This window comes from Devosia alba (genome assembly GCF_039938915.1).
Lineage (GTDB): Bacteria > Pseudomonadota > Alphaproteobacteria > Rhizobiales > Devosiaceae > Devosia > Devosia alba.
In genome coordinates this window covers 114,532-229,874 of sequence record NZ_JBDUUI010000001.1, presented here as the reverse complement: position 1 = coordinate 229,874, position 115,343 = coordinate 114,532, and the positions used below count along the sequence as shown (strand labels likewise).

Here is a 115,343-nt window from a genome sequence, read left to right as displayed (position 1 = left end):
CGACGGCCAGCAGGCTTGGCTTGCGGGTCGGTGTGGCGGGAAGCGAGAGATCTGCCATGGTGGATGTCCTTGCCTAAAACTGCACGCGAGGATCGAGCGTCTTGTAGATGAGGTCAGTCGTGAAATTGATGACCACGAACAGCAGCGCGTAGAGCACGATCAGGGTCTGAACGAGCTGGTAGTCGCGGCTGTTGATGCCGGCGATGAGCAGGTTGCCCACCCCTGGAATGGTGAAGATGAACTCGACGATCACCGTGCCGCCGAGCAGGTTGCCGAAGCTGAGGCCAACCACGGTGGCGATGGGCAGGGCAGCATTCATGAGGGCGTGGCGGAAGAGCACACGCATCTCGGACCAGCCCATGGAGCGGGCGGTGCGGACATAGTCCTCGTTGAGCACTTCGAGCACCGCGGTGCGGGTAATGCGGGCCAGCGTGGCGACCTGCGAGAGCGAGAGGACGATAACCGGCAAAGCCAGCCGCAGCGCGACGCTGCCGGGGTTGTTCCAATTGAGCTGGCCGGAGGCGGGAAACCAGCCAAGGCCGAGCGAAAAGATCAGGAGCAGGACCAGCGCCGTCCAGAAAGACGGCATCAAGTCGATGATCATGGCGGCGCCGGTCAGGCCGTTGTCGAGCCAGTTGCGGCCCTTGTGCGCCATGAAGGCGGCGAGCGTGCCCAGGGGAATGGAGATGACGATCGAGAGCACAATGGTCGCCATGGCGATGCTGAGGGTGATCGGCAAGGCGCGCAACAGAAGGTCGGCGATAGGGATGCGCGTGGTGATGGTTTCACCGAGGTCGATCATCGCCAGATCGCGCAGGAAGCCCAGATACTGGCTGATCAGGGGCTCATCGAGGCCCATCTGGTCGCGCAGGACCTGCAGTGCCTCGCCGGACAGGGTATCCCCTGCCATGGCCGAAGCCGCATCGCCCGGAATAAGGCGCAGGGTGAAGAACACCAGCGTAATGACACCCAGGACGGTGATGAGCATCTGAGCCAGTTTCTTTGCGGTATATTCGGCCATGGCAGGCGCTCCTATTGGGCGATATCGACGTCGTAGAAATTGACCTGGGCGAGGTAGTTGATGTGCACCCCGGTCACTTCCGGCTTGCCGGGCCAGAAGACGTTGTTGGAGTAAAGCGGGAGATAGGCGGCCTCCTCGGCCACGATCTGCTGGACCTGCTTGTACATCTCGAAGGCCGCGTCCTTGTCGGGTTCGGCCCGGGCGGCTTCAAGCAGCGCCGTAACTTCAGGATTGTCGTAGCGGCCACCGTTGAGGCCATTGGGCACCATGTTGTCGGGGTGCAGAAAACTGAACAGGATCATGTCGGGATTGACAGCCGGCAGCAGGCGCGAAGCCATGTCGAACTCGCCGGCATTGCGACGCTGGTTAAAGGTGGGTGTGTCCACCAGTTCCATTTCCATGTTGATGCTGACCTGGCTGAGGAAATCGATCTGGAACTGCTGGATTTAGGTGACGCCCTGTGCGGAAGTGCCCAGGTTCTTGAACGTAAAGCCATCGGCATAGCCCGCTTCGGTCAGCAGGGCCTTGGCCTTATCGGGGTCGTATTCGTAGACGGGGATTTCGTCGGTGTAGACGTCCATCCAGGGAAGCAGCATGGAGTGGTGCGGCTGGGTCAGGCTGGGGGATATTGCCTGGGTAATGGAGGCATAATCCACCGCATGGGCCATGGCCTTGCGCACCGATGGGTTGGCGAAGGGCTCGAATTCAGGGTTGAGAACGCCGATGACGACGGCATAGTTCATCACCGAGTTCATGGTGAAGCCTTCAGCCTCCAGCGTCGCCAGGTTTCCTCTTGGCTCGACCGCATCACCAGGTCGACCTCGCCATTGCGCAGGGCGATGGTGGCGGTGGCCTCATCCTTGATGATGTTGAAGACCAGAGTCTCGATGGGCGCCGGGCCCTTGTATTAGCCTTCGTGTCGCTTGAGCACGATTTGCGAACTCACGTCGATGGTGTCGAGGTAGTAGGGGCCCGTACCGATGGGCTGCCAGCGCACCTGGTCACCGGCTTCCTCGATCGCCTTTTGGCTGACGATCTGTCCCTGGTGGTAATTGGCCACGGTGTGCAGGAAATTGCCGTTGGGCGCGTCGAGCTCGATGATCAAGGTATAGGGGTCGGGCGCTTCCATGCTGACGATGCCGGCCAGTTCGGCGGCATAGGGCGAAGCGGTTGCCGGGTCCTTGATGCGGTTGAAGCTGTAGATAACGTCGGCGGCAGTGACCTCGCCATAGTCCTTGTGGAAGGTGACATCCTCGCGCAGCTTGAAGGTCCAGGTCTTGTTGTCTGACGTTTCCCACGACAGGGCGATGTCCGGGACGATCTCGCCCGACTCACCATCGTAAGTAGTCAGCCCGCTGAAGATGTTGAACGCGATGTTCTCGTTCTCGATCCGGAAGATGTTGGCGGGGTCGAAGCCCGCCGGGTCGTCATAGAAGCGCACGGTCAGGGTCTTGCCCTGCGCCAGGGCAGCCGTCGTTAGGCTCAGAACCAGCGTGAGGGAGGCAAGCAGGGTCAGGCTCGCGGCAAGCAGTTTGCGGATGTTGCCAATCATGGTCGTTCCTCGAGGAGGGGGGTGGGGCAGCAGGGCCGCCCCCGTCGAGGGAGCGGCGGGAACACGGGTCGGTCAGCTTGCCATGCGGGCGAGAGCGGGTTCTGCGGCTCCTGAGAGCTTGCGGAAGTAGGACTTGGCCATCTCGGCATCCACGACATCGGAATACTTCTGGTGCATGTCGTAGAGGTTCATGAAGTGGGAGGCCTCGGTGCGGTCGTAGACGCAGTCGGACACCACGCCGACCTTGTAGCGATGGGTGGCCGCATCCACGACGCTGGCCCGTACGCAGCCGCTGGTGGACTCGCCACACATGATAACGGTGTCGATGCCCATCGAGATCAGGTGAAAGGCCAGCGGCGTGCCCTGGAAAGCGCTCGGCGCGGTCTTTTCGATCACCACTTCACCGGCGATCGGGGCGACTTCGTCGCAGATCTGCTCGCCTTTGAGCTTCATTTCGGCGCTCATGGTGGAAGGACCGCGCTTGCGATGAACCCACGGCTTCATGCCGTTGTTCAGGCCCTTGATGTGCACGACCGGCACGCCCGTCTCGCGCGCGACGGCCAGCAGTTCCGCGGTTTTGTCGACGGCCGCCCAACCCTCGAGGCCGGTGCTGCCCGGCCAGGTCTTCATCGATTCAAAGATTGGTTCGCGGGTGAGTCCGACAACGCTGTAGTACATGTCGATCAGCACCAGAGCCGGCTTGCTGCCGAAACCCGACAGCTCCTTCTTGCCCCACTGCAGATCGTGCTGCTTGTCGCGTTCGCTCAGGAATTTTTCCCAGCCATACATCGCTATTCTCCTTGTTCAACGCCAATATGCCTAATTGGTAGGCAAATTGTAATAATGATTAGAGTATTGGCATTCAGGGCGAATTCAAGCAAAACTAACTACGCTCATCCATAAGTCGGACTAATAGATGCCCCAGCCCCTGCCGTCGCTCGCCAGCCTCCGTTCCTTCGAAGCCAGCGCTCGGCTTGAGAGTTTTTCCAAAGCCGCGCAGGAACTTAACCTGACGCAGGCGGCGATCAGCCAGCAGATCCGGCTGCTTGAGGACCGGTTGGGCGGCGCGCTGTTCCGGCGGGAGGCGCGCCGGGTGAAGCTGACCGAGCTAGGCCGGCTCTATCTGGGACTCACTGCAAGCGCGCTGCACGACATGGAAAGTGCCTTCGAGACTGTGCGGGCACTGGCCAGGCCCCACGCCCTGGTGATCAAGACGACGCCGACCTTTGCGTCTTACTGGCTGCTGCCACGCCTTAATGCCTTCCAGCGTGCCTGGCCTGCGGCCAGTCTGACAGTTACGGCGGTAGAAGCCTCGAGTGGACAGTTCGACGGGGTGGGCGACGTAGCAATTACCACCGGTCAAGACCAGTGGCATGGATTCATCACGACGAAGCTGTTCGATATAGACCTCGTGGCGGTGGCGTCACCGGCCGTGGCGCGGCGCACCGACCTCGGCCCGTTCCTGGCCGGCAATACTGATGCCATCATCCATACGATGAAGCGCCTCGACGACTGGGCCTTGTGGTGCATGGGCGCGGGCGTGCCCAATTTCCACCTCGAGCGGGGCACGATCCTCTTCAACTCGGCCCTGTCCTACGCCGCAGCAGAGCAGGACATGGGAATCGTCATCGCCGAGGAGGCGATGATCGCGGACCAATTGGCGGCGGGGTCGCTGGTCGAAGTCCACTCCGCCCACGTTCCATCTGGACGCGGTTACTATCTGTTGGAGCGGGACCATCGGACGAGAAAGCCGATCGTGGATGCCTTCATCCATTGGCTGCAGCAGGAGATGAGGGCAACAACCTTGCTCCTTTCGGAAAGGCGTGGGCTCGGTTTATCAAGCAGCCAAGGCTGAAGCCCTGAGAATGAAGGCAGCCGACCGGTCAAGCGGTCTCGACCACTCTGACGACGGATCGCCTAGGGTGCATGGCCTGCACCCTAGCGTGGTCGGCGCGCCCGCGAAGGGCAGGGGCGCCTGTATCAGTTCGACAGCCCGCCCAGGCAGGCGTATTTGAGTTCGGTGAACTCCAGAATGCCATGCTGAGAGCCTTCGCGCGAGTTGCCGCTTTCCTTGACCCCGCCAAACGGCGCCAGTTCGGTGGAAATCAGCCCGGTATTGATCCCGACCATGCCGTATTCCAGCCCCTCCATCACGCGGAAGATGCGGCCAACATCACGGGCATAAAAATAGGCGGCCAGCCCGGTTTCGGTGTCGTTGGCGGCCTCGATCGCCTCGCGCTCGGTTTCGAAGCGAAACACCGCCGCCAGGGGGCCAAAGGTCTCCTCACCGGCCAGCGTCATGTCGGCGCGCGCGCCGGTCAGCACTGTCGGCTCAAAAAAGGTGCGTCCAAGGGCATGGCGCTGCCCGCCCAGGCGGATGGTGGCGCCCTTGGCGGTGGCGTCGACGATATGCGCCTCTACCTTGCGCACGGCGTCCTCGGTGATCAGCGGCCCTTGGGCGACGCCCTCGGCAAATCCGTCGCCGACCTTGAGTTCGGCAACCCGCGCCAATAGCTTTTCGACAAAGGCATCATGGACGCTGGCCTGCACATAGAAGCGATTGGTGCAGACGCAGGTCTGTCCCATATTGCGGTATTTCGAGACAATGGCGCCTTCCACTGCTGCGTCGAGATCGGCGTCATCAAATACGATGAATGGCGCGTTGCCGCCCAGTTCCAGCGCCACTTTCTTGACCGTAGTGGCAGCCTGCGCCATCAGAATCTTGCCCACTGCCGTCGAGCCCGTGAAGCCGACCAGCCGGACCTTGGGATGGCTGGTGAATACCCCGCCAATGGCCTGGGCATCGCCGGTCAGCACGTTGATAGTGCCCGCGGGAAGACCGGCGCGATGGGCGAGCTCCGCAAGCGCCAGCGCCGTCAGTGGCGTTTCAAGGGCTGGCTTGACCACTACCGTGCAGCCAGCAGCGAGGGCCGGGGCGATCTTGCGCGTGATCATTGCTGCCGGGAAATTCCATGGCGTGATCGCCGCCACCACGCCAATTGGCTGGCGCAGCACCAGCAGCCGCGCATCGGTGCGATGGCTCGGCAGCATTTCGCCAGCGATCCGCTTGGCCTCTTCGGCGTAAAACTCGATGTAGGCCGCGGCATAGTCGATTTCGCCCAGCGCCTCGGCAAGGGGCTTGCCTTGCTCGCTGGTGAGGATCGTCGCCAGATCCTGACGATTGGCCATAACCAGATTGAACCAGTTGCGCAGAATGGTGCTGCGCTCCTTGGCAGTGCGGGCGCTCCAGCCGGGCAGGGCGGCAGCGGCGGCTTCCACCGCCTGCGTCGCCTCGTCGGCGCCGAACGCCGGGACCTGTCCGATTACCGCGCCGCTGGCCGGGTTGGTTACATCGATGCTGGCCGTGCCGACAAAACGTCCATCAAGGAATGACTGGTTCTTGAGCAGGGTACTATCGGTGAGTGTATGCATGACCATATCCCCTAGTTCCAGGCCGCAATGAGCGCTTTTTCGAGCTTCTTCAGCCCTTCATTCAGTAGCGCGTCCGAGATGGTGAGCGGGTTGAGCAGGCGAATGGTATTGCCGTGGATGCCGCAGGACAGCAGGATTAGGCCCTCGACCAGCGCCGCCTGAATTACCTTTCGGGCAGCTGCTGCGTCGGGACCGCCATCGGTGCGTGAAACGATGTCAAAGGCCACCATCGATCCCGGGCCGCGAATAAAGGCAATCGGGGTGATATCGTTGCGACGCGAGGCTGTCTCGAGTGCCCCCTTGATCCGTTCGCCAAGGCGGTTGGCGCGCGCGACAAGTCCTTCTTCGATGATCACGTCCAGCACGGCGAGCGCTGCGGCGCAGGCTATCGGGCTGCCGGCATAGGTGCCCCCCAGCCCGCCGGCCTCGGGCGCGTCCATGATGGTGGCGCGGCCGATCACTCCCGATAGGGGGAAGCCGCCAGCCAGTGCCTTGGCCACCGTCACCAGATCGGGCTCGACGCCGGAATGCTCAATGCCGAACATCTTGCCGGTGCGGGCAAAGCCAGTCTGGATTTCGTCGGCAATCAGCACCATGCCGTGCTGGTCGGCGATCTGGCGCAGCGCCACCAGCAATTCGGTCGGCGCCGGCAGAAAGCCGCCTTCGCCCTGCACCGGCTCGATGATGATGGCAGCGACCTCGCTCGGATCGATATCGGCGCGGAACAGCGTTTCCAGCGCCCGCAGGCTCTCGGCGACACTAACGCCATGGGATTCGGCGGGGAACGGCACATGGAAAATTCCCGGCGGGGAAATGCCGAACTTCTTCTTATAGGGCGCGACCTTACCGGTCAGCGCCATGGTGAAAGTCGTGCGGCCATGAAAGGCACCGCTGAATGCGATGATGCCCGGCCGGCCGGTATGGGCGCGGGCGATCTTGATGGCGTTTTCCACGGCCTCGGCGCCGGTCGAGAACAGCACCGACTTGGCCGGTCCGGAGAACGGTGCCAGGGCATTGAGCCGTTCGCACACCGCCACGTAGGGCTCGTAGGGCACGATCTGGAAGGCGGTATGGGTGAAGCTGTCGAGTTGGGCCTGTACGGCGGCCATCACCTTGGGATGGCGGTGGCCGGTATTGAGTACCGCGATGCCGGCGGCAAAATCGATATAGCGATTGCCCTCGACATCCCACAGTTCGCTGCCTTCAGCGCGCTGAGCGAATACCGGAAAGGCGGTGCCGATGCCGCGCGGCAGGGCGGTCTGGCGGCGGTGCTGCAAGCTGTCGTTATCGGTCATGGCTAGGCTCCTTGATTGGGTCCAGACTAGGCCGTTGCCGGGCCATGACGGTATGTGTTTATGTAGGCCAGTGTGGTGCATCAGCGTTGCCACCGGAGTGCCAGGCCATGCCCACCAGAGATGATGCCGCCCAGCGCCTGCCGCCGCTACTCATGCTGCGGGCTTTCGAGGCGACCGGGCGCACCGGTTCGATGCGCAAGGCGGCCGATGACCTTGGCGTCAGCCACACCGTGGTGAGCCGGCATGTACGCAATCTTGAGGGCTGGATGGGCCGCAAGCTGGTAACGGCCGGGCCGCGGGGTGTGGTGCTGACGGCTGAAGGACAAATTCTGCTAGCCTCGGTGAGCAAGGCTTTTGGTCTGATCACCAATACCGCCAGCGAGCTGCGTTCGCCCCGGGCTGACGTCAATCTGCGCATCTGGTGCATCCCCGGGCTGGCGACGCGCTGGCTGACCTCGCGACTCGCCATTATCGAGGAGATACTGCGCGGCACTGATGTGGTGCTGCGCGCCACCCATGTCTTGCCCGATTTTTCCATTGGTGAGGCAGATCTGGCCATCGGTTTTGGCGATTTCGAGACCCTCGCCGCTGGCGGAATCCGGCTGCTGCGTCCGCGCATGTTTCCCGTGGCCAGCCCGCAATGGCTGGCCACCCACGGCATGCCAGCCTCGCTGGCCGACCTGCCCAAATGGCCATTGATCCATGAGGAAAGCCACCGTCAGTGGACCGACTGGTTTGAGGCGACCGGGGTGGCGGCGGGGCACCGCCTGCACGGCCCGCGCCTGTGGGATGCCAGCATGGGGCTAGACGCAGCACGGGCTGGCCAGGGCATCGCCCTGGGCAGCCGAGTTCTGGCGGCGGACGACCTGGCGAGTGGTCGGCTGGTGGAACTGTTCGACACCAGTATACGCCTGGGTGGGTACTACATCGTCAGTTCACCTCAGCGCCGCGGCAATCAGGCCATCGACCGGCTGATCGCCTGGTTCGGCAGTGAACTGGAATTGACGGAACAGGATGGACAGCCCCCGGTGGACCAGTAGTGCCTCGGGGCCCGCATTTGTATGGATGCAATCGCCTTTTGTTCCTTTTCGTAGAAAATCGGGCTTGCCTCAAAACCCCAGCTTCTCTATGTCTCCGCGCAGTCGGGGCGTAGCGCAGCCTGGTAGCGCATTTGTCTGGGGGACAAAGGGTCGTGGGTTCGAATCCCGCCGCTCCGACCATCACACTCTTTAATTGCTTGCTGCTGGCCCTGCGCGGCATCCTCGCGAGCGCCAGTCCGTCGGAGCTTGCCCATGCCGATGACATCGATGGATGTTGGCCCAGCGCTGCAACGGTGGCCAGGGTTGAATGGGGCCCGCACCAATCTGGTCAATCATTCCGAAAACCAGACTTTCCGCGTTGATACTGCTGACGGGCAGTGCTTCATGCTCCGGGTCCACCGCGCTGGGTACCAGTCGACCTTGTCGATCCAGAGTGAGTTGGCGTGGCTGCAGGCGCTGCAACGAGATACCTCCTTGCCTATCCCCCAGCCAATTGCCGGCTGCGACGGCGAACTGCTGCAACACTTCATTGCTCCTGACGGATCAGTGCGCATGGCGGTGCTGTTTGACTATATTCCAGGCCACGAACCGGTGCTTCCAGATAATCTGGATGGCCTGTTCGGCACATTGGGCAGCTACGCAGCTACGCTACACCAGCACGTCACCACCTGGCAGCGTCCCGCTGACTTTGAACGTCCCAGTTGGCAGGCCGCGACCATCCTCGACATTGACGGGCCGTGGGGTGACTGGCGCGTCGCACCGGGGGTCGCTGCCCACAACCGCCCGATTCTGGATCGTCTCGATGCCATGCTTTGGCAACGTCTGGCTGACTATGGAATGGATGCAGATCGTTATGGGCTGATCCATGCCGATATGCGGCTGGGCAATGTGCTGGTCGATGGGGAGAACGTTTCGCTGATCGACTTTGACGACTGCGGTTTCTGCTGGTTCACCTATGATTTTGCCGCGGCCATCTCCTTTCATGAGACCAGTCCCGCCATACCAGCGCTCCGCTCGGCCTGGATCGAGCACTATCAGACAGTTCGCCCGCTCAATGAGCGGGACCTCAAATCCATCGATAGCATGGTGATGTTGCGCCGTATGGCGCTGTTGGCATGGATCGGGTCGCACGCGGAAACCCAGCTGGCGCAGCAGCATATGCCCGGATTTGCCGATGGGACTGCGGCACTGGCCGAGTGTTATTTGCGCGGCGCCATCTGGCCCGAATAGCGTAGCCTGAATTGGAGGAAGCAGAGTCCCAGACTTCGCGCCCAGATGATGCACAGGTCGCCGCCGATGACCGTTGCTGCCCCTAATGACCCCTCAGCGCCGCTTTGCCCTCCGCCTGGGCCTATCTTCCGGCATCGGCCGGCGCGCCGACACGCGACCGCACAGCGGTTCGCACGAACCTCTGCGGAGAAGACCTGGCTGCCCGATTCCGATCAGCTCGATCTGGCCTGGTGCCTAAGCCGAAATTTGAGGTGTTAAAGCCCCACACGAGGCCAAAGAACAACCACATATGGCGCCAATGTTCGCCCTCATGCAGCGTTGAGCACATGACGATGCCAATCAACGAGATCATTAGCGCGATTGAGATTTCGTCTTTTGTTCGCCGATAGTTCCGGATGGATGCCACCACGCTCCCCACGGCGAGAATGACCCAGCTGACCCCACCGCCCCAGCCGTAATTGACGAAGGAGCTCAGCCAGATGTTGTGGATAGGCTCGGGGAAAATCTTCTCGAGCTGGAGCACCCCGAGGCCAATAGGGTTCTGCAGGATCATCGGCAACACCAGCAGATAGCGGTGGTACCGACCTTCCTCCCCGAGGTCGTAGGACTTGGCAAAGGTGAGGCGATCAAGAAGCTTGGTGGTGAATTCAGCCGAAGTGAGGCTGGCGAAGATGAAAAGGACGACGCTGGTCAGGAAGAGGCCGCCGACAATCAGCAGCAGCCGACGCGGGCGTCCTCGATTGTGGAAGAAAATGTAGGCCAGAAAGCAAGTTAACGTCGCGACAACGCCGATGCGCGAGAACGAGAGCAGGATGCCGAGCAGGACAATTGCCAGCGCCCCACTCAGCAGCACCTTGCTGCCTTGGCCACGAGAGAGGAAGTAGGCGCAGAAAATCACGGCCGGAATCAGGAATGAACCGTACATGTTGGGATCGTCAAGGAGCCCCCTGGCGCGCCCGTCCCAGGTGAGCAGATCCGACTGGAGCAGGAAGCCGATGGTGCCCAGGATTGAGGCAATCACACACGAGGCGATGTAGACCATAAAGAAGGTCTCGAAGTGCCGGCGGTTCCAGCTCATCGAAGCAAAGGCGCCGAACAATCCAATGGAAATAGCGAAGGTCTTGGCCAGCAACTCGAAACTGACAAACTCCTCATCCAGATGCGGGAGCGACGCCAGGAAGTAGGAAACGGCCCACGCCAGAAGCAGAAGCGAGAGCGCTACGGCGCGGCGCGTGGCCTCCAGTTTCTTGAAGAGTCGCATATGGATCAGGGTGATCACAAACGATGCGATGAACAACATATCGACGGGCGAGGGCCGAAACAGTGTGAAATTCATCGCCAGTACGGCGACCCAGAAGACCATGTTTCGCATCGAGAAGACCGCGAAGCGCAGGCCGGCAACGCTCACCCCGATGTCGCGCGTCCCACTGCGGCTATCCGCGTCCGTACTCATGGGACGAGGCCGTAGCCGAGCAGAAACTCCACCGAGCCCAGCCCCTCACAATCAGGTGCGTTCGACGCAAAATGCGTGCGCGCCCCTGCATTGACGCAGCGGTAGACTGGCACGGACCCTGTCTGCTCGGCAGCAAATAGCCAGCCTGCGGTTCGCTCACGCACATAGCCGTTCGCTTTGCAGCTGCCATCCTCGGCGATCGTGTGATCCAGATGACCGGGCCAGTCACTGGAACACTCGGCCACCTTGATACTCGCAACACCCTCAGGCGCACTTGTCAGCATGTATGCGACCGTCTTGTCGCGGCGGAAGGCGAGCCTGTCGCCGGTCAACGGCCCGGTGGATGTGACGTAGATTTCGTGCTTCGGGTCCGACCAGCGTGTCAGCGCCGTTCCAACCTGAACTGGGGTTGGCCTGTCACCAAAGGCCAGCGACACCTCGTGATGGACTAGGTAGCGGCTTTCGAACCCCTCGCCGGGCGGCACATAGAGGTAGCTCAGCAGGAAGTGGCGATTGATGGCGTTGCTGCCATTGTCCGGATTCAACATGGTCCCGTAGGCAACCAGAGCGGTGGCGGCTGGACGGTCCCAATCCGATCCCTCGATCACAACCAGGGGTTCCTTGAGGTCAACAAAGGACACCTTGTCCTTTGACAGTGAGAGCCGCAGTCCGCCGAACCATGGATCGGTGGCGACGACAGCAACCCAGCCCGGCTCCAGCAGGTAGGCGGCGCCTTGGCCAACGAAACCGATCGCCGTTGCCTTGCCTTCAAGACCCGGCTCGCTCCAGGCGCCCTCATAGTATTTGTGCCAATTTGTCGGGTCGCTTACCGGCGCCCGGGCCGCGATCGTCTGCCAGTCGGAATTGCGCAGACAATATGCGTAGAGATAGCTGTCGAGACCATCAATCATCGTGCAGTCGCCCTCGCCGGTGATCCTGTCCGGCAGCGGCGAATCGGGGCCGGTGATGACGGTGCCCAGATCGGTCCAGGTCAGGCCTTCGTCGGCGGAAGTGGCAATCGCCATCGACTTGTCGGTACGCCCCTGACTGTAATTGCAGGCACCTTCCTGGTGCACCAGCCCAAGGGCTTCGTCACCGGATCGCATGATCGAGGTCAACCAGCGTCCGCAGTCGTTGATGCTGCCCGGTTCGCCCGGCTGCAACACGGCCTGGCGCGCGCCAGCCATATCCCATAGCGAGGCGCCTTCAATGGCATAGGTCGCGCCGTTGGCGCTGAAGCCTCGAAATGATCCGTTGGCTAATTTCAGGGCAGTGAAGGTCGCATCGAGCTCGTCCGGGAACGGCCCGCGCACGACGACCGGCGGCCCCAGGCGAATCTGGAGGCATTCGACGCAAATCTCACTATTGGCAAGTTCTGGCTCGGCTGCATCGACCGCTCCGAAGAACGCCATGACAGCAAAACTTGCAGCGTGGAGCGGGGCGTACCTCATCATGTGCTCAATACGCATTTTCAAAATTCAGTAGCCGGACCGGGGTCATCATCACAATGTAGAGGTCAAACAGAATAGACCAATGCTCGATATAGTAGAGGTCGTGGTTTACCCGCTGCATGATCTTGTCGATGGTGTCCGTTTCTCCGCGCCAGCCATTGATCTGGGCCCAGCCGGTCATGCCGGGTTTGACGCGGTGGCGCGCGAAATACCCTTCCACAGCGTCGTAATATAGTTTGTTGTCCGCCTTGGCCTGCAACGCATGGGGGCGTGGCCCCACGATGGACAGTTCACCCTTGAGCACGTTGAACAGCTGCGGCAATTCGTCGATCGAGGTCTTGCGGATGAATTTGCCGACACGGGTGACCCGCTGGTCGCCTCTGGTCACCAGCTTGGCCGCACCAGAATCCAGCATATCGCTGCGCATGGAGCGGAATTTGTAGATATTGATCAGTTCGTTGTTGAAGCCATGCCGCTGCTGCATGAAGAACACCGGCCCCTTGCTTTCCAGCTTGATCGCGATGGCTGCAGCAATCATCACCGGTGACAGCAGCACCAGTGCGGTCAGCGCCACGACTTTGTCGAATACCCATTTGAAAACGAGGTTCCAGTCCGAGATTGGCCGGTCGGCCATGTCGAACACGGCAATGTCGCCGACATAGGAATAGGCCTTGTTGGTAAACTTGAGCTTGCTCATATGGGCAGACAGCCGGATATCGACCGGTAGCACCCAAAGCTGGGTCAGCATGTCGAGCACACGCTTCTCTGCCGATAGGGGCATCGACACGATCACCAGATCCACCGTGGTGCGCCGGGCAAACTCGATCAGGTCAGCAACCTTGCCCAATTTAGGCACGCCGGCCACACTGTCGGGTGAGCGATCATCGATGCGGTCATCGAACAGGCCGAGCATGGCAATGTCATTGCTGGCACTGGCGCGAATCTGCTCGATCAGAATCTCGGCGTCGCTACCACCGCCCACGATTGCCGTGCGGCGGCGCAACCGTCCCTGCCGGGTCCAGACCATCACCAGCGCGCGCAATGCCATCCGGTAGACTACCAGCAATACGGCACCACCGAAGAACCAACTGGCCAGCCAGACACGCGAGAAAAGATCGCTGGCCTTGAGGAAGAAAATTCCAACCGCCAGCACCACCATGACCAGCGTCCATGCGGCGAGCACGCGGCCGATCTGGGTTAGGACCGTCCGATAGGCGCCAATGCGGTGTGTGCGCGCGGCATTGAACAGCACATTGGCCAACAGACATGACGCCAGGATAACCGGAATGTAGAAGGCCGGCTGTCCCAGTTCGACATAAAATTCGTAGATGCCATAGCCCAATATCGCCAGGAGCAGGGCTTCAACGACCTGGGCGATGCCCACGACAACAGCCCCAGAGATCGTCGGCTCGACCGGCGCGGCGATGATTGCCTCGGCCTGGGGGGAGAGTTCGGTGGCCTCCCGGTGAGAGGCGGCATGGTCAAGCAGGGCCTGCTTGGGGTCAACACGATACATTAGGCGCTACCAGTCTGGGATACTGCGCGCCATTGTTCCTAAAATGGGTTTAGGTTCGGTGAAGTTGAGCGCCTAACGCTGCACGGCCAAACGACGGTAGAGTGCTTCGATCTCGCCTGCCATGCCCGCCAGGGCAAAGCGTTCGACCATGTACTCGAGCCGGGCCCGCATCTCCGCCTGGGCCGTGTCGGGCCTGTCCAGCGCCATTTGCATCGCCTCGTGCAGAGCCTGCACATCATTGGCCGGCACGAGGCTGGCTGCCGTCGGCCCAAAAATCTCCGGAATGCCGCCCACCCGGGTGGCGATCACCGGTAGCTGTGCCGCTGCCGCCTCAAGCACAATATAAGGCAGCGATTCGGCGAGGGAGGGCACGACGGCAATTCGTCCGCGAGCCAAGCTGGGCCGAGCCGGCTGGGCGCCGATCAGGCTGACGCGATCAGTCAGTCCCAGACGGGCGATCTGGGCCAGTAGGGCATCTCGGCTGCCGCCGGCCCCGGCCATCACCAGCGTCGCCGGATGACCATCGGCTCGTCTCAGGGCCGGCAGCGCCTCGATCAGCACATGTACGCCCTTGAGCTTGCGCAGTTCGCCAATGAACACAAAATCGGCCGCATCAGCATCGGGGTGCACCGGCACGAATTCGTCGAGCGACAAACCGTTGTAGATCACCATTGTAGGGCAGGTGGGGGGGGCGATCAGCGCAGCATAGGTCGCCTGCGCATATTGGCTTTCGAATATGATCGCGCCCGTTTGCCCCATCAGCCAGCGCTCCAACCCGTGGAATATCCGGCCCGAGAGCGACGCCTTGTCGAAGTGCAGCACCCCGCCATGCGGGGTATAAATTGCGACGGCCTTGCTGTTGCCCAATCGGGCCAGTCGGGCATAAAACCCGCCCTTGGCGCCGTGACCGTGCAGTATGTCAATCCCCAGCTTGAGCGCCAGCCGGCGGATCGCCAACGGGGTAACCAGATCACCGCTACCGAGCAAACGGGGCATGGCAAAGCGGTGAATGCCCAGGCTTGCATGGGGCGCCAATTCGGTCAGTCGAGATTCGGTCTGAGCGTCGCTGGCCAGGCTGTCGACTACCAGGCCCACTGCATGCCCATGTGCTGACAGCGCGCGAGTGAGGTCCGCGACATGGCGGAACAAGCCCCCCACCGGCGCCCGCATGACCTGCAGGATGCGCAGCTTGCGTGCCGTCATGCCGGCCTCCGTCAGAACCAGCGTTCAGGCACCACGACGGTGTCGCCCGGGAAGATCGGGAAATCCAGATTGACGCTACCCTTGACCATCTGACCGCCCTGGCGGCGATAGACTACGGCAGTCTGCCGGTCGGCCGTATCGGTGAATCCACCGGCTGTGCTGATCGCCGCGCGTACGGTCATGCCGAAGACATAGGGGAACTGGCCGGATTTGCTGATCGCACCCTGGATGAAGAAGGGGCGATATTCAGCCACCTCAACCGCAACATCGGGGTCGCGCATATAGCCATTGGCCAGTGCTGCCGCGATATTGCCGGCGGCCATTTTGGTGGTATTGCCCCGCACCTGCACGGGGCCGACCAAGGGGAATGCCACCGCGCCGCTATCATCGACGCGATAGGTGGCGCTCAGGTCAGCATCTCCATAGACAGTGACACGCACTGCGTCTCCGGTATCGAGCTGATAAGGACCCTTGGTTTCCACCAAATAGGTCGCTGGGCGCGTGGTGGCGCATGCTGCGAGCGGCAGCATTAAGGCAAGGGTAAGCAAGGGTAGCCAGCGCATCCAAAATCCCGCGCGTTTGAGGTGGCGCCACTGTTGCCGTCGCGTGGTTAATAAACCCCTTCGACCTGCAATGAATTCGCGCAACGTGCGAGCTACTTAACCAAATACTTACCACGCGAGCGCCATAAATCGCTGTATCTGAAGAGGAATAGCAATGACCTATGAGTCAACAGCCGCGCTCGATACGCGGATCGATATTGGTGCGGTGCTCAGCGCGATCGTCAGCCGCCTGCCGCGCATCATCGTGCTGACGCTGGTTTTGCTGGCTGCGACCTTTGTCCTGCTCATGTTCGTGCCTCGACAGTACGAATCCTCGGCGTCCATTCTCGTGGAGTCGCGCAGCAATGTGTATACGCGCGCTCCAAATGAGCAGGCGCCGTCGCTGACGGGAGGAGAGCCGGGTGTTGTCTCCAGTCAAATCGCGTTGATCAAGTCGCGTGACACGTTGATGCGCGTCATTGATGAACAAGGCTTGCGTTCCGTGCCGGAGTTCAACGGCGGCGATGGGAGCGGCTATTCGCCGATGGCGCTCATCAGTCAGTTGCTGGGTCGCAAGACGACGCCAACCAGTATCGACGAGACCGTACTCAAAAATCTCTACGACAAGCTCACGGTCAGTCAGGAGCGCGATTCCCGGCTGTTCTCGGTACAGGTCCTCTCCACAGACCCGCAGCGCGCCGCCGACATTGCCAATGCTATTGCCAGTGCCCATGTGGCGCGCCGAGCTCAGCTTTCGCTGTCCGATACTGCCGACGCGTCCGGATGGCTGCGTGACGAAATTGCCCGGCTGGAAGTCGTGGTCAAGGATGCCGAAACCGCCGTAGCCAATTACAAGGTCAGCAATGATTTGTTCACCGGTGCCAACAATGGCAGCCTGCTCGATCAGCAACTCTCTACCATTGCCGGGCAGATCAGTGCGGCACAGGAACGCAAGAATACCGCAGCTTCACGGGCGCAGCTTATCCGGGGCATGCTTGAACGGGGTCAGTCCATCGCTGGTGTTGCCGATGTGCGTGACTCGGTGGTTATTCAGCGATTGAGCGAGGAAAAGGCACGACTGCAAGGGGAGAAGGCCCAGCGCTCCGCAACGCTACTGGCCAGCCATCCCACCATCCGGGCGCTGACCGCCCAGATCGACGAACTGGATAGTCAGATTGCCCTTGAGGGGCGTCGTGTGGCCAATGCCCTTGATGCTGAAGCCCAGATCGAGTCTGATTTGGAAGCGTCGCTGAAAGCCAATCTGTCCAGCGCCAAAGTCTCTGCATCGACGGCGACCCAGGACACGGTGACCCTTGATGCTCTGCAGCGCGATGCCAAGGCCCAGCGCGACCTGCTGGAAAGCTACCTGCAGCGCTACAACGAAGCCTCATCACGCACGGAAACCAACTCGGCTCTGCCCGATGTTCGTGTCGTCAGCGTTGCTGCACCATCAGTATCGCCGGCCTCACCGAAGACCTCGATGATTCTGGTTGCCGTTGGCGTGGTGGCGCTGTTCGCTCAAATTGGCTTGGTCGTCTTTCTCGAAATGGTGTCCGGTCGCGCCATTATTGCCATTCAACCGCACCAAGGGTCGCAGGACGAACTTGAGGAAGTGCCGTTCAATGAAGCCGAACTGGAGCCCGACCAGCGATACGAGGTCGCATCCGACACCGGTAACACCAATTTCGACACCGAGATCGGCGACGACAACGAATTTACCCTGGCCGAGACCAGACACGATAGCGACGTACTCGAGCCTATCGTTGATGAACCGTTGGTCGGACGCCCTGCGCTTGAGTTTGAACCCGATGTTGCATCGGAATCGACACGCGCGACGCGCTCCGTGGCGGCCGACTTCATCTCTGCACTAGTCGCCGAGTCGGCGCTTGAGCGGACCCAACCTGCTGTGGCCCCGGCACCAGCGGAGGCCATTCCCGATCTCCTCAGTATGTCCACCTTGGCCGCCGATGTTGGGCTGGGTCGGACCCATCTGGTGCTGCTGGCGGCACATCGTCGCCATGCCGAATGCGAGGCGGTAGCCGAAGAACTCGTCGCTGAAGCGCTTGGACGCGGGCTTAGTGTCGCCCTGGTCGATGCGGGTAGCGCTCGTATCAGCGAGGAGCTCGGGCTGTCAGATTTGAGTGGCGACGTAGCCAGCTTTGGTGACGTGGTCCATAAATCTGCGGATAACAGCTTTGCCGAAATCCCCTGGGGACGGACCCAATCACTGCAACGTCAGTCCAAAAAGCCGGTGACGCTGGTCGAGGCTTTGGGTGACATCTACGAAGTTGTGGTGCTGCTAACGGGACGAGTAGGCATGAATTCCACTTTGCCCATGTTCGCCGGGATGAATGGCCGGGTGGTTCTGGTTGCCGATGTCGAGGACGACAGCGATGCGGTGGCTGACAGCCGGGCGCAATTGCTCGAAGCCGGCTTCAAGACCGTCGAGGTGGCTCGGGGACCGGCGCGCGTCGCCGCCTGATCGGAGCCCGCAATGTCTGCCAAATATGCGGCCATTCGTACCATGTTCGAGCTCATCTGGCTGGCGCGCCTGCCAGGCCTGGTGCGGCTCCTGTCGCGATCGCGCGGCGTGATTTTCACGCTACACCGGGTACTTCCCGATACACCCGCCGACTTCTCGCCGAATGCTATTCTGCAGGTCGAGCCGAGCTTTCTTGAATATGTCATCGAGCGCGTGCGTGACCTGGGCATCGACATTGTCAGCCTTGACGAAGCGCTTGTGCGCCTGGCTGCACCCCCCAAACCCCGCCCCTTCGTGGTTCTGACCTTTGATGATGCCTATAAGGACAATCTCAAATACGCATTGCCCATTCTGCAACGGCAGGAGGCGCCGTTTACCCTCTACGTCCCCACCGCGCTGGTGGATGGGGTGGGGGAGTTATGGTGGCAGGCCATTGAGGACATCATCACCCGCCAGGAGGCGATCGCCCTGACTTCGGGGGAAGAGACTGACTACGTCGACACGAGAACCACGCGGCAGAAGCAGTCAGCCTTCGACGCCCTCTACTGGCAGATGCGCCAGATGCCGGAAGATCAGCGCATCGTTCTGCTGCGCAAGTTTGCCGCCGATTATGGCTACGATCTGGATCAGCAATGTCGGGATCTGATCATGGACTGGCCCGAACTGCGCCATTTTGCCGGGGAGCCGCTCTGCACCATAGGTGCCCACACTGTCCATCACTACGAACTGGCCAAATTGCCACTGGACCAGGCTCGCAACGAAATGGCCAAGTCGGCCGACATTATTCAGTCCCAGTTCGGGCAGCGGCCAGCCCATATTTCCTATCCGCTGGGTGGTCCCTTGTCGGCGGGGCAGCGCGAATTCGCGCTTGCCCGCGAAATTGGCTTTGCCTCAGGGGTCACGACGCGTCCCGGTGGGCTGTACGAGCACCACGCCGAGAGTCCCCACGCCCTGCCGCGGATCTCGCTCAACGGTTACTTTCAATCTCGCCGTTATGTCGATGTTTTCGCGACAGGAGCGATATTCTCGCTGTTGGGAAAACTAACCGGTTAATCAGGCGTCCGGTTTGGCCATCCAGCGAATAATAGCCATCGCCGGATATAGCCAACCCATGCCTGCGACGATGAAATAGGGCATCAGGATCCAGATCGGCAGGTCGGGCGGAAACGCCAGATAAACCGAGGTAAAAATCGATAGCCATGCGATGATAGACCCCAGAATGAGGAAGACACCGATCAATTTGCGGTTGCGCTGGGTCATGTGCGGCATTGCGCCTATTGCAGGAGAACTCGGTCGGGCATACCACTCTGACCCGTTGATCGACACTGGGAAAATGCCGTGACCACCGTCCACAATGCCGCACGCAGCCAAATCAACTATGCCAGTGATCGGCTCCGGCCGGTGCGCATCTGGCTCTATGCCATGGCGGGGCTGGTCCTGCTCATGGTGGTGGTCGGCGGCATCACCCGGCTCACCGGTTCTGGACTCTCGATCACCAGTTGGAAGCCGATCTCCGGCACCATTCCGCCGTTGAACGATCTGCAGTGGCAGGCCGAGTTCGATGCCTACAAGCAAATCCCGCAATATGAAGTGAACAATAGCTGGATGAGCCTGGATGACTTTAAGTTCATCTACTTCTGGGAGTTCGTGCACCGCCTGCTCGGACGCCTGCTGGGGGTGGCTTTCCTAGTGCCCTTTCTGGTGTTCCTGGTGCAGAAGCGTTTCACCCCGCAACTGGCCTGGCCGCTTTTTGGGCTGTTCCTGCTCGGTGGTTTTCAGGGTTTGCTGGGCTGGTGGATGGTTTCGTCCGGCCTTAGCGTGCTCACCTCGGTCTCGCAATATCGCCTGGCCGCGCACCTGACCGCTGCTTGCCTGCTGTTCATTGCCCTGGTTTATGTGCCGCGATCACTAGAGCCTGGTCGCATTTCGGGCGTTGACCCCAGCCGCAATATCGGCTCGGCCGTCGTGCTGCTGGTGTTGGTTATCCTTCAGATCGGGGCAGGGGCATTTGTCGCCGGTCTTGATGCGGGCATGAGCTACAACACCTGGCCACTGATGGATGGCGCGCTGGTCCCCAATGGTCTCGGTGTTATGCAACCGTTCTGGAAAAACCTGTTTGAAAATGCCCTGACTGTGCAATTCATCCACCGCACCCTGGCCTATGTCATCCTGGCCTATCTGGCTGTACTGATCTGGCAGCAGCGTGCAGCCGGTGGGTTTTCCGGCGTGCATGGTTGGTTGCCGCGCATTGGTCTGCTGGTGCTGCTGCAAGTCGTTCTGGGCATTGGCACTTTGCTCATGGCTGTGCCCACCTCGCTGGCCGTCGGCCACCAGGCGCTGGCCTTCATGCTGGCGGGTGTTACCTTGGCTTACATCGCCGATATGCAGCGGGCCGCTCGTGTCACGCGTTGATTGTGGTAACATAATACCTCAATTGTAATGCTTTGATTTCATTGATTAAATTCAAAGCTGTTGACGCCTGCAGGAATACCGCATAAACGAGCCAGCGAACGTGACGCTTTCTCCTCAGGAGAGGGTTGATCACCCCAAGAATTTAGGGAATTCAAGCATGAGCACTTACTCGGCAAAACCGAGCGAGATCGAAAAGAAGTGGATCCTGATCGATGCCGAAGGCCTCGTCGTGGGTCGCGTTGCTTCGATCATTGCTTCGCGTCTGCGCGGCAAGCACAAGCCAACTTTCACACCACACATGGACATGGGCGACAATATCATTGTCATCAATGCCGACAAGGTGAAGCTGACCGGTCGCAAGCTCGATCAGCACAAGTTCTATTGGCACACTGGCCACCCTGGCGGCATCAAGGACCGGACGGCCCGCGAGATCCTCGAAGGTCGTTTTCCTGAGCGCGTGCTCGAGAACGCCGTTCGCCGCATGATGCCGGGCGGCCCGCTGACCCGTGCGCAGCTGAAGAATCTCCGCGTCTACACTGGCGCCGAGCATCCCCATGAAGCGCAGGACCCGGCAAAGCTGGACGTTGCTGCGATGAACCCCAAAAATGCGCGGGTGAAGTAATATGGCCGAAACCATCAACTCCCTCGAAGACCTCGGCACCACCACCGTCGCTCCTGTCGTCAACACCGCACCGGTGCACGTTCAGAAGCTCGACGCCCAGGGTCGTGCCTATGCCACCGGCAAGCGCAAGAACGCGGTTGCCCGCGTCTGGATCAAGCCAGGCAAGGGCACTGTCACGGTCAATGGCCGTGAGTTCGCCACATATTTTGCGCGTCCCGTGTTGCAGCTGATCGTCAAGCAGCCAATCGTGGCAACCGAACGCACCGACCAGTACGACGTTGTCGTCACGGTAGCCGGCGGCGGTCTGTCCGGTCAGGCCGGCGCCGTGCGTCACGGTATCTCCAAGGCTCTCAACTTCTTCGAGCCGGGCCTGCGCCCAGTGCTCAAGAAGGGTGGCTTCCTGACCCGCGATAGCCGCGTTGTCGAGCGCAAGAAGTATGGCAAGGCCAAGGCCCGCAAGTCCTTCCAGTTCTCCAAGCGTTAAGCTGGAACTGCCAAAAATTGCAGAGGGGTCGGGAAACCGGCCCCTTTTTGCCTTTGCTGCATGTGGTGCCTGCGATCATTCTGCCGCGTCAGCATTATTTATTGTGGTCTCTGCCCGCTGACATTGTCGGCCGGTTCACCTATCTCAGCGCCATGAACAGCCTCGTCACCCGCTTCCACCTGTTGCTGACTGCCGTCACCATTGCCATAACCGGCGTGGCGGTGCTGCGGGTGCCGGCCGACTTCGGTTTTGTCGCCCTCTGGTCCGGCGGCACCCCGGTCTGGCAATGGCCGCGCGATATCGCCCTGGCTGTGGGACCGACCGTCTCGCTGGCGTTGCTGGTTGGTTTTTTTGTCATCGGGCGGTTGCTCAGCAAGAACCACTTCGCCAAGACCCAGCACATTCTCGATCCGGCCCTGACGCTGCTGCTGGCGATTGTCGCTGCGACCCAACTCGGGCTGTTGCTGGTCGGGGTCGGCTCCGATCTCGATATTGTTCGTCTCACCGGCTTCGGACTGGGCGCAACGCTGCTGCTGCTTGGTGTCGTGCTGTTTGAGGCGGAGCGGCACACCTATGCCGGACTGCGCATGCCCTGGCCCATTGCTTCGGATCGCGCCTGGAGGCTGGTGCATCGCGCTGCGGGCACCACAACCTTTCTGGCCGGCGTAACCCTGCTGGCGCTGGCCTGGTTCGATGTCGGCATCGGTGTGCTGGTGATCAGCTTTGCGGTTGCAATGCTGGCCCCTGCGCTGGTCGCCGCACTGATATCTCTGTTGGCGCGCAACTAGTTAGCGAGCTCGCACAGCAATTGCCCGGGAGCGGTTGCGGCCGGCAGGATTTTCTCACCATATGCTAACATTTGGAATGCCATGTGCTGTGCACATCCTGTCAAAGACGTAGGGTGTTGCCTAATTAGTCGGCGATCTGCCCAGCAAGTGGGCGGACGTTCCGGCAGGTCACAGGTGCACCATGTCTCCCACAACACTCTCTGCTGCCCGGCCGCCGCGCCCGGCAAAACCCTTCTACAGCACCTTCGGTTTTCAGGTTCTGGCGTCCATGGTGGTCGGCCTTATCCTCGGCTTGATTGCCCGGCAAATGGGCCCTGATGTCGCCGGCAACGCCAATTGGCTGAGCCTGACGCTGGCCACCATCGGCTCGACCTTCGTGTCGCTATTGCGTGCCCTGGTGCCCGTACTGGTGTTTACTGCCATCGTCGCCTCCATCGCCAATCTGCGTGAGCTCAACAATGCCGCGCAACTGGTCTGGCAGACCCTGTTGTGGTTTGCCATTACCGCGTTGATCGCGGTGTCCATCGGCATTGCGCTTGGGCTGCTCATCCAGCCCGGTCTGCATACAGGCGTCACCGCTGAGGCCGCCCGCCTGCCGTCCTCGTCGGGGTCGTGGCTGGATTTCCTCAAGGGACTGATTCCCGCCAACATCCTGGGCCTGCAGGCGTCCACCCGCGTCACCGATGGCTCGGCCAGCACCAGCCTGAACTTCAACGTGCTGCAAATCCTGGTGGTTGCCATTGTCGTGGGTGTTGCGGCGCTGCGTGTCGGCCCCGCGGTAGACACCTTCCTGGCGTTCAATCGCTCATTTCTCAAAATCATCCACAAAATCCTGTGGTGGGTGATCCGCCTGACACCGATCGGCACCATCGGCCTGCTGGGCAATGCCGTGGCCGTCTATGGCTGGGACGCGCTGGCCCAACTCGGCTGGTTCTCCGGCGCCATCTATATCGGCCTGGCTCTGGTGCTGTTCGTGGTCTACCCGATCCTGCTGCAGGCCAATGGCCTCAACCCGATCCGCTACTTTCAGAGTGCCTGGCCTGCGATCCAGCTCGGCTTTGTTTCGCGCTCCTCGATTGGCACGCTGCCGATGACCGAACGCGTTACCGAGCAGAATTTGGGCGTGCCGCGTGAATATGCTGCCTTCGCTGTGCCCCTGGGCGCCACTACCAAGATGGATGGTTGCGCCGCCATCTATCCGGCGATCGCGGCAATCTTCGTCGCTCAGTTCTTCGGTATTCAGCTTGGCCTGCAGGAATATCTGCTGATCGTCTTTGTCTCGGTGCTGGGGTCGGCCGCCACGGCAGGCCTGACGGGCGCCGTGGTCATGCTGACGCTGACCCTGTCCACGCTGGGCCTGCCGCTGGAGGGCGTCGGCCTGCTGCTGGCCGTCGATCCGATCCTCGATATGGGTCGCACCGCGGTCAATGTGGCTGGCCAGGCGCTGGTACCCACCATCGTTGCCAAGCGTCAGGGCATCCTCAATCAGGAGGTCTATGACCGGGCCGGAAGCATTGATGCCCTCGACGTCAATGAGGCCGTGCCTGCCTGACCGGCTCACTCTGAACCTGCAAAAAAAGGGGGAGGCGAAAGCCTCCCTTTTCTATTTTGGAGCGAACGCACGCCAACAAGCCTGAAGCGTTTCAGCAAAAGTGGCGCCAGTCTTGCGCCTCGAAGCCCGACCCATCAAAGACCTGCAGCGATGTCGCCGTTTCAGCGAAACGGTGGCATGCGCTAGCCCACCTTTTTCAGCGTCTGCTTGACCTTCTTGACAGGCTTGACCTTGCTGACGCGCGGCACATAGTTGGCCATCACGCGTTCGATCACCTTGATGGCCTTGTCGGTACCGTCTTCGGCATGCAGCTGTTCGGCTATGTCGCTGGCGTTGCGGCGGTAATCGGGATTGCTGCTCAGATCGGCCAGCGCGGCGGCCAGGATTTCCGAGGTCAGCTTGCGCAGCCGTACCGGTTTGGGGCCGCAGCCCAGTTCATAGACGCGTCGTCCCCAATAGGGCTGGTCGACGGCCTGTGGCACGACAAAGGTCGGGCGGCCCAGATGGAGCCCTGCCGAGGTCGTACCGGCCCCGCCGTGGTGAACGACGGCCGACACATATTTGAACAGCTTGTCGTGCGGCGCCTTCTCGATGGCAAAAATCGTCTCGGGCAGGTCTTTGGGATTGATCCCACCCCAACCGCGCGCCACCACGGCCCGACCGCCCCACATCGCCACCGCTTCCTTGAGGATCCTGGTATTGCGCTCGGCCCCGAAGGGCATTGAGCCGAAGCCGATATAGACCGGCGCGTCGCCCTCGGAGAGGAATTTCTGGAACTCGGCAGAAGGCTGCCAGTCCGAGCGATCCTTGAGGTTCCAGTAGCCGGTAACGATGGCGCTTTTGGGCCAGTCGCGCGGCCGTGGCGATACCACGGGGGAATAGGGGTACAGCGTTATCAGCGAGGTGCCGTCGGTATTGCGGAAGAAGCCACCCTTCTTGCGCGAATCCAGCCCCATCAGCTCGCGCCGCAGCTTGTTGCGCGGCAGATTGTAATAGATCTGCTGCACCGTCATGGCGGTATAGGTCAGCCGGTTGAAAGCGGGCCCGAAATCGGCGCCGTAGTAGATGCAGAGCGGGAATTCACTGGTCGAGTTCAGCGGCTGCAACGCCACCATGATGGCCGGGACATGCAGCGCCTCGGCAATGTCGATGCCAAAGCTGGTGTTCATGTTCAGGATCAGCATGTCGGCGCCCTGACACATCTGCCAGGCATGCCGGGCGGCGGTATCGACGATCTGCTGACCCTGCCGCAGCAGGGAAGGGCCGTTGATGAGCATGGACTGGCTCATCGCGTTCTCGAATCGCTGCTGGGTCAGGAACGACTGGATCGATGGTCCCAGCGTGTGGAATTCGATGCCGTAGCCCTCGACCATGCCCTGAAATTCTTCGGACGCACCCAGTACGACAGAGTAGCCGCGCTCTTGCAGCGCAATGGCCAGAGCAAGATAGGGTTGAACGTCGCCCTGCGTGCCGATTGTGACAAGGGCAATGCGCTTCAAGTGTCTAACCTCACCGTGTGGCAGCCGTGGAGCCCAAAATTGGCATCCGGCCCGCCATTTACAATACCTCGACGAGGAATTATGAACGGCTATCTATAGTGGGTTTCAATACAAAAATCGCATTCGAAGGGCAAGGGACATGCAGTCTCTGTACACTGTTGCTAGGGTTGGAGCTTCGCTCGCCGGCAGTGCAATGGCTGCGGCCGCCCTTCCGGCGGCTGGCGCAAACGCCCGCTAGCTCTTCCCGCATGGCCCCCACCGGCCGGGAAGAGCCGAACATCACCAAGCGGCCAGCGGGTCTTTAACCCGTTTACAACCACAATTCCGCGATAATCGACCCCATAATGGGGTTTGGCGCTGCATCGGCGCGTCGTGGCCCACGTTTGGTCCTTGTCGGACCGCAGAGGAAATCATGAGCGAAGAGTTCCATCGCATCCGCCGCCTGCCACCCTATGTCTTCGAACACATCAATCCGATCAAGGCCAAGGCGCGCGCGGAAGGGGTCGACATTATTGACCTCGGCATGGGCAATCCCGATCTGCCGACGCCCGAACACATCGTCAAGAAGCTGCAGGACACGGTGCTCGATTCGCGCACCCACCGCTATTCGAGCTCCAAGGGCATCCCGGGACTGCGCAAGGCCCAGGCCAGCTATTATGGCCGCCGCTTTGGCGTAAAACTCAATCCGGACACCCAGATTGTTGCAACGCTGGGCTCCAAGGAAGGCTTTGCCAACATGGCCCAGGCGATCACCGCGCCTGGCGACGTGGTGCTGGTGCCCAATCCGACCTATCCCATCCACTCCTTCGGCTTCATCATGAGCGGCGGCGTCGTGCGCTCGATGCCGGCCGATCCCAATGAAGACTTCATGCGCTCGCTCGATCGGGCCGTGCGGCACTCGATCCCCAAGCCGATCGCGCTGGTGCTGAACTATCCGGCCAATCCCACCGCCTACACGGCCACGCTCGATTTCTACACCGAAGTGGTCAAGTACTGCCGCGAGAACGACATCTTCATCCTCTCCGATCTGGCCTATTCAGAGATCTATTTTGATGATGTGCCGCCCCCCTCAGTGCTGCAGGTCCCCGGCGCCATGGACATCGCGGTCGAATTCACCTCGATGTCCAAGACCTACTCCATGCCGGGCTGGCGGGTGGGCTTTGCCGTTGGCAATGAACGCCTGATCGCGGCCCTGGCGCGGGTCAAGTCCTATCTCGACTATGGTGCCTTCACCCCCATCCAGGTGGCGGCCACCGCTGCCCTCAACGGCTCTGACGATGTGGTCGAGGAGATCCGCAAGATCTACAAATTCCGCCGTGACGTGATGATCGAGAGCTTTGCCCGCTCGGGCTGGATCATTCCGGTACCCAAGGCCACCATGTTCGCCTGGGCGCCGATTCCGCCGCAGTTCGCTCATCTCGGTTCGCTCGAATTCGCCAAGCTGCTGATCCGTGAAACCGGCGTTGGCGTTGCTCCCGGCGTCGGCTTTGGCGAATACGGCGATCAGTATATCCGGCTGGCCTTTGTCGAGAACGAACAGCGCATCCGTCAGGCTGCGCGCAACGTCAAGAAACTGCTGGGCTCCAAGACCGGGTCGGGCAATGTGGTGCCACTGGCCGGCTGATCCCCATTTCGGACGCTCAAAAGCGGGCCATACTGTCTCAATTGGGCGGTATGGCCCGGATCATATGGGGTTCTGGCTAAACTCCTATTGACGGCTAGGCATTTACCTACGCAGATGTCGCCACCATGAGTGATATCCAGTCTTTCCGCCAAGCCGTCGAATCCTTTATCTCCGCACGCGGCTGGACGCCGACCCGCTTCGGGCGCACCGTTGCCGGCGATCCGCTGTTCGTGTTTGACCTGCGTGAGGGGCGCGAACCGCGCTCCGACACCCGCACCCGCATCCTCAAGGCGATGCAGGATTTCGGCGATGGCGCGGCGCTGCCGCCGCTGCGGGTCGGTGTGGCCGGCCTGGGCAATGTCGGGGCCACCCTGGTCAGCATCCTGCAAAAGGATGGCGCTGAACTGACCAAAAAGCTTGGCCGCCATCTGGTGGTGACCGCCGTTGCCGCTCGTTCGCGCTCGCGCGATCGCGGTATTGATATTTCGGGTCTGGATTGGTTCGATGATCCGGTCGCCCTGGCGAAATCGGATGGTATCGATCTGTTCGTCGAACTGATCGGCGGCGAGGACGGTCCGGCCCTGGCCTCGGTCAAAGCCGCGCTGGAACTCGGCCGTCCGGTGGTCACGGCCAATAAGGCACTGCTGGCCAAACACGGCACCGAGCTGGCCAAGCTGGCCGAGAATACCGGCGCCCAACTAGGCTTTGAGGCCGCCGTGGCCGGCGGCATACCGGTGATCAAGACGCTGCGCGAGGGCCTCGGCTCGGCGCGCATCGCCAAGGTGTTCGGCATCATGAACGGCACCTGCAACTATATTCTCACCCGCATGGGCAAGGAGGACATCTCCTTTGCCGATTGTCTCAAGGACGCGCAGGCGCTCGGCTATGCAGAAGCCGACCCAAGCTTCGACGTGGATGGTCACGACACCGCCCACAAGCTGGCGATTCTGGCGACGCTGTGCTTTGGCTATGAACTGGCGCCCGACAAGATCCGGGTCGACGGCATAACCGGCATCACCCAGCACGATATTCGGGTTGCCGCTGACCTGGGCTACAAGATCAAGCTGCTCGGCATCGCCCAGCGCACTGAAGACGGCATCGAGCAGCGCGTGCATCCTACCTTTGTGCCCAAGGACAGTGCCATTGCCGGCGTCGACGGGGTGATGAACGCCATCGCGCTCGAAACCGACCATGTGCACGAACTGCTGCTGGCTGGCCCTGGCGCGGGCGGCCCGCCCACCGCGTCATCGGTGCTCTCGGACATTCTCGATATTGCCCGGGGCACCCGCGTGCCGCCGCTCGGCGTGCCCAGTGACGAGTTGTTGCCCTATCGTGAGGCGTCGGTGCGCCCCCATGATGGCGGCTACTATATTCGCCTGAGCGCCAAGGATGTGCCGGGCGCACTGGCCGGTATCGCCACCCGCATGGGCGAACGGGGGATATCCATCGATAGCGTCATCCAGCGGGCCGATTTGAGTGCTAAGGCTGTGGCGCCGGATGGCTCGCCAGTCCGCACTGTGGTGATGATCACGCAGCAGACTTTGGAATCAGCCGTGCGTGAATCGCTTGCGCAGATCGCTGCCGACGGGTTTATCGTGGGACAGCCGCAATTGATCCGGATCGAAACGCTCTGAACCCCGCCGGGGCAGTCGAGCCCCGGGAGGACAGATGAAACTCAACAAAGCCGACGACAGCAAGAACCCAGCCCATCTGCATCGCAGCCTGACGCTCGAGCTGGTGCGTGTCACCGAACGCGCTGCAGTGGCTGCCGCCGAATGGCGCGGCAAGGGTGATGAAAAGGCTGCCGACGACGCCGCCGTGAAGGCGATGAAGGCCGAGCTGGATACCGTTGCCATTTCCGGCCGCATCGTCATTGGCGAGGGCGAGGAGCTCGAGTGCGACGACCTCTTTATCGGTCAGTCTGTCGGTGCGGGGCAGGGGCCTGAGGTCGATATCGCCGTCGACCCGCTCGAAGGCGTCACCCTGTGCGCCAAGAATCAGCCCGATTCGATCGTGGTCCTGGCCATGGCCGAGCGCGGAGGCCTGCTCAACGTCGCCCGCAATGTCTATATGCACAAGATTGCCATTGGCGCCGGCTATCCGGCAGGCACCGTCCATATCGACTGGACCGCAACCGAGAATGTCAACGCCCTGGCCAAGGCCAAGGGCGTGCCGCTCAGCGAGATTACCGCCATCGTGCTCGATCGTCCGCGTCACGCCGCACTGATCGAGGAATTGCGCACCACCGGGGTGGCGGTCAAGCTGATCAGCGATGGTGACATTGCCGGGGTGATCCACGCCGTGAACACCGAGGATACCGGCATCGATATCTATCTTGGCTCGGGCGGCGCCCCCGAGGGCGTACTGGCGGCAGCAGCCTTGCGCTGCATTGGCGGCCAGATGCAGGGCAAGCTGATCCTGGACACACCCGCCAAGCGCGAGCGGGCCATCGCCATGGGCATCACCGATCACAACCGCATCTATGACGTGACCGAACTGGCGGCCGGGGATGTGCTGGTGGCCGCAACCGGGGTGACCGACGGCAGCTTGCTGGAAGGGGTCAGGCTGCGCCGCGACTGGGTTCAGACCAGCACCGTGGTCATGCGCTCCTGGAGCCAGACCGTGCGCTGGATCAGGGCGCGGCATGCGCGGTAATTGTGCTGGCTGCCCCTCATCCGGTTTGGGGGGCCTTCTGCCGTGGGGGGAGGGAATGAGAGACCTCGACCACCAGCCCCAAATCGCCTACCCCTGAGCCATGCTTGATGCGCCGCGCCCATTTCTTGACGTTTCCCGTTCGGTCACCGGCCGCGCCTGGACCGACCGGCTGGATGCAAGCTCCACCCGCATCGCGACGGCCATTGCCCAGCGCTCGGGCGTCTCGGAAATCCTTGCCCGTGTGATGACGGCCCGCGGGGTCGCGCTCGATGACGCCGAGAAATATCTCGAGCCGACCATTCGCGAACTGATGCCCGATCCGTCCACGCTGATCGGCATGGACGAGATGGCGGATCGCCTCGCCAAGGCCATCGCCGACCATGAATCGATTGCCCTGTTTGGCGATTACGATGTCGATGGCGCCTGTTCCTGTGCGCTGATGGCGCGATTTCTGCGCCATTTCGGCATTAAGCCGCAGGTGCACATCCCCGACCGCATATTTGAAGGCTATGGCCCCAATATCGGGGCGATGGACAAGCTGATCGACGCCGGCGCCAGCTTGATCATCACGCTGGACTGCGGCACCACCAGCGACAAACCCATCGCTCATGCCCGCAGTCGCGGCGCCGATGTGCTGGTGATCGACCACCATCTGGCCGATCATGCGCTGCCCGAGGCCAATGCGCTGGTCAACCCCAACCGTCCCGATGATATTTCCGGTCTGGGCTATCTCTGCGCCGCCGGCGTCACCTTCATGGTGCTGGTGGCGGTCAATCGCGTGCTGCGCCAGCGCGGCGACACCGGTCTGCCCGATCTGCTCAAGCTGCTCGACATTGTCGCGCTCGGCACGGTCTGCGATGTGGTGCCGCTGGTCGGGCTCAATCGCGCCTTTGTCGTGCGCGGGCTGGAAATCGCCCGTCGCGGCGACAATCACGGCATTGCCGCTTTGGCCCTGGCGGCGCGCGTGTCGGGCCCGCTCAACCCCTATCATCTGGGCTTTCTGATTGGCCCCCGCATCAATGCCGGCGGTCGCATCGGCAATGCCGCTTTGGGCACTGAACTGCTCACAGTCGATGACGAACACCACGCACTCGCCATCGCCGCGCGGCTGGATGAACTCAATACCGAGCGCCAGCGCATCGAGGTCGAGGCTGTCGAAGAAGCGGTCGCCGTCGCCGATATGGAGATTGGCAGCGGAGATGGCCCGCCAGTGCTGGTGCTGGCCTCCGCCAACTGGCATCCCGGCGTCGTCGGGCTGATTGCCTCGCGCCTCAAGGATCGCTTTGAACGGCCTGCCTTTGCCATTGCGCTCAATCCCGACGGCACCGGCACCGGCTCAGGGCGTTCCATGCCCGGCGTTGATCTGGGCAGCGCTGTCATCCGGGCAGTCGAATCCGGCCTGCTGATCAAGGGTGGCGGCCATGCCATGGCCGCTGGCATCACCATTGGTCCGGGCCAACTCGGACCGTTCCGCGCCTATCTGGCCGATGCGCTCTCGCTTGATGTGGCTGCCGCGCGCGCCGCCACCGCCCTCAAGATTGACGCGGCGCTGACCGCGCGGGGTGCCAGCATCGATCTGGTCAAGGATCTGGAGCGGGCAGGGCCCTTTGGCGCGGGCAATCCGGGGCCGGTCTTTGCCTTTCCCGCCCACCGCGCCAAATTCGCCCAGGTCGTCGGCAAGGGCGGCCATATCAGTTTTGCGCTGGTGTCCGAAGATGGGGCCCGGCTCAAGGCCATCGCCTTCCGCGCCGCCAGCACCGCTATTGGCGACACGCTGCTGCGCGGCGCTGACAGCGCCCTGCATTTTGCCGGCAGCCTGGGCATTGATCACTATCAGGGGCGCGAACAGGTGCAGTTTCGCCTGATCGATCTGGCGAAACCCAAGGGCTGATCGTAACCTTCTGCTGATCCATCCCGTTGTTGCCTGCGTATCATCTTGCACAGGCCCCGACGGAGAGACCCGACCATGACTGCCCCCACCATCGCCGTTATCGGATCGGGAATATCAGGCCTTTCAGCCGCCTGGCTGCTGTCCCAGACCCAAAACGTCACCGTTTTCGAGCGGAATGCCCGGCTTGGCGGCCACGCCAACACCATTGAGGCGACGACGCCTGAGGGCCAGATCGCCGTCGACACCGGCTTTATCGTTTACAATGAGCAGAATTATCCCAATCTGACAGCGTTCTTCGATCACCTCGGCGTGCCCACCGCACCCTCGTGGATGAGTTTTGCCGTCTCGATCGGCGAGGGTCAGCGCGAATATTCCGGCGAATATCTCAATGGCCTGTTTGGCCAGCGCCGCAATATCATTCGCCCCGAGCATTGGCGGCTGGTCAGCGACATCATGCGCTTTTTCCGCAAGGCCGAGCAGCAGATCGCTACCTGCCAGGACGATCTGTCGATCGGCCAGTTCCTCGACCGATTTGGCTATTCGCGTATTTTCATTCAGGACCACATCCTGCCCATTTCGGCGGCCATCTGGTCGACGCCTTCGCGCGGCATGCTGGATTTTCCCGCCAGGACCTTCATTGAATTCTTCGCCAATCACTCCCTGTTGCAGGTCAATAATCGCCCGACCTGGCGCACGGTGCAGGGCGGCAGCCAGCAATATGTCCAGCGGATTGTCGCCCAGCAGCGGTTTGAAACCGTGCTCGATGCCGGCATCCACTCCGTCGCGCGCCATGCCGAGGGCGTCGAGATCTTCTTTGCCAACGGCCGCCGCCGCCAGTTCGATCAGGTGGTCTTTGCCTGCCATGCCGATGAGGCGCTGGCACTGCTGGCCGATCCGAGCGACGCCGAGCGCAATATCCTGGGGGCCTTCCGCTTCAACAACAATCATGCAGTGTTGCACACCGACGCCAGCTTCATGCCGCGTCGCAGACATTTGTGGTCGTCCTGGAACTATCTGCGCGGCGGTGCGGGCGAAGACGGCCTGAGCCTGACCTATTGGATGAACAGCCTGCAGCCGCTGGCCACCAAGTCAAATCTGTTCGTGACGCTCAACCCGCACCGCGAATTTGCGGCCGATAGCGTGCAGTTTGAGGTCGACTACGCCCACCCGCTGTTCGACGCCGCCGCGATCGCCGCCCAGAAGGACCTTTGGCAGGTGCAGGGCAACCAGCGCAGCTGGTTTGCCGGCGCCTGGATGGGCTATGGTTTCCATGAGGATGGTCTGCAGGCCGGGCTGGAGGTGGCCGAGCGCATCGGACCCGCCCAGCGCCCCTGGCAGGTCGGCCAGCAGCGTGGCCGTATTGCGCACAACTGGGCTGAAGGAGACCAGCGCCTATGGGCCGCGCAGTAACTCAGCAGAAGCCCGATTTTGGCGCGCTCTATGTCGGCGACGTGGTGCACAAGCGTGCCCGTCCCAAGCGCCACGCGCTGCGCTATCGGGTGTTCTCCATGCTGGTCGATCTCGATCAGCTGGCAGCCCTGGATCAAAAGCTGCGCTTGTTCTCGTTGAACCGGTTCAATCTGGTATCGCTGATGAGCAGCGATTTCGGCCCGCGCGATGGCGGCAGCATTGCCGATTTTATCCGCGCCCGGGCGGCAGCGGCCGGCGCCGGCGAGATCGCCCGCATTCGCATGCTGGCCTATCCGCGCCTGCTCGGCTTCGCCTTCAACCCCATCACCGTCTACTATTGCGACGATGCCGCCGGGGTCACCCGGTTTCTGGCCTACGAGGTCAGCAATACCTTTGGCGAGCATCATTTCTATCAGGCCGCGGTCGATGCCCAGGGCCATGAAATCCAGCACGAAACCAAGAAGGCGTTCTTTGTTTCGCCGTTCAATACGCTTGAGGGCACGTACCGCTTCTCCATCCGCCCTCCGGATGACGAGGTGTTTGTCGGCATCACCCTGGTGGGTCAGGAAGGGGGTATTCTGACCGCCTATTTCCAGGGTGAACAGCGCCCGCTGACCGACGCAATGCTGTTGAAACTGCTACTTGCATATCCACTTATGACCGCTAAGGTAGTGCTGGGCATCTACTGGGAAGCCTTGCTCTTGTGGCTTAAAGGTATGCCGCTGACGCTAAAATTGCGGCGACAGCTCAAGCGCGGACACCAAGCTTAGTAGGCAAGTTGGATCTCTGGGGCCAATGAACAAGACAGCAATAGACAATGCCAGCACCGGCGTGACTCCGTGGACGCGGCTCGTTTCCTGGGTCGTGGACGCGATCGGTTCGTCCCTTATCGGCCACCCAAAACATGGCGCCGTAACGGTGATTTTTCCCAATGGGCGCACCCGCACCATTGGAAATCCGGCGACCGGCGGGCACTCGGTGCTACGCCTCAACAATTTCCGCGTGCTCAGCGAAGCCATGCAGCGCGGTACTGTCGGTTTTGCCTCCGCCTATATGAACGGCGATATCGAAGTCGATGATCTGACGGCGCTGTTCCGTTTCTATCTGCAGAACCGCGATACCTTCGAGCAGGCCAATCCGGGTTTTTTCCGCAAGGCAGCGGGGGATCTGCATTATCATCTATCGCGCCGCAACACGCTCGAAGGCTCCAAGAAGAACATTGCCGAGCATTATGACCTGGGCAATGACTTCTACGGCCAGTGGCTCGACCCTTCCATGACCTATTCCTCGGCCGTGTTCACCTCGGGTGATCAGAGCCTCGAGGAGGCTCAACGCGAAAAATACCGTCGTGTCGCCGATATGGCGGGCGTTACCGAAGGCTCCTCCGTGCTGGAGATCGGCTGCGGCTGGGGTGGGTTCGCCGAAACCGTGGCCAAGGACTACCGTGCCAATCTGCGCGGCATCACCCTGTCGGCCGAACAGCTCAAATATGGCCGGGAGCGCCTGGCCAAACAGGGGCTCGATGAGTTTGCCACGCTGGTGTTCGAGGATTATCGCCACACCGAGGGGCAGTTTGACCATATCGGCTCCATCGAGATGATCGAGGCGGTCGGCGAGGACAACTGGGACAGTTATTTTCAGACAGTGCATGACCGGCTCAAGCCCGGCGGCACGGCCGCTATCCAGGCGATCACCATCAATGAGGCCGATTTCGACGGTTATAAAAGTGGCCCCGATTTCATCCAGCGCTACATTTTCCCCGGGGGCATGCTGCTGACCAAGACGGTGATGCGCGAGTTCGGCGAAAAATACGATCTGGTGCTGGAGAACGTCGACACCTTCCGCCTGTCCTACGCCAAGACTTTGCGATTGTGGCGTGAACGCTTCCTCGAACGCTGGCCGATGATTGCCCCGCTGGGCTATGACGAAGAGTTCAAGCGCAAATGGATATATTACCTCAGCTATTGCGAGGCCGGCTTTGCCGAAGGCTCGATTGATGTCGGCATCTACCAGTATCGCCGCCCGGCTTGACGGCGTAGCTCAAAAAAAGACCCCGGACCAGGTCCGGGGGTCTTTTACCGGCAGGGCAATGGATCAGTGGTGATGCTCTGGCATTTCTTCCAGCTGCTCCTTGGTCCAACCTGTTGCGGCGTGAACTTCGCCACTCTCGTCGCGCATGAACTGAAGATCGCCCAAGGGCACAGCTACCGGCTTGGCGCCAAGGCCGAGGAACCCGCCGACATCAATGATGACCTGACTGGAGGGGCCCATCCCATGCACATGGGAGACTTTGCCAACCTTGTGATCATCAGCGCCGTAAATGGTCGCGCCTTCAAGCGCATCGGGCGTCAGTTCGGTGGGCGACAAACGGATATGATTGGTGTGGTCCATCGTGAATGCTCCTGTATTGGGGTTCAGTGAGGCCAACGGCTTAGCCGCCGGAGCGTTCCGTCCGGTCTGGGAATTGGGCAAAACCTGCTCCAGACGCTCAAGCGCCAGGCCGACGCGCCGTGCCACCTCGACATCGAAGTCGTGATCGGGACTGGTTCGCTCGTAGTCGCGCAATTGTTCCACCGTTATGCCGGCCTCTGCGGCGAACGCGGCGCCGTCGAGTTCAAGTGACAGGCGCCGGTTGTGGTCGCCCTTGGGCTGGCGCTGGCGGGGATCGGGTATCAGGTCCATGACAATTCTCCTCTGTGGAGAGGAAAATCAATCAGCGCCGCAAAGGTTCAATCCTTGGGCAGCATCTTTCCGGTGAGCCAGAAAAACACGGGGTAGGGCAGCCAGCGCACGGTCTTCATCAGCCACACCATGCGCCTGGGAAAGGCGATCTCGAAGCGGTCCGACTGCGTCAGGCCGTCGACGATCCGCTGGGCTGCTTCGTCGGTTTCCATCAGGAAGGGCATCGGGAAGTCGTTCTTGTCGGTCAGCTCGGATTTGACGAATCCCGGCGCAATCATTCGCACCACAATATTGCGCGGCGCCAGTTCGCTGCGCATGGTCTCCAGCAGATTGATCAGTGCGGCCTTGGTGGAGGAATAGGCGGCCGAGCGCGGCAAGCCGAAATAGCCGGCCACCGAGGCGATGACGGCAAAGTGCCCGCCGCCCTGGCGCGCCATCTGTTCGATCAGTGGATTGGCAATGCGGATCACGCCCAGATAATTGGTGTCCACCACCTTGGCGAACTTGTCATAGGCGTAGTCGCCGACATCCATGGGCTGCCAAGCGGCGGCGCCGAAGATGAACAGGTCGATCCGCCCCATATCGGCAACGATCTGCTGCACGGCGGCCTTGATGGCGGCGCCATCGGTGACGTCGAGCGGGTAGGAGCCAATGGTGGGGTGCCCCTTGGCCACTGCCGCCAGCTTGTCCTCGCGTCGGCCCGAGATTGCCACGGCCCAGCCCTGCCGGGCCAGGCGTTGGGCGACGGCCGCGCCAATGCCCGAGCCGCCACCAATGATCCAGGCTACGCCCGGTTTCATGCTCATATCCTGAACAGCGGCTGCAGGGCCCGCATCAGCCGGCCACGGAAGGTCAGCTTGGCGTCCACCGCTACCAGGCAGATGCAGTCCTCGCCCGGCTCGGCAATCGGCTGATGCTCCACATCTTCGTCATGGTCGGCAATGTCGCCCTTGGCAAACAGGCCAAAACGGTCGCGATAGGCTCCCGACAGGATCAGCGTCAGCTCCTGGCCGCCATGGCCATGTTCGGGCACCGGTCGACCGGCACCGACGCGCAGCAACATCAGCCGCGAGCGGCCGTCCTTGCCCCAGCCCAGATCGGCCGTGGCCACACCCGGACCCGTCCACTTCCAGCGCACGCCTTCGAGCCCGTTCGGCAGAAAGCGCTGCAGAGGCAGGGGCACGTCGCCGGCAACTGTGCGCTCGTCATGCGGCATCACGTCAATTCTGTCGTCATCGCCCAGCGTATCCAGCAGCCGATCGAGCGAGCCAGCGGTCAGTTCGGCCTCGGGCTCGGCGTTGAGCAGCGCGCCGCCAATCGCATTGATCTGACGCAGAGCTTCGCGGCCGCCCTCCGACATTGCCAGATGCGTGGCCACAACCGTAGCATACGGGTCTTCAAGGGTACCGGCGCTGAAGGCCAGCAGGGTGGTGATGTCGGGGTGGTGTTCAATGGTCATTGCAGATCCTCCAGCAAGGGCCGGAGCCGTCCATAAGCGAGGCGAAGTCGCGATTTCACGGTGCCCAGTGGCACGCCGAGGCTTTCGGCGATCTGGGCATGCGGCATATCGTGGATAAAACTCAGGCGCACGACTTCCTGTTGTTCGGGGGGCAGCAATTCGAGCGCGATGGTGACGCGGTCAATCACCTGGTTCTGTTCGACCAGCGTGCTTCCGCTGGGGCTGTCGCTGGCCAGTTCAAGCTTTTCGAGGTCTTCATAGGGCTTGTTCGATTGCCGCCGCAGCTGATCGATCCGCAGATTGCGGGCGATGGTGAAGATCCAGGTGCTCGCGGCGCCCCGCTGGCTGGAATACTGGCCAGCCTTGCGCCACACCGACACGAAGGTTTCCTGCACCAGATCTTCAGCCAGCGCGTCGCTGGCACCAAGCTTGAGCATCATCGATTTGATGCGCGGGCCGAAATGGTTGAACAGCGCGGCCAGGGCCGGTTTGTCACGTGATTGGGCCACCCGCAGCAACAATGCCGTGTAGTCGTTCAGCGCTGCTGGTGGCGGGGCACGCCCGATGTCTGGTTCTGTCATGCTCAAGGCATACATCGTCTGCTCCGCTCCTGTCAGCCCTTGTACGGCACGGGAGCAGCGCCAGATCACCGTGGCGTGGATCGCCAAGGCAATTGGGGTCTTTGCTGACGGTTCAGCTTGATGGTCTTGATGAGCGTGCGCGAGCATCATCACGCAAGGCAGGTCGCGGCCCTGACAATGGGTGGGATGATTTTGGTCAGCCGACAACAATCGATCGAGCGAGCGGACCGGGTTCGGGGATGAGGAAAGAAGTTTCTGGTACGCCCACGGGGAATCGAACCCCGCTCTGCACCGTGAGAGGGTGCCGTCCTAACCGATAGACGATGGGCGCAGACCCAGAAAACTTGGCTTAGTTTCCACCCTTCAACAAGAAGGAGTGGTACGCCCTAGGGGAATCGAACCCCTCTCTGCACCGTGAAAGGGTGCCGTCCTAACCGATAGACGAAGGGCGCTTAAGCACTTCCGGTCGTATAGTTGGCTCGTTTGGGTTGTGCAAGCCATAAGGACGCCCATTCAAACAATTATTTAGCAGCCCGAGAATGTGACCGGTCGGCGATAGCCGCGCGGCCGGTCGCGGACATCCACATGGATGAACTGGCGGCCGGGATAACACCCCAACCCGCCCACCGCATCGGTGCGCAGCGCAAACAGGATCATGTCCCGCTTGTCGACACCGGGAATGTAGAAATCGGCGGCCATACACCTGGTATGATAGGAATTGCTGGCGCCACCCGCCGCCGCGTTGTGATTGCCGTCGCGATAGCCCGAACTCATGATCACCTTGCGCCCGAAATGGCCTTCGAACTCCCACACCAGAAAGCGCAGCTTTGGCGACAGGCAGAAGGCATTGACGTCACGGCTGGCGACATAAGTGCCCCAGTCATTTCGCTTGTTCGCATAGCTGGCGCCGCTGGAACTGGCGAACATGGCCATGGGCACGCAGGCCGCCAGCGTCAGAACGCAAAGGGCAAGGGCGGCGATGGATCGTAGCGCAGGGTGCATGGGACTTCCGAGAAACGCAAATGTTGCTCTCGTGCAACAGGCAACGATATGTTGCTGAAGTCCCTAAAATACGATCGGTTTTGCTAACCGCAGCCTAAGCGCCACGGTTAGCAAAACGTGAATGGCTGATGGGTGGCTGGTGCCGGGTTACCATTGGCCGGTATTGGGCATCGACAACCATGGCTCCTGCGGGGGCAGATCGCCTTCCTGAATCAGCTCGATCGAAATGCCGTCCGGAGACCGCACAAACGCCATGTGCCCGTCGCGCGGCGGGCGGTTGATGACCACGCCCATATCGCTCAGGTGCTGGCACAGGCCGTAGATATCTTTGACGCGATACGCCAGATGACCGAAATTGCGCCCACCGGTATAGGTCTCGGGATCCCAGTTATAGGTCAGTTCCACCTGCCCACCCTTGTCGCCCGGCGCGCTCAGGAAAATCAGCGTAAACCGACCCTTCTCATTGTCGATACGCTTGACTTCTTCCAGGCCCAAGCCATTGCAATAAAAGCGCAAACTATCCTCGACATTGGTCACACGAACCATGGTGTGCAGGAACTGCATGGCGTTCTCCTCTTTGGTTGATCGGCGGTGTTACTGGCCTAGCAAGGGCCGCCCGGCGCCGCAAGTTGAGCGCCATACAACAATTTCCTAAGACATGCTTAACAATCACGCTTGAATCGGACAGACTGCGTCTATTGTGAAGTATCCCGCCGTGGCGGACGAGTATCGAGGGGCTGAGGGACGATGGGGGCCGATTCTGGTGGTGATGGTGACGGGTCGACCGTCTTCTCGCAGGAGACGGGTGCGCCTGAGCATGCCGAGGCATCTGCACGTTCGGCCGAATCCGGGCTCGATACCATTGAAATCTCTGGGGCGATAAAGTGGTTTGATGCCGGCAAGGGGTTCGGCTTTATCGTGCCGGACAATGGCATGCCCGATGTCCTGCTACATGTGACCTGTCTGCGCCGCGACGGCTACCAGAGTGCCCATGAGGGCGCCCGCATCGTCGTTGAAGCGCTCAACCGCCCCGGTGGCCTGCAGGCCTTCCGCATTGTTTCGATGGATGAATCCACTGCCGTCCATCCAGCCCAGATGCCCGCGCCACGCACGCATGTGGTGGTCGAAGCGACATCGGGCATGGTTCGCCTCGAGGTCAAATGGTTCAACCGAATTCGCGGCTTTGGCTTCCTGTCGGCCGGCGAGGGCACGCCCGACATTTTCGTGCATATGGAAACGCTGCGGCGCTTCGGTATTACCGAGTTGCGGCCCGGACAATTTGTGCTGGTCCGCTACGGCAATGGTCCCAAGGGCCTTATGGTCGCCGAAATCCGACCCGATGGTTGGGGCGATGCCCCGTCTTCGCACTAGGAAACCATAATATGATAGCGATTGCCTCTGGCTTTGCCCCGGCGCTGCGCCGTGCTGGCGCGTTTGTCGCCGTGCTGCTGGTGTCCGCGCCGCTCGCCGCGTGCAGCGATGAGGGCAAATTGGTGCTGCACACCGCGAGCGGCGCGCACAGTTTCAATGTCGAACTGGTCGACACGCCCGAAACCCGCGCGCAGGGCCTGATGTTCCGCCAGGAACTGGCCGCTGATGCCGGCATGCTGTTTGATTTCCAGCAGGAGCGCGAAGTCTCGTTCTGGATGCGCAATACCTTCATTCCGCTCGACATGATTTTTGTCGGCGCTGATGGTGTGGTCAAGACCATTCACGTCAATGCACGGCCGCAGGATCCGACCTCGATTCCCTCAGAAGTGCCGGTGCAGTTTGTGCTGGAAATTCCGGGTGGCCGCTCCGTTGAGCTGGGGCTCAAGCCGGGTGACACCATGGAGCATGACCGAGTGGCTGCGCCGCGCGACTAAAAGCGGTGAATGACCATGAAGTCGATGACGGCCCACAGATGCAGGCTGGCGCCACCCACCACGAACACATGCCAAAGCGCGTTCTGGAATTTCAGCTTTTCCCAGAGGTGGAAGATAATACCCAGTGAATAGGTCACGCCGCCTGCCAGCAGCAGCCACATGGTCGACGTGGGCAGGGTCTGGGCCAGGGACTGGAACACCAGAATGCCGCTCCAGCCAATGGCCAGATAGAGGGCAATGGCCAGCCTGCCAAAGTGTTCGGGAACGATCAGCTTGAGCGCCACCCCGATCAGTGAGGCGCCCCAGACGAATGTCGTCATCAACGTGCCCGTCGTGGTCCCGGCCATGACCGCCAGGAAGGGTGTGTAGGAGCCGGCGATGAACAGGAAGATGGCGGCCTGGTCAAAGCGGGCCAGCAGCATCTTGATCGGCGACACCGGCGTCACATTATAGGCCAGCGACACGCCAAGCACGGCAACCAGGCTGAAGATATAAATGAACAGGGCAGGGAGCTCGGGCGCCGCTTCGCTGATGGCAAAGGCCAGCAGGATCGATCCGGCAGCGATAGCGCCGACCAGGCCGAGAATATGCACAATGCTGTCGACGACCAGCTCGGCAGCTGAGTATGGCCGCTGTGCACGGCTCCACCACGAATATGTCGCTGCTGGTTTCGTCATGTGTAATTCTCCCTGTTCCGAACTTCGCGCAGGGAAGTGACCAGAATATTGCTGACGCCACGCCATCATGGCGCATCGTTAAGTCTGGACCAACGTATCTGGTGAACAAACAGTTGCATATCCGCCAGGCCCTTGACGAGTAACCCTGTCGTTACCTACTCAGCAGGAAAAGCTCTGGAAACGACATGCCGCCCATTGCAGTTCTTGTGGCCCTGGCCGACCCCACCCGCTGCCGCCTTGTCGAATTGCTCCGTGCCGGGCCGCAGCCCGTGCATGTGCTGGCCGCGGCGTTCAAGATCAGCCGTCCCGCCATCTCGCGGCATCTGCGTGTGCTCAAGCAGTCCGGCCTGATCAGCGAGAAAAAATTTGGTCGCGAAAACCGCTATGCGCTGCATGTGAACAGGCTGGCGCCGGTGCAGCGCTGGCTGAGTGAACTCGTTCCGTCGCCAAAGACTGGCAAGGAAGCGGCAAAGCTCAAGACGTCTGCCAGCAGGCCGGTAGCAATCGCCAGTCCTGCCCCGGAAATCTTGATGGTTGCTGCGGACCACGTTGCGCCTGTTCCGGCCAAGCCCGTCAAGCCCACCAAACCGGCTAAGCCGGCCGTTTCACAGATGGGATTCGACTTCTAGGGCGCTCAGAAAACGCTCATTCACCGGTGTTCAGGCGGTGTCCTGCGGCGGAAAGCTCAGCCGTTGCAATAGTCGCTGCGCCATCAGCAGGCCACTGCCGGCATTGCGGACAACGGTAGGCAGGGTCAACCATTCCAGGGTCCACGCCGCGCCCGAGCGCTCGTTTTCATGCACCAATGCCTGAAACAGCGTGCCCAGACTCCCCGCGCTCTGCCGGGCCAAAGTCACCAGTAATTCGGCCTCCACCGGGTTGTTCTTGTGCGCCATCGCCGATGATCCGCCACCGCCGCTAATGACGGCTTGCCCCAGTTCGCTCTGCGTCATCAGGGTGATATCGACGCCCAGCTTGCCCAGCACGCCGCTGATCCCGGCCAGTTCGGCGGCGAGGCGACACAGTGCCACGCGGTTGCCGTGCCAAGCGGGCGCGGCGCGCAGCCCCAGCAAGGCGGCCAGCCGGGTCGCAATGGCGTCCCCCTTGCCCTCAAAACTGGCGCGATTGCCCACGGGCCCACCCAATTGCACGGCCAGCGCCCGCTCGGCGGCAAATGTCAGCCCGGTGGTGCACTCCTCAATGGCACGCTGCCAGGTCGACAGTTTATCGGCCAAGGTGAATGGCAGCGCGGCTTGCATGCGGGTGTGCGCCATCAGTTTCTGGCCGCCAAATTGCACGGTCAGACCGTCCAACGTGCTGTCGACGTGGCCAAGCCGCTGCTGCAGCAGCGGCACAATCTGCGCCAGTTGCAGCATCCAGGCCGTATCGATGGCATCCTGGCTGGTCGCACCGTGATGCAGGTAGGGGCGGCTGGCCTCAGACAGCGTCTGGCGCAGCGCGCCAATCAGCGCGGGGACCACCACGCCGTCCTTAGCCAGGCCGGCACCGAGTGCGGCGGTATCAAGTTGGACCTGGCCCAGCCGTTCGCTGATCTCGTGGGCGGCGGCGCTCGGGATCAGCCCCTCGGTGGCGCTGGCGCTCGCCAGCATCGCCTCAAAGTGCACGATGGCCGCCAGATGAGCGTTATCGTCGAGCAGGTCGTCGAGTTCAGGATCGGCAAACAGCGCAGCGTTCAGAAGGCTCATCGGTCTTGCTTGTTCTTTCTTGCGTTCGCGTCAGCCTATATGCACGGCACCGCAAGCGCGATCCCTAACCGAACCACCCTCGGCGGCCATCGCTGCTCACCACTGCAGGTCTGGCGGGGATCCTGAACGGGTGCTGCCGGGACTCATAATGTCAAAAAGGTTATTTCAGTGGACCGGGCAAGGGTGTCGCAAAGCGCCGGTTGGTTCATTCTGCTGACTTGGCCACGAAATGGAAATGAGAAGCTCGCGACAAGATATAACTGATAGTATATCAATCAAGGCAGTTTCCAGAGGTGCCCATGCCGATTGCCCAACTCGATCCCCGCCTCAAATTGCGCCACTTGCGCTGCTTTCTCGAGGTCGCCCGGCTTGGTGGTGTCGCCAAGGCGGCCAGTGCCCTGAACATGAGCCAGCCCGCCGCCACCAAGACCATTCAGGAATTGGAAGCGATCCTGGGCGTGCCGCTGTTTGATCGCAGCCGGCGGACCTTGAGTCTGACCACCACGGGGGAGCTTTTTCGGCTGCATGCCGCCAATGGCATGGCTGCGCTATGGCAGGGCGTTCAGGTGGCCGCGCAGGTTTCAGCAGTCGATATGGTCCGGATCGGCGCCTTGCCCACCGTGTCCACATCGATCCTGCCGGCGGCGCTGGCCGCCTTGACCGCCGATGGCATTATCATGCCGACGCGCGTCGTTACCGGCCCCAATGCTTATCTGATAGCTTTGCTGCGTGCCGGTGAGCTTGATCTGGTGGTGGGACGCATGGCTGACCCTCACGACATTGCCGGGCTGAGCTTTGAACACCTCTATTCCGAACTGGTCTGCGCCGTGGTGCGCAAGGGCCATCCGCTTGCGGAATCCAAGGCGCCGCAGCTGTCAGCGCTGGCTGACTATCCCTGGTTGCTGCCGCCACCCGATGCCGTGATTCGCCCCACCGTGGAGCGGTACCTGCGCGCCCACAATGTGGACATTGCCGATACGGTGCTCGAAACAGTGTCGGACAGTTTTGCCCGCAACTATCTGCGCGCCACCGATGCGGTGTGGTTCATTTCGGAGGGCGTGGTGGCGCCCGATTGTCGTGATGGCCTGTTGGTTGCGCTGCCCTTTGCCATGGACGAGACGCGCGGACCGGTCGGGTTGACCACGCGGGTCGACGTCACCCTGTCGCCACCGGCGGTGGGGTTGATGAGTGCCATTCGTCACAGTGCACGGCAGGCAACCGGCGCGCCGCCGGTGGCATGAAGACGCCGCCGATAGCGGTCGGACAGCGCCAAATCGCTGCTACCTGGCGCCACAGGGGACACGCGCCTTGTGGCGTGGCTTATGGCAGGCCGGTATAATTCTCGGCCAGGCTCTGCTGGGCGGCGAGCGAGCTGGCCAGATAGTCGAATTCGGCGCGCTGAATGCGGCGACCAAAGGCGCCGGTTTCGGGGAAGGTGTGCAGCATCGAGGTCATCCACCAGCTGAAGCGCTCTGCTTTCCAAATGCGCTGCAGCACCGTGGGCGAATAGCCATCCACGCCGGCCGTTGATCGCTCAAGGAAGCGCTCGATCAGCGCTTCGGCCAGGACCTTGACGTCGCTCATCGCCAGATTGAGCCCCTTGGCCCCGGTTGGTGGGACGATATGGGCGGCGTCGCCCGCCAGGAACAAATTGCCGAAGCGCAGGGGTTCGGCCACGAAACTGCGCAGCGGCGCCACGGATTTCTCGATCGACGCTGCGGTCTTGAGCGCTGCAGCGGTGGCGGGATTGAGCCGCGCCCGCAATTCATCCCAAAAGCGGTCATCGCTCCAGTTTGCCGCTTTCTCGTCACTGGGCACCTGCACATAGTAACGGCTGCGGGTGTTGGATCGCATCGAGCACAGGGCAAAGCCGTGTTCATGGTGCGCGTAGATCAGTTCCTCGCCCACCGGTGGCTGATCCACCAGCACCCCCAGCCAGCCAAATGGATAAACCCGTTCGAAGCTGGTTACCGATTGTTCCGGCACGCTGGCACGGCAGACGCCATGGAAGCCGTCACAACCGGCAATGACATCACAATCGAGCGTGTGGGTGACTCCATCCTTGCGATAGGTGACGCGGGGTGTGGCGCCGTCGAAATCTTGGATGGCCACATCGTCGGCTTCGTAGATGGTCAGGGCACCGCTGTCCTGACGCGCCGCCATCAGATCGCGGGTGACCTCGGTCTGCCCATAGACCATGACGTGCTTGCCGATCAGCTTCTCGAAATTGATGTTGAGCATGTCGCCATCAAAGGCCAGGTCGATGCCTTTGTGGATCAGGCCCTCCTGATGCATGCGCTGGCCGACGCCTGCCGCGTCCAGCAAATCCACCGCGCCCTGTTCCAGCACGCCAGCGCGAATCCGTCCAAGGACATAATCGGCGCTTTTGCGCTCAATGATCACCGCGTCAACGCCGGCCCGCTCCAGCAATCGACCCAGCATCAGGCCGGCTGGTCCCGCGCCGATAATGGCCACCTGTGTACGCATGCTATTCTCCCCGCTCCGTGGCGCGCGATAATGGGGAACAGGGGCGCATCAACCAATGGACAGGACCGGCAAAGACTTGGATAATCCGAACATGGAAAAATCTGTTTTGCCCGTACCCGTCTATGCGCTCTATGGTGAGAAGACTGCGCTTCCTTTCGCCGATCGCCTGCATTTCGAGACCCTGGCATCGCGCTCCAGCTTGCACGATTTCCGCATCGGTCCGCATCGACACGAGCAATTGTTCCAGGTGTTGCAGCTGACCGCTGGCACCGCCATGGTGACGCTGGAGAACAGTGTTTGCACCATCGAGCCGCCGGCGGTGGTGATTGTACCGGCGCTGGCCATCCACGCCTATCGCTTTGACCATGATGTCGGCGGCACGGTGCTGACACTGTTTGAAGCCGATATCCGCGCCATGCTCGACGCCCATGCCGATACGCGTGGCAGCCTGGCCATTGCGAGCATTATTGCCGACCCCGACCCTGCCATTGCCGAGGCCATGGCAGCGTTGCTGGCCGAGGCTGGACACAAAGGCGAGGCGAGGGGGTTGGCGCTGTCGGGACGGGTCGGCACGCTGCTGGCCGAACTGGTCCGCGCCAGCCGGCAGGCCGTGGCCGCCACGCAGCCGGCACCGCACCCCGCCATGCGCCACGCGCAGGCGTTTCAGCGCCTGGTGGAACAGGAGTTTGCCCAGCAGCGCTCGCTGGCGTTTTACGCGGCGGCGCTGGGGATCACGCCCGGCCATCTCAACCGCACCGCCAACGCCGTGCTGGGGGCATCGGCCATGACGGTGGTGGAACGCCGGATCATGCATGAGGCCCGGCGCTATCTGGTATTCACCGCGCTGCCGGTCAAACAGATCGCCTACGCGCTCGGCTATACCGACCCCGCCTATTTCAGCCGCGCCTTCAGCCGTGCGGTCGGGATGCCACCGGAGCGGTTTCGCCGGCAAAATGCGGATTCAGTGAAGGCGTAGGTGAGGTGTGCCGTGATTTGCTGAAAACATCTGGCGATCCCGGCAGGACTCGAACCTGCGACCAACAGCTTAGAAGGCTGCTGCTCTATCCAGCTGAGCTACGGGACCAGAACCAGACTGGTTCCATGTAGCGGATTCTGTCGCAAAAGGAAGACCGCAGGCGCCGGCAATTACGATGCGGCTGACAGGGGCGTGGACACAGAGGGAGGCGGGGCCGTGCTGGCGCGCACGATCAGCTCGGAACTGAGCACGGTATGTTTGGGCACGCGGCTGGGTGGTTTGCCCTCGATCAGATCGATCAGGGCTTCGGCCGCCAGGCGACCGAGCGCCTCGCGCGGCTGGCGCATGGTGGTCAAGGGCGGCCAGACATGAGTTGCGACCGCCAGATCATCAAAGCCGACCACCGAAATGTCACGCGGGCATTCCAGGCCATGCCGCCGCAGCCCGGACAAGAAGCCGATGGCGACCTCGTCATTGGCGGCAAAGATGGCGCTGGGACGCTCGCGCAACGCCATGAACTGTTCGGCGGCTGCCACGCCGCGCTCCATGGTAAAGCCGCCGGCAAAGATCCATTCGGGCTGCACGGTCAGCCCACTGGCGGCCAAAGCGTTGGTGAAACCGGTTTGCCGCTCCGTTGTCAGCACATTGCCCGGCGGCCCCTGAATGTGGCCGATGCGGCGATGCCCCAGCCCGATCAGATGTCGCGTTGCCACCTCGGCCGCGTAGATATTGTCGGTCCGGACGGCGTGAAACGGGGCGTCGGGGATGGTTTCACAGGCCATGACCAGGGGGACATTGGCTGGTGCCTGGGTGAGCACCAGCAGGGGCGCCAGCGCGAGGGCGCCATCGAGCAGCAACAGCCCATCCGCCCGATTGGACAGAAAATACTCATGCAGCCGCCGACCGGATACGTCCCCGGCAATGCGGTTCACCACCAGCACGCCATAGCCGCGCAGGGCGGCCTCGCGTTCGATGGCATCGAGGATGGTGGAAAAGAACGTATTGCCGATGTCGGGCAGGGCGACCAGGATGGTTCGGGCGGTTCGCTGCCGCAGCGAGCGTGCCGCCTGGTTCAGCGTATAGCCGGTAATGCGGACGGCCTCGGCAATCCGCTCGCGGGTCGGCCCGCTGACCCGTTCAGGGCGTGACAAGGCCCGGCTCACAGTGGCTGTGGATACCTGCGCAAATTTGGCAACGTCTTGAATTGTCGGTGTTTTTTCTGCTTTTGACATACCTGGCAGCGCCCCCTCTCGCTGTCGGTAACGCAATCTGTCTAATTCGATCTTGACAGGTCTGCAAGTCGTGTATGAATGTAATGCAATCGATTGCACGATTTTGGGATACCGAAAATGCAATCGATTACATGCAGTCAGCACGGGATGTCTCACTAGAAGACGACCTTGCGGCTGACCGCTTCGCGGGGGCGCTTCGCTCCAAGTGATCGTTGGGAGGACAATCTATGAAGAAATTTGCAGTGGTAGCCGCTATGGCTACCGCGTTGATGGGCACGACCGCCGCCATGGCCGTCGATCTGGAAGTCACGCACTGGTGGACGTCGGCTGGTGAAGCGGCAGCTATTGCCGAATTCGCCAAGGCCTTCGAAGCAGAGACCGGCAATACCTGGGTGGACAGCGCGCTGGCCGGGTCGGGCACCGGTGCCAACCCCGTCATCATCAGCCGCATCATCGGCGGCGATCCAATGGGCGCCACCCAGATGAACACCGGCCGTGATGCCGAGGAACTCATCCAGGCCGGCCTGATGCGCGACCTGACCGATGTCGTCGCCGACATGGACATCGAGAGCTTCTACGTCGACGCCAGCCTGCTTGAGCCTTGCCGTTTTGAAGGCGGCCTCTACTGCCTGCCGATCAACATTCACTCGTGGGATTGGCTGTGGCTGTCCACCGCTGCCTACGAAAAGATCGGCCAGCCTGTTCCCAAGGACTGGAACGAATATGTCGCCAGCTGGCCTGCTCTGCAGGACGCCGGCGTGCTCCCCTTTGGTCTGGCGACCGGTTGGCCGATTTCCGGCGTTCCCGGCGTGCTGATGTCCGGTCTGGGCGGCAGCGACCTGGTGCTGGCCATCAATCGTGACAAGGATGCCAGCGCTGTTCGTGGGCCTGAGTTCCGCAAGGTTGCCGAAGCGCTCGACTCGCTGCGCCAGGTGATCTCGCCTGACATGATGGTGCCGTCCTTCGGTGACGTTGGTACCCAGTTGCTCGAAGGCACTGCGGCCGGCAACATCCACGGCGACTGGCTGCAGGGCGACCTGCAGGTGGCCGGCGGCGTTCCCGGTGAAAACTACGAATGTCTGCCGGCTCTCGGCCTGGGTGACCAGCTCACCGGCGGCGGCGACTCGTTCTACTTCCCCAAGCTGCCTGAAGGTACCGACCAGGCCGTCCTCGACGCTCAGGCCGATCTGGCCCGCATCCTGATCTCGCCTGAAGCCCAGCTCAACTTCAACATGGTCAAGGGCTCCATGCCGATCCGGACCGACATTGACCTGGCGGCCGCCAATCCCTGCATGCAGAAGGCTCTGGGCATGCTCGGCAATGGTCTGCTGCCATCGGGCGACTTCGCCCTGACCAGCGATACCCAGCAGCAGCTGCAGGATCTCAGCATCGAGTTCATCGATGACGACAGCATCACTGTTGACGACTACGTCGAGCGCTATGCCTCGATCATCGAGTCGGCTGAGTAAGCCTTGGGCTAGCTCGTTGGGAGCCTGCTCCCAGGACTGAAAGCGGTGGCCGACCTTGAATACAAGGTTGGCCACCCTCTCTTGGAGATACATTGATGGCGGACACAGCCCTTCCTTTGGAAGCGGGCGCCAAGGTCAACCGACCGAGCCTGCTGAAAAGAATTATCCTTCACAACCTGCCCGCCAAGATCGCTGCACTGCCCATGATGGTGACCGTGCTGGTTGTCTTCGTCGGCTGCACACTCTGGACGATCTACTACTCGTTCACCAATTCCAAGCTTCTGCCCACCGGCAAGTTTGTCGGTATCGAGCAATATGAGCGCCTGTTCGCCACCTCCCGCTGGAACGTGTCGGTCACCAATTTGATCACATACGGCGTGTTGTCACTGATCTTTACGCTGGTCGTCGGCTTTATCCTTGCGGTGCTGATCGACCAGAAAATCCGCTTCGAGAGCGCCTTTCGTACCATCATGCTCTATCCCTTCGCCCTGTCCTTCATCGTGACGGGCCTGGTGTGGCAGTGGATCATGAACCCCACCCTGGGCCTGCAAGGCACAATGCGCAATCTGGGCTGGGAGAACTTCACCTTTGACTGGATCGCCAATCCGCGCATGGTGCTGTACGCCCTGCTGATTGCCGGCTTGTGGCAAGGCACGGGCTTCTGCATGGTGCTGATGCTGGCCGGGCTGCGCGGTGTGGATGAGGAAATCTGGAAGGCTGCACGCATCGACGGCATTCCGACCTGGCGCACCTATGTCTCCATCGTCGTTCCCATGATGCGTGGCGTGATGGTCACCGCGGTGGTGATTATCGGGTCCGGCATTGTCCGGCTCTACGATCTGGTGGTGGCGCTGACCAATGGCGGCCCCGGCATCTCTTCGGAAGTGCCTGCCAAATACGTCTACAACTACATGTTTTCGGGCGGCAATATCGGCCAGGGCCTCGCCGCTGCAACGATGATGCTGCTGTCGGTGATCATTATCCTGATCCCCTGGGCTTACCTTGAATTTGGTGGAAAGGGGCGTCGCACATGAGCCAGATCTCATCCATGGCGGGCGTCACACCGGCGCCGACCGGCGCTGCTGTCGAGCCGCGCGGCCCTCGGCCAAAGCCGTTCTTCACGCCCCGCAAGATCATCATCTATTCCATTCTGGTGATGTTCTCGCTGTATTACCTGTTCCCGCTCTATGTGATGTTCACCACATCGCTGAAGACCATGCCCGAAATCCGCTTCGGCAACATCTTCTCGCTGCCGACGGCGCCGAGTTTTGATGCCTGGGTCAAGGCCTGGACCAGTGCCTGCACCGGCCTCACCTGTGAAGGCTTGGCGCCCGGCTTCTGGAACTCGGTCAAGATCACCATTCCGAGCACCATCATATCGATCTTCATCGCTGCGGTGAACGGCTACGCCCTGATCAACTGGCGCTTCAAAGGCTCGGAAATCTTCTTTGCCATCCTGATCTTCGGCTCGTTCATTCCCTATCAGGTGTTTCTTTATCCGTTGGTGATGATCACCCGTGAAATGGGCATCTTTGGCTCACTGCAGGCCGTCATTATCGTTCACACGGTTTTTGGCATGCCAATCCTGACCCTGCTGTTCCGCAATTATTTTGCATCGCTGCCCCAGGAATTGTTCAAGGCGGCACGTGTGGACGGTGCGGGCTTCTGGCGCATTTTCTTCGAGATCATGCTCCCGATGTCGCTGCCGATCTTTGTGGTGGCGCTGATCCTGCAGGTTACCGGCATCTGGAATGACTTCCTGTTTGGTGTGGTCTTTGCCGGAACGCAAAACTACCCGATGACCGTCCAGCTCAACAACATCGTCAACTCGGCCCAGGGCACGCCCGAATACAACGTGAACATGGCCGCTACCGTTCTGACTGGCCTCGTGCCGCTGGCGGTTTATTTCGTGTCTGGCAAGTGGTTCGTCCGCGGTGTTGCCGCTGGTGCGGTGAAGGGATAATTCGAATGCAAAACAGCGTTTCCATCCGCGATCTATCGCTCAACTTCGGCAGTGTGAAGGTGCTTCAGCACCTCGACCTCGACATTGCCCAGGGCGAGTTCATCGTACTGCTCGGCCCCTCGGGTTGCGGCAAGTCGACCTTGCTCAACTGCATCGCCGGGCTGCTGGACGTCTCCGACGGCCAGATTTTCATCGGCGGCAAGAACGTCACCTGGCTCGAACCGAAGGACCGCGGCATCGGCATGGTGTTCCAGTCCTATGCGCTCTATCCGCAGATGACGGTTGAGCGGAACCTCAGCTTTGGCCTGCGCGTCGCCGGCATGAAGAAGGACGAGGTCGAGCGTCGCGTCGCCCGTGCCGCAGAAATCCTGCAGATCGAGCCGCTGCTCGACCGCAAGCCTGCCAACCTCTCCGGCGGCCAACGCCAGCGCGTGGCCATTGGCCGTGCCCTGGTGCGCGACGTTGATGTGTTCCTGTTCGACGAGCCCCTTTCCAACCTCGACGCCAAGCTCCGCTCGGACTTGCGCGTGGAGATCAAGCGGCTGCATCACCGGCTCAAGAACACGATGATCTACGTGACGCATGATCAGATCGAGGCCCTGACGCTGGCCGACCGCATCGCGGTGATGAAGAATGGCGTTATCCAGCAATTGTCCGATCCGCACACGATCTACAACAAGCCGGTGAATCTCTATGTTGCCGGGTTCATTGGCTCGCCGCAGATGAACATGTTCGAGGGTACGCTGGAGGGCACCACTTTCACAACTGCCGACGGCACTGTGGTTTCGGTGGACACCTATGATTTTGCCGCGCCGTCCAACGGCCCGATACAGGCGGTGCTGGGTGTGCGGCCCGAACATATCGCGCTGGGCGAGGCCGCGGCTGCCATGCCGTTCTCGATTGACGCCGAAATCGAGATTGTCGAACCGATGGGCTCGGATACGCTGGCATGGACGAAAATTGGCAACAAGGCCGTGACCTTCCGTTGCGACAGCGATGTCGTGATCGAGACTGGTCAGATGGTGCGCATTGGCTTTGACCCCGCGCGGGGCTCGATTTTCAGTGCCGAGACCACCAATCGCCTCTGATCGGCTACTACATTATTGCGGTGGCGCCTCAGGGCGCCCCGCTTCTGCCCCGCCCCAGCCCTGGCCCAATGTTACTTTTGCGGTGATCGGCCTGACCTGCAGGCGCGACAGCATCCCGAAACCGCCCTTAGTCTGCATCGCCCATCGCGATCGCCAGCTCATTTCAACGTTACAACGAGGCCACAAATGACCGAACTGTCATTCCAGCTCTATAGCGCCCGCAACGTCCCTTCGCTCGAGGACTTCCTCGCAACGCTTGGTTCGCTCGGCTACACTCAGGTCGAAGGTTATGGCGGACTGTATGCCGATCCCGCGGCACTGGCCGCCAGTCTCAAGAAGAATGGCCTGACCATGCCCACCGGCCATTTCGGCCCCGCTCAGGTCGCCGATGTTGCGACCACGCTGAAGACCGCCGAGACCCTTGGCATCAAGCGCATCTATTGCCCCCATATCGGCCCGGAAGGCCGCAGCGCCGATGAGTCAAAATGGCTTGAGCTGGCCGAGATGCTGGCTGGCGCGGCGGAAACCTATAGCAAGGAAGGCTACGGCTTCGGCTGGCACAACCATGATTTTGAGTTTGTGCCCACCACCTCTGGCCGCACGCCGATGGAAATCCTGCTGGAAACCGCACCCAAGATCGAGTGGGAAGCCGATGTCGCCTGGATTGTCCGTGGCAAGGCCGACCCGATTGCCTGGTTCGACAAATATGGCGACCGCATCACCGCGGTGCACGTCAAGGATATCGCCCCTGCGGGCGAGTGTCTCGATGAGGACGGTTGGGCCGATGTGGGTCAAGGCGTCCTGAACTGGGACGAACTGATCACCAAGGTGACCAGCAAGACCAAGGCGCAGTATTTCGTCGCTGAACATGACAAGCCTTCCGATGCGGTGCGCTTTGCCACGCGCTCGATCGCTGCCGCCAAGAAGTGGAAATAAGCATGGCCAAGACTTATGGCGTCGGCATCATGGGTGCCGGCAACATCTCCGCTGCGTATTTGCGCCTGGCGCCGCTGTTCAAGGGGCTCGAGGTGCGTGCCGTAGCCGACATCATTCCCGCAGCCGCGCAGAAGCGGGCCGAGGAATTTGGCGTCGTCGCCCAGACACCCGACGCGTTGCTCAAGAACAGCGAACTTGATGTGATCGTCAACCTGACGATCCCCTCGACGCATTATTCAGTGTCGATGGATATCGTCTCGGCGGGCAAGCACGCCTATTCGGAAAAGCCGTTTGTGCTCTCACTCGAAGAGGGCACGGCGCTCAAGAAGGCCGCGGCCGAGCGCAATCTGAAGGTGGGCAGTGCACCGGACACTTTCCTGGGCGGTGCCCACCAGCAGGCCCGGCAGATCATTGACAGCGGCCAGCTCGGCAAGATCATGAGCGGTACCACCCATGTGATGAGTCGCGGCATGGAGCATTGGCATCCCAACCCGGATTTCTTTTTCCAGGTAGGGGCCGGGCCGATACTCGATCTTGGGCCATACTACGTCACCGAACTGATCCACCTGTTGGGGCCGGTCCGGCGCCTGTCGGCCTTCACTAACATGGCCCGCACTGAGCGCGAAGTGACGGCCGAAGGACCTTACAAGGGCAGCTTTGTTAAGGTTGGCACCCCCACCACCATTCACGGTGTGCTGGAGTTTGTCTCGGGCGCCATCGTCACCATCGGCGCCAGCTGGGACGTGGCAGCGCATGGCCACCACAATATCGAGCTCTACGGCACGGACGGTTCGATCTTCGTGCCGGATCCAAACTTCTTCGGTGGCGAAATCACCACCGCCGATATCGCGGGTGAGCGCAGCACGGTCACCCCGTGGGATCATCCGTTTGGCGTTGCCAACCAGGATCTCGACAAGCCAACGCCGCGCGCCAACTACCGCACTGCCGGTCTGGCTGACATGATGGCCTCGATCGACGGCGGTTACGCCGCGCGCTGCGGTCTTGATGTGGCGCTGCATGCCGTAGACGTGATGACCAGCCTGCTCAAGGCCGGCGAAAGCGGGCAAGTGCTGACTCTCAGCACTACCTGTGAACGCCCAATGGCACTGAGTCCGGCAGATGCCCAGGCCTTGCTGAAATAGTGAGGGACGTGCCTCATTGACAGGCCTACGGGCCTGTCGAACAATATGTCCAGTAGACCTCATGGTGAGCTTGCCGAACCACGAGGTCGTGCATGAGATTGTGCCACGACCTCGCCCTTTGACGCGCTCAGGGTGAGGTCTACTGTTGAATCGGCAACGACAAGGCACCGCCATCGGGCAGGGCCGCATTTGAGGAGACAATCATGCGCACCATCAAGGGTCCCGCAATCTTTCTGGCGCAGTTCGCCGGCGACGCCGCCCCGTTCAATTCCTTCGATGCCATCTGCGGCTGGGCCGCCGGCCACGGCTATGAAGGTGTGCAGATTCCCACCTGGGTGGGCAGCCTGATTGATCTTGAAAAGGCCGCCACGTCCAAGACCTATTGCGATGAACTGGCCGGCACCGCCGCCGGGCATGGTCTGGCCATCACCGAGCTGTCGACGCATTTGCAGGGCCAGCTCGTTGCAGCTCATCCGGTCTATGACACCATGCTGGATGGTTTCGCCCCGGCCTCGGTGCATAACAATCCGCAGGCGCGTCAGGAATGGGCCGTGCAGCAGCTCCATTGGGCCGCCAAGGCATCACAAAATCTCGGCCTGACCGAACACGCAACCTTTTCGGGCGCGCTCGCCTGGCCGTTCCTCTATCCGTTTCCGCAGCGTCCCGCCGGTCTGGTCGAGGAAGCCTTTGATGAACTGGCCCGTCGCTGGACCCCGATCCTCAACGCGTTTGACGAGAATGGCGTGGATGTCGGCTTCGAATTGCATCCCGGCGAAGACCTGTTCGACGGCGTGACTTTCGAGATGTTCCTTGAGCGGGTCAACAATCACCCGCGGGCCAACATCCTCTACGATCCCAGCCACATGGTGCTGCAGCAGCTCGATTATCTCGATTTCATCGATATCTACCACGAGCGCATCAAGCTTTTCCACGTCAAGGATGCCGAGTTCAACCCGAGCGGGCGTCAGGGCGTCTATTCGGGCTATCAGAGCTGGATCAACCGGGCAGGGCGCTTCCGCTCCCTGGGCGATGGCCAGGTCGATTTCGCCTCGATCTTCTCCAAGATGGCGCAGTATGATTTCGCGGGCTGGGCCGTGCTGGAATGGGAATGTGCCATCAAGCACCCCGAAGACGGCGCGCGCGAAGGCGCCGAATTCATCAAGCACCACATCATCCACGTGACCGAGCACGCCTTTGACGATTTTGCGTCCTCGGGGACGGATCTGGCCGCCAATCGCAAAATCCTCGGTCTGAGCTAGGGAGCACGACAATGGCTGAAAACGGCGCAAAGCGCATTCGTCTGGGCATGGTTGGTGGCGGCACTGGCGCCTTTATCGGCTACGTGCACCGCGTCGCCGCCCGCATCGACGGCGACTATGATCTGGTGGCCGGCGCGCTGTCGTCGCGGCCCGACGTCGCCTTGGAGTCCGGGCGCAATATCGGCCTGGCCGACGACCGCATCTACACCTCCTATGAAGAGATGGCCAAGGCCGAAGCGGCCCGTCCCGACGGGATTGAGGCCGTCTCGATCGTCACGCCCAACCACATGCATTATGGTCCAGCCAAGGCGTTTCTCGAGGCGGGCATTCATGTCATCTGCGACAAGCCGATCACCAGCACGCTGGAAGATGCCCGCAAGCTTGCCGCCATCAAACCCAAGAATGGCGCAAGATTTCTGCTGACCCACAATTATACCGGCTTTCCGCTGATCCGGCAGGCCCGGGAACTGGTGGCCTCGGGGGCGCTGGGCAAGATTCGCGTCATCCAGGTGGAGTATCCGCAGGACTGGCTGACCGAGCCCACCACCGACGACAACAAGCAGGCTTCCTGGCGTACCGATCCGGCGCGCTCGGGGGCAGGCGGCGCCATTGGCGATATCGGCACCCACGCCTACAACCTGGCGCGCTTTGTCAGCGATCTGAAGACTGACTCCGTCTCTGCCGATCTCACCAGCTTCGTGGAGGGGCGCCAGCTCGATGACAATGTCCACATCATGCTGCGCTTCGAGGGCGGTGCCAAAGGCATGCTCTGGGCCAGCCAGGTGGCTGTTGGCTGCGAAAACGGCCTGCAACTGCGCGTCTATGGCGACAAGGGTGGCATTGAATGGCGCCAGGACAACCCGAATTACATGTGGTTTACCGAGTTCGGCAAGCCACGGCAGCTGCTGACCCGGGGCGGCGCCATTTCGGGCGATGCCGCCTCCACCATGAATGTGCGCATTCCCGCCGGCCACCCCGAAGGGTATCTGGAGGCATTTGCCACGCTCTACAGTCAGTTTGCGGCCGTTATCCGGGGCGAGGGCGCCGCCTATGAAGGCCTGCTGCCGACGCTGGCAGACGGCGTGGAGGGCATGGAGTTCATCATGGCCTCGGTGCAGTCGAGCCAGAATGACGGCAAGTGGACCAAACTCAGCGCGGTTTAAGCACCCGCAGCGACATTGTCATGAAGGTCACCCCGATCCCTGGTCGGGGTGACGTCATCGAAACTACGGGCAGCGAACACAAATCTGTCCATTGGGGGAGACGCGGACCCCTATAGGTGACCGGCGAGCCTGCTGCTACGTATCGCCAGCAATCTGGACAGCAAAATGCGCCACAATTGCTTGCAGCGCATGGTCGTTTCCAAATCCTAGAGCGAAATCAGTGCGTCCAGGGCGTCTTGCGGTCGGCGCGGAAATTGTCTGGATAGCTTGCGCGCTTGGGGACATAGTCCTGCGCCTGCTGCACCGAATAGGCGATGCCATTCTTCTGGGCATAGGCCTCGGCGTCTTCCTGGCTGTCAAAAGTCAGATGGATCTGCCGCGTGGGATCGCTGGAGCTCGTATAGCCCATCAGCGGGTCGATCGAGCGGGGTACGGCTGGTTCGTACACCAGAACCCAATGCCTGGAATTGCCTCTTCCCGACTGCATGGCGTTAGGGGCCGGGCGGTAGATGCGGGCGGTCATGCAAGTTCCTCAACACGATGCTGGGCGCCAGAAGGCGAAATGTGATGGTCGGAGTACAAAGATTCGAACTTTGGACCCCTGGTTCCCAAAACCAGTGCTCTACCAGGCTGAGCTACACTCCGAGATCACCGCCGTCACCTAGCGTGTTCAGCGACCGAGAGCAAGCGCAACCATAACAAGTTTCTCCGGATTGACGAAAACTCCCCATATGTTCAATAACCAAGCATGTTGAAACTCGATCGTCGCTGGCCCTTTGGCCTGACTCAGAAGTCCTGGCCAGATGCCGTCGCTGCGGTCGTGCTAGTACTGTTTGTGCTGGTATTCTTTGATGTCTGGCTCTCCCAGACGCTGCAGGCGTGGCCCGATGTGTGGCGCGCGCCCTTTGCCTTCATCACCGATTTTGGCCTGTCGGAGTGGGTGTTGATTCCGTCACTGCTCGGCCTTGTGCTGGGATTTATTGCGCTCCGGGTGCCGCTGGGCCGGTATCGGCGCGCGATTTATGAGCTCACCCTGGTGGCCAGCTTCATTTTTGTCGGCGTTGGGCTGCCCGGGCTTACCGTCAACCTGATCAAGCGTTTGATTGGCCGTGCCCGCCCGGAGTATTTTCACGAATTTGGGGCCTTTCATTTCCAGCACATTCTCAATGACTGGAGCTTTCAGAGCTTCCCGTCGGGCCACAGCACCACTGCCATCGGTACCGCCCTGGTGATCGGCTTCATGCTGCCGCGATTCGCCGGGCTGATTCTGCTGATCGGCGTGATGACCGGTCTGTCGCGCGTTGTCATTGGGATGCATTATCCGACCGATGTGATCGCCGGTTTCGCGGTTGGCACGCTGGGCGCCTACGTCGTGCGCAACTATTTTGCCCGTCGCCGCTGGCTCTTCGCCTTCCGCGCGGATGGCTCGGTGCGGTTTCGGGGGCTGCCGGCCCTGCGCCGTCTGGTGGGGCGGCGCGCCTAGCGCGCCGCTGTGTAACGTTGGATGGCGGCGGACAGATCGGCCTTGAGGTCATCCACACCCTCCAGCCCGATATGCAGGCGAAATAGATTGCCTTCAGCTGTCCACGGCTTGGCGGTGCGGTTGCTCCCGAGCTTGACCGGAATGCACAGGCTTTCAAAGCCGCCCCAGGAATAGCCCATGCTGAACAGCGCCAGCCCATCGACGAAGGCGGCCACGGCAGCGCGCGGGGCAGGGGCCAGCATGACGCTGAACAGACTGCCCGAGCCGGTGAAGTCGCGCTTGAACAGGGCATGGTCTGGATGGCTCGGCAGAGCGGGGTGCAGTACCTGCAACACTTCCGGCTGCGCTTCGAGCCAGCTGGCGATGTCGAGCGCCCGCGCCTGATGCTCCTTCATGCGGATTGCCAGGGTGCGCAGACCGCGGGCAACCAGAAATGCCTCATCGCCCGAGGTGAAGAACCCGAGCAGGGCGCGGGTCGATTCGACCTCGGGCCAGGCCGCTTCAGTGGCCGAGATGGTGCCGGCAAAGGCATCGGAGTGCCCCACGAACATTTTGGTGCCGGCATGCACTACCAGATCGGCACCCAGCGCCAGCGGTTGGTGGAAGAGCGGGCTCGCCCAACTGTTATCCACTATCAATCGCGCGCCATTGGCATGGGCCGCTGCCGCGAGGGCCGGAATATCCTGCACCTCAAAAGTAAGCGAGCCCGGACTTTCCGCCAGCACAGCCTTGGTATTGGGTTGCATCAGGGCGCTGATGCCGGCGCCAATCCGTGGATCGTAGTAGCGCGTGGAGACACCCATGCGCTTGAGAAACCCGTCGGCAAAGCTGCGGCCTGGCTCATAGGCACTGTCGGAGATTAGCAGATCATCGCCCGCCTTGAGGCAACTCAGCACCGCAATGGTGATGGCGGCCAGGCCTGATGGCACGAGGCGCGTGCGATAGGCGCCCTCAAGTTCATTGACCAGTGCTTCGACGCTTTCGGTCGTTGGATTGCCCGCGCGCCCATAGGCAAATCGCTGCGTCTGGCCAGCCATGTCGTCGAGGGTTTTGAACAGCACGGTAGAGCCGCGATAGACCGGGGTATTGACGAACCCGAACTGATCTTCGGGTGTCCGCCCATGGTGCGTCAGGACCGTTTCGACCGATTGGTGCTTGGCGGTGCTGCTTTTTTTATCATTCATGCTGGGCTCACTGCTCAATATCCAGTCAAACTAACAATTTGGTCAATTACGAGACAGTAATACTGCCCCATGATTGGTTCTACCCTTGACGGAAAGAGCAAGAGACGCTTGCATGCATAGCAGCATCACAACTGCTCTTGAAAGAGTGGAGGTGCCACCCGGGGGATTGGGTTCGCCTGTCACCACGGGACACACGGTCAGGAAATAAAGGCAACAACAATGCAAAAAACGCTCGTAACTATCGCAGTCGCGGCCTCGCTGGGCCTCGGCGCGACGGCGTCAGCTCAGGCAGGCATTCTCGAAGACGTGGTCGCAAAAGGTTACATCCAGTGCGGTGTGACCGGTGGCGTGGCAGGGTTCTCGGCGCCCGACTCCAACAATGTCTGGACCGGTCTGGAAGTCGACTATTGCCGTGCCCTTGCTGCAGCCATCTTCAATGACGCCGACGCTGTCCGCTTCACCTCGTTGACCAGCCAGGAACGCTTCACCGCGCTGTCGGCCGGTGAAGTCGACGTGCTGTCGCGTACCACCACCTGGACCATGAGCCGCGATACCCAGCTTGGTATCAACTTTGTTGGCACCATGTTCTATGACGGCCAGGGCTTCATGGTCCGCAAGGCCGACGGCATTGCCTCGGGTCTCGACCTTTCCGGCGCAGCTATCTGCGTGGAGGCCGGCACCACGACCGAACTGAACGCGGCTGACTATTTCGCCACCAACAGCATGGAATTCAACACCGTCGTGTTCGTTGATCAGGACGAAGTGGTGAAGGCCTATGAAGACGGCCGTTGCGACGTCTACACCACTGACTCTTCAGCCCTTGCTGCAGAACGCTCCAAGTTCGCTGTGCCTGATGATCACGTCATCCTGCCAGAAATCATCTCCAAGGAGCCGCTTGGTCCGGTTGTGCGCCAGGGCGACGATATCTGGTTCAATATCGCCCGCTGGACTTATTTTGCCCTGCTCGAAGCTGAAGAACTCGGCGTTTCGCAGGCTAATGTCGACGAGATGCTCGGTTCGGACAACCCGGCCATCAAGCGCCTGCTTGGCGTTGAAGGCGACTTCGGTACGCCACTCGGCCTGACCAAGGACTGGGCTTACCAGATCATCAAGCTGGTCGGTAACTACGCCGAAACCTATGAGCGCAACGTTGGCCCAGCCACCCCGATTGGCCTTGAGCGCGGTCTGAATGCCCTGTGGAAAGACGGTGGCATCCAGTACGCTCCGCCAGTCCGCTAAAATAGGCATCGGCCCGGTACTCCCATGATGGGGGCACCGGGCCTTCTGTTCCGTCAGCTGTCGCCATCGCGGCGACGCATGGAACAGCCGTGCTTGCATGCTGCCCGGGGACCAACAACATGACTGCGCTTGACGCGGGGCCCACTGAGGCCCCCAGGACCTTCTTTTTCAACGATCCCGTAATCCGCGGCATTGTCTACCAGATCGTGGTCGGCTTGATCCTGGTGTCATTCATTGCCTGGATCATCGGCAATACCGCGGCCAATTTGGCTGCCCAGAACAAGACAACCGGTTTTGACTTTCTCTGGAAAACGGCCGGGTTCGATATCAGCTTTTCGCTGCTGCCCTGGTCCCGCGCATCCACTTACTGGCAGGCCTTCCTGGTCGGCATCACCAATACACTGCTGGTCGCCTTTATCGGCATAGTCGTCGCGACCATTCTCGGGTTCACCATTGGCATTGCCCGGCTGAGCAGCAACTTCATTGTCTCCAGCCTGGCCACGGTCTATGTCGAGACCATCCGCAACATTCCGCTGCTGCTGCAACTGTTCTTCTGGTACTTTGCTGTCCTCAAGACCATGCCAGCCGTTCGCGACTCTTACGAACTGCCGCTGGATTCCTTCATCAACCAGCGCGGCATTTTCTTCCCGCAACCCTTGCCAGATGCGCAGTTCGGTTTCGTCTGGATTGGGCTTGCCGTGGCGATTGTGGGTGTTTTGGTTCTGCGCCGCTGGGCCCGAAAGCGTCTGGAGGCTACGGGCCAGCGCTTTCCGGTGTTTCTGACCTCCCTTGCCATGCTGCTGGTGCTGCCTGCCCTGGTCTGGCTGATCAGCGGCGCGCAGGTGGCGTTCGATCCGCCGGTGCTGGGGCGCTTCAACTTCGAGGGCGGGGTACAACTGCCGCCGGAGTTTCTGGCGCTGCTGTTCGGATTGAGCATCTACACCGCGTCGTTCATCGCAGAGACCGTCCGCGGCGGCATTCAGGCAGTCAACCACGGGCAGACCGAAGCGGCGCAGTCGCTGGGGCTCAAGGAAGGTGACCGGCTGCGCCTGGTCATCGTGCCGCAGGCCATGCGCGTCATCGTACCGCCACTGACCAGCCAATATCTCAATTTGACCAAGAACTCGTCGCTTGGCGCGGCCATTGGCTACCCCGAACTGGTCAATGTGTTCTCAGGGACTGCACTCAATCAGACAGGTCGGGCCATCGAGTGTATCGCACTGACCATGCTGGTCTATCTGATCTTGTCGCTGCTGACCTCGGCGATCATGAACTGGTACAACGCCCGCGTCACCCTGGTTGAGCGGTAGGAGACCAGCCATGACCGATACTGGATACGTTCGTTCTGAACTGGTCGCCGCCAAACCGGCCCCCAACCCCACCAGCGGGCCCGTTGTCTGGGCCAAAAAGAACCTGTTCGCCACGCCAATGGACGGGCTGCTGACCGCGCTCGGCGTGCTGTTTCTGCTCTGGGTAGTGCCGCCATTCTTCAACTTTGTCCTCGGCCACGCCGTTGGTCCGATGGGCACTGTCGAGGAATGCCGTGCCATTACGGCCGGGGCGTGCTGGGCCTACGTCTATAACGAGATGGAATTCTTCATCTACGGCTTCTACGACATCCCCCAGCTCTGGCGCCCCAACATCGTCTTTGCTTTGGGTGCCTTGCTGTTCGTACCCTTGCTCATCCCCAAACTGCCGTTCAAGCGCATCAATGCCCTGCTGTTCCTGTTTGTCTATCCAGTGGTGGCGTATTTCCTGCTGGCCGGCGGCGTATTCGGCCTGTCGGAAATGCCAACCGAAAAGTGGGGCGGACTGCTGGTTACCCTGATTATCTCGGTGGTTGGCATTGCCCTGGCGTTCCCGCTGGGCATCGTGCTGGCGCTCGGGCGGCAGTCCACCTTGCCGGTGATCAAGACCATCTGCGTTACCTTTATCGAGCTGATCCGCTCGGTGCCGCTGATTACCATTCTGTTCATGGCCTCGATCATGCTGCCGCTGTTCATGCCGCAGGGCATGACCGTGGACAAACTGCTGCGGGCCCTGGTGGGCGTCACCCTGTTCACCTCGGCGTATCTGGCCGAAGTGGTGCGCGGGGGCCTGCAGGCCATTCCGCGTGGCCAATATGAGGCCGCTGCATCGCTGGGCCTGGGCTATTGGCAGCGGATGTACTTCATCATCCTGCCCCAGGCGCTCAAGCATGTGATCCCCGGTATCGTGAACAGCTTCATCGCGCTCTTCAAGGACACCTCTCTGGTCTACATCGTGGGCATGAAAGACCTGCTCGAAGCCGTCAAAACCAAAAATGACTCCGCGCTGGAGTGGCAATCCGCCAATACGGCAACCACTGGTTACCTGTTTGCCGCCATTGTCTTCTGGGCGTTCTGTTTCTCCATGTCGCGCTATTCCATGTTCATGGAACGTCGTCTCAATACCGGCCATAAGAGGTAGTTTTCATGTCCGAACCTTCACAGACTACCGCAGCCTCAGGCCAGACCACCCGGCAAGACACGGCTACCAGCACCAAGCCAGCCATCGAAATCATTGGCATGCATAAATGGTACGGAGACTTTCACGTCCTGCGTGACATCAATTTGACGGTGGGGGACGGCGAGCGGATCGTTATTGCCGGGCCGTCAGGCTCGGGCAAGTCGACGCTGATCCGCTGCGTCAATCGCCTCGAGGAGCACCAGGAGGGCCAGATCATCGTCAATGGCGTTGAGCTGACCGCTGATCTCAAGCGCATAGACGAGGTGCGCCGCGAAGTAGGAATGGTGTTTCAGCACTTCAACCTGTTCCCGCATTTGACCATCCTGCAGAACCTGACATTGGCACCAATCTGGGTGCGGGGCACGCCCAAGGCCGCGGCCGAGGCGACCGCCATGCACTATCTCGAGCGGGTCAAGATCCCCGAGCAGGCCAACAAGTTCCCCGGCCAGTTGTCCGGGGGCCAGCAGCAGCGCGTGGCAATTGCCCGCTCGCTGTGCATGCAGCCGCGCATCATGCTGTTCGATGAGCCGACCTCGGCGCTTGATCCAGAAATGGTCAAGGAAGTGCTCGATGTCATGATCAGCCTGGCCGAAGAAGGCATGACGATGATTTGCGTCACGCATGAGATGGGCTTTGCCCGTCAGGTCGCCGACCGCGTGATCTTCATGGATCAGGGCCAGATCATCGAGCAGAACGAGCCAGAGCAGTTCTTCTCCAATCCGCAGCACGAGCGCACCAAGTTGTTCCTCAGCCAGATCCTGCACTGAGCGCCACAATCGGGTTGTCCAGGCAAATTGGCCGGGGCTATCGCCCTGGCATGGCTTGACCGCACCCTGCCGCCTGCCAATATGGGCAGGCGAGCGAAGGGAAGGACCAGATTGGCTAGATTTTTCATGCGATTGTCAGCGGTGCTAGCAGCCATTGGCTGGGTGCTGGGTTTGGCCGTCAGTCCCGCTGCGGCGCAGACGCTGGACGCGGTGCGCGAACGCGGCTTTCTCATTTGCGGCGCCACCAATCCGCTCCCCGGATTTGCCCAGATCGATGCCGATGGCCGCTGGTCCGGCTTTGACGTTGATCTGTGCCGGGCTATCGCCGCTGCGGTGTTTGGCGATCCCAATCGCATTGAGTTTCACTCCCTGCGCGGGGAGGCCCGGTTCGCGCATCTGCAGACCGAAGCGGTCGATGTGTTGACCCGCAATGGACCCTGGACGGCGCGGCGCGACACGCTATACGGCGCCCGCTATGTCGGTACGGCCTTCTTTGATGGCCAAGCATTTCTGGTGCCACAGGCGCGCGGACTGGTGTCGGCATTCGAACTGGACGATGTCCGCATCTGCGTGATTGATGGCGGCGATGATCTCGAACGCATTGAGGAATTCTTCTTCGCCAACCAGGCCACGTACGTTGAAGTTCCCTATGAGGACATTGACGATCTGGCGCTCGCTTACAAGACAGGTTTGTGCGATGCGGTGTCGGCCTCAGGCCGCCAGCTCCAGGCCATCCGCCGAGGGCTGCCCGATCCGAATGCCCATCGCATTCTGCCTGAGCGGATTTCCAAGGAATTGCTGGGGCCAGTCGTGCGCGCTGGCGACACCCAGTGGTTCAATATCATCAAATGGACGCTGTTGGCGCTGATCAATGCCGAGGAGGTGGGCATTACATCGCCGAACACCGAATCTCTGACGGCCTCGCACACGCCCGCCATCCGCCGCATTCTTGGTGTCGAAGGCGATTTTGGTACCGCTTTGGGGCTCAAGCCCACTTTTATGGCGGACGTCATTCGGGCCGTCGGCAATTACGCCGAACTCTATGATCGTCACTTCGGTCCGCAAACCGGCGCGGCACTGTTGCGCGGCCAGAATTCGCTGTGGAGCAATGGCGGCTTGCTCTACGCGCCGCCAGTGCGCTGAGCTGACGGCGCCTAATCGGCAAACAGCAGATTGACGCGGCGGTTCTGCTTGCCCTTGTTTTCAATTTTGCCGAGCTTGACCGGGCCGATTTCGCTGGTTGAACGGACATGGGTGCCGCCGCAGGGTTGCAGGTCAACATCACCGATCCGGATCAGCCGCACGCGGCCCTGACCCATTGGCGGCTTCACATTCATGGTCTTGATTAGATCGGGGTTGGCGAGCATTTCCGCGTCGGTGATCCACTCCTGGCTGACAGGGTGGTCCGCAGCGATCATCGCATTCAGGCTGGCTTCGAGCGCCGCCAGATCGGCGGGGAGCTCTGGCATGGCAAAGTCGAGCCGCCCTTTGTCGTAGCCAATCGCCCCGCCCGTCACCGGAAAGTCAAACACCACCGACAACAGGTGCAGTGCCGTGTGCATCCGCATCAAGCGGTACCGTTGCTCCCAGTCGAGCTTTGCCGTCACCACTTCGCCAACCACTGGCAGGGCCCCGGTGTCAGCGGGCACATGCACGATGGCCGTCTTGTCGCCCTCGGGGTGCATTGCGGTGGCAATGGTCAATTCGGCCCCGTCAGCGCGAATCAAGCTGCCACGATCGCCGGGCTGTCCGCCTGAGGCGGCGTAGAAGATCGTCTGACCCAGCACAATGCCGCCTTCTGGCGTAATGGCGGTGACAATGGCCTGCACCGATTGCAGATAGCTGTCGTCGCGAAACAGGAAACTGGTCATTTCGGCCTCTTACAATACGGGGGACAGCAGCCGGGCTGCCTGGGTCATAAAGCGCATCACCCAGGATCGCGACCTTACCTCCTCCAGGCTCACTTTCCGGCAGCTCTCGAAATCCTTGACCAGCATGGCTTCGACTTCCGAGATGGTCTGGGGATCGGTGAACCAGATGGTGATCTCGAAATTGATGGCAAACGAGCGGTTGTCGAAATTGACACTGCCAACGGTGGCGATCTGATCGTCCATCAGCAACACCTTCTGGTGCAGGAAACCAGCCTGGTAGCGCTGAATGGTGATGCCGTGCTCTATCATCGCGTCAGCATGAGCAATGCTGGCCAACCACACCAGTTTGTGGTCGGGCTCATTGGGTAGCATTATCTGCACGTCCACGCCGCGCAACTTGGCCGCGAACAGCGCCGTTCGGATATCGGTGTCCGGCACGAAATACGGGCTGACGATCCAGAGTCGGTGACGCGCGCGACCGATGATATCGGTAAAAGCAATGGCGCATTCTTCCAGCCGATCGGCCGGACCGGTTCCCATCACCAGCACGGGCTGCTCTCCCGGCGTTGCGACACTGGCCGGAGGGTTCGAGGGTAATACCTCGCCGGTGGCCCATTCCCAATCCTCGCGGAACAGCAGCGCACAGGCCAGCGCCCCCGGACCTGAGACGCGCACATGGGTGTCGCGCCAGCGCCCGAATCTGGGATCCTGACCAAGATATTCCACGCCGACATTGTGGCCACCCACCCAGGCATGCTCGCCATCCGCCACCACAATCTTGCGGTGATTGCGATAATTGATCCGCGTCGGCCCGTAGAGCCGCAGGAATTTGTGGCGCTGGTTGAACCCGGCAACATTGATCCCGGCCGCGCGCAACTGCGACCGGAACCGCCGCGGCATGCCGGTGCTGCCGATATCGTCATAGAGCAGGTAGACCTTGACCCCGGCATTGGCACGCTCGATCAGCCGTTCCGCCAGTTCCTTGCCCAAGGCATCGTCGCGCACAATGTAGAACTGCACGAGCAAATAGGTCTTGGCTGCGGCGATACCGGCAAAAATGGAATCGAAGGTGGCGTGCCCGTCCACCAGCAGTTCGACCTCATTGCCACTGAGAAACGGCACTTCGGACACTTTACTCTGAACGGGCCAGAGGTCGCTCGTGGCATTATCGATCAGCGCCAAATCCTTGGCGCGCAACGGGCGCGCCGCACGGCCGTTGCGGATTCGATCGGTGGCATAGTCGTCAAAGGCCTTCCAGCCGACAATCAGGTAGAGCAGCGTCGTCGGAAATGGCAGCAGCGCCAGCGCCAAGATCCAGGCAATTGACCCCTGCGAGGTGCGCGAGATCATGATTTCGCGCACGGCGCAGACAAAGGCCAGCACATATATCGCCGCCATAATGGCGGCCACAATATGCAGATCGGCGACTATTGCCCGCAGAACGTCGTCAAAGCCGACCAAGAGGTTCACCCAGATTCGTGGACGAACACTCTAGCAGGCTCGTTCAGGTGAACAATGGCGGCCCTCGCCACATGACCGGGGCTAAGCCGGGTCTGCCACCATCACGCTGGAGATATCGATCGGCGTGCGCCCTTCCATCCATTTGGGGACCGGCAGGTTTCTGCCGCGCAAGAATTGGGGATTGAAGATCTTGCTGGCATAGCGGTTGCCGTAGTCGCACAGGATGGTGACGATGGTCTTGCCTGGACCAAGATCGCGCGCCATGCGCACCGCACCGGCGATGTTGATCGCGCTTGAACCGCCCAGGCACAGCCCTTCATGCTCAAGCAGATCAAAGATGTAGGGCAGGGCCTCGGCATCGGAAATCTGGTAGGGGTTGTCGATGGTCAGCCCCTCCAAATTCGCCGTGATGCGACCCTGACCAATGCCCTCGGTGATCGAGTCGCCGGCCGATTTCAGCTCGCCATGGGCATAGTAATTGTACAGCGCTGCGCCTTCAGGATCAGCCAGGCCAATCTTGATGTCGTCGCTACGCGCGCGCAGCGCTTCAGCGACCCCAGCCAGCGTGCCGCCGGTGCCGACGGCGCAGATGAAGCCATCAATGCGGCCACTGGTCTGCTGCCAGATCTCGGGACCAGTGGTCTCCGCATGGGCGCGACGATTGGCAATGTTGTCGAACTGATTGGCCCAGATTGCACCCTCGGGCAACTCCGCATCGAGCTTCTCTGCCAACCGTTGAGAGACCTTGATGTAGTTGTTTGGGTGCTTGTAGGGCTTGGCCGGCACTTCGATCAGTTCGGCGCCATACAGACGCAGCGCGTCCTTTTTTTCCTGGCTCTGTGTGTCGGGGATCACGATCACCGACTTGAATCCCAGCGAATTGGCCACCAGGGTCAGGCCGATGCCGGTATTGCCGGCTGTGCCTTCGACAATCGTGCCGCCGGGCTTGAGCCGGCCCGACTGTACCGCATCGTGAATGATGAACAACGCCGCACGATCCTTGACCGATTGCCCCGGATTGAGGAACTCGGCCTTGCCCCAGATCTCGCAGCCCGTAAGGGTGGAAGTGCGGTTGAGACGGATCATCGGCGTGTTGCCGATCGCGGAGATAAGGTCGTTGTGCTTGGCCATGGCGCAATCTGCTGGTCTGATAAACCCTGACCGTAGGGCCGTACCACCAGAGCCGCAAGCCATAACGGGCTGTTCAGGCAGAGCTTTCCGCCCCGCCGCCCGCTGGCGCAATGCCAATGCGCGAGGCGCGCTTTGGCGCAAGATCATTCCGCTGCAGGGCCGCTGCCGCCTCCAGCGCCCGCACCCGCGAGGCCTTCAAGTCGACAATGGGTGCAGGGTAGGTTACCCCGAGCCGCACCCCGGCCGCAGCCAGCGCCTGCTGTGGCGCCTCCCAGGGATTGTGCAGCCATTGATCCGGTAGCGCCGCCAGCTCGGGCACCCAGCGCCGCACATAGCCGCCCGCAGCATCAAAGCGGCTGCCTTGGGTGACCGGATTGAAAATCCGGAAATAGGGCGCCGCATCCAGTCCGCTACCGGCCACCCACTGCCAACTCGCCGGATTGCTGGCTCGATCGCTATCGACGAGGCAATCCCAGAACCATTGTTCGCCCCGCCGCCAGTCAATCAGCAAATTCTTGGTCAGTAGTGATGCCACCAGAATGCGCACGCGATTGTGCATGGAGCCGGTCTCCCACAATTCCCGCATGCCGGCGTCGATGATCGGCAGTCCAGTCATGCCGCTGGTCCAGGCGGCGAATTCGTCGTCGGCCTCGCGCCAGGCCATGTTGCCATATTTGGGCTGCATCGGTTCGGTGGCGATATCGCCACGATGATAGAGCTGATGATAGCTGAAATCGCGCCAGGCCAGTTCGGAGAGGAATTTGTCGATCGCCGCCGCCTTTTCCGGCGCCATCTGGGCTGCCATGGTTGCGGTGTGCCAGATCTGGCGGGGGCTGATTTCGCCAAACCGCAAATGCGGCGACAGGCCCGAACTCGCATCGCTGTCCGGAAAATCCCGCCCTTGAGGATAGTTCGTGACCCTGTGGTCGAGAAAGTCGGCCAGCGTTCGTTGTGCCGCTACCTCGCCAAAATACCAGTGCCCGCCCAGCTTTGCCGCCCAGCACGGCTCGCGATAATCGGTATCCACTGGTTGTGGCTGACGCGGCAGGCGGGCAGAAGGCTGTTGCAGCGGCAGGGCTATGGCCCGCTGTTTGAGCGATTTCCAGAAGGGCGTGAACACCGAATAGGGCTGGCCTTGCCCGGTCGCGATGTCCCACGGCTCGATCAGCACATTGGCGCCGAACGACTGCGTCGCTAAGCCCTGGTTGATGAGCCAGGTCTTGATTGCAGCATCGACCAGCACCTCGCCCGGGGCATAGCGCCGGTTCCAGAAAACTGCCGCAACGGTGTTGTCGCGCACGAGATCGGCAATGATGCCACCCGGTTCGCCTGTGCGCACCGTCAGTTCAACGCCAAGCGCCGCCAGGTCGCGTTCGAGCGTTTGAAGGCTGTGGTGCAGCCACCAGCGCGCGGCAGCCCCTGGGGGGCGCACACCGTGCGCCGTCTCGTGAACATAAAGGGCAATGACCCGGGTTCCCGCGCGCATGGCAGCGCTCAGTGCCGGGTTGTCAGTCAGCCGCAAATCGTTGCGCAGCCAGGCAATTGTTGTCGAAGTCATGAGAGCTCTCCGCGTTTGTTACGCGCGGCGCAGCCCTCTGGTTCAGTCTATTCGATGACTTCGGCCAGGTGTTCCAGGGCAGAGTTCCATGCTTCGATGGAAAAGATGCGCGATTCCGGATCGGCATGGGCCAGCCCGCGCTCAATCAGCGTGATCCGCGTCTGCTCGTCACCAATGGCCTCGAACGCAATGTCGAGAACGAAGATCAGATCATCCTCGTCATCGTCCTCGTCCTTGTGCACCCAGCTCATCACCAGCTTTTCGTTTTCCACGAAGGCCAGGATTTCCCCGCTTACCGTGTGGTCTTCAGGATCATCATCATCGCCAAAGGTGGTGAACTTGTATTCACCACCCTCGAAGGCATCGAGTTCGGCCTCATCGGCCTGCCACTGTTCAATCAGCGCCGGATCGGTCCAAGCCTTGAACACATCGTCGATATTGGCGTCGATGGTGCGGGTCAGTTTGATCTGGCTTTCGCCGTCCAAGTCCATGCCATTGCTCACTTGAGCACCTCATTGTTGGCGTTCGATTCCCAGGTGGAGTCAGACCCGGCTGAAAGCCAATGCCTGCTGAACGCCCATGCTGTGAAGATATATCTGATCTGCGGCGATACCGTCGAGCACTGCCGCGCCAGGCGCGTGGTTGCAGCGATCTGACATGGTGGGGATTGTGCTCGATATCGAGCGAGGAACGAATGGCTCCGCGGGTAGGATTCGAACCTACGACCAATCGGTTAACAGCCGATTGCTCTACCACTGAGCTACCGCGGAACACCTTCGTTGACCTTCTTGCGAAGGCGAGGTCCATGTACCGAACTTGGCATGCTTTGCCAAGCCCCAATTGCCACCGGTGTGAATAAGTTGGGCACCGCGCATCATCGCATGGTGTGGCGCTGCAGGGCGACCAGATCGGCCAGGGTGTTGATATTGGCAAAGGGATTTGTGTCGTGGTCATCGGTCCAGTCCACGCGCCGCAAATCCAGGCTGCGCTGCAGGGCCTTCAGGCTGGCCGGGGCGTCGGGCCTGGCCAGGCCGGCCGGCAGGTTCTGCAATGCCTCGATCCGCCACAGTGCATTGGGTGGGTAAAAGTCCTCTCCCCAGGCCGCATAGACGCCCGGCGCATTAGCCAGACCAGCGATCATGCGGGGGACGAAATCAACGGGCAGGAAAGGTGTATCGACCGCCACCGACACCAGTAGCCCGGTGGTGATCCCTGATTCTGCCAATCGCGCCACCGCCGCCGCCAGCCCGGCAAGCGGACCGGCCATTGGCGAATCGCGGTCCGGCACAGCGTCACAGCCAGCGGGCAGGGCGATCCGCTGGCCCGGCGGGCCGCTGGCCACCAGGATGGGGCGGGCGACATCGCCGAGCACGGCCAGTACCCGGTCGAGCTGGCGCAGCCCGCCGACCCGCAGATCGGCCTTGCGCACACCGCCCAGTCGCGCGCCCCCACCGCCGGCGATGATAACGGCATGGGGCAGGCTCATGCGCTGGTGGTCCCTGCCAGTGGTTTGACGCCAAGGCGCAGCACGATCAGCATGACGATGCCACCGACCAATCCCCAGAACGGCGCCCCCACGCCAATCATGGTGATGCCCGATGCGGTGACGACAAAGGTAAAAATTGCGGGCAGACGCATTTCCTCATGCACGAGAGCGCCAGCCAGTGCCGCCGCAAGGCTCGACAGCAGCGCCAGACCGGCCACCGCCTGGATCAGCAGGGGTGGTGAGGCGGCAATGAACGCGGCCGCCAGGCTGGCTGCCGGGGCCAGCAACAGATAGACCACGCCCGCCGAAATCGGCGCGGGCCAGCGCTTGTCTTTGTCCGGATGGGCTTCGGGTCCGGCGCAGATCGCTGCGGTGATCGCTGCAAGATTGCTGGTCTGGCCGCCAAACAATGCGGTTACCGCGCTGGCAATGCCGGTCATGACAAAGAGCGGCGCGGGCGCCAGCACAAAGCCATTGGCCTGCATCACCGCCAGCCCCGGCAGGTTTTGCGAGGCCATGGTGACGATGTAGAGTGGCAGCCCGATGCGCACGATGGCGTCGACGGTAAATACCGGCATTACTGGCACCAGGGCAGGCCAACTGCCATTCAATGCCCCGACCGGCAGATTGGTCGTCAGCGCTAGCAGGACCCCGGTTACCAGCACAGCGATCGGCACTGCATAGCGCCTGGCAAAGCGCAGCCCAACCACCCAGGCCAACAGGATCGGCAGCGCGAGGAGCGGCATTTCTGCCACCGCCGTTATGGGCGCCAGACACAGGGTCAACAGCATGCCGGCCAGCATGGCATTGGCGATCGGCGCGGGAATGGCGGCCATCAACCGCGCCAGGGGCCTGATCAGCCCGGTTAGCATGATCATGAGCGCCGCCACCAGAAAAGCGCCCGACACAGCCGCGAACCCGCCCAATGGCTCGCCCACGGTCAGCAGGAACGCCATGCCCGGCGTCGTCCAGGCAAAGCTTACCGGCACCCGGACTTGGGCGCTGACCACAATGTTGAGAATGCCGATGGCGATACAAACGCTCATCAGCCCGGAGCCTGCCTGCTGCGGCGAAGCCCCCGAGGCCGTCAGTGCCGCCAGCACCAGCGTAAACGTGCTGGCATAGCCGACAATGGCCGCCAGAGCCCCCGCCATGATGGGTTGGAAATACTCGCGCCGGCCAATCTGCGACCGCTGCAATGTCTGGCTCACGCGATTCTCCATCTGATTGACGTTACCCTAAGGGACGTCAACCAATGTCGGGAAGTCCAAACCGCGCCAAACGGTCCATCTTCGCGCGATGCCAAAAAGCCCGCTGATCGTCAGAGCCCGAGGCGATCCTTGAGCGCGTACCACCATGAGCCCAGCGTCGAATATTGAGCCCGGAACATCCGGCCGCCGGGGAAGGGGATCCAGGGCAGCTTGGCGAAGGTATCAAAGCGCGTCAGGTCGCCCCGCACCGCCTCAGCCAGAATCCGGCCGAACAGATGCGAGCCGGTAACGCCGTGGCCGCTATAGCCGTGCGCAAAATACACCTTGTCGCCCAACCGGCCCAATTGCGGCACGCGCGAGAACGACAATGCGAAATTGCCGCTCCAGGCGTAGTCAATTTTGACGTCGGCCAATTGCGGGAACACCTTGTCTATGTTGGGCCGCAGCTTGGCGATCACATCGGCTGGATCGGTGCCGCCATAGACGACGCCGCCGCCAAAGATCAGGCGATGGTCGGCGCTGAGCCGGAAATAATCGAGGATATAGCGCACGTCTTCCACGCACATACCGGTCGGAAGCAGCGCTTCGGCCCGTTCCTTGCCAAGCGGTGCGGTGGCTACCATCTGGGTGGAGACCGGCATCACGCGGGCTGTCAGTTCGGGCACAACATTGCCGAGATAGGCATTGCCACACACCAGCACGGCATTGGCTGTCACTGTGCCATGCGCTGTCCGTACCGTCGCCTGGTCAGCCGCCTGATCGACCTTGATGACCGGCGAATTCTCGTAGATGACCCCGCCCAGGCCTTCGAGCGCCTTGGCTTCGCCCAGTGCGAGGTTGAGCGGATGCATGTGACCACCCGAATGGTCGATCATCCCGCCTTCGTAAACCGTGCTGCCGATGTGACGGCGGATGGCCGCCTTGTCGAGCATTTCGTGGTCGTCCATGCCGTATTTGCGCCACAGCGTCTGCTTGGCCTCCAACTCCCGCAAGTGCTGGGGCGTGTAGGCGGCATAGATATTGCCGCGCCGCAGATCGCAGTCGATGCCGTAGCGTTCGACCCAGTCATAGATGATGCCAGCACCCTCCTGAACCATGCCGCCGACAAACTGCGCAGTCTGTTCGCCGTAGCGTCTGCCAATGGTATCCAGGCTGGCATTGAGGCCGTTGACCACCTGGCCACCATTGCGGCCCGAGGCACCCCAGCCGATGCTGGCACCCTCAACCACGACGACCTTGAAGCCCTGTTCGGCCAGATGCAGCGCTGCCGACAGGCCCGAATAACCCGCCCCCACCACGCAGATGTCGGCCTTTACCTCGCCCTTCAACGTCACCGGCTGGCGGATAATGGCGCGCGAGGCTGCGTAATAGCTCGGCGGGTAGCTACCATCGCCAGCATAAGTTGGTGTCGCCATCACACGATCTCCAGATAGGCGCTGAATTCAAGATCGGTCACCTGGGAAGCAAACCCGGCGATCTCCTGGCGCTTGCAGGCTACAAACATCGAATGCAGGGTCGGATCAAAAATGCGCGGGATCATATCGCCATCTTCAAATGCATTGACCGCAGACGCCCAGTCGGCGGGCAGTTTGGGCAGACGTTCCGAATAGGCGCGGCCCTTGAAGGGCTTGGGCGGTTTGACTTCGTCTTCAATGCCCACCAGTGCCGCGCCCAGAATGCCGGCCAGTACCAGATAGGGATTGGCATCAGCGCCGGCGACGCGGTGCTCGATGCGGCGTGCCTTGGGATTGCCGCCGGGGATGCGCACCGCCGTGGTGCGGTTCTCATAGCCCCACGAGACCGCGCTGGGCGCATGGGTGTCGGGCCGCAGGCGACGGTAGGAATTGAAATGGGGCGCAAACAGCAGAGTTGATTCCGCCATGCCAGCCAGCAGTCCGCCAACCGCGTGCAGCATCACCTCGGACCCGGTCTCGGTGCCGTCGTCGAACACATTGTTGCCTGCAGCGTCATTGAGGCTGAAATGCACGTGGAAGCCATTGCCCGACCGGCCGCCATAGGGCTTGGCCATGAAGGTAGCGACCAGCTTGTGCTTGCGCGCCACGCCTTTGACGATGCGTTTGAACAGCACCGCATCATCGGCCGCCTTGAGGGCGTCGGCGCTGTGCAACAGATTGATTTCGAACTGGCCAATGCCGTTTTCAGCTACGGCCGTATCGGCGGGCACATTCTGTTGCTCGCATTGCAGGTAGACGTCACGGAAGAACTCGCCAAAATCTTCCAATTCGTCGAGCGACAGGATAGCATCGGAATCCAGCCGCTTGCCGGTGTAGGGCGAAATCGGCGGCCGGGCCGAATCAGCTTCCGGATCAACCAGATAGAACTCCAGTTCGGTGGCCACAACCGGCGTCAGACCTTGCTCGGCAAAGCGCCGCAACACATGAGCCAGTGCCTGGCGCGGATCGCCCAGGAACGGGGTCTGTGCCTCCTGAAACAGCCAGAGCGGGATCATGGCGCTGGGCCGGGTCGTCCAGTTGATCGGCAGTGCGCCGCGACCAGTCGGGCTGCAAATCCCGTCGGTATCGCCGCCGGTATAGACCATTGGATTGCCAACGATATCTTCGCCCCAGACATCCACCCCCACGATTGAAAGCGGCATGCGAATGCCATTGTCGGCAATGCGGCGCGCCTGATCGATGGGAATGCGCTTGCCGCGCATGATGCCATTAAGATCAACGACTGCTGTGTGCAGTACTTCCACCTGGGGGTTCTGGTCCAGCCACGCGACGATGTCGGTGCCTTCGTTCAAATCGTTGCTCATGCCTGTCCGACGGGTTTTTTGTATATCATGGCGTTAGCCTTATCAGGTGAAAGCCAGTTTAGGGAGGCCTTGGACCGCACTGCATGGGCAGGCAGCCATGGATCCTGCTCCTGGTGCCTGACCGAAACAGAGGGGTGCTGGCGCGGCGCCCTTGTCCATGGGGGTGATTGCGCTCGACTCTTGGGGCGGGCGATCGGGTGCGTCGGTGTCAGCGGGCGACGCTTTTGATGCGTTGGCCCGAGAACGCTGGGAAATCAATGACTTCTTGATCCTGATCAAAGTGGCCGGAGCATTTCAACGCCATGGTGCCTTTGCAAACCGAAGGAGGCAGCATGTCGAACACCCCTCACACACTGAGCGAGGAATTTCCTGATCAACTGGACGCCATTTCTGCGCTGAAGGTCAAAGATCCAGCTTTTGCCAAGCTGCTCATCGAATATGACGACGTCAACGACAAGGTGCATCGTGCCGAGAGCCGGCTGGATGCTGTGACCGAAGACGCCGAGGGCATGTTGCGTAAACAGCGACTGGCGATCAAAGACGCAATAGCCGCGGCCCTCAGCAAGGCTGAATAGGCGCCGGTCGAGGGTGGCGTGGCATTCAATGCCGCCCTCGATACCGTCCCATCTTCCTCGTTGCCTACGTCCGCCAGCCCCCCGTCGCCCTGCGCTTTAACGTCAGGCGTCTTGCCCTATTCGGCGGGAGCATGTTCCACCTCGTCAGGTCCCCTGGGCAGGAAGCGACGGGTGAAGGCACTGAAGCTGTCGATATAGGTCAGCAGCACCGGCACCACCACGAGCGTCAGCGCAGTGGAACTGATCAGGCCGCCGATAACGGCGTGCGCCATGGGCGCGTTCTGTCCGCTGCCTTCATGCAGGTTGAGCGCCAAGGGCAACATGCCGAAGACCATTGCCAGCGTGGTCATGATGATCGGTCGGAACCGCGTGGAGCCCGCCTCGACCAGCGCTTCATAGAGGTTCGCGCCCTCTTTGACGTGCTGGTTGGCGTTGTCGACGAGCAGGATGGCATTCTTGACCACCAGCCCCATCAACATGATGAACCCAATGGCGGAGAACATGTTGAGGGTCGAGCCACCCACCAGCAGCCCCACCATCACCCCGATCAGCGCCAGGGGCAGCGAACCCATGATGGCGATGGGTTGGAGGAAGCTGCCGAACTGACTGGCCAGAACCAGATAGATAAAGATCACGGCCAAGAGCAGGGCTGAGCCCACTGCGCCCATGGTTTCGCCAATCTGTTCGACGTCGCCGCCAAATGAGCTGCTATAGCCGGTGGGGAAGTCGAGTTTGTCGACAGCCGCCTGCAATTGCGGTGTCACCGTGCCCAGTTCGACGCCTTGCAGATAGGCGTCTATGGTCACCCCACGCTGCAAATCCTGGCGGTTGATGGTGGCCGGCCCGGTGCTCTCGACCACCTCGGCGACCTGGCTGAGTGTGATCATCTGGCTCGACCCGGTGGCGCCCGACTGGGCGATCGGCAAGTTGCCGATGGCATCGACATCGTCGCGCAGCTCGGGGGGCAGGCGCACAACGACCGAATAGACCTGTCCGTTCTGTGCCGTCCAGTCAGCGACGTCCTCACCGCTGATCAGCGGCCCCAGCGTCGAGGCGATCTGGTTCATCGAGATACCGAGATTGTTGGCCAGATCGCGATTGATGCGAATGCCGATGACGGCCTGGGCGGCGTCCACGCTCGAGGTGATGTTGATCAGCCCGGGAATGTCGGCCAGATCACGTTCAAGTTGGTCCGATAGTCGGCTGAGAACGCTGAATGAATCGCCATAGAGAGTGATGGACACCGGTGCCGCGCTACCGCCGAGGCCCGAAGCGGCCGAGACCTGGAAATCGGCGCCGGGCACTGCAGCCAGCGCATGACGGATGCGCGGCATGATTTCCTCGGGCGTGATATCGCGTTGATCCTTGGCCACCAGCGTTACCGTCATCGTGCCGCTATTGGCCCCGGAAGACGCCAGGCCGCCGCCCACAGTGGAATAGGTGGTCTCGACTTCCGGGAAGGTTCTGATCACCGTCTCGGCCTGCCGAAGTTTGGCAGCCGTTGCGTCCTGGGAGGTGCCCGAGGGCGTTTCCACCGAAACGGTGAATATACCCGTGTCGGTGACCGGGACAAATTCGACGCCGACGCGGGGGAATAGCAGGAATGCGCCGACGAAGGACAGCAGGGCGATCAGCAATACGGTTTTGCGGAACTTCAACGCCCAGCGAATGAGGGAGCGGTACCCGCTGGTGATCCACGCGAACAGCCGGTCGAACTGCTGTACGGCCTTGCCGAGCGGCCCACGCCTGGCGTTGGGTTGGGAGGCGGGATCGTACCAAACGCTCGACATCATCGGGTCGAGCGTAAAGGCGACAAACAGCGAAATCATCACCGCGACCGAAACCGTCACACCAAACTGGAGGAAGAACTTCCCCATGATGCCGTCCATGAAGGCGACCGGGAGAAACACTGCAACAATCGACAAGGTCGTCGCCATCACGGCGAGGCCGATCTCGTTGGTGCCGTCCAATGCGGCCTGCCGGTGGGACTTGCCCATATGCAGGTGCCGGGTGATGTTTTCGCGCACGACGATGGCGTCGTCGATCAGGATGCCGACAGCCAGAGAGAGTGCGAGCAGCGTCATCATGTTGAGGCTGTAACCGAGCACACTGAGCGCCACCATCGTGCCGATGATGGAAATCGGCAGCGTCAGGCCGGTAATAATGGTCGATCGCCACGAGTTGAGAAACAGGAACACGATGGCGACGGCGAGCAGTGCGCCTTCAATCAGCATGTTCTGGACGGCGTGGAAGGAGTCTTCCACCGGCTGGGCATTGTCCACCACGACCTGAATCTTAACCGCGCCTTCGGGCAGTTCATTGGCCATGAGGTCGGCAGTTGTCGCGCGAATCTGCTGGGCAACGCCCACGGTATTGGCACCCTGGGTCTTGAGAACATCAATCGCAATGGCGCGCTCGCCATTGAGAATCGCCAGGCTCGACGCATCGCCAGTGCCATCGACGATGGTCGCCACATCGCGCACGGTGACGGGTTGGCCACCCTGATTGCCGACGGTTACGTCATAAAAATCGTCTTCGTTATCGAGCCGACCCAGGACCTGGATCGACTGCACAATGCTGTCCTGGGTAATCGAGCCTGCAGACAGATCGCGGTTGGCGGCCCGTAGCGCCTGAATCACGGCATCAGGACTGATATTGAAGGCGGTCAGCCGATCAGGATCGATCTGGATATTAAGCTGGCGCGGTACCCCGCCCACAACGCTGGCGCTGCCAACCCCATCGATGTTGGAAATTCGCGTTGCGATGACATCTTTGGTGAGTGCCGTCAGGTCGCGATCGGACAGGGTCGTGGAACTCACAGCCAGCGAGAGTACCGGCAAGGCGCTGGGGTCAAAACGCAGTACCCGCGGATCGCCGGCCCCCTCGGGCAGCGTCGCCTTGATCGGATCGAGCTTGTCGCGAACGTCCTGCGCCTTCTGTTGGGAGTTGGAATCGAGATTGAAGATCATCAGCACCATGGCCTGCCCGGCCTGGGCGGTGGATTGCACGCTATCAAGGCCAGCAATGGTGTTCACCGCATCTTCGATCGGCCTGACGATGTCGGCTTCGACAGCCTCAGGGGAGGCGCCGGGATAGCTGACGACGACAGCCACCACGGGAAAATCGATGTCGGGCAGTTGTTCGATCGGCAATCGTTGGTAGGCGTAGACCCCGAACACCATGATCGCCACCATGATCATGGTGGCAAAGACGGGGTGATTGACGCTGATGCGGGTAAGGAACATGGGTCAGCCTTCGATCAACTTATAGGTATCGCCGGCGACCAGTTCATCGAGCGGTGCCGAGACGATCACGTCACCAGCGGCAATACCGGTAACCTCGACCAGGTGACCGCGATCCCATTTCTGGACTGTCTCCACGCCCTGCCGAACCAGTGTGCCATCGACCAGCTTGAGGACGAAGGTCCCGTCAGCGTCCTCGCGCAAGGCAGCGGCGGAAACGGCATGCGCCTGGCTTTTTTCGGCGACGGTGATCTGCCCGGTGGCAAACATGCCGCCGCGCAAACTGCCGGATTCATTGTCGAGCTCGATATAGATCGGCACAGCGCGGGTACCGCTGACGGCAACGGGGTTGACCCGGGTGACTGTGCCAGCAAATTCCTGCCCATCAAGGCCACTTACCGTGACGGAGACGGGTTGCCCCGGCGCGACCAGGGCGCTTGAATTGACCGAGGCGGCGGCGTCGAACTGCATCTCGTCAAGATTGACGATCGTGAACAGGGGCGTGCCCGAGGCGATGGTTTGCCCGGGCTCGACCGAGCGCGCAGAAACGATGCCGTCCAGCGGTGCCTTGACGGTGGCATTGCTGAGCGCAAGCTTGGCCGACTCAACGGCGATGTCGAGTGCCTTGAGATTGGCCTCCAGTGCTGCATTGGCGGATCGGGCCTGTTCCAGCGTCGATGGGCTGGCCAAACCCTGGCTCGCCAATTGCTCGGTCCGCTCAAGCTGCTGCTGCGATGAAGCCAATTGGGCACGCGTGGCCTGTGCCGTTGCCTGCTGCTGACTGAGCTGCAATTCCAGCGTGGCCCGATCGATCTGGGCAAGGACATCGCCGACAGAGACAGGATCTCCCGGACGCTTGAGCACAGCGATAACCCGCCCGGATGCCTGCGAGGCCACTTCGGACTGCCTGCCCGGAACAAGCGTACCGGTGACCTTGACAGTCTGCTGGAGCGTCGTCGTCTCAATGGTTGCGGTTTCCGATTGCCTGATTTGCTTGGCGACCGGTGCCGTGTCGCCTGTTTCGGGGGCGGATGGCGCGGGCGGGCGGAGAAGGATGAATCCCACGATACCCAGGACGACTATTGCCAGAATGATCCAGGGCAGAATGCGGCGCTTGGGCTTCAGGCCCTGGGCCACGCGCTCGGCATTGGCCTTCTCACGCTTGCTTTGCGCCCACAGAGGCTTTTCGTGCGCTTCACTCATATCTGGTTCTTTCGGGTGGTCTGATCGTTCTGCAGGGGCGCGACCCACTCACCGAGTCGCATGGCGGCTCGCATAGCACGATTGTACGGCACCAGAACAACCAGCCCATGGTGCAGCCTGGATTGGTGGGCATTGGACTGGTCTAGCGGTCAATATTAGTCGGCCAGGTCATGATGCGGCAAGCGCCAATGCTGGGGGTGGACCTGCCGAATTTTGGGCGCAGCGGATTGGCTGAGTTCCACACCCTATCGGCTACTTCCAGTGCGACAATCTGCTGCTTGCACGCGAGTCAGCGACGCAAGCGTCTGCGAGCGGCGTATCAGGGTACTGGATGGGAAAACCGACTAGTTCGGCTGCGCGGATATGTGCGAATTGTCCAGTCAGCAATGCTGCGGCTGGGCAGCAGGACAGGACAGATTGGTGGAAATCAGCACGCCGCCGGCCAATTGGTGGCCCGCCGACCGGATTTTGCCGCGCTGCGCTACTTGCGCGGTGCTGTGGTCAGGCCGGGGCTGAAATCGAGCGCTGCCAGACAACACGGCGTGTGCCGTGTAGGGGGCCATTACAAAAAGCACCAGAAACAAGACCAACGGATATCGCATACGGCTCGCACCCTTCGTGGCAAATCGGCAAATGCCGTCGCCTGGTGGATAGTCTCTCACGAAGAAGAACATCCATTGAGTAATTAGGTTGCATTTTTACGCACCGTGGCAGTGTCTGCGAAAGCAATGCTGAGCACTGACTCCAGCGTCAGGTAGGATCGCACGATGCGGAACAGCGTGTATTGCGGCAGACCGAGCAGCGCCCGGGGGCGGCCATTGGCCAGCGCCGCGAAGGCCGCCATCAGTGTGGGCGCTCCCAGCAGCACGGCGAGCGCCGCGCTGACGGTCAGGGTTGCTTCGCCCTCAAAGGCAAAGCCGAGATGGAGGAGGCTGAACAGCGCCAGCGGCACCATCATCGCGCGACGGGCCGAATTGAGCAGCATGAAGGGCAGGATGATCTTGCCCCGCATGGAAAAACGCCAGCTATCGAGATAGTTCCGGTTGCGCGCACTGACGTGATAGACAGAGCGGAACCAGCGCATGCGCTGCTCGCGCAGGTGCCAGTATGTCACCGGCACTTCCGAGACATAGACGACCGAGGGATCGCCCACGATCCGATGGCCCATCTCGCCGATGCGCAGGGAGACATCGGTGTCCTCGCCATTCATGCCGGTAACGAAGCCGCCTACCGCCCGCACCAGGCGCGTGCGATAGGCCGCGAACATGCCGGGTACGCCCACTATGGCATCGGTCGCGCCGTAGGCGACCTGGTAATAGCCGTGCTTGAGCAGCACCTCGAGCGTGCGGGCCCGATCGAACGGACCATCGCCTGGCGCCAGAGGGAGTCCGCCGACAACCCCCACACCGGGACGCGAAAAATGTCGCATGGCGCGACGGAGCGTGGCCGGCTGCACCTGCGTATCGGCGTCGATGCGGATCATAAACGGCGTGCGCACCTCCATAACCCCGCGATTGAGCGCCTTGGCCTTGCCCGATGTCGGCACGTCCACCACGCGACCCCTGAGATGGCGGGCCTTGTCAAAGGCCTCCCAGGTGGCCTTGACCGTATCGTCTGTCGAGCAGTTGTTGAGGACCAGAACCAGTACCTCGCCGCCATAGCCCGCCGCCGACGCATCGAGGCTGGCAATGGTGCGGCCGATCACATGCGCCTCGTTGTGGGCCGGCACGATCACGGTGACGGGCGGGGTGAAGGTGACCTTGCGCCGGATGATGGCCTGCACCGTGCCATCGATGTAAAGCAACAGGAACAGCATGGGCAGGAACAGGAAAACGCCCGGCCCGGTGCCGCCCAACAGCGCCAGGTCACGCAGGCGCTCGATGATGAACAGGTTCAGCCCGTCGACATAGACCGAAAGCCCGATGGCGATCGCCACGGCAATGCCGAGGCGCAACGATCCTCTGATCTTGTAGCGTGGGCTGGTCGGGGTCTGGGCCCTGGCCGGCATGCTGCCATGATCCAGTAGCTTGAGTGAAAAGACAAAGTAGCCGAACAGGCCCGACAGGATTTCCACCACATGCAGCGAATAGATGAAGCCGTAGGCCTCGTAGAGCACAACATTGAGCATGTCGAAGACGCAGCAGATGATGATGAAGAAGGACGTCATCTCGACAAGGAACTTCAGTTTACCCAGGGAACTCGCGCCCACGGCCGCCGTAAAGGCCAGGTAAAAGCTGAGGATGAAGATGCGCAGCGGGATCGAGTGAGTACCCAGATAGGGCGAGAAGACGAAGTCGCGGTTCGGGAAGGTCTCGACCAGCCACGGCACGGTGTTGACGGCAAACAGCAGCAGTGAACTGATAAGGGTAAACAGCAGCAGCACCAGCGGCGCAGCCGTGAGCGGCAGTGGCCGTGTCAGCGTGGCTGGCGCGCTATCGACGGACCAGTACTGATGGCCCGCAGGGGGCTGCGGGTTACTGGCTGGAATGGCTTTGGACAAGGATGGCCACGCTGGCTGATTCCATCTGGTTCAAAAATGTCGGCTCGTCCTGCGTTTGCAGGTCAATCAGACGCAGCGAGTTGGTCCCGGTTTCGCCCGTCGCGGTGACCAGCCAGTCGCGCCGTTCGGGAGCCATATCGGCCTCTTTCCTGGCCCGCAACAGCTGTGCCAGCTGATTTTTGTTCAATGCCGTTAGCATCATGGCCGGGCCTTCCGCCTCGAAGGCTGCGTTGACCCCAGCTGGCATGAACTGCGATAGCATCGCGGCGATGCGCGTGGCCTGGTTGACATTGAGCAAGCCATAATTGCCGGGGACGACAACTGGCGCGGTGGCCAATTGCCGTATCAGGTAGTGCCAGCCCTCGGTTGGCTGTACCCCCAACGCAGTTAACCGGCTCGTGGGGAGGAGTTGCGCCTGGGCATCGGGTAGGGTGCCGCAAACGCTCTGGTTGGGTGAAGCGTCGACGAGTCTGACCGCCAGGGAATTGGTCAGTCCCTGTAACTCGAGAGGCAACTCAACCGCCAAGCCTATATCGGGCACATTGCCCGGCATGCGCACCGTCTGGAGCAGGTTGCCGTTGAGCGAAACCTGCACGATCCATTCATCACCTTCGGCCAGCATGCTTGTGCGCAAAGCCAGCTCGAAGCGAGTTGGCGTCAGCCCGCCCGGCAGGTCAGCAATCTTGTAGGGAATGGTCCACTGCTTCGCGCCGCGAAAATTGCGCACCATGGTTTCGGTGGTCAGCCCGGTTACCGTGACGGGCCAGTCGGATAACTGGGCGGGCACCAAGGCATCGGCTCGGTGAAATTCGATAGCGCGGCGCAGGCCAGCAAGGCCGTTCAACACGAAATTGCCACCAAGATCTAGTTCCACCGCCTCCGGCGCTGACGCTTTGTCTGATACAATGATCCGACCAGGGGTCAGCGGGTCATCCACCAGAATCGTAGCCACACCGGCGCGCGTCAGATGCTGGGCAGCCCACATTGCGATGGCTTGGGAATTGCTATCCCGGCCCAGATAGAGCAGCAGCGGATCGGGAACAGCAATAAGGGCCGTCTGGGGATCATTCACGTCCTGCAGGGTCGTCAGCACCATGGCGCTTTCCGGCAGGAGATTGATCGCACTGCCAGAGTTGACTGCGCCGGTCGGGCATAACTGCCCATTATTGGTCGTTCCCCGCGCTGCCAGTTCAACCACGACCTTGCTGGCGAGAAGATCAGCATTCGTAAGCGGAATGCTGATCTGATGGGTATTGTGGCCCATATCGAGCACTTTTTCACTGCGTCGCTCGCCATTCACTGCGACGCTCAGACGTCCGTCGCCTCCCTCGGCCAATTGAACATCGAAGCGCAGATCCAGTCGCCCGTCGACATAGCCGCCAACGCGCGGCACCGTGAAATGTACCTCGGTCTGGTCAGGAAATCCGGTAAGGCCAATCCAGCTCGTCTGGCTGGGGCGGACAATGCGCAAAGTCGTGGTCGCCAGTTGGGGGCCATTGTCGCTGCTGCCGAGCCCGGTCAGATCTGAAAACCCACGACGGATCGCTCCGCCCGTGCCATCGAGAAAGGCAGCCACGCCATAGCGAAAAGCGCTATCCCGGGAATAGATCATGGCAAAGCCGACAACGGCAAATACGAGAATGGCGATGCCCACAAGTCGCAACAGGTCGCGCATCAGTTGGCACTGTCCTCCTTATATCCCGGCACTATTCCGGGACGGTTTTCGCGTGTCCACAAAGAGCGCGCAGGAACAACTTTCGGATCGAAGCGATCCTTGTAGCGTTGTACAATTTCGAGCGCTTCACGCATCACCCCGTCCTTGAGCAGAATGGGATTGAGCCCGAGCGTGCGGAATGTCCGGTTGGACGCCCGCAAGCTATTGCTCTCAGCTTCCTTGCGCGGATTGTCGACATTGGCAAGTTCGGCGCCGGTGACGGCGGCGACAAGTTCAGCAACGGTCCTCACGCTGAGCGTTTCGGCAAGTTGGTTGATAATGCGGACCCTTTCACCACGCTGCGGTGGGTTTTCCAGAGCAAGGGCCACACATCGCACGGTATCCCGGATATTGATGAATGCTCTCGTCTGGCCGCCACTGCCGTGTACGGTGAGTGGATAGCCGTTGACGCCCTCGACCAGAAACCGGTTGAGAACAGTGCCGTAATCACCATCATAGTCGAAGCGGTTGACCAGTGCCTCATCGCGCTCGGTTTCCTCGGTCTGGGTGCCCCAGACGATGCCCTGATGCAGATCGGTGATCCGCAGACGATCGTTCTGGGCATAGAACTGGAACAGCAGCTGATCCATGGATTTGGTGAGATGATAGACGCTGCCCGGCCGGGTTGGGTAGAGGATGGAGCGCTGATAGGACTGCCCCGCTTCGTCGGTCACGGCAACGTCGAGGTACCCCTCCGGGATTTCAAGGCCATCGCCATCGTAGCCATAGACGCCCATGGTTCCCAAGTGAACCAGATGGGTGTCCAGATCGAGATCAACGAGCGCTACGAGCAGGTTATGGGTGGCATTGATATTGTTGTCGACCGTATAGCGTTTGCCTGCGGCATTCCGCATCGAGTAGGGCGCGGCGCGCTGCTCGGCGAAATGGACTACTGCGTCGGGCGCCAGCTCCGCCAGCGTGGCGCGCAACCCATCGTAGTCCTGAGCCAGGTCAATGTTGTGGAACGTGATGGTCTTGCCGCTGACGCGTTGCCACGCAGCAAGACGCTCAGTGATGTCGGCGATCGGGGTCAGGCTTTCTACCCCGAGCTCTCGGTCAATACGACGACGGGAGAGGTTGTCGATGACAATGATGTCGTGTCCGCTGTTGGACAAGCGGAGCGCTATTGGCCAGCCGCAGAAGCCATCGCCGCCAAATACGATTATCTTCATCTTTTTTGCTCCAATAGATCATAACGCTTAGAGAAGCTGAAAAGTTCCCATCCAACCGGCGATTGCGTTCTGCTCAGCAAGGCATCACCATGCTCTCAGTGCACGGTGAAAATGGGCAGGCGCGCGTGTTCGAACATGCTCCGCGTGGCGCCCCCCAGAATGAGCTGGCGAAGGCGGCTGTGGCCATAGGCGCCCATGACCAGCATGTCCGCTCCATTGGCCAGCGCTGCGGCCTGAAGAGTTTGGCCGATGGGAACAGTCCCGCGGGATCGGATCAACAGTCGCGTCTCGATACCGCGATGGTCCAGCCAATGGCGCAGGGCTTCGGAGCTATTGCCCTCGATGTGCTTGTCGTCTTCGATGACCACAATACTCACGGTGCCAGCAGCGCTCAGCAATGGCATGGCATCGCGAACGGCCCGTGCTGCGGCACGGCCGCCATCCCAGGCGATGCAGATGTTCATGGCGTCGTTGACGCCAGGCGCAGCGTCGTCGGGTACCAGCAACACCGGGCCGCCGTTGGCAAATATCAGCTCCATGGCAAGGGCCTGTTCTTGCTGGTTCTGCGGCGCCGCCATCAGTGTCAGATCATTGGTGCGCGCCGGAATAATCCAATGGTCAATCAGGGCTTCGGGCCGGCACCGGATTGTTTCGACAACGATTGGCTGGTGCAGCGTGTTGGCACGCTCGTTTAGCCACACGGTGAATTCTTCGGCTGCTGCCTTGCTGCCAGCCTCGGCGCGTTGCGACATGGCGGTGACATTGACCGCCAGGTCTGCCAGGACATTGCCGACGGGCGCGATGTCAACCTCATGAATGAGTGCGTGAAACCGGGCGTCCAATCGGGCAGCAATGGCCATGCCGAGGGCAACAGAGGCTCTCGAGGTGACATCTGGAAAGGTCGAAACCGGTATAAAGCAAGTGTATCGCATTGCGGTGCCTCCGGACATTGAAGGGTGGAGTGTGGACCGCAATGACGGCGAACGGGTTGACCCGGATCAAGTCCCCAGGCGATTTCGGCCGTCCGAACCGCTCAAACTTGCGCCAGATCAAGAACTCTGAGCGGCAGGCATGGTTTGAAGGGGGAACGAAAACTGGCGCGGGTCAGTTTGCATCGTGCAACCCGCAGTCGCACTTAAGGAGAGCTCATCATGCCTTTCGATTTCAAAGACAAGGTTGCGGTCGTCACTGGAGCCGCCTCGGGCATCGGTGCCGCCGTTGCGCAATTGCTGGCTGCCTCGGGCGCCAAGGTCCTGATTGCCGATCTGAACGAAGACGGCGCGCGCGAAGTTGCCGAATCCATTGTGGCGAAAGGTGGGATCGCCAAGGGTTTCGCTGCTGATGTCAGTGATGCGATGGAAGTGGAAGCCATGGTAGCGGCGGCGCAGCGCGAATTTGGTGGGCTGCATCTGGCCGTCAACAATGCGGGTATTTCCGGGGCCGCTGCGCCAACGGGTGAATACCCGCTCGATAGCTGGAACAAGGTAATCGGCATCAATCTGACGAGTGTATTCTACGGCTTGCGCTACCAGATTCCGGCCATTCTGGCATCGGGCGGTGGTGCCATTGTCAACATGGCCTCGATACTGGGTTCGGTTGGCTTTGCCAATTCTCCGGCCTATGTGGCGGCAAAGCACGGCGTTATCGGCCTGACCAAGTCGGCGGCCATTGAATATGCCAAGCACGGCATCCGCATCAATTCGATTGGACCGGGGTTTATCGACACCCCCTTGCTGAGCGCCAATCTCGACGCGGCAACGCTGACGGCAATTGCAGGCATGCATCCGGTGGGCCGCTTGGGTACCTCTGAGGAAGTGGCGGCGCTGACGGCGTTTCTGCTCTCGGAAGACGCCTCGTTCATTACCGGCAGCTATCATCTCGTTGATGGCGGCTATACGGCTCAATAGTCAGAAGGGGCAGGCTATGACCAAAGCAGAGCTTTATCGCATTGAGCTTGAGTTGGCACGGGAGCCCGGGCACCCGCACGGGGATGCGGACCACAGCTACCGGTTGTATTTTCCGCTGACACCGGAGGGGCATATCGATCCCTCGGCTTATGACAACATGCCCGATTGGTGCCGCGTCGTGCGGAGGCGGCCTGGAGAAGACGAGGCGCGCGGCCGCATTGTTCGCAGCTCTGATGATGGCTGGGTGTTCGACTATGACGAGGCGACCGGCACAGACGACGAAGTTGGGTTCCGACTGTCGGAAGAACGGTTCGTTCCCGGTGAGTATATGTCGATCCGCGAAGATGACGGCAAGATGCATGTATTCCGGGTGGTCTCGGTTCGCCCGGACTAGCCGAACCGTCGCGGCGTTTCGCCATACTCTCGATGCTGAACCTGTCAGGAAGCCTGCCGATGACCGTCCGCAATCTCGATCATGCCCTGGCACCGCGCTCTGTCGCCCTGATAGGGGCGTCCGAGCGCCCCGGGTCGCTGGGGACGCTGGTGCTGGGCAATATCGTTTCGGGATGGTTCGCGGGCGCAATCTACCCGGTCAACCCCAAATACACGGTGCTGCGTGGACTTGCCTGCGTTGCCGGTGTGGCAGATCTACCGACGGTCGCTGACCTTTATGTCATTGCCACTCCAGCACAAACCGTACCCGGTTTGATCGCCGAAATTGGCGCAGCCGGTGGGCGTGCCGTTGTGATCATCACCGCAGGCATCGGCAGCCAGGACCAGTTGCGCCAACGCATGCTGGCGGCCGCTGCGCAATATGGCGTGCGGATCATCGGGCCCAATACGATCGGCCTCTTGGCGCCACTGGTTGGCCTCAACGCCAGTTTCACCCATATCCCGGCGCGGCAGGGATCGCTGGCACTGCTGTCGCAATCAGGGGCGATCATTTCCACAATTATCGACTGGGCCGAGGCCGAGGGGATCGGATTTTCTCAGATCGTCTCGTTGGGCGATATGGCCGACGTTGATGTCAGTGACCTCCTGGCCATTCTGGCGGACGATCCCAAGACGTCGGCGATCCTGATGTATCTGGAATCGATCCCCGACGGGCCCAAATTCATGGCAACGGCCCAGGAGGCAGTGCGGCGCAAGCCGGTCATTGCCATCAAGCCGGGGCGGCATGAAGCGGCGGCGCAGGCCGCCCAGACACACACCGGCGCGCTGGCTGGAGCAGATGGGGTGGTTGATGCCGCGTTGCGGCGCGCCGGCGTTGTTCGGGTCAAGCATCTCGAAGACATGTTTACTGCGGCCGAGATTCATGCCCGTTTCAAGCCGCTGGCGCGCGGAAGGGTCGGGATTGTCACCAATGGCGGTGGGGCCGGCGTGCTGGTGGTCGATGAACTGCTTGATCGGGGCTGTATCATCGCCGAGCTCGCACCGGCAACGCTGGCCGCTCTCGAGGGGGTGCTGCCCGACAATTGGTCACGGTCCAATCCGGTGGACATTATTGGCGATGCCGGGGCAGCGCGTTATGTGGCGGCATTGCTGGCGGTCGCTGATGATCCAGGCGTTGATGTGGTGCTGGTGATGAACTGCCCCACCGCGCTGGCGGCGGACGCTGCCCAGGGTGTGGTATCGGTGGTGGAAAATGGTCTGATCAATGGCAAACCTGTGTTGGCAACCTGGCTTGGCCAACATGCTGCCGCCGCTGCCCGCGATATGCTCAATGCGGCTGGCGTGGCCAGCGTCGACACACCCTCAAAGGCCGCCGATGCGGTGGAAATGCTGACGCTTTGGCATGGCGCGCGGGCGCGATTACAGCGCGATGCGAACAAGCACGAGGTCGTCACTGTCGACCGCGCCGCGGCAACCCTTGTACTGGCGGAAGTCGCTCGACAGTCGCGCACCATGCTCACCGAGCCTGAAGCCAAGACCGTGCTGGCGGCCTATGGCATTGCGGTGCCGCGCACATTGACAGTGGACAGCGTCGAGGCTGTCGGCGCCGCTGCTACCGACCTGCTGGCAGGTAGTGCGGCAGTTGCCGTCAAAATGCTGTCGGCGACGCTGACGCATAAATCCGATCTCGGCGGCGTTGTGCTCAATCTTGCCAGCGCAGAGGCAGCGCAGGCTGCCGCTCAAGCGATTACGGATCGTCTCGCGGCACGCGGCGTCTTCGACCAGCTCGACGGGTTCAGCGTGCAGCAGATGATTATTCGTCCATCGGCCGAGGAACTGCTGGTGGGGATTACGACAGATCCCGTGTTCGGGCCGGTAATGATGTTTGGGGCAGGGGGCGTATCGGTAGAGGTGGTGCGCGACACCACCATGGAATTACTGCCGGTCGATGCGGGGCTGGCCGAGGACATGATCGGACGTACCCGGGTCAGCGCGCTACTGGCCGGCTATCGCAACCGACCAGCCGCTGACCATCAGGCCATTGTGCTGGCGCTGATGGCCGTGTCGCAATTGGTGATCGACTTTCCGCAGATCGTGGCCATGGATATCAATCCGCTGCTGGCAGATGCGCAGGGTGTTGTCGCGCTGGACGCCCGGATCGAGATTGGTCTGCAGGATGAGGCGGGCGCGACGTCCGGCCGGGCGCCGGCGCTCTGATCGGCATTGTCGACGCTCGTTCGAGCGGTCAGAGATCACTAGGCCCGTGCGGTCCAGAGTTGATTTGGGTCAACAAGCGCGCCGGCACTATGCTGCATGGTGCCAATCAGCGACACATGCAGAGGATTAGTTGGCCTGTCCCATGGGAAGCAAAATGAGCCAAGGCCATGTCTGAAGCACCGGAGGCCCGATACCTGCTAGCGCTCAATGCCGGCTCATCGAGCCTGAAGTTTGCCGTCTATGGGGCGAACACTCTCGAGTGTGTGGTCCGCGGCAAATTCGGGCGGTTGGGGCAGGGCGACGCCAGCTTCAAGGTTGAGGGGCGTTCGGTCGAGCCGGTCGGGGTGGCCGATCACGCCCATGCGGTCGCATGGCTGTTTGACTGGCTTGATCGCGAAATTGGCCCGGATGCCATCGTCGCGATTGGGCACCGGATTGTGCATGGCGGTCCCCAGTATCGCGACCACTGCGTGATCGATGCCGCATTCCTCGCCGAACTCCAGCGCATTATCGACTATGCGCCCGAGCATTTGCCGGCAGAAATTGCGATGATCACCTTCTGCCAGCGCCGCGATCCGGGTTTGCAGCAAGTGGCCTGCCTGGATACGGCGTTTCACCGATCCATGCCGCTGGTCGCCAAGCAATTGCCCATACCGCGCTGGTACGCAAAGCAGGGCATTGAGCGGTACGGTTTTCATGGACTGTCCTATGCCTTTGTCCTGCAGCAACTCGACCGGATCGCGCCGCAGCTGGCGCAGGGCAGGGTGGTGCTGGCGCATCTGGGCAATGGCGTCAGCCTGGCTGCTGTGCAGGATGGCCACAGCGTCGACACCACGATGGGATTCACCCCGGCTGCCGGGGTGCCCATGGGTACGCGCACTGGTGACATCGACCCCGGTCTGGTGCGCTATCTGGCCCAGACCCAGGGGATTGATGCGGCGGCCTTCGACCACATGGTCAACCATGAATCCGGCCTGTTGGGGATGTCCGAGACCAGCGCTGATGTTCGCGACCTTTTGGCTGCAGAGCCCGGCGATAGCCGGGCTGTCGAGGCATTGGCGCTGTTTTGCTACCGCATCCGACAGGCGATTGGCAGCCTGGCGGCCACTCTCGGGGGGATCGATGCGCTGGTGTTCACCGGTGGGATCGGCGAAAATGCCGGGCTCATTCGCGAGCGGATCTGCGACGAGCTGGGTTTTCTCGGTATCGCCCTCGACACCGCCAGCAATCAAGCCAACGCTGCCATCATTTCGACGGCAGCAGCGCGGGTGCCGGTTCATGTCATTCCGACAGACGAGGAGGCGGTTATTGCCGCCACCGTTGCCACATTGCTCAAGCAGGAGACACTCGCGTCATGACGAACCCCCTTTCAGCCGACATGCTGGCCCGAATGGATGCCTATTGGCGGGCGGCGAACTACCTTTCGGTCGGGCAAATCTACCTGCGCGATAACCCGTTGCTGCGTGAAAAGCTGACCCTCGACCACGTCAAGCCCCGCCTGTTGGGGCATTGGGGAACCACGCCCGGGCTGAACTTCATCTATGTCCATCTCAATCGCATCATCAATGAACGCGATGTCGACATGATCTACGTCACTGGACCAGGGCATGGGGGACCAGGACTGGTGGCCAACACATATCTGGAGGGAACCTATAGCGAGTTCTATCCCGAAATCGGGCAGGATGACGCGGGCCTGACGCGGCTGGTGCGGCAGTTTTCCTGGCCGGGCGGGATCCCAAGCCATGTGGCCCCCGAAACGCCGGGGTCAATCAATGAGGGTGGCGAACTGGGCTATTCGCTGATGCACGCCTATGGCGCGGCGTTCGATAATCCCGATCTCGTGGTGGCCTGTGTGGTCGGCGATGGCGAAGCAGAGACCGGCGCGCTGGCGACGAGCTGGCACTCCAACAAGTTCCTTAACCCCGCACGCGATGGCGCGGTGCTGCCGATCCTGCATCTGAACGGCTACAAGATCGCCAGCCCGACTGTGCTGGCCCGCATCAGCCATGACGAGCTGGATGCTCTGTTCCGTGGCTATGGTTACAAGCCGTATTTCGTTGAGGGGCACGACCCCGCAACCATGCATCAGAAGATGGCAGCCACGCTTGATACCGTCATGGAGGAGATCGCGGGCATCCAGGCCAGAGCCCGTAGCGGCGAGACTGTGGAACGCCCGGCCTGGCCGATGATTGTGCTGCGTTCGCCCAAGGGCTGGACTGGCCCCAAGGAAGTGGATGGCCACCCGACCGAAGATTCATGGCGCTCCCATCAGGTGCCGCTGGCCAAGCTGGCCGAGATTCCTGAGCACCTCGAATTGCTTGACACCTGGCTGCGCAGCTACAAGGCCGAAGAATTATTCGACGCAACTGGCAAGCTGCTCCCGCATCTGGCGGCGCTGGCGCCTGTCGGGGAGCGTCGGATGGGCGCCAATCCGCACGCCAATGGCGGGTTGCTGCTCAAGGACCTCAAACTGCCGGACTTTCGCGATTACGCGCTGCCGGTGGCGGCCCCCGGCGCGGTCATGGGTGAAGCGACTCGGGCCGCGGGAGCGTTCTTGCGCGATGTCCTGACCCTCAATGACGATGTGCAGAACTTCCGGGTGTTCGGCCCCGACGAGACGCAGTCGAACCGGCTGGGCGATGTGTTCGAGGTCACTGACAGGGTGTTCATGGGGGATATCATCGAAACCGACCAGCAGCTTTCCCCTGATGGACGGGTGATGGAGGTGCTCAGCGAACATCTGTGCCAGGGATGGCTTGAAGGCTATTTGCTCACAGGGCGGCATGGATTTTTCTCCTGCTACGAAGCCTTTATCCATGTGGTGGACTCCATGTTCAACCAGCATGCGAAATGGCTGGATGTGGCCAAGACCATCGGTTGGCGCAAGCCGGTGGCGTCACTCAATTATCTGCTGACCTCGCATGTGTGGCGGCAGGACCATAATGGGTTCAGCCATCAGGATCCCGGTTTTATCGACCATGCGATGAACAAGAAGGCCGGTGTAGTCCGGGTCTATCTGCCGCCTGATGCCAATACGCTGCTATCGGTGGTCGATCATTGCCTGCGCAGCCGCGACTACATCAACGTCATCGTGGCCGGCAAACAGCCGGAGCTGCAATGGCTCGATATGGAGGCGGCTGCCGCCCATTGCGCAGTGGGGCTAGGTGTTTGGGATTGGGCGTCGACCTGCGGCGAGGAAGAGCCCGACGCAGTGGTGGCGTGTGCGGGCGATGTGCCCACCATGGAGGCGTTGGCCGCCGTTGCACTGTTGCGCGAGCAGTTCCCCGACATCAGATTGCGCGTGGTGAATGTGGTCGACCTGATGACTCTGCAGGCACCAAGCCAGCATCCGCATGGCATCAGTGACGACCAGTTCGATGCCATGTTCACCGCCGACCGCCCGGTGATTTTCGTGCATCATGGCTATCCTGCCCTGATCCATCGCCTGATCTATCGGCGGACCAATCACCACAATTTCCACGTCCACGGCTTTCAGGAGGAGGGCACGACCACAACGCCCTTCGACATGGCGGTGCTCAACCAGATTGACCGCTTCCATGTGGCCAAAGCCGTGGTGGACGGGGTGCGAAGATTTGCCCACGACCGTGCCCGATTTGCCGATCTGGTTGCGGCGAAACTGGCCGAGCACACCGAGTACATCTGCGCCAATGGCGAGGATATGCCCGAGATCCGCGACTGGGTCTGGCCGGGCTAGGCGTTTTCGGGGCCGGGTGCTGGTTCATATCGCCGTGAAGCGCGTGATCTGGGGTAACCAAACCGCCCTATAATGCGAACTGAAGCGTAGATAGTTCCAATCAAGGAAATGATCATGTCCAGCACCCGTTCACCTGTCGTCACGCGTCCAAATGCCTGGCGCGCCACCTTCGCTTCCTTTCTCGTTCTGCCTGCCCTGGCATTGGGCCTGTTCAACCTGCCGGTGGCCGCGCAGGAGGCGCATGTGGTTATCCCCGCGCCAGCTGCTGAACTGACTGAAACGGGTACCAGTGCCGTGGCGGTGTTTGCCGGTGGCTGTTTCTGGGGCGTGCAGGGCGTGTTCCAGCACGTCAACGGCGTTCGCAATGCGGTATCAGGTTACTCGGGCGGTTCTGCGGAAACCGCGACCTATGAACTGTCCAGCTCGGGCAAGACCGGGCACGCCGAGGCGGTTGAGGTGACTTATGATCCGTCCGTGGTCAGCTATGGCGACCTGCTGCACATCTATTTTTCTGTGGCGCACAACCCGACTCAGCTGAACTACCAGGGCCCTGACCGAGGTTCGCAGTACCGCTCGACGATCTTTGCAGTGAATGACGAACAGGCGGCCACGGCCCAAGCCTATATCGACCAACTTGATGCCACGGGCCGTTTTGAAGCCCCCATCGTGACGACTATTGAGCCCTTGCAGGCCTTCTACCCGGCCGAACAGTATCATCAGGACTTTCTGACGCTGAACCCGACCTGGCCCTATATCGTGGTCCACGACCTGCCCAAGATCGCTGCGCTCGAGGCGATCTTTCCGGACGCCTATCGGGCCGAGCCGGTTCTGGTGGGCAGCCTCTAGGCTACCGAATCTGCCGGTGGGCGCGTCGTGCCCGCCGACACTTTTCCATAGTGGTCCAAACGTGGCGGAACGGTGGGGGGCAGCACGTTGATTCGGCTGGTCCCATTGTAGTGCTGGGCTGCCTGACCGGCGCGAGCGGGCCACTTGTGTCGAACGCTGTCCCAATTATGGCGAAGGTGTGGCTTGACGGCGCGACTCAGTCAGGGGTACATCTGCCAAGCTTGGTAGCCTTGGCTAGCGCGCATTGGGTGGGATTTGTATCAAATTGGGCCAAATGCGCGACATTGGCGCAACACCTCCCCCTAAATGGTCATGGAATGTTATCCGCACTGCCTAAATCCTCAGGCAGAGGCTTGCCACACGCGTTGGGCTGATGCATCTAACGGTGGACTACGGTTAACTCTATGGGAGTGCAAGATATGTTTGTACGTTCACTTTCTCTCGGTGTGGCTGCTGCCGCGCTTCTCGTTGGCGGCGCTCAGGCTGCTGATCTGATCATCCCGACCACGCCAGTGCCAGTTTACGAAGCTGCTGGTTTCGGCTGGGAAGGTCTTTATGCAGGCGTGAATGTTGGTGGCGTGTTCACCAACGCAAACGGCCTGAACAATCTCGAAACTGACTCGTCGCAGTTCTCGATCGGTGGCGCTGTCGGCGTTAACTTCATCGCCTACGATCCGATCCTGCTCGGCCTTGAAGTTCAGGGCGACTACCTGTTCCAGGACGGCGACGACGCCGGTATGTTCCTGGCGCTGGCTCGCGTTGGCGCAGTCGTGACCGATCAGGTCATGGTCTACGCTGCAGGCGGTGTTGGCATGACCAGCCGTTCGGGCACCAGCGACAGCATCTACGCTCTCGGCGGTGGTGTTGAAGTTGCTGTGACCGACGCTGTGTCGGTTCGTGGTGAAGTTCTTGGCCTCGGTGATTTCACCAACGCTGCTGGCGACCAGTTCTTCGATGGCGCCAAGGCAACTGTCGGCGTGTTCTACCACTTCTAAGATTTGCAATCGGGCAGGGCGGTTCTCCGCCCGCCTGACCTAGCGTCTTGCAAACCCAATTCGGCGAACCGTTCTGCGGTTCGCCGTTTTGCTTTGGGCGGTTTCGAGCGGATCCTGTGGTCCGTCGTCGCAGGAGCGATTCTGTCCGTTGCGTGGTTTGGGCGGCAATATCGGCTGTCATCTGCGACCCTCGTCCAGGCTTTTATCTGCCTCAAGCCACAGCATCCCAGCCGCTGCGGGATAGGAGATATATGATTGTAATCATCATATTTTCTTTCCCTTGAAACCCGATGGCCAAAGGTCTAAGCCCAAGCCATCATTCGTTGCGCCGGTTCGCTTGCCCCAATTGCTTGCGAAACTCACGTGACGCCGGTCGCCCGACCGGACTAGAAAACAGGCTGCCGCATGACTGATTTGCTCAGCGATTATCTGCCCATCATCATCTTCCTCGGCCTCTCCGCCGTTATCGGACTGGCGTTGCTGGTGGTTCCCTTCATTGTTGCAGTTCGGAATCCAGACCCAGAGAAGGTCTCGGCCTTTGAGGCTGGGTTTGATGCTTTCGATGATGCCCGCATGAAGTTCGACGTGCGGTTCTATCTCGTGGCGATTCTGTTCATTATTTTCGACCTCGAGGTCGCGTTTCTGTTCCCCTGGGCAGTGGCGTTCCACGATGTCGGCTGGTTAGGCTTCTGGTCGATGATGATCTTCCTGGGCGTGCTGACGGTCGGCTTTATCTATGAATGGCGGAAAGGTGCGCTGGAATGGGATTGAGCGATAACCAGACGATCGTCGCGCCACGCCCGACGGGCCTGATTGATCCCCGTACCCAGCAGGCAGCCGGAGCCAAAGACCCGTTCTTCACCGATGTTACCGATGAATTGGCGGATAGAGGCTTTCTGGTGTCCACGGTAGCCCAATTGGTGACCTGGGCCCGTACCGGCTCGCTGATGTGGATGCAGACGGGTCTGGCCTGCTGCGCCGTTGAAATGATGCAGATGTCGATGCCGCGCTACGACATTGAGCGCTTCGGCACGGCACCGCGCGCCTCGCCACGCCAGTCCGATGTGCTGATTGTTGCCGGAACGCTGACCAACAAGATGGCGCCGGCCCTGCGCAAGGTCTACGACCAGATGCCAGAGCCACGCTATGTCATCTCGATGGGAAGCTGCGCCAATGGCGGCGGCTACTATCATTATTCCTATTCAGTCGTGCGTGGCTGCGATCGTGTGCTGCCCGTTGACGTCTATGTACCCGGCTGCCCCCCGACCGCCGAAGCGCTTCTCTATGGCATATTGCTGCTGCAGAAGAAGATTCGCCGCACCGGCACCATCGAACGATAGGATCGCGAAAAATGGATGAAGCCATCCAGGTTGATCCGCTTGTGGACCTTGGCCAGCACATTGCTGGCGCTTTGGGCGCTGCGGTCATTGCACAGGAAGTCGCGTTTGGCGAATTGACGCTGACTGTGGCGCGCGATTCGATCATTTCCGTGGCAACGTTCCTGCGCGACGATGCGAAATGCCGGTTCATCAGCTTCACCGACATCTGCGGTGCCGACTATCCGGAACGCGATGAGCGCTTCGAGGTGGTCTATCAATTCATGAGCCCGCATCTGAACCATCGCATCCGGGTCAAGCTGCGTGCCGATGATGTTACGCCTGTGCCCAGCATTACCGGCGTTTTTCGTGGCGCAGACTGGTTCGAACGCGAGACCTATGATCTGTTCGGGGTGCTGTTCTCGGGCCACCAGGATCTGCGCCGCATCCTGACCGATTATGGTTTTGACGGGCATCCGCTGCGTAAGGATTTTCCGGTCTCCGGCTTTGTGCAGGTGCGCTATGACGAGGAGCGCAAGCGTGTGGTCTATGAGCCGGTTCAACTGATGCAGGAATATCGCGACTTTGACTATTTGTCGCCTTGGGAGGGCACTGACTATGTGCTGCCCGGTGACGAGAAGGCCAAACAATGACCGTTGAAGCCAATGTTCGTAATTTCACTATCAATTTCGGCCCGGTCCATCCGTCGGCCCATGGTGTGCTGCGCCTGATTCTGGAACTCGACGGTGAAATCGTCGAGCGCGTCGATCCCCATATCGGGTTGCTGCATCGCGGCACTGAGAAGCTGATCGAATCCAAGACCTACCTGCAGGCCGTGCCCTATTTTGACCGCCTCGATTATGTGGCGCCGATGAATCAGGAGCATGCCTTTGCTCTGGCCGTCGAAAAACTGCTGGGTCTGGAAGTGCCGCGCCGCGGCCAGTTGATCCGTGTGCTGTATTCGGAAATCGGGCGTCTGCTGGCGCATTTGATGAACGTCACTACGCAGGCCATGGACGTCGGGGCGTTGACGCCACCGGTGTGGGGCTTTGAGTGGCGCGAAAAGCTGATGATTTTCTACGAGCGTGCATCTGGTGCGCGCATGCATGCGGCCTATTTCCGCCCCGGCGGCGTGCATCAGGATCTGCCACAGTCGCTGATCGATGATATCGATGTGTTCTGCGATGAATTTCTCAAGTTCGTTGTCGATCTTGATACACTGCTGACCGAAAATCGCATGTTCAAGCAGCGCAATGTCGATATTGGCGTGGTCAAGCTGGAAGACGCGTGGAACTGGGGTTTCTCGGGCGTGATGGTGCGCGGTTCGGGTGCCGCCTGGGATCTGCGCAAGAGCCAGCCTTACGAATGCTATGACGAGATGGAATTCGACATTCCCATCGGCAAGAATGGTGATTGCTACGACCGCTATCTGATCCGCATGGAAGAGATGCGTCAGTCGACCAAGATCATGAAGCAGTGTGTCGCCAAGTTGAACGCTGCCGACGGCAAGGGCCCGGTTTCCTCGCTTGATGGCAAGGTTGTGCCGCCCAAGCGCGCCGAAATGAAGCGGTCGATGGAAGCTATGATCCATCACTTCAAACTCTATACCGAAGGCTACAAGGTTCCGGCGGGCGAGGTTTACGCCTGCGTAGAAGCGCCCAAGGGGGAGTTTGGCGTCTATCTGGTTAGTGATGGCTCCAACAAGCCATACCGTTGCAAGATCCGGGCGCCGGGTTTTGCACATTTGTCGGCCATGGATTTCCTGTGTCGTGGCCATATGCTGGCTGACGTCTCGGCGATCCTTGGCTCGCTTGATATCGTGTTCGGAGAGGTTGATCGCTGATGGTTGCGCGTCGCCTGGCTGACGAGTCGGTTCAACCGGCATCGTTCGCATTTAGTGCTGAGAACGCCAAATGGGCGGAATGGAAGATCGGGTTGTACCCGGCCGGCCGGCAGCAGTCTGCTGTCATACCGTTGATGATGCGGGCACAGGATCAGGATGGCTGGGTCAGCCGGGCTGCGATCGAAACGATCGCGGACATGCTCGGCATGGCCTATATCCGGGTGCTGGAAGTGGCAACTTTCTATACCCAGTTTCAATTGCAGCCGGTTGGCACGCGCGCCCACATTCAGGTCTGCGGCACCACGCCGTGCATGCTGCGTGGCGCCGGCGATCTTATCGAAATCTGCAAGAGCAAGATTCATCACGATCCGCACCATCTCAATGCCGATGGCACGATGAGCTGGGAAGAAGTGGAATGCGCCGGAGCGTGTGTAAACGCGCCAATGGTTGCCATCTACCACGACACTTACGAAGACCTGACGGCCGAGCGGTTCGAAGAGATCGTGGATGCATTTGCCGCAGGGCAAGGCCACACCATCAAGCCGGGCCCGCAGGTCGAACGCCTGCATTCGGCCGCACAGGGTGGCCAGACCACACTGCTGGTCAAGCCGACTGCCAAGCGCGAGAAGTTCATTCCACCGGCGCCACCGCCGGAAGCTGCTGCGCCTGAGGCTGCACCTGCGCCAACCACCGCGGCCAAGCCCAAGGATGTGACCGCTGAGTCGGCGCCCGCAATCAAAGGCACACCCGAGAAGTCCAAGGTTTCCCAGGCGAAGGCGGAGGGCGAGCGCAAGGCTGCTGATGCAGCGGCCAACGCCAATGGCAAGCCGAACAACGCCATGCGTGCCGGCGCGACCGGTGCTGAGTCAGATGGCGGCAAAATCGATGGTGGCAAGGCAGTGGACAAGACGCCCGTAGAGCCTTCGGTTGCTGCCCCCAAGAAGAGCCGCACAATCATTGCGCCCAAGGCCGACCCGGCTGCCGTCAATCCGACGGCTGAAAAGGGCGGCGATACGCCATTGTTTGTCGCGCCCGCCGGCGCTGCCGATGATCTCAAACTGATTTCGGGTGTGGGACCGGTGCTGGAGCGTAGGCTCAACGCGTTGGGTATCACCAAATGGAGCCAGGTTGCTGGGTTCAGCAGTGATGATGTCACCAAGGTTGACGATGCGCTTAACTTCAAGGGTCGCATCACCCGTGACGACTGGATCAAGCAAGCTGCTGCACTGGCCAAGGGCGGCGAGGCAGAATATGTCCGCGTCTTCGGCAAGAAGCCGCGCTAGGAGAGTGAAACGTGCTCGCTGATAAAGATCGCATTTTCACCAATCTGTACGGTCAACACGACTGGACGCTGGCTGGCGCGCGGGAACGGGGTGCCTGGGTCGGCACCAAGGAGTTTATCGATTCCGGCCGCGACTGGATTACCAATGAAGTCAAAGCCTCGGGCCTGCGGGGTCGCGGCGGCGCCGGTTTTCCCACGGCACTGAAGTGGACCTTCATGCCCAAGGTCAATGACGGCCGTCCACATTACCTACTGGTCAATGCTGACGAGTCTGAGCCCGGCACCTGCAAGGACCGCGACATCCTGCGCCATGACCCGCACCATTTGGTCGAGGGCTGCCTGTTGGCCGCCCGCGCCATGGATGCCCATCTGGCCTTTATCTATGTGCGCGGCGAGTTCATCCGCGAGCGTCAGCATCTCGAGCGCGCTGTCGAGGAGGCCTATGAAGCCAAGCTGATCGGCAAGGACAATATCCACGGCTGGGACCTCGATATCATCGTCCATCACGGCGCCGGCGCCTATATCTGCGGCGAAGAAACCGCTTTGATGGAATCACTGGAAGGCAAGAAGGGGCAGCCCCGCCTCAAGCCGCCATTCCCGGCGGGCATGGGCGTGTATGGCAACCCGACCACGGTGAACAATGTCGAGTCGATTGCTGTTGTGCCAGAAATTCTGCGCCGTTCGGGCGCCTGGTTCGCTTCGCTCGGTCGCGCCAACAATACCGGCACCAAGCTGATGTGCGTGTCCGGCCATGTGAACAAGCCAGCGACCTTCGAAGAAGAAATGGGCGTGCCGTTCCAGGATATGATTGAAAAGCACTGCGGCGGCATCCGCGGCGGTTGGGACAATTTGTTGGCTGTCATTCCCGGTGGTTCCTCGGTTCCGTGTGTGCCGGGCGACAAGATGCGGCATGCACTGATGGATTTTGACGGGCTGCGCGAAGTCGGCTCGTCGCTGGGCACGGCTGCGGTGATCGTCATGGACAAGCAGACCGATATCATCAGGGCGATCTGGCGCATCTCGGCCTTTTACAAGCATGAGAGCTGTGGCCAGTGCACACCGTGCCGCGAAGGTACCGGCTGGATGATGCGGGTGCTGGAACGCATGGTCGAAGGCCGCGCCCAGAAGCGCGAGATCGACATGCTGTTTGAGGTCACCAAGCAGATTGAAGGGCACACCATCTGTGCGCTGGGCGACGCTGCGGCGTGGCCGGTCCAGGGGCTGATCCGCAACTTCCGTCACGTGATCGAAGAGCGGATCGACCAGTACACATATTCATCCACCAGCGACGGCGCCGTGCCGTCGATCGCGGCGGAGTAGGGGCGATGGCAAGTATCAAGGTTGACGGCCAGCTCGTCGAAGTTCCCGACTACTATACCCTGCTGCAGGCCGCTGAAGCGGCCGGCGCCGAAATTCCACGCTTCTGCTACCATGAGCGCCTGTCGGTAGCCGGCAATTGCCGCATGTGCCTTGTGGAAGTGAAGGGCGGGCCGCCAAAGCCGCAGGCCAGTTGTGCCATGTCGGTCAAGGACATGCGTCCGGGCCCCAATGGCGAGCCGCCCGAAATGTTCACCAACACGCCAATGGTCAAGAAGGCCCGCGAAGGCGTGATGGAATTCCTGCTGATCAACCATCCGCTCGATTGCCCGGTCTGCGACCAGGGTGGTGAGTGCGATCTGCAGGATCAGGCCATGGCCTATGGCGTCTCCGGCTCGCGTTTCCAGGAAAACAAGCGCGCCGTCGAAGACAAGTATATGGGCCCGCTGGTCAAGACCGCAATGACCCGCTGCATCCAGTGCACGCGCTGCGTCCGTTTCATCACCGAAGTCGCTGGCGTGCCTGAAATGGGCGCGATTGGCCGTGGCGAGGACATGGAGATCATCACCTATCTCGACAAGGCGCTGAGCAGCGAGTTGCAGGGCAATGTGATCGATCTGTGCCCGGTTGGTGCCCTTACCTCCAAGCCCTACGCCTTCAACGCGCGGCCGTGGGAATTGACCAAGACCGAATCCATCGACGTGATGGACGCAGTCGGCTCCAATATCCGTGTCGATAGCCGTGGCCGCGAAGTGATGCGCATTCTGCCGCGCGTCAATGATGCAATCAACGAAGAGTGGATTTCGGACAAGACGCGCTTCGTGTGGGATGGCCTCAAGAGCCAGCGTCTGGATCGCCCCTATGTCCGCAAGGGCGGCAAACTGCAGGCGACCAGTTGGGACGAGGCGCTGGCGGCAGTTGCGGCACGCCTGAAGAAATCTGGTGGCAAGACCGGCGCCATTGCCGGCGACCTTGCAGCAGTCGAAGAAATGTATGCTCTCAAGAGCCTGCTGGCTTCAGTTGGCTCGGGCATGACCGATGTGCGTCCGCCCATGTCGGGCATCGATCCGTCAATGCCGCGCTCGGCCTATGTGTTCAACCCGACCATTGCCGGGATTGAGCAGGCTGACGCCATCGTCATCATTGGCGCCAACCCGCGCCTTGAGGCTTCGCTGGTCAATGCCCGCATTCGCAAGACCTGGCGCGCAACGGGGCTGCCAATCGCCGTGATCGGTGAGCAGGCGGACCTCACCTATAACTACAGCTACCTCGGCGACAGCTTTGAAGCACTTGCCGATCTGGCTGCCGGGAAGGGTTCGTTCGGCGAGATTCTCGCCAATGCCAAGCGCCCGCTGATCATTGTCGGTGAAAGTGCAGTGTCGCATGCCAAGCTGGGCAAGCAGGTTGGGCGCGACACCATCGCGCTGGCTGCCCGGCTGGCAACGGCTGGCAAGGATGTTGCCCCCGACTGGAATGGCTTTGCGCTGCTGCATAATGCGGCCAGCCGCGTTGGTGGCCTCGATATCGGCTTTGTACCGCATGATGGCGGCGTCTGCTCAGCGGACCAGATCGCCCTGGCCGGCAAGGGTGAGCTTGATGTGCTGTTCCTGCTGGGCGCCGACGAATATGACATGTCGACCATGGGCAATGCGTTCGTGGTCTATATCGGCACGCATGGTGATGCTGGCGCACACCGCGCCGATGTCATTCTGCCCGCGGCGACTTACACGGAAAAATCAGGAACTTATGTCAATACTGAAGGACGCGTCCAGGTGACCAACCGCGCGGTGTTCCCGCCGGGCGGCGCCAAGGAAGACTGGGCCATTATCCGGGCGCTCTCGGGCGCTATCGGCCAGCCGCTGCCATTCAACTCGTTGACCCAGTTGCGTGCGGCCATCTATGCCGAATTCCCCCACCTTGCGCGGATCGACCAAATTGCGCCGGGATCGGCGGCCGATATTGCAAAGCTGGCCAAGGCCAGTATCAAGACCAAGTCGGCGCCGTTTGGCTCGGCCGTGACCGAGTTCTATCTCAGCAATCCAATCGCCCGCGCCTCCGCCGTCATGGGTGAATGCGCAGCTACCGCAGCCGGTCTCCGGCAGGCCGCGGAGTAGGGGAGCACAATGGACTTTATTATCGCTGCCCTCGATTACCTGCTTGGTATCCCGCTTTTCGGCTGGGGCATCCATGTCGGGTTGGTCTACAAGGCGCTGCTATTGCTGGTGTCGCTGCTGGTGTTCACCGCGTTCATCCTGCTGGCCGATCGCAAGATCTGGGCGGCGGTGCAGATGCGGCGCGGTCCCAATGTGGTGGGTCCGTTCGGCCTGCTGCAGAGCTTTGCCGATCTGCTCAAGTTCGCGCTCAAGGAGTCGGTTATTCCCGGCGGCGCGGACAAGATCCTGTTTCTGCTGGCGCCACTGCTGACCGCAACCCTGGCCTTGACAGGTTGGGTAGTGGTGCCGCTCGGGCCGGGGCTGGCACTTGCTGACATTGATTTGGGCATTCTGTTCCTGCTGGCGATTTCATCGCTGGGCGTTTACGGCGTGATCATTGGCGGTTGGGCTTCGAACTCGAAGTACCCGTTTCTGGGCTCGCTGCGCGCGGCAGCGCAGATGGTGTCCTATGAGGTCTCCATCGGCCTGGTCATCATCACCGTGCTGCTCTGCGTCGGTTCGTTGAACCTGACCGATATCGTTATGGCGCAATACGAAATGGGCCTGGCCCACATGATTGGCTTGCCGCAGCTGACATTCCTGAACTGGTTCTGGCTGCCGCTGTTCCCGATGTTCGTGATCTTCTACATCTCGGCGCTGGCGGAAACCAATCGCCCGCCATTCGATCTGGCTGAAGGCGAGTCCGAGTTGGTTGCCGGCTTCATGACCGAGTATTCGGCGACGCCGTACATGCTGTTCATGCTGGGCGAGTATATCTCGATCCTGCTGATGTGCGCGATGACCACCATCCTGTTCCTGGGGGGCTGGACGGCGCCGATCGATATGGTGCCATTTACCTGGGTTCCACCGGTCGTGTGGTTTGTGATCAAGCTTAGCCTGGTGTTCTTCATGTTCGCCATGGCCAAGGCCATCGTGCCGCGCTACCGCTATGATCAACTGATGCGCATTGGCTGGAAGTTGTTCCTGCCGCTGTCGCTGGGCATGGTCATTATCGTTGCTTTCGTGCTTCAGCTTACCGGCTGGGGCTGGCATGGAGGGATGGCATGATGCGCGCCACCCAAGTCGTCAATACGCTGCTGCTGACAGAACTGGTCAAAGCCTTTTTTCTGGCCATGCGGTATTTCTTCTCGCCCAAGCCGACCATCAACTACCCGTTTGAGAAGGGGCATCTAAGCCCGCGTTTCCGGGGTGAGCACGCGCTGCGCCGCTATCCCAATGGCGAAGAACGCTGCATCGCCTGCAAGTTGTGCGAAGCCATTTGCCCAGCGCAGGCCATTACCATCGAAGCTGGCCCGCGCCAGAATGACGGCACGCGTCGCACGGTGCGTTACGACATCGATATGGTGAAGTGCATTTATTGCGGTTTCTGCCAGGAAGCCTGCCCGGTTGATGCTATCGTTGAGGGCCCGAACTTCGAATTCGCTACTGAAACGCGTGAAGAACTGTATTTCTCCAAAGAGAAGCTGCTCGCCAACGGCGATCGCTGGGAGCGTGAAATCGCTGCCAATATGTCCGCTGATGCACCGTATCGCTGAGAGGGAAGAGTATGACGCTTCCACTATTCTTCTTCTACCTGTTCGCCGCCATCGCATTGGCGTCGGCGTTCATGGTTATTTCGGCCAAGAACCCGGTGCATGCCGTGCTGTTCCTGATCCTGACATTTTTTAATGCGTCGGGTCTGTTCATGCTGGCCGGTGCCGAGTTCCTGGCGCTGCTGCTGATCGTTGTTTATGTCGGCGCCGTGGCTGTGTTGTTCCTGTTCGTGGTGATGATGCTAGACGTCGACTTCGTTTCGCTGCGACAGGGTTTTCTGCAATATGCGCCGGTTGGCGTGTTGGTGGGGGTGGTGTTGCTGCTCGAGCTGCTGCTGGTTGCAGGCAGCTTTGTGGTGTCGCCCGAGGTGACCAGCGCTGCTGTGCTGCCAATGGATGACGGCGTGGAGAATATCCGGGCCATCGGGCAGGTGCTGTATACGCGCTACATCTTCATATTCCAGGGTGCCGGCGCAGTGCTGCTGGTAGCCATGATCGGGGCCATCGTGTTGACCCTGCGCCACAAGAGCAACGTAAAACGGCAGGATCCGGTCAAGCAGGTCGGGCGGCGCCCGTCGGAAACACTCGAAGTCGTCAAAGTCAAAAGCGGTCAAGGGCTGTAGGGGACAATTATGGGCACAGGTATCGAGCTCGGTCACTACCTGACCGTTGGCGCCATTCTGTTCACGCTGGGCGTGTTCGGCATCTTCATCAACCGCAAGAACGTCATTGTCATTTTGATGTCGGTGGAATTGATCCTGCTGGCGGTAAACTTGAATTTCGTCGCGTTCAGCGCACAGCTCAATGACCTGCAGGGTCAGATTTTTGCGCTGTTGATCCTAACGGTGGCAGCTGCTGAAGCGGCCATCGGACTGGCCATTCTGGTCGCTTTCTATCGCAACCGTGGTTCCATCGCGGTTGAAGACGTCAACATGATGAAGGGCTAAGAACCACCGCTATGATCCAAGCGATTGTTTTCCTGCCCCTTATCGGCGCGCTAATTGCCGGTCTGTTGGGGCGTATCATAGGCCACCGGACAAGTGAGTATGTCACGACCGGTTTGCTGATTGTTTCGGCGGTATTGAGCTGGGTGGTCTTCCTGCCCGTCGCCTTTGGCGGCGGACTGATGGGCGCCGAGGTCGGTGGCGACACAGCGGTCCTCAAGATCGAGCTGATGCGCTGGATCCAGGTCGGCGGCATGGACCTGCGTTGGGTGCTGCGCGTCGACACGCTGACTGCCATCATGCTGGTGGTGGTCAACACGGTGTCGTCCCTGGTGCACATCTATTCCATCGGCTACATGGCCGATGATCCGCATCGCAGCCGGTTCTTTGCCTATCTGTCGCTGTTCACCTTCGCGATGCTGATGCTGGTGACGGCAGACAACTTCCTGCAGATGTTCTTTGGCTGGGAAGGCGTGGGTCTGGCGTCCTACCTGCTGATCGGCTTCTGGTACACCAAGCCCTCCGCCAATGCCGCTGCCATGAAGGCCTTCGTGGTCAACCGGGTCGGTGACTTCGGCTTCATGCTGGGGATTTTCGGCAGCTTTCTGGTGTTGGGCCAAATCGACTTTGATGGCGCGTTTGCTACTGCCGCGGGCTTTGCGACCACTGGCCTGCCGGTGATGCAGTTCCTGGGCTGGCAGGTCGATGCCATGACCGTTGTCTGCCTGCTGCTGTTCATGGGGGCCATGGGCAAGTCGGCACAGTTCCTGCTGCACACCTGGCTGCCTGACGCCATGGAAGGCCCGACGCCGGTGTCGGCGCTGATCCATGCGGCCACCATGGTGACCGCAGGCGTGTTCATGGTGGCGCGACTGTCGCCGCTGTTCGAGACCTCGCCCACGGCCATGATCTTCGTGATGATCATCGGCGCCATTACCGCGTTCTTCGCTGCGACGGTCGGCCTGGTGCAGAACGATATCAAGCGGGTGATCGCCTATTCGACTTGTTCGCAACTGGGCTACATGTTCGTGGCACTGGGGGCGGGGGCCTATTCGGCCGGTGTATTCCACCTGTTCACGCATGCCTTTTTTAAGGCGCTGCTGTTTCTGGGCGCCGGCGCGGTCATTCACGCCATGCATCACGAGCAGGACATGCGGAACATGGGTGGCTTGCGCCACAAAATTCCGGTGACCTACGCCATGATGCTGATCGGTACCCTGGCGCTGACCGGCGTTGGCATTCCGGGCAGCGAGTGGCTCGGCTTTGCGGGTTTCTTCTCCAAGGATTCCATCATCGAAGCGGCCTATGCGGTCGGTGGCAATACCGGGATGTTCGCCTTCTGGATGCTGGTGGTTGCGGCACTGTTCACGAGCTTTTACTCGTGGCGCCTGATCCACCTGACCTTTCACGGCAAGCCGCGCCCTGCGGCCCATGGTCATGATGACCACGCCGCCCATGACGATCACGCCCACGCTGAACATGGTTCTGCCTACGACCACGCTCACGAAGCACCCAATGTGATGTTGGTGCCGCTTTATGTGCTGGGTGTAGGGGCCGTGCTGGCAGGGGCGGTGTTCTATTCGATGTTCTTCCACGATGTGGCGCATATCGAGCACTTCTTCGCCGGGTCCGTGGTTGTCAACCATGAGCTGATCGAGGCTGCACATCACGTGCCGCTCTGGGTGAAGTGGAGTGCCACCATTGCCATGGTGCTCGGTTTTGTGGCGGCATACTGGATGTATATCCGTCGTCCGGAAATGCCCGGCCAGCTGGCCGCGACCAATCCGGGGCTGTACAAGTTCCTGCTCAACAAGTGGTATTTCGACGAGCTTTACGACGCTATCTTCGTCAGGCCCGCCCTGTGGATCGGCCGCGCCTTCTGGAAGGGCTTCGATGACTGGCTGATCGACGACAAGATCACCGAGGGCCTTGGTCGTCGGGTGCAGAATGTGACCGGTTGGGTCACCAGGCTTCAGTCCGGCTATCTCTATCACTATGCATTCGTCATGCTGATTGGCATTGCGGCACTCTTGACCTGGGCCATCGTGGCCGGGGGACTGATCTGATGAACTTCGACAACTCCATCCTCACAGTCGTCACCTGGTTGCCAATGCTTGGCGCGGCGGTGCTGCTGTTCATGCCCAGAACCGCACTCGAAGCCATCCGCTGGATGACTTTTGCGGTGACGGCAATCACCTTCGTGCTGTCGCTGCTGATGTGGCAGGCTTTTGATCCGTCCAATGCTGGCTTCCAGTTCGTGGTCAACCTCGCCTGGATTGGCGACACCATCGGCTATCGCGTTGGCGTGGACGGCATTTCGGTGCTGTTTGTGGTACTGACTGCCTTGCTGATGCCGGTATCGATCCTTGCGAGCTGGACCATCGACAAGCGCGTCAAGGAATACATGATTGTGTTCCTGATCCTGGAAACGCTGATGATTGGCGTGTTCACCACGCTCGATCTGGCGATGTTCTACGTGTTCTTTGAAGGCACATTGGTGCCAATGTTCCTGATCATCGGTATCTGGGGCGGCACGGCGCGCATCCAGGCCAGCTACAAGTTCTTCTTCTATACCTTCACCGGTTCGGTGCTGATGCTGCTGGCCATCATGGCGATGTACTGGAGTGGCGGCACGACGGACATTGTGAAGCTCTTGAGCCATGATTTCCCGTTGTCCTGGCAGCCCTGGTTGTGGTGGGCGTTTTTCGCTTCGCTCGCGGTCAAAATGCCAATGTGGCCGCTCCACCGCTGGTTGCCGGAGGCGCACGTGCAGGCACCAACCGCTGGTTCGGTGATCCTGGCGGCGATCCTGCTCAAGCTGGGCGGCTACGGCTTCCTGCGTTTCAGCCTGCCAATGTTCCCCGACGCGTCGGCGCAGTTTGCCGATCTCATCTTCTTTCTGTCGGTTGCCGCGATCATCGTCACCTCGCTGGTGGCATTGGTGCAGACCGACATGAAGAAGCTGATTGCCTATTCCTCGGTCGCCCATATGGGCTTTGTGACCATGGGCATCTTTGCCGGCAATGCGCTGGGCATTCAGGGCGCGATGTTCCAGATGATCTCGCACGGTATCGTGTCGGGTGCGCTGTTCCTGTGCGTCGGCGTTATCTACGACCGCATGCATACCCGTGATATCGCTGCCTATGGCGGACTGGTCGAGCGGATGCCGCGATATGCCTTCGCCTTCATGGTGTTCACCATGGCCAATGTCGGGTTGCCCGGTACATCAGGCTTTGTCGGCGAGTTTCTCACCATGATGGGCGTGTTCCAGGTCAATACCTGGGTGGCGTTTGGCGCGGCCTTTGGTGTGATCCTGTCGGCTTGTTACGCTTTGTGGCTGTATCGCCGCGTGATCTTCGGAGCGCTGACCAAGGAGAGCCTCAAGGGTATTCTCGATCTTGATCTGCGTGAAAAGGTCATGCTGTATCCGCTGCTCGTGCTGACCGTGGTCTTTGGTTTCTACCCTGCGCCGATTCTGGATACGACCGCTGCTGCGGTCAACAATCTGGTGTCGGACTATGCCGACTCGGTTGGGCTTGATCCCGCCGTATCGCTGGCTGACGCGCAGGCGCCACTTGTTTATGCCGAACCGGTTGTTGGCGCGGAAGCGCCGGCGGCCGCGCCTGCTTCGCACTAGGAGAGTCCCGTGAACTCAGACGTTATCGATTTCGCGAGCCTGGCTCCCGCATATCCCGAAATGCTGCTGGCCGTTGGTGCCGTGCTGCTGTTGCTGGTCGGTGTCGCAGTCAACAAGGAGCGCTCGCTTCTTGTCTCCTATGGCGCCGTGCTGCTGCTGCTAGCCGTTGCCGTGCTGGTGATGTTTGCCCCAATCGACGGCGTACTGTTCAATGGCGCCTTCATCGCCGACAGCTTTGCCCGGTACATGAAAATGCTGGTGCTGGGAGGTTCGGCGTTCTCGCTGCTGCTGGCCCTGCCACGGGACGAGGAGAACGGTACTCACAAGTTCGAGTTTTCCGTACTCGTGCTGCTGGCGACGCTGGGCATGATGATGATGGTTTCGGCCAATGATCTGATGAGCCTGTATGTCGGGCTTGAGCTGCAGTCGCTGTCGCTTTATGTGCTGGCCGCAATCAAGCGCGATGACAGCAGGGGAACAGAGGCGGGCCTGAAGTACTTCGTGTTGAGTGCCCTGTCGTCTGGCTTGCTGCTCTACGGCGCCTCGCTGATCTATGGCTTCACCGGCCATACCAATTTGCAGGAAATCGTTCGCGCCATTGCCGTGGAAGGTCGTTCGATCGGTCTGATTTTCGGCGTGGTGTTCCTGCTCGCCGGTATTGCCTTCAAGATCTCGGCGGTGCCGTTCCACATGTGGACCCCTGACGTTTATGAGGGCGCGCCCACCCCGGTCACGGCATTCTTGGCCACGGCGCCCAAGGTGGCGGCGATGACCCTGATGGTCCGGCTGGTTATCGATACCTTCCAGGGTATCACCCAGGACTGGCAGCAGATCGTCATCTTTCTCTCGATTGCCTCGATGGTGCTGGCAGCGTTTGCCGCCATCGGCCAGAAATCGATCAAGCGCCTGATTGCCTATTCTTCGATCGGTCATGTGGGTTTTGCCCTGGTCAGCCTGTCGTCGGGTACTCAGGGCGGCGTTGAAGGCGTGATGATCTACATGGCGATCTATGTCGTGATGACAATTGCCATGTTCGCCTGCATCCTGGCGCTGCGTACTGATGCCGGCTATGTCGACAATATCAGCGATCTGGCCGGTGCGGCGCAGCAGCGGCCGTTTGTGGCAGCCGTGATGGCCGTCACCATGTTCTCGCTGATTGGCATGCCCCCACTGGCCGGCTTCTTTGCCAAGTGGCACGCGTTTCTGGCGGCAATTGACGCGCAACTCTATGTGCTGGCGGTGATTGGGGTGCTGGCTTCGGCTGTTAGCGCATTCTACTATCTGCGTGTCGTCAAGGTGATGTATTTTGATGAGCCGGTGCGCGCATTCGAGGCCGTGCCTATGGCGCTCAACATCGTCATGGGTGTGACCGGATTCCTGATGGTAACGTACTATTTTACCGTCGGTGGTCCGCTGGCCAATCTTGCCCACATCGCGGCCGGAAGCCTGTTCTAGGTGAGCGACTTTACGCTTGGCGCCAAGGCGCGCGCGGCCGGCTATCGGCTGCGCGGCTATGACAGTGTGGGATCAACCAATTCGGAAGCCCTCGAAGCGGCGGCCTCCGGAGATCCCGGTGGCATCTGGTTTGTGGCACGGCAGCAGGTGTCGGGCAGGGGCCGTCGCGGCCGCCAATGGGAGAGCCCTTATGGCAATCTTGCCGCCACGCTGTTGATTGTGCCCGACTGCGACCCCACATTGTCTGCAACGCTGGGCTTTGTGGCGGGGGTTTCGCTTAGTCGTGCCCTGTCGGCCATTCTACCCAACGGTCTGGTGCATATTGGAATTGACGGCGCCGACGGCCTGGACGGCCAGTCGCGCATCGCGCTGAAGTGGCCCAACGACGTGTTGGTCGACGGCGCCAAGCTCGCCGGTATCCTGCTCGAGGCCAACAAACTGCCTGACGGACGTCAGGCCATTGCGATTGGTATCGGGGTCAATGTAGTTGCAGCACCGCGAGGTTTGCCCTATCCCGCCATCAGCCTGAATGATTTTGGCGTCTCGCGCGACGCTGGTGAGGTGTTTGACGCCCTCAGCGATGCGTGGACCGAGATTTTTGGATTGTGGAATGACGGGCGAGGCACTGGCGCGGTGCTCGAGCACTGGCGCGCGTCGGCCGCTGGTATTGGCGCGCCGGTCGCGGTCACGCAGAACGGCGACGTTGTGCGCGGCATTTTTGAATCTATCGACGACGCGGGACGATTGATCGTCCGCGGCGAGGATGATCGTCGCATCGCGATTACCGCGGGTGACGTGCATTTTGGGGCAACGGCCAGCGCCCAAAGCTGACCATTAATTGCGCAGGCGACCGGCGACCAAAGATCGCTCCGGCGTTGCGCTCGAAAGGACTGAACTGACCCATGGCTAAAACCCAAAGGGATGAACTCGTATTTGTGCCGCTTGGCGGCGTCGGCGAGATTGGTATGAATATGGGCGCTTACGGCTTCGGGCCGGAAAAGTCGCGCAAATGGATTGTGGTCGATTGCGGCGTGACCTTTGGCGGGCCCGACCTGCCAGGGATCGAACTGATCATGGCCAACCCCGAATTTCTTGAGGAACGCGCCGATGACGTGCTGGGGTTGATTCTGACCCATAGCCACGAAGACCACTATGGCGCGGTGCTCGATCTGTGGCCCGGTTTTGAAAAGCCGGTCTTTGCGACGCGGTTCACCGGCGCCATGCTGGCGGCCAAGCGCGCCGGCGACGGTATCGTCGAGAATGTCGACCTGACCATCATGGTGCCCGGCCAGCCCTTCAATCTGGGACCGTTCACCATTGAGGCGATTAACGTCGCCCACTCGATCCCCGAATCCAACGCCTTGTTGATCACGACCCCCATCGGGCGCATTCTGCATACGGGCGATTGGAAGCTTGATCCTACCCCGGTTGGCAATGCGCCCACTGATGTCGAGCGGCTCAAGCAGATCGGCGAGGACACATCCACGCCACTCGCCCTGATTTGCGATTCCACGAATGCGCTCAAGGATGGCGAAAGCCCGAGTGAAGCTGAAGTCGCCGGCAATCTGGCGGCGATGATCGCGGAAGCCCCCAATCGTGTTGCGGTGACCACCTTTGCCTCCAATGTGGGGCGGGTGATCTCCATCGTGCGCGCGGCCGAAAAGGCCGGTCGCCAGGTGGTGATGTCCGGGCGTTCATTGCACCGGATCATGGGCATTGCCCGCGAACTGGGGATGCTGGAAGGCCTGCCGCCACTGCTCGATCAGGACGCCTATCGCTCGATCGCCCGCAACAAGATTGTGCTGATCTGCACGGGCAGCCAGGGAGAAGCCCGCGCGGCTATCGCGCGCATCGCCCGTGGCGATCATCCGGTGATTGCGCTGGCGGCCGGCGATCGCATGATCTTCTCGTCCTGGGCAATCCCGGGCAATGAGCGCGAAGTCATTGATATCCAGAACCAGCTGATCGATCAGGGCGTTGAGGTCATCACCACCAATGACGGTCTGGTGCATGTGACTGGCCATCCGCGGCGCGGCGAGATGCGCAAGCTCTACAGCTGGGTAAAGCCAACAGTGTTGGTGCCGGTGCATGGCGAACCCGTGCACCTGAAGGCCCACGCCAAGCTGGGACGTGAGTCCGGCATTCCCACGGTGTGTGAAGCCCGCAATGGCGACATGGTTCGCCTGTTCCCGGACACGGCGCTGCTCAAAGCAGAAGTGCGGACCGGTGAGCTTTATCTCGACGGTCTGGTGCTGTGCACGCCTGAGGAATCCGGCGTCAAGGGACGCCGTCGCCTGTCGTTTGGCGGCCACGTCGTGGTCAGCTTGTGCGTCAATGGCAGCGGGCAGGTCGTGTCGGGACCGGATCTGGTGATTGATGGTCTGCCCGAGACCGAGGACGAGTCGCTGAGCGAATTGGTGGAAGACACCATTGCCGGCGTTCTCAAGTCGATGCCACCCAAGCGGCGCAGCGATACCGAAGTGCTCAATTCGGCGCTGTTCAAGGGCATTCGCAATGAGGTCAACGCCTATTGGGGGCGCAAGCCCAATGTGTCGGTGTTCGTCCACCGCGTCTAAGGCCTTCAATGTCGCGGCTGGCCTGTGCTGGCCGCGACATTATTCAGTCTTCGCCTGCGCCTGGTGATGGTCTAGTGCTAGGATAGTTCATCGCCAGCGGCACTTACCCCAAGGACAACCCATGCAGATTGGCTCAATCATCGCGGTATTTTTTGTCCTGTGGTGGATCAGCTTTGTTGCGGTGTTGCCCATCGGCAATAAGAGCTTCCATGAAGCTGGCGAAGAAGTCGTGGCCGGCAGTGATCCGGGCGCCCCGATTGCGCCGCGCTTGCTGTTCAAGGTGCTGACGGCTACGGGGCTGGCAGCCGTGCTGACCGCGCTGTTGATGTGGGGTCTCACCAATGAAGCCCTGCAATACTACTGGAACCGCTAGTTCGTCCGTCGCTTCGCCGCTGCTAGCACGCAGCCGGCCTGAACTGCGTGAGTGTGAGCGAGCCCCAGAGCGGCCTCAAGCTCGGCGACGGTAGCCAGCGTCGCGTAAATGCACTTCAACGACCCATTAGCGGAGCGTGTGTCCTGCCCGGCAGAGCTGAGGCGATACGACTGAGGGCTGCAGAATTTGCCATCGCGAATGTGCGAACTGGCGCGTCCACCAATCGCCAAGAAAAAAGCGGGGCACAAGGCCCCGCTGAAAAAGTTTGTTCGACAATACGCTGGTCTTAGGCGCGCTATGACAGCGCGCAGCCAACGCTCCTCCCTTGACGTTGTCGACGTCCGGCGGTTGTAACCACCTGCGCTTTATTGGGAGAAACCCTAACAAGTCAAATGAGCTCTGTCACGTAGATTCTGCATGCCTTCCATGCTTGCATCGGATGGACGAGTAGGATTTGAGTGGGCATCAACATCAGCCTTGAGTCGACAGTCATTCCTGGAGTTTACATGCGCCTGTCTCGCTATTTTTTGCCGGTGCTGCGCGACGTTCCCAAGGACGCCGAGATTGCGTCGCATCGTCTGATGCTGCGCGCGGGCATGGTCCGCCAACAGGCCTCGGGTCTCTATTCATGGCTGCCGCTGGGCTACAAGGTCCTGATGAAGGTCCAGAAGATCATCGAGGAGGAGCAGAACCGTTCCGGCGCGATCCAACTGCTGATGCCGACCATTCAATCGGCCGATCTGTGGCGGGAAAGCGGCCGCTACGATGCCTATGGCAAGGAGATGCTGCGCATCCAGGATCGGCATGAGCGCGATTTTCTCTTCGGACCGACCAATGAAGAGATGATCACCGACATCTTCCGCAGCTATGTGAAGTCCTATAAGGACCTACCGCTGAATCTGTACCACATTCAGTGG

104 protein-coding genes and 6 tRNA genes (2 of these 110 only partly in view) are annotated in these 115,343 nt (G+C 60.9%); 63 read left to right on the top strand and 47 right to left on the bottom strand.

What is annotated here, in order from left to right; translation table 11 throughout:
* The 6 genes from ABFY71_RS01085 to ABFY71_RS01060 all read right to left on the bottom strand — a co-directional run.
* Positions 1–58: the 5' end (the start) of an ABC transporter permease gene (locus ABFY71_RS01085; protein WP_347944309.1), read on the bottom strand. The gene continues 830 nt to the left of window position 1, outside the view; only the first 58 of its 888 coding nucleotides appear in the window; it begins with the start codon at positions 56–58; its stop codon lies off the left edge, out of view.
* A gap of 15 nt (positions 59–73) precedes the next feature.
* The gene (locus tag ABFY71_RS01080) at positions 74–1,021 is read right to left on the bottom strand and encodes an ABC transporter permease (RefSeq protein WP_347944308.1); all 948 of its coding nucleotides are present in this window, start codon (positions 1,019–1,021) and stop codon (positions 74–76) included.
* An 11-nt stretch (positions 1,022–1,032) separates the two neighbouring features.
* Positions 1,033–1,407 (bottom strand): hypothetical protein, encoded by a 375-nt coding sequence (locus ABFY71_RS01075; protein WP_347944306.1) that lies wholly within the window; start codon positions 1,405–1,407, stop codon positions 1,033–1,035.
* Between the two features lie 60 nt (positions 1,408–1,467).
* Positions 1,468–1,797 carry an ABC transporter substrate-binding protein gene (locus ABFY71_RS01070; RefSeq protein WP_347944518.1) on the bottom strand — a complete coding sequence of 110 codons (330 nt, stop codon included), beginning with the start codon at positions 1,795–1,797 and terminating at the stop codon, positions 1,468–1,470.
* 131 nt (positions 1,798–1,928) lie between these two features.
* Positions 1,929–2,573 carry an ABC transporter substrate-binding protein gene (locus ABFY71_RS01065; protein ID WP_347944305.1) on the bottom strand — a complete coding sequence of 215 codons (645 nt, stop codon included), beginning with the start codon at positions 2,571–2,573 and terminating at the stop codon, positions 1,929–1,931.
* Positions 2,574–2,645: 72 nt separating this feature from the next.
* Positions 2,646–3,362 (bottom strand): isochorismatase family protein, encoded by a 717-nt coding sequence (locus ABFY71_RS01060; RefSeq protein ID WP_347944304.1) that lies wholly within the window; start codon positions 3,360–3,362, stop codon positions 2,646–2,648.
* A 127-nt stretch (positions 3,363–3,489) separates the two neighbouring features.
* On the opposite strand from ABFY71_RS01060, the gene ABFY71_RS01055 reads away from it, so the two are divergent.
* On the top strand, positions 3,490–4,428 hold the full coding sequence (locus ABFY71_RS01055; RefSeq protein ID WP_347944303.1) for a LysR substrate-binding domain-containing protein: 939 nt from the start codon (positions 3,490–3,492) through the stop codon (positions 4,426–4,428).
* A gap of 125 nt (positions 4,429–4,553) precedes the next feature.
* Here the strand turns inward: ABFY71_RS01055 and ABFY71_RS01050 are convergent, their stop codons facing one another.
* Both ABFY71_RS01050 and gabT read right to left on the bottom strand, forming a co-directional pair.
* Positions 4,554–6,005, bottom strand: coding sequence for an NAD-dependent succinate-semialdehyde dehydrogenase (locus ABFY71_RS01050; RefSeq protein ID WP_347944302.1), 1,452 nt, complete (start codon positions 6,003–6,005; stop codon positions 4,554–4,556).
* An 11-nt stretch (positions 6,006–6,016) separates the two neighbouring features.
* Positions 6,017–7,300 carry a 4-aminobutyrate--2-oxoglutarate transaminase gene (gene gabT, locus ABFY71_RS01045; RefSeq protein ID WP_347944301.1) on the bottom strand — a complete coding sequence of 428 codons (1,284 nt, stop codon included), beginning with the start codon at positions 7,298–7,300 and terminating at the stop codon, positions 6,017–6,019.
* A 107-nt stretch (positions 7,301–7,407) separates the two neighbouring features.
* On the opposite strand from gabT, the gene ABFY71_RS01040 reads away from it, so the two are divergent.
* The 3 genes from ABFY71_RS01040 to ABFY71_RS01030 all read left to right on the top strand — a co-directional run bounded on the left by ABFY71_RS01040 (position 7,408) and on the right by ABFY71_RS01030 (position 9,570).
* Positions 7,408–8,340 (top strand): LysR substrate-binding domain-containing protein, encoded by a 933-nt coding sequence (locus ABFY71_RS01040; protein WP_347944300.1) that lies wholly within the window; start codon positions 7,408–7,410, stop codon positions 8,338–8,340.
* Positions 8,341–8,443: 103 nt separating this feature from the next.
* A tRNA-Pro gene (locus ABFY71_RS01035) sits at positions 8,444–8,520 on the top strand.
* Positions 8,521–8,592: 72 nt separating this feature from the next.
* Positions 8,593–9,570, top strand: coding sequence for a phosphotransferase enzyme family protein (locus tag ABFY71_RS01030; RefSeq protein ID WP_347944299.1), 978 nt, complete (start codon positions 8,593–8,595; stop codon positions 9,568–9,570).
* 121 nt (positions 9,571–9,691) lie between these two features.
* Here ABFY71_RS01030 and ABFY71_RS01025 read toward each other — a convergent pair whose 3' ends face one another.
* From ABFY71_RS01025 to ABFY71_RS01005, 5 genes are all read right to left on the bottom strand, one after another.
* Complete coding sequence (locus ABFY71_RS01025; protein WP_347944298.1) at positions 9,692–11,023, bottom strand: O-antigen ligase family protein; 1,332 nt, start codon at positions 11,021–11,023, stop codon at positions 9,692–9,694.
* Complete coding sequence (locus ABFY71_RS01020) at positions 11,020–12,492, bottom strand: hypothetical protein (protein ID WP_347944296.1); 1,473 nt, start codon at positions 12,490–12,492, stop codon at positions 11,020–11,022. Before ABFY71_RS01020 ends, ABFY71_RS01025 begins: the two co-directional genes overlap by 4 nt.
* Positions 12,482–13,990, bottom strand: coding sequence for an undecaprenyl-phosphate glucose phosphotransferase (locus tag ABFY71_RS01015; protein ID WP_347944294.1), 1,509 nt, complete (start codon positions 13,988–13,990; stop codon positions 12,482–12,484). The genes ABFY71_RS01020 and ABFY71_RS01015 overlap by 11 nt, the downstream gene beginning before the upstream one ends.
* Before the next feature lie 72 nt (positions 13,991–14,062).
* Positions 14,063–15,193, bottom strand: a complete 1,131-nt coding sequence (locus ABFY71_RS01010; RefSeq protein WP_347944293.1) for a glycosyltransferase family 4 protein — start codon at positions 15,191–15,193, stop codon at positions 14,063–14,065.
* A gap of 11 nt (positions 15,194–15,204) precedes the next feature.
* Positions 15,205–15,723 (bottom strand): polysaccharide biosynthesis/export family protein, encoded by a 519-nt coding sequence (locus tag ABFY71_RS01005; protein ID WP_347944517.1) that lies wholly within the window; start codon positions 15,721–15,723, stop codon positions 15,205–15,207.
* 187 nt (positions 15,724–15,910) lie between these two features.
* Here ABFY71_RS01005 and ABFY71_RS01000 point away from each other — a divergent pair, with 187 nt between their 5' ends.
* Together ABFY71_RS01000 and ABFY71_RS00995 are read left to right on the top strand one after the other, a co-directional pair.
* Positions 15,911–18,217 carry a GumC family protein gene (locus tag ABFY71_RS01000; RefSeq protein WP_347944292.1) on the top strand — a complete coding sequence of 769 codons (2,307 nt, stop codon included), beginning with the start codon at positions 15,911–15,913 and terminating at the stop codon, positions 18,215–18,217.
* Between the two features lie 12 nt (positions 18,218–18,229).
* Positions 18,230–19,270 (top strand): polysaccharide deacetylase family protein, encoded by a 1,041-nt coding sequence (locus ABFY71_RS00995; RefSeq protein WP_347944291.1) that lies wholly within the window; start codon positions 18,230–18,232, stop codon positions 19,268–19,270.
* On the opposite strand, the gene ABFY71_RS00990 is transcribed toward ABFY71_RS00995, so the two are convergent.
* The gene (locus ABFY71_RS00990; RefSeq protein ID WP_305582994.1) at positions 19,271–19,477 is read right to left on the bottom strand and encodes a DUF2842 domain-containing protein; all 207 of its coding nucleotides are present in this window, start codon (positions 19,475–19,477) and stop codon (positions 19,271–19,273) included.
* Between the two features lie 78 nt (positions 19,478–19,555).
* On the opposite strand from ABFY71_RS00990, the gene ABFY71_RS00985 reads away from it, so the two are divergent.
* The 5 genes from ABFY71_RS00985 (at position 19,556) to ABFY71_RS00965 (ending at position 24,075) form a co-directional block, all read left to right on the top strand.
* Positions 19,556–20,629, top strand: coding sequence for a COX15/CtaA family protein (locus tag ABFY71_RS00985; protein WP_347944290.1), 1,074 nt, complete (start codon positions 19,556–19,558; stop codon positions 20,627–20,629).
* A gap of 157 nt (positions 20,630–20,786) precedes the next feature.
* Positions 20,787–21,251 carry a 50S ribosomal protein L13 gene (gene rplM / locus ABFY71_RS00980; RefSeq protein ID WP_305583025.1) on the top strand — a complete coding sequence of 155 codons (465 nt, stop codon included), beginning with the start codon at positions 20,787–20,789 and terminating at the stop codon, positions 21,249–21,251.
* A gap of 1 nt (position 21,252) precedes the next feature.
* Complete coding sequence (gene rpsI, locus ABFY71_RS00975; protein WP_305582990.1) at positions 21,253–21,735, top strand: 30S ribosomal protein S9; 483 nt, start codon at positions 21,253–21,255, stop codon at positions 21,733–21,735.
* 101 nt (positions 21,736–21,836) lie between these two features.
* Complete coding sequence (locus ABFY71_RS00970; RefSeq protein ID WP_347944289.1) at positions 21,837–22,523, top strand: SdpI family protein; 687 nt, start codon at positions 21,837–21,839, stop codon at positions 22,521–22,523.
* 181 nt (positions 22,524–22,704) lie between these two features.
* The gene (locus ABFY71_RS00965) at positions 22,705–24,075 is read left to right on the top strand and encodes a dicarboxylate/amino acid:cation symporter (protein ID WP_347944288.1); all 1,371 of its coding nucleotides are present in this window, start codon (positions 22,705–22,707) and stop codon (positions 24,073–24,075) included.
* Positions 24,076–24,257: 182 nt separating this feature from the next.
* Here ABFY71_RS00965 and ABFY71_RS00960 read toward each other — a convergent pair whose 3' ends face one another.
* Positions 24,258–25,574 carry a glycosyltransferase gene (locus tag ABFY71_RS00960; RefSeq protein ID WP_347944287.1) on the bottom strand — a complete coding sequence of 439 codons (1,317 nt, stop codon included), beginning with the start codon at positions 25,572–25,574 and terminating at the stop codon, positions 24,258–24,260.
* A 412-nt stretch (positions 25,575–25,986) separates the two neighbouring features.
* Here ABFY71_RS00960 and ABFY71_RS00955 point away from each other — a divergent pair, with 412 nt between their 5' ends.
* The 7 genes from ABFY71_RS00955 (at position 25,987) to ABFY71_RS00925 (ending at position 35,185) form a co-directional block, all read left to right on the top strand.
* A complete protein-coding gene (locus tag ABFY71_RS00955; protein WP_305582982.1) occupies positions 25,987–27,198 on the top strand; it encodes an LL-diaminopimelate aminotransferase in 1,212 nt (403 codons plus the stop codon).
* A 293-nt stretch (positions 27,199–27,491) separates the two neighbouring features.
* Positions 27,492–28,832 (top strand): homoserine dehydrogenase, encoded by a 1,341-nt coding sequence (locus ABFY71_RS00950; RefSeq protein ID WP_305583023.1) that lies wholly within the window; start codon positions 27,492–27,494, stop codon positions 28,830–28,832.
* 34 nt (positions 28,833–28,866) lie between these two features.
* Positions 28,867–29,853, top strand: a complete 987-nt coding sequence (glpX, locus tag ABFY71_RS00945) for a class II fructose-bisphosphatase (protein ID WP_347944286.1) — start codon at positions 28,867–28,869, stop codon at positions 29,851–29,853.
* A 100-nt stretch (positions 29,854–29,953) separates the two neighbouring features.
* Positions 29,954–31,744 carry a single-stranded-DNA-specific exonuclease RecJ gene (recJ, locus tag ABFY71_RS00940; RefSeq protein WP_347944285.1) on the top strand — a complete coding sequence of 597 codons (1,791 nt, stop codon included), beginning with the start codon at positions 29,954–29,956 and terminating at the stop codon, positions 31,742–31,744.
* A gap of 75 nt (positions 31,745–31,819) precedes the next feature.
* Entirely contained in the window at positions 31,820–33,154 is a 1,335-nt protein-coding gene (locus tag ABFY71_RS00935; RefSeq protein ID WP_347944284.1) for an NAD(P)/FAD-dependent oxidoreductase, read from the top strand.
* Positions 33,139–33,924 (top strand): DUF1365 domain-containing protein, encoded by a 786-nt coding sequence (locus tag ABFY71_RS00930; protein ID WP_347944283.1) that lies wholly within the window; start codon positions 33,139–33,141, stop codon positions 33,922–33,924. The genes ABFY71_RS00935 and ABFY71_RS00930 overlap by 16 nt, the downstream gene beginning before the upstream one ends.
* 25 nt (positions 33,925–33,949) lie before the next feature.
* Positions 33,950–35,185: a class I SAM-dependent methyltransferase gene (locus ABFY71_RS00925; RefSeq protein WP_347944282.1), complete on the top strand. Its 1,236-nt coding sequence runs from the start codon at positions 33,950–33,952 to the stop codon at positions 35,183–35,185.
* 63 nt (positions 35,186–35,248) lie between these two features.
* Here ABFY71_RS00925 and ABFY71_RS00920 read toward each other — a convergent pair whose 3' ends face one another.
* The 8 genes from ABFY71_RS00920 to ABFY71_RS00885 all read right to left on the bottom strand — a co-directional run bounded on the left by ABFY71_RS00920 (position 35,249) and on the right by ABFY71_RS00885 (position 39,442).
* Positions 35,249–35,545, bottom strand: coding sequence for a PRC-barrel domain-containing protein (locus ABFY71_RS00920; RefSeq protein ID WP_305579534.1), 297 nt, complete (start codon positions 35,543–35,545; stop codon positions 35,249–35,251).
* 338 nt (positions 35,546–35,883) lie between these two features.
* Positions 35,884–36,636 (bottom strand): SDR family NAD(P)-dependent oxidoreductase, encoded by a 753-nt coding sequence (locus tag ABFY71_RS00915; RefSeq protein ID WP_347944281.1) that lies wholly within the window; start codon positions 36,634–36,636, stop codon positions 35,884–35,886.
* A gap of 2 nt (positions 36,637–36,638) precedes the next feature.
* On the bottom strand, positions 36,639–37,295 hold the full coding sequence (locus ABFY71_RS00910; RefSeq protein WP_347944280.1) for a ChrR family anti-sigma-E factor: 657 nt from the start codon (positions 37,293–37,295) through the stop codon (positions 36,639–36,641).
* Positions 37,292–37,876, bottom strand: a complete 585-nt coding sequence (locus tag ABFY71_RS00905) for a sigma-70 family RNA polymerase sigma factor (RefSeq protein ID WP_305579533.1) — start codon at positions 37,874–37,876, stop codon at positions 37,292–37,294. The genes ABFY71_RS00910 and ABFY71_RS00905 overlap by 4 nt, the downstream gene beginning before the upstream one ends.
* Positions 37,877–38,132: 256 nt before the next feature.
* Positions 38,133–38,207: transfer RNA gene (locus tag ABFY71_RS00900), tRNA-Glu, on the bottom strand.
* A gap of 46 nt (positions 38,208–38,253) precedes the next feature.
* A tRNA-Glu gene (locus tag ABFY71_RS00895) sits at positions 38,254–38,328 on the bottom strand.
* Positions 38,329–38,401: 73 nt separating this feature from the next.
* A complete protein-coding gene (locus tag ABFY71_RS00890; RefSeq protein ID WP_305579529.1) occupies positions 38,402–38,878 on the bottom strand; it encodes a YcbK family protein in 477 nt (158 codons plus the stop codon).
* Between the two features lie 147 nt (positions 38,879–39,025).
* Positions 39,026–39,442, bottom strand: a complete 417-nt coding sequence (locus ABFY71_RS00885; protein WP_347944278.1) for a VOC family protein — start codon at positions 39,440–39,442, stop codon at positions 39,026–39,028.
* A gap of 183 nt (positions 39,443–39,625) precedes the next feature.
* On the opposite strand from ABFY71_RS00885, the gene ABFY71_RS00880 reads away from it, so the two are divergent.
* Both ABFY71_RS00880 and ABFY71_RS00875 read left to right on the top strand, forming a co-directional pair.
* A complete protein-coding gene (locus ABFY71_RS00880) occupies positions 39,626–40,249 on the top strand; it encodes a cold-shock protein (protein ID WP_347944277.1) in 624 nt (207 codons plus the stop codon).
* An 11-nt stretch (positions 40,250–40,260) separates the two neighbouring features.
* Positions 40,261–40,743, top strand: coding sequence for a DUF192 domain-containing protein (locus ABFY71_RS00875; RefSeq protein ID WP_347944276.1), 483 nt, complete (start codon positions 40,261–40,263; stop codon positions 40,741–40,743).
* Here ABFY71_RS00875 and trhA read toward each other — a convergent pair.
* On the bottom strand, positions 40,740–41,420 hold the full coding sequence (gene trhA / locus ABFY71_RS00870) for a PAQR family membrane homeostasis protein TrhA (RefSeq protein WP_305583148.1): 681 nt from the start codon (positions 41,418–41,420) through the stop codon (positions 40,740–40,742). The two genes, ABFY71_RS00875 and trhA, sit on opposite strands and share 4 nt — an antisense overlap.
* 185 nt (positions 41,421–41,605) lie before the next feature.
* Between trhA and ABFY71_RS00865 the strand changes: the two genes are divergently transcribed.
* Positions 41,606–42,049 (top strand): ArsR/SmtB family transcription factor, encoded by a 444-nt coding sequence (locus tag ABFY71_RS00865; protein WP_347944275.1) that lies wholly within the window; start codon positions 41,606–41,608, stop codon positions 42,047–42,049.
* Positions 42,050–42,079: 30 nt separating this feature from the next.
* Here the strand turns inward: ABFY71_RS00865 and ABFY71_RS00860 are convergent, their stop codons facing one another.
* Positions 42,080–43,126, bottom strand: coding sequence for a 3-carboxy-cis,cis-muconate cycloisomerase (locus ABFY71_RS00860; RefSeq protein WP_347944274.1), 1,047 nt, complete (start codon positions 43,124–43,126; stop codon positions 42,080–42,082).
* A 299-nt stretch (positions 43,127–43,425) separates the two neighbouring features.
* On the opposite strand from ABFY71_RS00860, the gene pcaQ reads away from it, so the two are divergent.
* The gene (gene pcaQ, locus ABFY71_RS00855) at positions 43,426–44,367 is read left to right on the top strand and encodes a pca operon transcription factor PcaQ (RefSeq protein ID WP_347944273.1); all 942 of its coding nucleotides are present in this window, start codon (positions 43,426–43,428) and stop codon (positions 44,365–44,367) included.
* A gap of 79 nt (positions 44,368–44,446) precedes the next feature.
* Here the strand turns inward: pcaQ and pobA are convergent, their stop codons facing one another.
* A complete protein-coding gene (pobA, locus tag ABFY71_RS00850; RefSeq protein ID WP_347944272.1) occupies positions 44,447–45,613 on the bottom strand; it encodes a 4-hydroxybenzoate 3-monooxygenase in 1,167 nt (388 codons plus the stop codon).
* A 91-nt stretch (positions 45,614–45,704) separates the two neighbouring features.
* On the opposite strand from pobA, the gene ABFY71_RS00845 reads away from it, so the two are divergent.
* Entirely contained in the window at positions 45,705–46,589 is an 885-nt protein-coding gene (locus ABFY71_RS00845; RefSeq protein ID WP_347944271.1) for a helix-turn-helix domain-containing protein, read from the top strand.
* 31 nt (positions 46,590–46,620) lie between these two features.
* Here the strand turns inward: ABFY71_RS00845 and ABFY71_RS00840 are convergent.
* Together ABFY71_RS00840 and ABFY71_RS00835 are read right to left on the bottom strand one after the other, a co-directional pair.
* Positions 46,621–46,697 (bottom strand) — tRNA-Arg (locus tag ABFY71_RS00840).
* A 62-nt stretch (positions 46,698–46,759) separates the two neighbouring features.
* Entirely contained in the window at positions 46,760–47,821 is a 1,062-nt protein-coding gene (locus ABFY71_RS00835) for a LacI family DNA-binding transcriptional regulator (protein WP_347944270.1), read from the bottom strand.
* A gap of 227 nt (positions 47,822–48,048) precedes the next feature.
* Between ABFY71_RS00835 and ABFY71_RS00830 the strand changes: the two genes are divergently transcribed.
* The 8 genes from ABFY71_RS00830 to ABFY71_RS00795 all read left to right on the top strand — a co-directional run bounded on the left by ABFY71_RS00830 (position 48,049) and on the right by ABFY71_RS00795 (position 56,841).
* Positions 48,049–49,290: an ABC transporter substrate-binding protein gene (locus tag ABFY71_RS00830; protein WP_305583134.1), complete on the top strand. Its 1,242-nt coding sequence runs from the start codon at positions 48,049–48,051 to the stop codon at positions 49,288–49,290.
* Positions 49,291–49,385: 95 nt separating this feature from the next.
* The gene (locus ABFY71_RS00825) at positions 49,386–50,324 is read left to right on the top strand and encodes a carbohydrate ABC transporter permease (protein WP_371136253.1); all 939 of its coding nucleotides are present in this window, start codon (positions 49,386–49,388) and stop codon (positions 50,322–50,324) included.
* Complete coding sequence (locus ABFY71_RS00820; protein ID WP_347944269.1) at positions 50,321–51,253, top strand: carbohydrate ABC transporter permease; 933 nt, start codon at positions 50,321–50,323, stop codon at positions 51,251–51,253. The genes ABFY71_RS00825 and ABFY71_RS00820 overlap by 4 nt, the downstream gene beginning before the upstream one ends.
* Before the next feature lie 5 nt (positions 51,254–51,258).
* Positions 51,259–52,341, top strand: coding sequence for an ABC transporter ATP-binding protein (locus ABFY71_RS00815; protein ID WP_305583130.1), 1,083 nt, complete (start codon positions 51,259–51,261; stop codon positions 52,339–52,341).
* A gap of 186 nt (positions 52,342–52,527) precedes the next feature.
* Positions 52,528–53,277 (top strand): sugar phosphate isomerase/epimerase family protein, encoded by a 750-nt coding sequence (locus ABFY71_RS00810; RefSeq protein ID WP_305583128.1) that lies wholly within the window; start codon positions 52,528–52,530, stop codon positions 53,275–53,277.
* Positions 53,278–53,279: 2 nt separating this feature from the next.
* The gene (locus ABFY71_RS00805; protein ID WP_347944267.1) at positions 53,280–54,419 is read left to right on the top strand and encodes a Gfo/Idh/MocA family protein; all 1,140 of its coding nucleotides are present in this window, start codon (positions 53,280–53,282) and stop codon (positions 54,417–54,419) included.
* Positions 54,420–54,622: 203 nt separating this feature from the next.
* Positions 54,623–55,678, top strand: a complete 1,056-nt coding sequence (locus ABFY71_RS00800; protein ID WP_347944265.1) for a sugar phosphate isomerase/epimerase family protein — start codon at positions 54,623–54,625, stop codon at positions 55,676–55,678.
* Positions 55,679–55,689: 11 nt separating this feature from the next.
* Positions 55,690–56,841: a Gfo/Idh/MocA family protein gene (locus tag ABFY71_RS00795; protein ID WP_347944264.1), complete on the top strand. Its 1,152-nt coding sequence runs from the start codon at positions 55,690–55,692 to the stop codon at positions 56,839–56,841.
* 217 nt (positions 56,842–57,058) lie between these two features.
* On the opposite strand, the gene ABFY71_RS00790 is transcribed toward ABFY71_RS00795, so the two are convergent.
* Entirely contained in the window at positions 57,059–57,364 is a 306-nt protein-coding gene (locus ABFY71_RS00790) for an ETC complex I subunit (protein WP_347944263.1), read from the bottom strand.
* Between the two features lie 45 nt (positions 57,365–57,409).
* A tRNA-Pro gene (locus tag ABFY71_RS00785) sits at positions 57,410–57,486 on the bottom strand.
* A gap of 103 nt (positions 57,487–57,589) precedes the next feature.
* Here ABFY71_RS00785 and ABFY71_RS00780 point away from each other — a divergent pair.
* Positions 57,590–58,324 carry a phosphatase PAP2 family protein gene (locus tag ABFY71_RS00780; RefSeq protein WP_347944262.1) on the top strand — a complete coding sequence of 245 codons (735 nt, stop codon included), beginning with the start codon at positions 57,590–57,592 and terminating at the stop codon, positions 58,322–58,324.
* Here the strand turns inward: ABFY71_RS00780 and metC are convergent.
* Positions 58,321–59,508: a cystathionine beta-lyase gene (metC, locus tag ABFY71_RS00775; RefSeq protein ID WP_347944261.1), complete on the bottom strand. Its 1,188-nt coding sequence runs from the start codon at positions 59,506–59,508 to the stop codon at positions 58,321–58,323. The genes ABFY71_RS00780 and metC overlap by 4 nt on opposite strands.
* Positions 59,509–59,727: 219 nt before the next feature.
* Here metC and ABFY71_RS00770 point away from each other — a divergent pair, with 219 nt between their 5' ends.
* The 5 genes from ABFY71_RS00770 (at position 59,728) to ABFY71_RS00750 (ending at position 65,144) form a co-directional block, all read left to right on the top strand.
* The gene (locus ABFY71_RS00770) at positions 59,728–60,747 is read left to right on the top strand and encodes an amino acid ABC transporter substrate-binding protein (RefSeq protein ID WP_347944260.1); all 1,020 of its coding nucleotides are present in this window, start codon (positions 59,728–59,730) and stop codon (positions 60,745–60,747) included.
* A 119-nt stretch (positions 60,748–60,866) separates the two neighbouring features.
* Positions 60,867–62,057, top strand: coding sequence for an amino acid ABC transporter permease (locus ABFY71_RS00765; protein WP_347944259.1), 1,191 nt, complete (start codon positions 60,867–60,869; stop codon positions 62,055–62,057).
* A 10-nt stretch (positions 62,058–62,067) separates the two neighbouring features.
* Positions 62,068–63,195, top strand: coding sequence for an amino acid ABC transporter permease (locus tag ABFY71_RS00760; RefSeq protein WP_347944258.1), 1,128 nt, complete (start codon positions 62,068–62,070; stop codon positions 63,193–63,195).
* Positions 63,196–63,293: 98 nt separating this feature from the next.
* The gene (locus tag ABFY71_RS00755; RefSeq protein ID WP_305577539.1) at positions 63,294–64,001 is read left to right on the top strand and encodes an amino acid ABC transporter ATP-binding protein; all 708 of its coding nucleotides are present in this window, start codon (positions 63,294–63,296) and stop codon (positions 63,999–64,001) included.
* 111 nt (positions 64,002–64,112) lie between these two features.
* Positions 64,113–65,144 carry an amino acid ABC transporter substrate-binding protein gene (locus tag ABFY71_RS00750; protein ID WP_347944256.1) on the top strand — a complete coding sequence of 344 codons (1,032 nt, stop codon included), beginning with the start codon at positions 64,113–64,115 and terminating at the stop codon, positions 65,142–65,144.
* Between the two features lie 11 nt (positions 65,145–65,155).
* Here the strand turns inward: ABFY71_RS00750 and ABFY71_RS00745 are convergent, their stop codons facing one another.
* The 10 genes from ABFY71_RS00745 to ABFY71_RS00700 all read right to left on the bottom strand — a co-directional run bounded on the left by ABFY71_RS00745 (position 65,156) and on the right by ABFY71_RS00700 (position 75,498).
* Positions 65,156–65,872 (bottom strand): alanyl-tRNA editing protein, encoded by a 717-nt coding sequence (locus tag ABFY71_RS00745; protein ID WP_347944255.1) that lies wholly within the window; start codon positions 65,870–65,872, stop codon positions 65,156–65,158.
* A 9-nt stretch (positions 65,873–65,881) separates the two neighbouring features.
* Positions 65,882–67,342: a cardiolipin synthase gene (gene cls / locus ABFY71_RS00740; RefSeq protein WP_347944254.1), complete on the bottom strand. Its 1,461-nt coding sequence runs from the start codon at positions 67,340–67,342 to the stop codon at positions 65,882–65,884.
* Between the two features lie 72 nt (positions 67,343–67,414).
* Entirely contained in the window at positions 67,415–68,464 is a 1,050-nt protein-coding gene (locus tag ABFY71_RS00735) for a cysteine synthase A (RefSeq protein WP_347944253.1), read from the bottom strand.
* Positions 68,465–68,537: 73 nt separating this feature from the next.
* A complete protein-coding gene (locus tag ABFY71_RS00730; RefSeq protein ID WP_347944252.1) occupies positions 68,538–70,022 on the bottom strand; it encodes a cryptochrome/photolyase family protein in 1,485 nt (494 codons plus the stop codon).
* 47 nt (positions 70,023–70,069) lie between these two features.
* Entirely contained in the window at positions 70,070–70,513 is a 444-nt protein-coding gene (locus ABFY71_RS00725; protein ID WP_305579474.1) for an SRPBCC family protein, read from the bottom strand.
* A 204-nt stretch (positions 70,514–70,717) separates the two neighbouring features.
* Positions 70,718–70,792: transfer RNA gene (locus ABFY71_RS00720), tRNA-Asn, on the bottom strand.
* A gap of 104 nt (positions 70,793–70,896) precedes the next feature.
* On the bottom strand, positions 70,897–71,508 hold the full coding sequence (gene mobA, locus ABFY71_RS00715) for a molybdenum cofactor guanylyltransferase (protein ID WP_347944251.1): 612 nt from the start codon (positions 71,506–71,508) through the stop codon (positions 70,897–70,899).
* Positions 71,505–72,719: a benzoate/H(+) symporter BenE family transporter gene (locus ABFY71_RS00710; protein ID WP_347944250.1), complete on the bottom strand. Its 1,215-nt coding sequence runs from the start codon at positions 72,717–72,719 to the stop codon at positions 71,505–71,507. Before ABFY71_RS00710 ends, mobA begins: the two co-directional genes overlap by 4 nt.
* A 110-nt stretch (positions 72,720–72,829) precedes the next feature.
* Positions 72,830–74,134 carry an NAD(P)/FAD-dependent oxidoreductase gene (locus ABFY71_RS00705; RefSeq protein ID WP_347944249.1) on the bottom strand — a complete coding sequence of 435 codons (1,305 nt, stop codon included), beginning with the start codon at positions 74,132–74,134 and terminating at the stop codon, positions 72,830–72,832.
* Complete coding sequence (locus ABFY71_RS00700; RefSeq protein WP_347944248.1) at positions 74,134–75,498, bottom strand: glutamine synthetase family protein; 1,365 nt, start codon at positions 75,496–75,498, stop codon at positions 74,134–74,136. The genes ABFY71_RS00705 and ABFY71_RS00700 overlap by 1 nt, the downstream gene beginning before the upstream one ends.
* 332 nt (positions 75,499–75,830) lie before the next feature.
* Here ABFY71_RS00700 and ABFY71_RS00695 point away from each other — a divergent pair, with 332 nt between their 5' ends.
* Complete coding sequence (locus ABFY71_RS00695; protein WP_347944247.1) at positions 75,831–76,073, top strand: HP1242/YdcH family protein; 243 nt, start codon at positions 75,831–75,833, stop codon at positions 76,071–76,073.
* A gap of 116 nt (positions 76,074–76,189) precedes the next feature.
* Here the strand turns inward: ABFY71_RS00695 and ABFY71_RS00690 are convergent, their stop codons facing one another.
* The 6 genes from ABFY71_RS00690 to ABFY71_RS00665 all read right to left on the bottom strand — a co-directional run bounded on the left by ABFY71_RS00690 (position 76,190) and on the right by ABFY71_RS00665 (position 86,764).
* On the bottom strand, positions 76,190–79,318 hold the full coding sequence (locus ABFY71_RS00690; RefSeq protein WP_347944246.1) for an efflux RND transporter permease subunit: 3,129 nt from the start codon (positions 79,316–79,318) through the stop codon (positions 76,190–76,192).
* Between the two features lie 3 nt (positions 79,319–79,321).
* Entirely contained in the window at positions 79,322–80,518 is a 1,197-nt protein-coding gene (locus tag ABFY71_RS00685) for an efflux RND transporter periplasmic adaptor subunit (protein ID WP_347944245.1), read from the bottom strand.
* A gap of 685 nt (positions 80,519–81,203) precedes the next feature.
* On the bottom strand, positions 81,204–83,018 hold the full coding sequence (locus ABFY71_RS00680) for a glycosyltransferase family 2 protein (protein ID WP_347944244.1): 1,815 nt from the start codon (positions 83,016–83,018) through the stop codon (positions 81,204–81,206).
* A complete protein-coding gene (locus ABFY71_RS00675; RefSeq protein ID WP_347944243.1) occupies positions 82,993–84,489 on the bottom strand; it encodes a hypothetical protein in 1,497 nt (498 codons plus the stop codon). Before ABFY71_RS00675 ends, ABFY71_RS00680 begins: the two co-directional genes overlap by 26 nt.
* A gap of 203 nt (positions 84,490–84,692) precedes the next feature.
* Positions 84,693–85,904, bottom strand: a complete 1,212-nt coding sequence (locus tag ABFY71_RS00670; RefSeq protein ID WP_347944242.1) for an NAD-dependent epimerase/dehydratase family protein — start codon at positions 85,902–85,904, stop codon at positions 84,693–84,695.
* A 95-nt stretch (positions 85,905–85,999) separates the two neighbouring features.
* Complete coding sequence (locus tag ABFY71_RS00665) at positions 86,000–86,764, bottom strand: universal stress protein (RefSeq protein WP_347944241.1); 765 nt, start codon at positions 86,762–86,764, stop codon at positions 86,000–86,002.
* A gap of 291 nt (positions 86,765–87,055) precedes the next feature.
* Between ABFY71_RS00665 and ABFY71_RS00660 the strand changes: the two genes are divergently transcribed.
* The 25 genes from ABFY71_RS00660 to proS all read left to right on the top strand — a co-directional run.
* Complete coding sequence (locus tag ABFY71_RS00660; protein ID WP_347944240.1) at positions 87,056–87,811, top strand: SDR family NAD(P)-dependent oxidoreductase; 756 nt, start codon at positions 87,056–87,058, stop codon at positions 87,809–87,811.
* A gap of 16 nt (positions 87,812–87,827) precedes the next feature.
* Positions 87,828–88,205: a hypothetical protein gene (locus tag ABFY71_RS00655; RefSeq protein ID WP_347944239.1), complete on the top strand. Its 378-nt coding sequence runs from the start codon at positions 87,828–87,830 to the stop codon at positions 88,203–88,205.
* Positions 88,206–88,264: 59 nt separating this feature from the next.
* A complete protein-coding gene (locus ABFY71_RS00650) occupies positions 88,265–90,421 on the top strand; it encodes an acetate--CoA ligase family protein (RefSeq protein ID WP_347944238.1) in 2,157 nt (718 codons plus the stop codon).
* A 167-nt stretch (positions 90,422–90,588) separates the two neighbouring features.
* Positions 90,589–91,779, top strand: a complete 1,191-nt coding sequence (locus tag ABFY71_RS00645; RefSeq protein ID WP_347944237.1) for an acetate/propionate family kinase — start codon at positions 90,589–90,591, stop codon at positions 91,777–91,779.
* Entirely contained in the window at positions 91,776–94,136 is a 2,361-nt protein-coding gene (locus tag ABFY71_RS00640) for a phosphoketolase family protein (protein ID WP_347944236.1), read from the top strand. Before ABFY71_RS00645 ends, ABFY71_RS00640 begins: the two co-directional genes overlap by 4 nt.
* A 114-nt stretch (positions 94,137–94,250) precedes the next feature.
* Positions 94,251–94,982 carry a peptide-methionine (S)-S-oxide reductase MsrA gene (gene msrA / locus ABFY71_RS00635; RefSeq protein ID WP_347944235.1) on the top strand — a complete coding sequence of 244 codons (732 nt, stop codon included), beginning with the start codon at positions 94,251–94,253 and terminating at the stop codon, positions 94,980–94,982.
* Positions 94,983–95,386: 404 nt separating this feature from the next.
* A complete protein-coding gene (locus ABFY71_RS00630) occupies positions 95,387–95,977 on the top strand; it encodes an outer membrane protein (RefSeq protein WP_347944234.1) in 591 nt (196 codons plus the stop codon).
* Between the two features lie 405 nt (positions 95,978–96,382).
* Positions 96,383–96,748: an NADH-quinone oxidoreductase subunit A gene (locus tag ABFY71_RS00625; protein ID WP_305578121.1), complete on the top strand. Its 366-nt coding sequence runs from the start codon at positions 96,383–96,385 to the stop codon at positions 96,746–96,748.
* Positions 96,739–97,317, top strand: coding sequence for a NuoB/complex I 20 kDa subunit family protein (locus ABFY71_RS00620; protein WP_305578119.1), 579 nt, complete (start codon positions 96,739–96,741; stop codon positions 97,315–97,317). Before ABFY71_RS00625 ends, ABFY71_RS00620 begins: the two co-directional genes overlap by 10 nt.
* 11 nt (positions 97,318–97,328) lie before the next feature.
* Complete coding sequence (locus ABFY71_RS00615; RefSeq protein ID WP_347944233.1) at positions 97,329–97,946, top strand: NADH-quinone oxidoreductase subunit C; 618 nt, start codon at positions 97,329–97,331, stop codon at positions 97,944–97,946.
* Positions 97,943–99,136, top strand: a complete 1,194-nt coding sequence (locus tag ABFY71_RS00610; protein ID WP_347944232.1) for an NADH-quinone oxidoreductase subunit D — start codon at positions 97,943–97,945, stop codon at positions 99,134–99,136. The genes ABFY71_RS00615 and ABFY71_RS00610 overlap by 4 nt, the downstream gene beginning before the upstream one ends.
* Positions 99,136–100,419, top strand: a complete 1,284-nt coding sequence (nuoE, locus tag ABFY71_RS00605) for an NADH-quinone oxidoreductase subunit NuoE (protein WP_347944231.1) — start codon at positions 99,136–99,138, stop codon at positions 100,417–100,419. Before ABFY71_RS00610 ends, nuoE begins: the two co-directional genes overlap by 1 nt.
* A gap of 11 nt (positions 100,420–100,430) precedes the next feature.
* Positions 100,431–101,738, top strand: a complete 1,308-nt coding sequence (gene nuoF / locus ABFY71_RS00600; protein ID WP_305578111.1) for an NADH-quinone oxidoreductase subunit NuoF — start codon at positions 100,431–100,433, stop codon at positions 101,736–101,738.
* Between the two features lie 5 nt (positions 101,739–101,743).
* Entirely contained in the window at positions 101,744–103,849 is a 2,106-nt protein-coding gene (nuoG, locus tag ABFY71_RS00595; protein ID WP_347944229.1) for an NADH-quinone oxidoreductase subunit NuoG, read from the top strand.
* A gap of 9 nt (positions 103,850–103,858) precedes the next feature.
* Complete coding sequence (gene nuoH, locus ABFY71_RS00590) at positions 103,859–104,956, top strand: NADH-quinone oxidoreductase subunit NuoH (protein ID WP_347944228.1); 1,098 nt, start codon at positions 103,859–103,861, stop codon at positions 104,954–104,956.
* Positions 104,956–105,444 carry an NADH-quinone oxidoreductase subunit NuoI gene (gene nuoI / locus ABFY71_RS00585; protein WP_305578127.1) on the top strand — a complete coding sequence of 163 codons (489 nt, stop codon included), beginning with the start codon at positions 104,956–104,958 and terminating at the stop codon, positions 105,442–105,444. Before nuoH ends, nuoI begins: the two co-directional genes overlap by 1 nt.
* Before the next feature lie 11 nt (positions 105,445–105,455).
* The gene (locus ABFY71_RS00580; protein WP_305578105.1) at positions 105,456–106,064 is read left to right on the top strand and encodes an NADH-quinone oxidoreductase subunit J; all 609 of its coding nucleotides are present in this window, start codon (positions 105,456–105,458) and stop codon (positions 106,062–106,064) included.
* Positions 106,065–106,085: 21 nt separating this feature from the next.
* On the top strand, positions 106,086–106,388 hold the full coding sequence (nuoK, locus tag ABFY71_RS00575) for an NADH-quinone oxidoreductase subunit NuoK (RefSeq protein ID WP_305578125.1): 303 nt from the start codon (positions 106,086–106,088) through the stop codon (positions 106,386–106,388).
* Between the two features lie 11 nt (positions 106,389–106,399).
* Positions 106,400–108,451, top strand: a complete 2,052-nt coding sequence (gene nuoL / locus ABFY71_RS00570) for an NADH-quinone oxidoreductase subunit L (protein ID WP_347944226.1) — start codon at positions 106,400–106,402, stop codon at positions 108,449–108,451.
* Positions 108,451–110,022, top strand: coding sequence for an NADH-quinone oxidoreductase subunit M (locus tag ABFY71_RS00565; RefSeq protein ID WP_347944225.1), 1,572 nt, complete (start codon positions 108,451–108,453; stop codon positions 110,020–110,022). The genes nuoL and ABFY71_RS00565 overlap by 1 nt, the downstream gene beginning before the upstream one ends.
* A gap of 9 nt (positions 110,023–110,031) precedes the next feature.
* Entirely contained in the window at positions 110,032–111,477 is a 1,446-nt protein-coding gene (gene nuoN, locus ABFY71_RS00560; RefSeq protein WP_347944224.1) for an NADH-quinone oxidoreductase subunit NuoN, read from the top strand.
* On the top strand, positions 111,478–112,308 hold the full coding sequence (locus ABFY71_RS00555) for a biotin--[acetyl-CoA-carboxylase] ligase (RefSeq protein WP_347944223.1): 831 nt from the start codon (positions 111,478–111,480) through the stop codon (positions 112,306–112,308). It abuts the gene before it with no gap.
* Positions 112,309–112,379: 71 nt separating this feature from the next.
* Positions 112,380–114,053 carry a ribonuclease J gene (locus ABFY71_RS00550; RefSeq protein ID WP_305578095.1) on the top strand — a complete coding sequence of 558 codons (1,674 nt, stop codon included), beginning with the start codon at positions 112,380–112,382 and terminating at the stop codon, positions 114,051–114,053.
* A gap of 121 nt (positions 114,054–114,174) precedes the next feature.
* Positions 114,175–114,426, top strand: coding sequence for a DUF1467 family protein (locus tag ABFY71_RS00545; protein WP_347944222.1), 252 nt, complete (start codon positions 114,175–114,177; stop codon positions 114,424–114,426).
* A gap of 506 nt (positions 114,427–114,932) precedes the next feature.
* Positions 114,933–115,343: the beginning of a proline--tRNA ligase gene (gene proS, locus ABFY71_RS00540; protein WP_347944221.1), read on the top strand. Its footprint extends 939 nt past the window's final position; only the first 411 of its 1,350 coding nucleotides appear in the window; its start codon is at positions 114,933–114,935; its stop codon lies off the right edge, out of view.

Bases quoted from the DNA above. Each gene is read 5' to 3' on its own strand.
- ABFY71_RS00815 (WP_305583130.1), top strand. From the start codon at position 51,259: ATGCAAAACAGCGTTTCCATCCGCGATCTATCGCTCAACTTCGGCAGT.
- ABFY71_RS01000 (WP_347944292.1), top strand. From the start codon at position 15,911: ATGACCTATGAGTCAACAGCCGCGCTCGATACGCGGATCGATATTGGT.
- ABFY71_RS00995 (WP_347944291.1), top strand. From the start codon at position 18,230: ATGTCTGCCAAATATGCGGCCATTCGTACCATGTTCGAGCTCATCTGG.
- metC (WP_347944261.1), bottom strand. From the start codon at position 59,508: ATGAATGATAAAAAAAGCAGCACCGCCAAGCACCAATCGGTCGAAACG.
- ABFY71_RS00915 (WP_347944281.1), bottom strand. From the start codon at position 36,636: ATGAAACCGGGCGTAGCCTGGATCATTGGTGGCGGCTCGGGCATTGGC.
- ABFY71_RS00920 (WP_305579534.1), bottom strand. From the start codon at position 35,545: ATGGACCACACCAATCATATCCGTTTGTCGCCCACCGAACTGACGCCC.
- nuoE (WP_347944231.1), top strand. From the start codon at position 99,136: ATGGTTGCGCGTCGCCTGGCTGACGAGTCGGTTCAACCGGCATCGTTC.
- ABFY71_RS00745 (WP_347944255.1), bottom strand. From the start codon at position 65,872: ATGACCAGTTTCCTGTTTCGCGACGACAGCTATCTGCAATCGGTGCAG.
- pcaQ (WP_347944273.1), top strand. From the start codon at position 43,426: ATGCCGATTGCCCAACTCGATCCCCGCCTCAAATTGCGCCACTTGCGC.
- ABFY71_RS00650 (WP_347944238.1), top strand. From the start codon at position 88,265: ATGACCGTCCGCAATCTCGATCATGCCCTGGCACCGCGCTCTGTCGCC.
- ABFY71_RS00910 (WP_347944280.1), bottom strand. From the start codon at position 37,295: ATGACCATTGAACACCACCCCGACATCACCACCCTGCTGGCCTTCAGC.
- ABFY71_RS00795 (WP_347944264.1), top strand. From the start codon at position 55,690: ATGGCTGAAAACGGCGCAAAGCGCATTCGTCTGGGCATGGTTGGTGGC.
- ABFY71_RS00865 (WP_347944275.1), top strand. From the start codon at position 41,606: ATGCCGCCCATTGCAGTTCTTGTGGCCCTGGCCGACCCCACCCGCTGC.
- ABFY71_RS01055 (WP_347944303.1), top strand. From the start codon at position 3,490: ATGCCCCAGCCCCTGCCGTCGCTCGCCAGCCTCCGTTCCTTCGAAGCC.
- ABFY71_RS00630 (WP_347944234.1), top strand. From the start codon at position 95,387: ATGGGAGTGCAAGATATGTTTGTACGTTCACTTTCTCTCGGTGTGGCT.
- ABFY71_RS00935 (WP_347944284.1), top strand. From the start codon at position 31,820: ATGACTGCCCCCACCATCGCCGTTATCGGATCGGGAATATCAGGCCTT.
- ABFY71_RS00800 (WP_347944265.1), top strand. From the start codon at position 54,623: ATGCGCACCATCAAGGGTCCCGCAATCTTTCTGGCGCAGTTCGCCGGC.
- ABFY71_RS00990 (WP_305582994.1), bottom strand. From the start codon at position 19,477: ATGACCCAGCGCAACCGCAAATTGATCGGTGTCTTCCTCATTCTGGGG.
- ABFY71_RS00660 (WP_347944240.1), top strand. From the start codon at position 87,056: ATGCCTTTCGATTTCAAAGACAAGGTTGCGGTCGTCACTGGAGCCGCC.
- ABFY71_RS01065 (WP_347944305.1), bottom strand. From the start codon at position 2,573: ATGATTGGCAACATCCGCAAACTGCTTGCCGCGAGCCTGACCCTGCTT.
- nuoL (WP_347944226.1), top strand. From the start codon at position 106,400: ATGATCCAAGCGATTGTTTTCCTGCCCCTTATCGGCGCGCTAATTGCC.
- nuoI (WP_305578127.1), top strand. From the start codon at position 104,956: ATGCGCGCCACCCAAGTCGTCAATACGCTGCTGCTGACAGAACTGGTC.
- ABFY71_RS00965 (WP_347944288.1), top strand. From the start codon at position 22,705: ATGTCTCCCACAACACTCTCTGCTGCCCGGCCGCCGCGCCCGGCAAAA.
- ABFY71_RS00830 (WP_305583134.1), top strand. From the start codon at position 48,049: ATGAAGAAATTTGCAGTGGTAGCCGCTATGGCTACCGCGTTGATGGGC.
- ABFY71_RS00930 (WP_347944283.1), top strand. From the start codon at position 33,139: ATGGGCCGCGCAGTAACTCAGCAGAAGCCCGATTTTGGCGCGCTCTAT.
- rplM (WP_305583025.1), top strand. From the start codon at position 20,787: ATGAGCACTTACTCGGCAAAACCGAGCGAGATCGAAAAGAAGTGGATC.
- ABFY71_RS00615 (WP_347944233.1), top strand. From the start codon at position 97,329: ATGGATGAAGCCATCCAGGTTGATCCGCTTGTGGACCTTGGCCAGCAC.
- nuoG (WP_347944229.1), top strand. From the start codon at position 101,744: ATGGCAAGTATCAAGGTTGACGGCCAGCTCGTCGAAGTTCCCGACTAC.
- ABFY71_RS00580 (WP_305578105.1), top strand. From the start codon at position 105,456: ATGACGCTTCCACTATTCTTCTTCTACCTGTTCGCCGCCATCGCATTG.
- ABFY71_RS00925 (WP_347944282.1), top strand. From the start codon at position 33,950: ATGAACAAGACAGCAATAGACAATGCCAGCACCGGCGTGACTCCGTGG.
- ABFY71_RS00885 (WP_347944278.1), bottom strand. From the start codon at position 39,442: ATGCAGTTCCTGCACACCATGGTTCGTGTGACCAATGTCGAGGATAGT.
- msrA (WP_347944235.1), top strand. From the start codon at position 94,251: ATGTCCAGCACCCGTTCACCTGTCGTCACGCGTCCAAATGCCTGGCGC.
- ABFY71_RS00695 (WP_347944247.1), top strand. From the start codon at position 75,831: ATGTCGAACACCCCTCACACACTGAGCGAGGAATTTCCTGATCAACTG.
- ABFY71_RS00545 (WP_347944222.1), top strand. From the start codon at position 114,175: ATGCAGATTGGCTCAATCATCGCGGTATTTTTTGTCCTGTGGTGGATC.
- ABFY71_RS00655 (WP_347944239.1), top strand. From the start codon at position 87,828: ATGACCAAAGCAGAGCTTTATCGCATTGAGCTTGAGTTGGCACGGGAG.
- ABFY71_RS00725 (WP_305579474.1), bottom strand. From the start codon at position 70,513: ATGGACTTGGACGGCGAAAGCCAGATCAAACTGACCCGCACCATCGAC.
- ABFY71_RS01060 (WP_347944304.1), bottom strand. From the start codon at position 3,362: ATGTATGGCTGGGAAAAATTCCTGAGCGAACGCGACAAGCAGCACGAT.
- ABFY71_RS01050 (WP_347944302.1), bottom strand. From the start codon at position 6,005: ATGCATACACTCACCGATAGTACCCTGCTCAAGAACCAGTCATTCCTT.
- ABFY71_RS00665 (WP_347944241.1), bottom strand. From the start codon at position 86,764: ATGGCCATTGCTGCCCGATTGGACGCCCGGTTTCACGCACTCATTCAT.
- ABFY71_RS00685 (WP_347944245.1), bottom strand. From the start codon at position 80,518: ATGAGTGAAGCGCACGAAAAGCCTCTGTGGGCGCAAAGCAAGCGTGAG.
- ABFY71_RS00820 (WP_347944269.1), top strand. From the start codon at position 50,321: ATGAGCCAGATCTCATCCATGGCGGGCGTCACACCGGCGCCGACCGGC.
- ABFY71_RS01025 (WP_347944298.1), bottom strand. From the start codon at position 11,023: ATGAGTACGGACGCGGATAGCCGCAGTGGGACGCGCGACATCGGGGTG.
- ABFY71_RS00755 (WP_305577539.1), top strand. From the start codon at position 63,294: ATGCATAAATGGTACGGAGACTTTCACGTCCTGCGTGACATCAATTTG.
- ABFY71_RS00890 (WP_305579529.1), bottom strand. From the start codon at position 38,878: ATGCACCCTGCGCTACGATCCATCGCCGCCCTTGCCCTTTGCGTTCTG.
- glpX (WP_347944286.1), top strand. From the start codon at position 28,867: ATGAAACTCAACAAAGCCGACGACAGCAAGAACCCAGCCCATCTGCAT.
- ABFY71_RS00730 (WP_347944252.1), bottom strand. From the start codon at position 70,022: ATGACTTCGACAACAATTGCCTGGCTGCGCAACGATTTGCGGCTGACT.
- ABFY71_RS00875 (WP_347944276.1), top strand. From the start codon at position 40,261: ATGATAGCGATTGCCTCTGGCTTTGCCCCGGCGCTGCGCCGTGCTGGC.
- ABFY71_RS00670 (WP_347944242.1), bottom strand. From the start codon at position 85,904: ATGAAGATAATCGTATTTGGCGGCGATGGCTTCTGCGGCTGGCCAATA.
- recJ (WP_347944285.1), top strand. From the start codon at position 29,954: ATGCTTGATGCGCCGCGCCCATTTCTTGACGTTTCCCGTTCGGTCACC.
- ABFY71_RS00780 (WP_347944262.1), top strand. From the start codon at position 57,590: ATGTTGAAACTCGATCGTCGCTGGCCCTTTGGCCTGACTCAGAAGTCC.
- ABFY71_RS00790 (WP_347944263.1), bottom strand. From the start codon at position 57,364: ATGACCGCCCGCATCTACCGCCCGGCCCCTAACGCCATGCAGTCGGGA.
- ABFY71_RS00805 (WP_347944267.1), top strand. From the start codon at position 53,280: ATGGCCAAGACTTATGGCGTCGGCATCATGGGTGCCGGCAACATCTCC.
- ABFY71_RS00880 (WP_347944277.1), top strand. From the start codon at position 39,626: ATGGGGGCCGATTCTGGTGGTGATGGTGACGGGTCGACCGTCTTCTCG.
- ABFY71_RS00765 (WP_347944259.1), top strand. From the start codon at position 60,867: ATGACTGCGCTTGACGCGGGGCCCACTGAGGCCCCCAGGACCTTCTTT.
- ABFY71_RS01040 (WP_347944300.1), top strand. From the start codon at position 7,408: ATGCCCACCAGAGATGATGCCGCCCAGCGCCTGCCGCCGCTACTCATG.
- ABFY71_RS01010 (WP_347944293.1), bottom strand. From the start codon at position 15,193: ATGACGGCACGCAAGCTGCGCATCCTGCAGGTCATGCGGGCGCCGGTG.
- ABFY71_RS00955 (WP_305582982.1), top strand. From the start codon at position 25,987: ATGAGCGAAGAGTTCCATCGCATCCGCCGCCTGCCACCCTATGTCTTC.
- ABFY71_RS00845 (WP_347944271.1), top strand. From the start codon at position 45,705: ATGGAAAAATCTGTTTTGCCCGTACCCGTCTATGCGCTCTATGGTGAG.
- ABFY71_RS01005 (WP_347944517.1), bottom strand. From the start codon at position 15,723: ATGCTGCCGCTCGCAGCATGCGCCACCACGCGCCCAGCGACCTATTTG.
- ABFY71_RS00905 (WP_305579533.1), bottom strand. From the start codon at position 37,876: ATGACAGAACCAGACATCGGGCGTGCCCCGCCACCAGCAGCGCTGAAC.
- ABFY71_RS01080 (WP_347944308.1), bottom strand. From the start codon at position 1,021: ATGGCCGAATATACCGCAAAGAAACTGGCTCAGATGCTCATCACCGTC.
- ABFY71_RS01015 (WP_347944294.1), bottom strand. From the start codon at position 13,990: ATGTATCGTGTTGACCCCAAGCAGGCCCTGCTTGACCATGCCGCCTCT.
- ABFY71_RS00640 (WP_347944236.1), top strand. From the start codon at position 91,776: ATGACGAACCCCCTTTCAGCCGACATGCTGGCCCGAATGGATGCCTAT.
- ABFY71_RS00625 (WP_305578121.1), top strand. From the start codon at position 96,383: ATGACTGATTTGCTCAGCGATTATCTGCCCATCATCATCTTCCTCGGC.
- ABFY71_RS01030 (WP_347944299.1), top strand. From the start codon at position 8,593: ATGCCGATGACATCGATGGATGTTGGCCCAGCGCTGCAACGGTGGCCA.
- ABFY71_RS00735 (WP_347944253.1), bottom strand. From the start codon at position 68,464: ATGGCCAAGCACAACGACCTTATCTCCGCGATCGGCAACACGCCGATG.
- ABFY71_RS00860 (WP_347944274.1), bottom strand. From the start codon at position 43,126: ATGAGCCTTCTGAACGCTGCGCTGTTTGCCGATCCTGAACTCGACGAC.
- ABFY71_RS00610 (WP_347944232.1), top strand. From the start codon at position 97,943: ATGACCGTTGAAGCCAATGTTCGTAATTTCACTATCAATTTCGGCCCG.
- ABFY71_RS00645 (WP_347944237.1), top strand. From the start codon at position 90,589: ATGTCTGAAGCACCGGAGGCCCGATACCTGCTAGCGCTCAATGCCGGC.
- ABFY71_RS00835 (WP_347944270.1), bottom strand. From the start codon at position 47,821: ATGTCAAAAGCAGAAAAAACACCGACAATTCAAGACGTTGCCAAATTT.
- mobA (WP_347944251.1), bottom strand. From the start codon at position 71,508: ATGAGCCTGCCCCATGCCGTTATCATCGCCGGCGGTGGGGGCGCGCGA.
- ABFY71_RS00825 (WP_371136253.1), top strand. From the start codon at position 49,386: ATGGCGGACACAGCCCTTCCTTTGGAAGCGGGCGCCAAGGTCAACCGA.
- ABFY71_RS00705 (WP_347944249.1), bottom strand. From the start codon at position 74,134: ATGGCGACACCAACTTATGCTGGCGATGGTAGCTACCCGCCGAGCTAT.
- ABFY71_RS00700 (WP_347944248.1), bottom strand. From the start codon at position 75,498: ATGAGCAACGATTTGAACGAAGGCACCGACATCGTCGCGTGGCTGGAC.
- gabT (WP_347944301.1), bottom strand. From the start codon at position 7,300: ATGACCGATAACGACAGCTTGCAGCACCGCCGCCAGACCGCCCTGCCG.
- trhA (WP_305583148.1), bottom strand. From the start codon at position 41,420: ATGACGAAACCAGCAGCGACATATTCGTGGTGGAGCCGTGCACAGCGG.
- ABFY71_RS01020 (WP_347944296.1), bottom strand. From the start codon at position 12,492: ATGCGTATTGAGCACATGATGAGGTACGCCCCGCTCCACGCTGCAAGT.
- ABFY71_RS00565 (WP_347944225.1), top strand. From the start codon at position 108,451: ATGAACTTCGACAACTCCATCCTCACAGTCGTCACCTGGTTGCCAATG.
- ABFY71_RS00950 (WP_305583023.1), top strand. From the start codon at position 27,492: ATGCAGGATTTCGGCGATGGCGCGGCGCTGCCGCCGCTGCGGGTCGGT.
- pobA (WP_347944272.1), bottom strand. From the start codon at position 45,613: ATGCGTACACAGGTGGCCATTATCGGCGCGGGACCAGCCGGCCTGATG.
- ABFY71_RS00810 (WP_305583128.1), top strand. From the start codon at position 52,528: ATGACCGAACTGTCATTCCAGCTCTATAGCGCCCGCAACGTCCCTTCG.
- ABFY71_RS00760 (WP_347944258.1), top strand. From the start codon at position 62,068: ATGACCGATACTGGATACGTTCGTTCTGAACTGGTCGCCGCCAAACCG.
- ABFY71_RS00550 (WP_305578095.1), top strand. From the start codon at position 112,380: ATGGCTAAAACCCAAAGGGATGAACTCGTATTTGTGCCGCTTGGCGGC.
- rpsI (WP_305582990.1), top strand. From the start codon at position 21,253: ATGGCCGAAACCATCAACTCCCTCGAAGACCTCGGCACCACCACCGTC.
- ABFY71_RS00770 (WP_347944260.1), top strand. From the start codon at position 59,728: ATGCAAAAAACGCTCGTAACTATCGCAGTCGCGGCCTCGCTGGGCCTC.
- ABFY71_RS00690 (WP_347944246.1), bottom strand. From the start codon at position 79,318: ATGTTCCTTACCCGCATCAGCGTCAATCACCCCGTCTTTGCCACCATG.
- nuoH (WP_347944228.1), top strand. From the start codon at position 103,859: ATGGACTTTATTATCGCTGCCCTCGATTACCTGCTTGGTATCCCGCTT.
- ABFY71_RS00620 (WP_305578119.1), top strand. From the start codon at position 96,739: ATGGGATTGAGCGATAACCAGACGATCGTCGCGCCACGCCCGACGGGC.